Origin of the sequence: Streptomyces sp. TBY4, from assembly GCF_024213195.1 — a bacterium.
GTDB lineage: Bacteria > Actinomycetota > Actinomycetes > Streptomycetales > Streptomycetaceae > Streptomyces.
Genome location: NZ_JANAVF010000008.1, coordinates 113,328 through 228,670 on the forward strand (window position 1 = coordinate 113,328; position 115,343 = coordinate 228,670).

Annotated in this window: 92 protein-coding genes; 60 read left to right on the forward strand and 32 right to left on the reverse strand. The window is 71.9% G+C overall.

Going from position 1 to position 115,343, the window contains the following annotated elements; translation table 11 throughout:
• Nucleotides 1-204: 204 nt before the first annotated feature.
• From NLX94_RS20775 to NLX94_RS20810, 8 genes are all read left to right on the forward strand, one after another.
• Entirely contained in the window at nt 205-1,143 is a 939-nt protein-coding gene (locus NLX94_RS20775) for a TauD/TfdA family dioxygenase (protein WP_254384486.1), read from the forward strand.
• Between the two features lie 60 nt (nt 1,144-1,203).
• Nucleotides 1,204-1,761: an NADPH-dependent FMN reductase gene (ssuE, locus tag NLX94_RS20780; protein WP_254384487.1), complete on the forward strand. Its 558-nt coding sequence runs from the start codon at nt 1,204-1,206 to the stop codon at nt 1,759-1,761.
• Nucleotides 1,762-1,821: 60 nt separating this feature from the next.
• Complete coding sequence (locus NLX94_RS20785) at nt 1,822-2,853, forward strand: ABC transporter substrate-binding protein (RefSeq protein WP_254384488.1); 1,032 nt, start codon at nt 1,822-1,824, stop codon at nt 2,851-2,853.
• A 7-nt stretch (nt 2,854-2,860) separates the two neighbouring features.
• Nucleotides 2,861-3,682 (forward strand): ABC transporter ATP-binding protein, encoded by an 822-nt coding sequence (locus NLX94_RS20790; protein WP_254384489.1) that lies wholly within the window; start codon nt 2,861-2,863, stop codon nt 3,680-3,682.
• Nucleotides 3,679-4,584, forward strand: a complete 906-nt coding sequence (locus NLX94_RS20795; protein WP_254384490.1) for an ABC transporter permease — start codon at nt 3,679-3,681, stop codon at nt 4,582-4,584. Before NLX94_RS20790 ends, NLX94_RS20795 begins: the two co-directional genes overlap by 4 nt.
• A gap of 141 nt (nt 4,585-4,725) precedes the next feature.
• Nucleotides 4,726-6,075, forward strand: coding sequence for an LLM class flavin-dependent oxidoreductase (locus tag NLX94_RS20800; protein ID WP_254384491.1), 1,350 nt, complete (start codon nt 4,726-4,728; stop codon nt 6,073-6,075).
• Nucleotides 6,072-7,655, forward strand: coding sequence for an FAD-dependent oxidoreductase (locus tag NLX94_RS39390; RefSeq protein ID WP_254384492.1), 1,584 nt, complete (start codon nt 6,072-6,074; stop codon nt 7,653-7,655). The genes NLX94_RS20800 and NLX94_RS39390 overlap by 4 nt, the downstream gene beginning before the upstream one ends.
• The gene (locus tag NLX94_RS20810; protein WP_254384493.1) at nt 7,652-8,020 is read left to right on the forward strand and encodes a ferredoxin family protein; all 369 of its coding nucleotides are present in this window, start codon (nt 7,652-7,654) and stop codon (nt 8,018-8,020) included. Before NLX94_RS39390 ends, NLX94_RS20810 begins: the two co-directional genes overlap by 4 nt.
• Nucleotides 8,021-8,108: 88 nt before the next feature.
• Here the strand turns inward: NLX94_RS20810 and NLX94_RS20815 are convergent, their stop codons facing one another.
• On the reverse strand, nt 8,109-9,029 hold the full coding sequence (locus NLX94_RS20815) for an NADP-dependent oxidoreductase (protein WP_254384494.1): 921 nt from the start codon (nt 9,027-9,029) through the stop codon (nt 8,109-8,111).
• A gap of 84 nt (nt 9,030-9,113) precedes the next feature.
• Nucleotides 9,114-9,833: a DUF2470 domain-containing protein gene (locus NLX94_RS20820; RefSeq protein ID WP_254384495.1), complete on the reverse strand. Its 720-nt coding sequence runs from the start codon at nt 9,831-9,833 to the stop codon at nt 9,114-9,116.
• A 179-nt stretch (nt 9,834-10,012) separates the two neighbouring features.
• On the opposite strand from NLX94_RS20820, the gene NLX94_RS20825 reads away from it, so the two are divergent.
• From NLX94_RS20825 to NLX94_RS20840, 4 genes are all read left to right on the forward strand, one after another.
• A complete protein-coding gene (locus NLX94_RS20825; protein WP_250742110.1) occupies nt 10,013-10,408 on the forward strand; it encodes a cell division protein SepF in 396 nt (131 codons plus the stop codon).
• Nucleotides 10,409-11,038: 630 nt separating this feature from the next.
• Nucleotides 11,039-12,220: an ATP-binding protein gene (locus NLX94_RS20830; protein WP_254384654.1), complete on the forward strand. Its 1,182-nt coding sequence runs from the start codon at nt 11,039-11,041 to the stop codon at nt 12,218-12,220.
• Nucleotides 12,217-12,663 (forward strand): nucleotide pyrophosphohydrolase, encoded by a 447-nt coding sequence (locus NLX94_RS20835; protein WP_308402474.1) that lies wholly within the window; start codon nt 12,217-12,219, stop codon nt 12,661-12,663. Before NLX94_RS20830 ends, NLX94_RS20835 begins: the two co-directional genes overlap by 4 nt.
• Before the next feature lie 124 nt (nt 12,664-12,787).
• Entirely contained in the window at nt 12,788-13,273 is a 486-nt protein-coding gene (locus NLX94_RS20840; protein ID WP_254384496.1) for a DUF6099 family protein, read from the forward strand.
• A gap of 110 nt (nt 13,274-13,383) precedes the next feature.
• Here NLX94_RS20840 and NLX94_RS20845 read toward each other — a convergent pair whose 3' ends face one another.
• Nucleotides 13,384-13,671: a hypothetical protein gene (locus tag NLX94_RS20845; protein WP_254384667.1), complete on the reverse strand. Its 288-nt coding sequence runs from the start codon at nt 13,669-13,671 to the stop codon at nt 13,384-13,386.
• 203 nt (nt 13,672-13,874) lie between these two features.
• On the opposite strand from NLX94_RS20845, the gene NLX94_RS20850 reads away from it, so the two are divergent.
• Both NLX94_RS20850 and mmuM read left to right on the forward strand, forming a co-directional pair.
• Nucleotides 13,875-14,798: an LLM class F420-dependent oxidoreductase gene (locus NLX94_RS20850; RefSeq protein ID WP_254384497.1), complete on the forward strand. Its 924-nt coding sequence runs from the start codon at nt 13,875-13,877 to the stop codon at nt 14,796-14,798.
• Nucleotides 14,799-14,812: 14 nt separating this feature from the next.
• A complete protein-coding gene (gene mmuM / locus NLX94_RS20855) occupies nt 14,813-15,724 on the forward strand; it encodes a homocysteine S-methyltransferase (RefSeq protein ID WP_254384498.1) in 912 nt (303 codons plus the stop codon).
• Here mmuM and NLX94_RS20860 read toward each other — a convergent pair.
• On the reverse strand, nt 15,711-16,133 hold the full coding sequence (locus NLX94_RS20860; RefSeq protein ID WP_254384499.1) for a hypothetical protein: 423 nt from the start codon (nt 16,131-16,133) through the stop codon (nt 15,711-15,713). The genes mmuM and NLX94_RS20860 overlap by 14 nt on opposite strands.
• Nucleotides 16,134-16,251: 118 nt before the next feature.
• The gene (locus NLX94_RS20865; protein WP_254384500.1) at nt 16,252-16,497 is read right to left on the reverse strand and encodes a hypothetical protein; all 246 of its coding nucleotides are present in this window, start codon (nt 16,495-16,497) and stop codon (nt 16,252-16,254) included.
• Between the two features lie 68 nt (nt 16,498-16,565).
• On the opposite strand from NLX94_RS20865, the gene NLX94_RS20870 reads away from it, so the two are divergent.
• The 5 genes from NLX94_RS20870 to argF all read left to right on the forward strand — a co-directional run bounded on the left by NLX94_RS20870 (nt 16,566) and on the right by argF (nt 23,760).
• Nucleotides 16,566-18,050 carry a 3' terminal RNA ribose 2'-O-methyltransferase Hen1 gene (locus NLX94_RS20870; RefSeq protein ID WP_254384501.1) on the forward strand — a complete coding sequence of 495 codons (1,485 nt, stop codon included), beginning with the start codon at nt 16,566-16,568 and terminating at the stop codon, nt 18,048-18,050.
• Nucleotides 18,047-20,614, forward strand: a complete 2,568-nt coding sequence (locus NLX94_RS20875) for a polynucleotide kinase-phosphatase (protein ID WP_254384502.1) — start codon at nt 18,047-18,049, stop codon at nt 20,612-20,614. Before NLX94_RS20870 ends, NLX94_RS20875 begins: the two co-directional genes overlap by 4 nt.
• Before the next feature lie 200 nt (nt 20,615-20,814).
• On the forward strand, nt 20,815-21,282 hold the full coding sequence (locus tag NLX94_RS20880; protein WP_254384503.1) for a hypothetical protein: 468 nt from the start codon (nt 20,815-20,817) through the stop codon (nt 21,280-21,282).
• A 72-nt stretch (nt 21,283-21,354) separates the two neighbouring features.
• The gene (locus NLX94_RS20885; protein ID WP_254384504.1) at nt 21,355-22,584 is read left to right on the forward strand and encodes an arginine deiminase; all 1,230 of its coding nucleotides are present in this window, start codon (nt 21,355-21,357) and stop codon (nt 22,582-22,584) included.
• Nucleotides 22,585-22,737: 153 nt separating this feature from the next.
• Nucleotides 22,738-23,760, forward strand: coding sequence for an ornithine carbamoyltransferase (argF, locus tag NLX94_RS20890; protein ID WP_254384505.1), 1,023 nt, complete (start codon nt 22,738-22,740; stop codon nt 23,758-23,760).
• 36 nt (nt 23,761-23,796) lie between these two features.
• Here argF and NLX94_RS20895 read toward each other — a convergent pair whose 3' ends face one another.
• On the reverse strand, nt 23,797-24,216 hold the full coding sequence (locus tag NLX94_RS20895) for an ATP-binding protein (protein ID WP_254384506.1): 420 nt from the start codon (nt 24,214-24,216) through the stop codon (nt 23,797-23,799).
• 242 nt (nt 24,217-24,458) lie between these two features.
• Here NLX94_RS20895 and NLX94_RS20900 point away from each other — a divergent pair, with 242 nt between their 5' ends.
• Together NLX94_RS20900 and NLX94_RS20905 are read left to right on the forward strand one after the other, a co-directional pair.
• Nucleotides 24,459-25,286, forward strand: a complete 828-nt coding sequence (locus tag NLX94_RS20900) for an enoyl-CoA hydratase family protein (protein WP_254384507.1) — start codon at nt 24,459-24,461, stop codon at nt 25,284-25,286.
• A 34-nt stretch (nt 25,287-25,320) separates the two neighbouring features.
• Nucleotides 25,321-27,621 carry a bifunctional salicylyl-CoA 5-hydroxylase/oxidoreductase gene (locus tag NLX94_RS20905; protein WP_254384656.1) on the forward strand — a complete coding sequence of 767 codons (2,301 nt, stop codon included), beginning with the start codon at nt 25,321-25,323 and terminating at the stop codon, nt 27,619-27,621.
• Between the two features lie 7 nt (nt 27,622-27,628).
• Here NLX94_RS20905 and NLX94_RS20910 read toward each other — a convergent pair whose 3' ends face one another.
• The 4 genes from NLX94_RS20910 to NLX94_RS20925 all read right to left on the reverse strand — a co-directional run bounded on the left by NLX94_RS20910 (nt 27,629) and on the right by NLX94_RS20925 (nt 31,453).
• Entirely contained in the window at nt 27,629-28,072 is a 444-nt protein-coding gene (locus NLX94_RS20910; RefSeq protein WP_254384508.1) for a hypothetical protein, read from the reverse strand.
• Nucleotides 28,069-28,908: a GNAT family N-acetyltransferase gene (locus NLX94_RS20915; protein WP_254384509.1), complete on the reverse strand. Its 840-nt coding sequence runs from the start codon at nt 28,906-28,908 to the stop codon at nt 28,069-28,071. Before NLX94_RS20915 ends, NLX94_RS20910 begins: the two co-directional genes overlap by 4 nt.
• 93 nt (nt 28,909-29,001) lie before the next feature.
• A complete protein-coding gene (locus NLX94_RS20920) occupies nt 29,002-29,811 on the reverse strand; it encodes a PaaX family transcriptional regulator C-terminal domain-containing protein (RefSeq protein ID WP_254384510.1) in 810 nt (269 codons plus the stop codon).
• A gap of 4 nt (nt 29,812-29,815) precedes the next feature.
• Complete coding sequence (locus NLX94_RS20925; protein WP_254384511.1) at nt 29,816-31,453, reverse strand: AMP-binding protein; 1,638 nt, start codon at nt 31,451-31,453, stop codon at nt 29,816-29,818.
• A gap of 162 nt (nt 31,454-31,615) precedes the next feature.
• On the opposite strand from NLX94_RS20925, the gene NLX94_RS20930 reads away from it, so the two are divergent.
• From NLX94_RS20930 to NLX94_RS20940, 3 genes are all read left to right on the forward strand, one after another.
• Complete coding sequence (locus NLX94_RS20930; RefSeq protein ID WP_254384512.1) at nt 31,616-32,848, forward strand: acyl-CoA dehydrogenase family protein; 1,233 nt, start codon at nt 31,616-31,618, stop codon at nt 32,846-32,848.
• Nucleotides 32,845-33,246 carry a RidA family protein gene (locus NLX94_RS20935; protein WP_254384513.1) on the forward strand — a complete coding sequence of 134 codons (402 nt, stop codon included), beginning with the start codon at nt 32,845-32,847 and terminating at the stop codon, nt 33,244-33,246. Before NLX94_RS20930 ends, NLX94_RS20935 begins: the two co-directional genes overlap by 4 nt.
• A gap of 137 nt (nt 33,247-33,383) precedes the next feature.
• Entirely contained in the window at nt 33,384-33,845 is a 462-nt protein-coding gene (locus NLX94_RS20940) for a hypothetical protein (RefSeq protein ID WP_254384514.1), read from the forward strand.
• 52 nt (nt 33,846-33,897) lie between these two features.
• Here NLX94_RS20940 and NLX94_RS20945 read toward each other — a convergent pair whose 3' ends face one another.
• A complete protein-coding gene (locus tag NLX94_RS20945; RefSeq protein ID WP_254384515.1) occupies nt 33,898-35,286 on the reverse strand; it encodes an aminopeptidase P family protein in 1,389 nt (462 codons plus the stop codon).
• A gap of 181 nt (nt 35,287-35,467) precedes the next feature.
• Here NLX94_RS20945 and NLX94_RS20950 point away from each other — a divergent pair, with 181 nt between their 5' ends.
• The 6 genes from NLX94_RS20950 to NLX94_RS20975 all read left to right on the forward strand — a co-directional run bounded on the left by NLX94_RS20950 (nt 35,468) and on the right by NLX94_RS20975 (nt 42,964).
• Nucleotides 35,468-37,897 carry a collagenase gene (locus NLX94_RS20950; protein ID WP_254384516.1) on the forward strand — a complete coding sequence of 810 codons (2,430 nt, stop codon included), beginning with the start codon at nt 35,468-35,470 and terminating at the stop codon, nt 37,895-37,897.
• A 59-nt stretch (nt 37,898-37,956) separates the two neighbouring features.
• On the forward strand, nt 37,957-39,108 hold the full coding sequence (locus NLX94_RS20955; RefSeq protein ID WP_254384517.1) for an FAD-binding oxidoreductase: 1,152 nt from the start codon (nt 37,957-37,959) through the stop codon (nt 39,106-39,108).
• 97 nt (nt 39,109-39,205) lie between these two features.
• Complete coding sequence (locus tag NLX94_RS20960) at nt 39,206-39,541, forward strand: (2Fe-2S)-binding protein (protein ID WP_254384518.1); 336 nt, start codon at nt 39,206-39,208, stop codon at nt 39,539-39,541.
• Entirely contained in the window at nt 39,522-40,922 is a 1,401-nt protein-coding gene (locus NLX94_RS20965) for an NAD(P)/FAD-dependent oxidoreductase (protein ID WP_254384519.1), read from the forward strand. The genes NLX94_RS20960 and NLX94_RS20965 overlap by 20 nt, the downstream gene beginning before the upstream one ends.
• Before the next feature lie 87 nt (nt 40,923-41,009).
• Nucleotides 41,010-41,939, forward strand: coding sequence for a dihydrodipicolinate synthase family protein (locus NLX94_RS20970; protein ID WP_254384520.1), 930 nt, complete (start codon nt 41,010-41,012; stop codon nt 41,937-41,939).
• A gap of 20 nt (nt 41,940-41,959) precedes the next feature.
• Nucleotides 41,960-42,964, forward strand: a complete 1,005-nt coding sequence (locus NLX94_RS20975) for a proline racemase family protein (protein WP_254384521.1) — start codon at nt 41,960-41,962, stop codon at nt 42,962-42,964.
• 12 nt (nt 42,965-42,976) lie between these two features.
• Here NLX94_RS20975 and NLX94_RS20980 read toward each other — a convergent pair whose 3' ends face one another.
• A complete protein-coding gene (locus NLX94_RS20980; RefSeq protein ID WP_374684002.1) occupies nt 42,977-44,176 on the reverse strand; it encodes an RNA-guided endonuclease InsQ/TnpB family protein in 1,200 nt (399 codons plus the stop codon).
• 173 nt (nt 44,177-44,349) lie between these two features.
• Between NLX94_RS20980 and NLX94_RS20985 the strand changes: the two genes are divergently transcribed.
• From NLX94_RS20985 to NLX94_RS20995, 3 genes are all read left to right on the forward strand, one after another.
• Entirely contained in the window at nt 44,350-45,381 is a 1,032-nt protein-coding gene (locus tag NLX94_RS20985; protein WP_254384523.1) for a proline racemase family protein, read from the forward strand.
• A 23-nt stretch (nt 45,382-45,404) separates the two neighbouring features.
• Entirely contained in the window at nt 45,405-46,337 is a 933-nt protein-coding gene (locus NLX94_RS20990) for an ornithine cyclodeaminase family protein (protein WP_254384657.1), read from the forward strand.
• A 74-nt stretch (nt 46,338-46,411) separates the two neighbouring features.
• Nucleotides 46,412-47,122 (forward strand): GntR family transcriptional regulator, encoded by a 711-nt coding sequence (locus NLX94_RS20995; RefSeq protein ID WP_254384524.1) that lies wholly within the window; start codon nt 46,412-46,414, stop codon nt 47,120-47,122.
• Between the two features lie 61 nt (nt 47,123-47,183).
• On the opposite strand, the gene NLX94_RS21000 is transcribed toward NLX94_RS20995, so the two are convergent.
• On the reverse strand, nt 47,184-49,031 hold the full coding sequence (locus NLX94_RS21000) for an AAA family ATPase (RefSeq protein ID WP_254384525.1): 1,848 nt from the start codon (nt 49,029-49,031) through the stop codon (nt 47,184-47,186).
• Nucleotides 49,032-49,228: 197 nt separating this feature from the next.
• On the opposite strand from NLX94_RS21000, the gene NLX94_RS21005 reads away from it, so the two are divergent.
• Genes NLX94_RS21005 through NLX94_RS21025 form a run of 5 tightly spaced genes read left to right on the forward strand, consistent with a single transcriptional unit; the run spans nt 49,229 to nt 55,047 of the window.
• Complete coding sequence (locus tag NLX94_RS21005; RefSeq protein WP_254384526.1) at nt 49,229-50,974, forward strand: ABC transporter substrate-binding protein; 1,746 nt, start codon at nt 49,229-49,231, stop codon at nt 50,972-50,974.
• 23 nt (nt 50,975-50,997) lie between these two features.
• Nucleotides 50,998-52,011 carry an ABC transporter permease gene (locus NLX94_RS21010; RefSeq protein WP_254384527.1) on the forward strand — a complete coding sequence of 338 codons (1,014 nt, stop codon included), beginning with the start codon at nt 50,998-51,000 and terminating at the stop codon, nt 52,009-52,011.
• Nucleotides 52,008-52,994 (forward strand): ABC transporter permease, encoded by a 987-nt coding sequence (locus tag NLX94_RS21015; protein ID WP_254384528.1) that lies wholly within the window; start codon nt 52,008-52,010, stop codon nt 52,992-52,994. The genes NLX94_RS21010 and NLX94_RS21015 overlap by 4 nt, the downstream gene beginning before the upstream one ends.
• Nucleotides 52,994-54,025 carry an ABC transporter ATP-binding protein gene (locus tag NLX94_RS21020; protein ID WP_254384529.1) on the forward strand — a complete coding sequence of 344 codons (1,032 nt, stop codon included), beginning with the start codon at nt 52,994-52,996 and terminating at the stop codon, nt 54,023-54,025. The genes NLX94_RS21015 and NLX94_RS21020 overlap by 1 nt, the downstream gene beginning before the upstream one ends.
• The gene (locus NLX94_RS21025) at nt 54,022-55,047 is read left to right on the forward strand and encodes an ABC transporter ATP-binding protein (protein WP_302170098.1); all 1,026 of its coding nucleotides are present in this window, start codon (nt 54,022-54,024) and stop codon (nt 55,045-55,047) included. Before NLX94_RS21020 ends, NLX94_RS21025 begins: the two co-directional genes overlap by 4 nt.
• A 120-nt stretch (nt 55,048-55,167) precedes the next feature.
• Here NLX94_RS21025 and NLX94_RS21030 read toward each other — a convergent pair whose 3' ends face one another.
• Nucleotides 55,168-57,261, reverse strand: a complete 2,094-nt coding sequence (locus NLX94_RS21030) for a prolyl oligopeptidase family serine peptidase (RefSeq protein WP_254384530.1) — start codon at nt 57,259-57,261, stop codon at nt 55,168-55,170.
• Nucleotides 57,262-57,469: 208 nt separating this feature from the next.
• Between NLX94_RS21030 and NLX94_RS21035 the strand changes: the two genes are divergently transcribed.
• Complete coding sequence (locus NLX94_RS21035) at nt 57,470-58,924, forward strand: MFS transporter (protein ID WP_302170192.1); 1,455 nt, start codon at nt 57,470-57,472, stop codon at nt 58,922-58,924.
• Nucleotides 58,925-58,942: 18 nt separating this feature from the next.
• On the opposite strand, the gene NLX94_RS21040 is transcribed toward NLX94_RS21035, so the two are convergent.
• On the reverse strand, nt 58,943-60,379 hold the full coding sequence (locus tag NLX94_RS21040; protein ID WP_254384532.1) for a cytochrome P450: 1,437 nt from the start codon (nt 60,377-60,379) through the stop codon (nt 58,943-58,945).
• Between the two features lie 266 nt (nt 60,380-60,645).
• Here NLX94_RS21040 and NLX94_RS21045 point away from each other — a divergent pair, with 266 nt between their 5' ends.
• On the forward strand, nt 60,646-61,290 hold the full coding sequence (locus tag NLX94_RS21045; protein WP_254384533.1) for an ADP-ribosyltransferase: 645 nt from the start codon (nt 60,646-60,648) through the stop codon (nt 61,288-61,290).
• Nucleotides 61,291-61,351: 61 nt separating this feature from the next.
• Nucleotides 61,352-61,567 (forward strand): hypothetical protein, encoded by a 216-nt coding sequence (locus NLX94_RS21050; protein ID WP_254384534.1) that lies wholly within the window; start codon nt 61,352-61,354, stop codon nt 61,565-61,567.
• Nucleotides 61,568-61,618: 51 nt separating this feature from the next.
• Here the strand turns inward: NLX94_RS21050 and NLX94_RS21055 are convergent, their stop codons facing one another.
• From NLX94_RS21055 to NLX94_RS21070, 4 genes are all read right to left on the reverse strand, one after another.
• Nucleotides 61,619-62,173, reverse strand: coding sequence for a TIGR00730 family Rossman fold protein (locus NLX94_RS21055; protein WP_254384535.1), 555 nt, complete (start codon nt 62,171-62,173; stop codon nt 61,619-61,621).
• A 53-nt stretch (nt 62,174-62,226) separates the two neighbouring features.
• Nucleotides 62,227-64,395: a PQQ-binding-like beta-propeller repeat protein gene (locus NLX94_RS21060; protein WP_254384536.1), complete on the reverse strand. Its 2,169-nt coding sequence runs from the start codon at nt 64,393-64,395 to the stop codon at nt 62,227-62,229.
• A gap of 117 nt (nt 64,396-64,512) precedes the next feature.
• Nucleotides 64,513-66,042, reverse strand: a complete 1,530-nt coding sequence (locus NLX94_RS21065; RefSeq protein ID WP_254384537.1) for a UDP-N-acetylglucosamine 1-carboxyvinyltransferase — start codon at nt 66,040-66,042, stop codon at nt 64,513-64,515.
• Between the two features lie 78 nt (nt 66,043-66,120).
• The gene (locus NLX94_RS21070) at nt 66,121-66,612 is read right to left on the reverse strand and encodes a MarR family winged helix-turn-helix transcriptional regulator (protein WP_254384538.1); all 492 of its coding nucleotides are present in this window, start codon (nt 66,610-66,612) and stop codon (nt 66,121-66,123) included.
• A gap of 98 nt (nt 66,613-66,710) precedes the next feature.
• Here NLX94_RS21070 and NLX94_RS21075 point away from each other — a divergent pair, with 98 nt between their 5' ends.
• A complete protein-coding gene (locus NLX94_RS21075; RefSeq protein ID WP_254384539.1) occupies nt 66,711-67,580 on the forward strand; it encodes a haloalkane dehalogenase in 870 nt (289 codons plus the stop codon).
• 64 nt (nt 67,581-67,644) lie between these two features.
• Here NLX94_RS21075 and NLX94_RS21080 read toward each other — a convergent pair whose 3' ends face one another.
• The 3 genes from NLX94_RS21080 to NLX94_RS21090 form a co-directional block, all read right to left on the reverse strand.
• Nucleotides 67,645-69,489, reverse strand: a complete 1,845-nt coding sequence (locus tag NLX94_RS21080) for a hypothetical protein (protein ID WP_254384540.1) — start codon at nt 69,487-69,489, stop codon at nt 67,645-67,647.
• Nucleotides 69,489-72,641, reverse strand: a complete 3,153-nt coding sequence (locus tag NLX94_RS21085; protein WP_254384541.1) for a hypothetical protein — start codon at nt 72,639-72,641, stop codon at nt 69,489-69,491. Before NLX94_RS21085 ends, NLX94_RS21080 begins: the two co-directional genes overlap by 1 nt.
• A 205-nt stretch (nt 72,642-72,846) precedes the next feature.
• Nucleotides 72,847-74,796, reverse strand: coding sequence for an amidohydrolase (locus NLX94_RS21090; RefSeq protein ID WP_254384542.1), 1,950 nt, complete (start codon nt 74,794-74,796; stop codon nt 72,847-72,849).
• A 100-nt stretch (nt 74,797-74,896) separates the two neighbouring features.
• On the opposite strand from NLX94_RS21090, the gene NLX94_RS21095 reads away from it, so the two are divergent.
• From NLX94_RS21095 to NLX94_RS21115, 5 genes are all read left to right on the forward strand, one after another.
• Nucleotides 74,897-76,021 (forward strand): LacI family DNA-binding transcriptional regulator, encoded by a 1,125-nt coding sequence (locus NLX94_RS21095; protein ID WP_254384543.1) that lies wholly within the window; start codon nt 74,897-74,899, stop codon nt 76,019-76,021.
• 139 nt (nt 76,022-76,160) lie between these two features.
• Nucleotides 76,161-78,890: an aconitate hydratase AcnA gene (gene acnA, locus NLX94_RS21100; RefSeq protein WP_254384544.1), complete on the forward strand. Its 2,730-nt coding sequence runs from the start codon at nt 76,161-76,163 to the stop codon at nt 78,888-78,890.
• Nucleotides 78,891-79,195: 305 nt separating this feature from the next.
• Complete coding sequence (gene ngcE / locus NLX94_RS21105) at nt 79,196-80,647, forward strand: N-acetylglucosamine/diacetylchitobiose ABC transporter substrate-binding protein (protein ID WP_254384545.1); 1,452 nt, start codon at nt 79,196-79,198, stop codon at nt 80,645-80,647.
• 43 nt (nt 80,648-80,690) lie between these two features.
• Entirely contained in the window at nt 80,691-81,635 is a 945-nt protein-coding gene (locus NLX94_RS21110) for a carbohydrate ABC transporter permease (RefSeq protein ID WP_254384546.1), read from the forward strand.
• Between the two features lie 12 nt (nt 81,636-81,647).
• Nucleotides 81,648-82,577, forward strand: a complete 930-nt coding sequence (locus NLX94_RS21115; RefSeq protein WP_254384547.1) for a carbohydrate ABC transporter permease — start codon at nt 81,648-81,650, stop codon at nt 82,575-82,577.
• Here the strand turns inward: NLX94_RS21115 and NLX94_RS21120 are convergent.
• Together NLX94_RS21120 and mgtA are read right to left on the reverse strand one after the other, a co-directional pair.
• Complete coding sequence (locus tag NLX94_RS21120; RefSeq protein WP_254384548.1) at nt 82,570-83,301, reverse strand: MgtC/SapB family protein; 732 nt, start codon at nt 83,299-83,301, stop codon at nt 82,570-82,572. The genes NLX94_RS21115 and NLX94_RS21120 overlap by 8 nt on opposite strands.
• A gap of 33 nt (nt 83,302-83,334) precedes the next feature.
• The gene (mgtA, locus tag NLX94_RS21125; protein ID WP_254384549.1) at nt 83,335-86,055 is read right to left on the reverse strand and encodes a magnesium-translocating P-type ATPase; all 2,721 of its coding nucleotides are present in this window, start codon (nt 86,053-86,055) and stop codon (nt 83,335-83,337) included.
• A gap of 591 nt (nt 86,056-86,646) precedes the next feature.
• Between mgtA and NLX94_RS21130 the strand changes: the two genes are divergently transcribed.
• The 7 genes from NLX94_RS21130 to NLX94_RS21160 all read left to right on the forward strand — a co-directional run bounded on the left by NLX94_RS21130 (nt 86,647) and on the right by NLX94_RS21160 (nt 95,700).
• Nucleotides 86,647-87,861, forward strand: a complete 1,215-nt coding sequence (locus tag NLX94_RS21130; protein WP_254384550.1) for an ROK family transcriptional regulator — start codon at nt 86,647-86,649, stop codon at nt 87,859-87,861.
• Nucleotides 87,862-87,979: 118 nt separating this feature from the next.
• The gene (locus NLX94_RS21135; protein WP_254384551.1) at nt 87,980-89,095 is read left to right on the forward strand and encodes a substrate-binding domain-containing protein; all 1,116 of its coding nucleotides are present in this window, start codon (nt 87,980-87,982) and stop codon (nt 89,093-89,095) included.
• Nucleotides 89,096-89,257: 162 nt separating this feature from the next.
• A complete protein-coding gene (locus NLX94_RS21140) occupies nt 89,258-90,046 on the forward strand; it encodes an ATP-binding cassette domain-containing protein (RefSeq protein WP_112447331.1) in 789 nt (262 codons plus the stop codon).
• Nucleotides 90,043-91,314, forward strand: coding sequence for a sugar ABC transporter permease (locus tag NLX94_RS21145; RefSeq protein ID WP_254384552.1), 1,272 nt, complete (start codon nt 90,043-90,045; stop codon nt 91,312-91,314). Before NLX94_RS21140 ends, NLX94_RS21145 begins: the two co-directional genes overlap by 4 nt.
• Before the next feature lie 252 nt (nt 91,315-91,566).
• Nucleotides 91,567-93,483: a 1-deoxy-D-xylulose-5-phosphate synthase gene (dxs, locus tag NLX94_RS21150; RefSeq protein ID WP_254384553.1), complete on the forward strand. Its 1,917-nt coding sequence runs from the start codon at nt 91,567-91,569 to the stop codon at nt 93,481-93,483.
• Nucleotides 93,484-93,626: 143 nt separating this feature from the next.
• Nucleotides 93,627-95,141: an amino acid permease gene (locus tag NLX94_RS21155; protein ID WP_254384554.1), complete on the forward strand. Its 1,515-nt coding sequence runs from the start codon at nt 93,627-93,629 to the stop codon at nt 95,139-95,141.
• A 43-nt stretch (nt 95,142-95,184) separates the two neighbouring features.
• Nucleotides 95,185-95,700: a GNAT family N-acetyltransferase gene (locus NLX94_RS21160; RefSeq protein WP_254384555.1), complete on the forward strand. Its 516-nt coding sequence runs from the start codon at nt 95,185-95,187 to the stop codon at nt 95,698-95,700.
• 49 nt (nt 95,701-95,749) lie between these two features.
• Here NLX94_RS21160 and NLX94_RS21165 read toward each other — a convergent pair whose 3' ends face one another.
• The gene (locus NLX94_RS21165) at nt 95,750-96,835 is read right to left on the reverse strand and encodes an LCP family protein (protein ID WP_374683995.1); all 1,086 of its coding nucleotides are present in this window, start codon (nt 96,833-96,835) and stop codon (nt 95,750-95,752) included.
• Nucleotides 96,836-97,058: 223 nt separating this feature from the next.
• Between NLX94_RS21165 and NLX94_RS21170 the strand changes: the two genes are divergently transcribed.
• The 5 genes from NLX94_RS21170 (at nt 97,059) to NLX94_RS21190 (ending at nt 105,452) form a co-directional block, all read left to right on the forward strand.
• A complete protein-coding gene (locus NLX94_RS21170) occupies nt 97,059-98,105 on the forward strand; it encodes a hypothetical protein (RefSeq protein ID WP_254384556.1) in 1,047 nt (348 codons plus the stop codon).
• A gap of 376 nt (nt 98,106-98,481) precedes the next feature.
• A complete protein-coding gene (locus tag NLX94_RS21175; protein ID WP_254384557.1) occupies nt 98,482-100,185 on the forward strand; it encodes a stealth family protein in 1,704 nt (567 codons plus the stop codon).
• A gap of 86 nt (nt 100,186-100,271) precedes the next feature.
• On the forward strand, nt 100,272-101,144 hold the full coding sequence (locus tag NLX94_RS21180) for a hypothetical protein (protein WP_254384660.1): 873 nt from the start codon (nt 100,272-100,274) through the stop codon (nt 101,142-101,144).
• Entirely contained in the window at nt 101,144-104,017 is a 2,874-nt protein-coding gene (locus NLX94_RS21185) for a stealth conserved region 3 domain-containing protein (RefSeq protein ID WP_254384558.1), read from the forward strand. The genes NLX94_RS21180 and NLX94_RS21185 overlap by 1 nt, the downstream gene beginning before the upstream one ends.
• 43 nt (nt 104,018-104,060) lie before the next feature.
• Nucleotides 104,061-105,452 carry a GDSL-type esterase/lipase family protein gene (locus tag NLX94_RS21190; protein WP_254384559.1) on the forward strand — a complete coding sequence of 464 codons (1,392 nt, stop codon included), beginning with the start codon at nt 104,061-104,063 and terminating at the stop codon, nt 105,450-105,452.
• Between the two features lie 55 nt (nt 105,453-105,507).
• Here NLX94_RS21190 and NLX94_RS21195 read toward each other — a convergent pair whose 3' ends face one another.
• The 7 genes from NLX94_RS21195 to NLX94_RS21225 all read right to left on the reverse strand — a co-directional run bounded on the left by NLX94_RS21195 (nt 105,508) and on the right by NLX94_RS21225 (nt 114,086).
• Nucleotides 105,508-106,515 carry an endonuclease/exonuclease/phosphatase family protein gene (locus NLX94_RS21195; RefSeq protein WP_254384560.1) on the reverse strand — a complete coding sequence of 336 codons (1,008 nt, stop codon included), beginning with the start codon at nt 106,513-106,515 and terminating at the stop codon, nt 105,508-105,510.
• Nucleotides 106,516-106,650: 135 nt separating this feature from the next.
• Entirely contained in the window at nt 106,651-108,783 is a 2,133-nt protein-coding gene (locus NLX94_RS21200; protein ID WP_254384561.1) for a 3-hydroxyacyl-CoA dehydrogenase NAD-binding domain-containing protein, read from the reverse strand.
• Entirely contained in the window at nt 108,780-110,006 is a 1,227-nt protein-coding gene (locus NLX94_RS21205) for an acetyl-CoA C-acyltransferase (RefSeq protein ID WP_254384562.1), read from the reverse strand. The genes NLX94_RS21200 and NLX94_RS21205 overlap by 4 nt, the downstream gene beginning before the upstream one ends.
• Before the next feature lie 130 nt (nt 110,007-110,136).
• On the reverse strand, nt 110,137-110,907 hold the full coding sequence (locus tag NLX94_RS21210) for a ferritin-like domain-containing protein (RefSeq protein WP_374683996.1): 771 nt from the start codon (nt 110,905-110,907) through the stop codon (nt 110,137-110,139).
• A gap of 127 nt (nt 110,908-111,034) precedes the next feature.
• The gene (locus NLX94_RS21215; RefSeq protein ID WP_254384564.1) at nt 111,035-112,348 is read right to left on the reverse strand and encodes a ribonuclease D; all 1,314 of its coding nucleotides are present in this window, start codon (nt 112,346-112,348) and stop codon (nt 111,035-111,037) included.
• A gap of 133 nt (nt 112,349-112,481) precedes the next feature.
• On the reverse strand, nt 112,482-113,144 hold the full coding sequence (locus NLX94_RS21220) for a response regulator transcription factor (protein WP_254384565.1): 663 nt from the start codon (nt 113,142-113,144) through the stop codon (nt 112,482-112,484).
• Nucleotides 113,145-113,423: 279 nt separating this feature from the next.
• Nucleotides 113,424-114,086 (reverse strand): DUF3000 domain-containing protein, encoded by a 663-nt coding sequence (locus NLX94_RS21225; RefSeq protein WP_243331447.1) that lies wholly within the window; start codon nt 114,084-114,086, stop codon nt 113,424-113,426.
• A 91-nt stretch (nt 114,087-114,177) separates the two neighbouring features.
• On the opposite strand from NLX94_RS21225, the gene hemE reads away from it, so the two are divergent.
• Nucleotides 114,178-115,242: a uroporphyrinogen decarboxylase gene (hemE, locus tag NLX94_RS21230; RefSeq protein WP_254384566.1), complete on the forward strand. Its 1,065-nt coding sequence runs from the start codon at nt 114,178-114,180 to the stop codon at nt 115,240-115,242.
• Nucleotides 115,243-115,343: the final 101 nt, after the last annotated feature.

A 115,343-nucleotide genomic window follows, 5' to 3' on the forward strand; every position in this document is an offset into this window, starting at 1 on the left:
CCCACCCGCTCGTCTCCGTCGCCGGCTGTCGGCTGCCCGCCGCATCCCGTCACCACCCGCCCTCCGTCCGCCGAACGTCGCAGCCCGCCCCGGCCGTCCGCCCGCCATCCCTCACGCACGCACGCACCCACTCACTTCGCCCGGACCCCTCCGTCCCCGCTTCCCCTCATTTCTTCCTCTGCGGAAATAAATAAGGAGCCTCTCATGTCCACTGCCACCCGCACCGACCTCACCGTCACCAAGATCGGCGGCCGCATAGGCGCCGAGATCGGCGGGGTCCGCCTCGGCGGCGACCTCGACGCCGACGCCGTCGCCGGGATCCGGTCCGCGCTGCTCGCCCACAAGGTCGTCTTCTTCCGCGGGCAGGACCACCTCGACGAGGACGGCCACGAGGCCTTCGCCGAGCTGCTCGGCGCGCCCGTCGCGCACCCCACCGTGCCCTCCGCCGACGGGCGTTACGCCCTCGGCATCGACTCCCACCACGGAGCCCGCGCCAACCAGTGGCACACGGACGTCACCTTCGTCCCCGCCTACCCCGCCTTCTCCATCCTGCGCGCCGTGACCATCCCGCCGTACGGCGGCAACACCCTGTGGGCCAACACGGCCACCGCCTACGCCGGCCTGCCCGAGCCGCTGCGCGTCCTCGCCGACAGCCTGCGCGCCGTGCACTCCAACGAGTACGACTACGCCGCCCTGAAGCCCGACGCCCTGCCCGAGGCGCTCGCCCAGTACCGCGAGGTGTTCACCTCGACCAAGTTCCTCACCGAGCACCCGGTGGTCCGGGTCCACCCCGAGACCGGCGAACGCACCCTGCTGCTCGGCAACTTCGTCCAGCGGATCAACGGGCTCACCGGCCGCGACTCGCGCCTCCTCCAGGACCTCTTCCAGGCCCACATCGAGCTCCCCGAGAACACCGTCCGCTGGCAGTGGCAGGCCGGTGACGTCGCGATCTGGGACAACCGCGCCACCCAGCACTACGGCGTCGACGACTCCGACGACCACGAGCGCACCCTGCGCCGCGTGACGGTCGACGGCGACGTCCCGGTCGGGCCCGACGGGGTCCCGTCCCGGCTGATCAGCCCGGAGTCCGTGCCCGACCCGGCCTTCGGCATCGCGTCCGGAGCCTCCACCTCTGAGGCCTGAGCCGACCGGCCCCGCACCACCCGTCCCACCCCACCCTCCCCGTCACCCAAGGAGCGCTCCGTGCCCAAGCTGCTCGCCCTCACCGGCAGTCCGTCCGTCCACTCCCGTACCGACGTGGTCGCCGACCACGTGCTGCGCCGCCTGAACCACGCCGGGTACGAGACCGCGCAGCTCGCCGTCCGGGAGCTCCCCGCCGCCGATCTGCTCGCCGCGCGCCGCGGCGAGCCGGAGATCCGCCGAGCCCTCGAAGCCGTCGCCGAAGCCGACGGGATCGTCATCGCGACGCCCGTCTACAAGGCCTCGTACACCGGGCTCCTCAAGGCCTTCCTCGATCTGCTCCCGCAGGACGGGCTGGCCGGCAAGACGGTCTTCCCGCTGGCCACCGGCGGCAGCCTCGCCCATGTCCTGACCATCGACTACGCCCTGCGCCCGGTCCTCGCCGCGCTCGGCGCCCGGCACGTCACCGCCGGCCGCTTCGTCCTGGACTCCTCCGTCGAGCGCGGGTCCGGACCGGACCGGCTGCGGCCGGAGGCGGAACTGGACCTGTACCAGGCCGTCGACGAGTTCGCCGAGGCCCTGCGCGCCGCCCAGGCCGCCGCGCTCGCCACCACGCACTGACACCACAGCGCCCACTTCCCCACCACCTCCCCGCCCGACCCGGATCCACAAGGAATCGCGATGTCCGCAGCCTTCACCACCACCCGTACCTCCCGACGCCAGTTCCTCGCCCTGCTCGGCATCTCGGCGGCCGCGGTGAGCTGCGGGACGGCGACCGCCTCCGGCTCCGGCGGCAGCCAGATCAAGTCCCTGAAGTACCAGGGCAACGTCGGAGCGGTCAGCCTGCCCGAACTCGCCGCCGACCTCGGCTTCCTCGGCGACGTGACCCTGGACTGGGTGGGCAACACCATCAGCGGCCCCCAGGACATCCAGTCCGCGGCCACCGGCCAGACCCACTTCGGCGGCGCCTTCAACGGCGCGATCGTCAAACTTGCCTCGAGCAAGGCACAGATCAAGGCCGTCACCTCCTACTACGGCTCCGACCAGGACACCTACCTCGGCTACTACGTCCTGGAGGACAGCCCCATCCGGTCCCCCCGCGACCTGATCGGCAAGAAGGTCGGCATGAACACCCTGGGCGCCCACGCCCAGGCCCTGCTCGACATCTACCTGGAGCGCAACGGGGTGCCCAAGGCCGACGCGGCCAAGGTCGAATCGCTCGTCGTGCCCCCCGTCAACACCGAACAGGCCCTGAGGCAGAAGCAGATCGAGGTCGGCGTCCTCAGCGGCGTGCTGCGCGACAAGGCCCTGGCCGCGGGCGGCATCCGACCGCTGTTCAAGGACTTCGAACTGCTCGGCGCGTTCAGCGCGGGCTCGTACGTGATGACGCAGAAGTTCATCAAGGAGAACCCGGACACCGTCCGTACCTTCACCACGGGCGTGGCCAAGGCCATCGACTGGTCCCGCGCCACCCCGCGCGAGGAGGTCATCGCGCGGATGACGGAGATCGTCAAGAAGCGCGGCCGCAACGAGGACACCTCGACCCTCCAGTACTGGCGCTCCTTCGGGGTCGCCGAGCAGGGCGGCCGGATCGCCGACAAGGAGTTCCAGCTCTGGATCGACTGGCTGGGCGAGCGCGGCGAGATCAAGAAGGGCCAGCTCAAGGCCTCCGACCTCTACACCAATGAGTTCAACGCATCCGGGAAGGGCTGACGGCACCATGGCGAAGATCGTGTTCGACTCCGTGACGAAGACCTTCCCGACGAAGGACAAGAAGAACGGCGAGGAGTTCACCGCCCTCGACGGGATCGACCTGGAGATCGGGTCGGGGGAGTTCGTGGTCGTCGTGGGCCCCAGCGGCTGCGGCAAGTCCACCCTCCTCGACCTGCTCGGCGGCCTGACCCGGCCCACCTCCGGCCGGATCCTGCTCGACGGCAAGCCGGTCACCGGGCCGGGGCTCGACCGGGGCATCGTCTTCCAGCAGTACGCGCTGCTGCCGTGGCGCACCGCGCTCGGCAACATCGAGTTCGGGCTGGAGGCCACCGGCGTCCCGCGCCGCCAACGACCGGCGAAGGCGCGGGAGTTCCTGGACCTCGTCGGCCTCACCGGCTTCGAGGACCGGCACCCGCACGAACTGTCCGGCGGCATGCGCCAGCGGGTGGCCATCGCGCGCTCGCTCGCGTACGACCCGGACGTGCTGCTGATGGACGAGCCGTTCGCCGCGCTCGACGCGCAGACCCGCGAGTCCCTCCAGGACGAGCTGCGGCGGATCTGGCAGAGCACCGGCAAGACGGTCGTGTTCATCACGCACGGCATCGAGGAGGCCGTGTACCTCGGGCAGCGGGTGGCCGTCATGACCTCCCGCCCCGGCCGGGTCAAGCAGGTCGTCCCGGTGTCGTTCGGCGACCGGGCCACCGGGGCCACCGGTGAAGACCTGCGCTCCAGCCCGGAGTTCGCCCGCTACCGCCACGAGATCTGGACCCTGCTCCACGACGAGGTGGCCCGCGCCCAGCAACTGGAGAAGGAGGAGGTCGCCGTATGAGCACCACGGTGCACGTGGAAACAGAGACGGGGACGGAGGCGGAGGCGACAGCGGTACGGGACCTCGCGCCCCCGGAGGTACGGGAGCCCGCGCGGCCCCCCGTACGGGGAACGGCCAAGGCCACGCCCCTGGCGCTGCGCGTCCTGCGCGTCCTGCGGGCGGTGGCGCTGCGCTCCGCGGCGATCCTGGCGCTGCTCGCGCTGTGGGAGGCGGCGCCCCGGCTGGGGCTGGTGGACGCGACCTTCCTGCCGCCGGTGAGCGAGGTCGCCCGGGCCTGGTGGGAGCTGCTGGGCAACGGACAGCTCGCCGAGCACAGCAAGGCCAGCCTGGCCCGCTCCTTCGGTGGATTCGGCATCGCGGTGGCCGTCGCGGTCCCGCTCGGGCTGCTGATCGGCTGGTACCGGCCGGTGGCGGCGCTGCTCGGGCCGCTCCTGGAGGTGTTCCGCAACACGGCGGCGCTCGCGCTGCTGCCGGTGTTCGTCCTGCTGCTGGGCATCGGCGAGACCTCGAAGGTCTCGATCGTCGTCTACGCCTGCGTCTGGCCGATCCTCCTCAACACCATCAGCGCCGTCGGCAACGCCGACCCCACCCTGGTGAAACTGGCCCGCTCGATGGACCTGTCCACGCCGAAGCTGTTCCAGAAGGTGATCCTGCCGGCGTCGGTACCGGTCATCTTCACGGGCATCCGGCTGGCGGGGGCCGTCTCCATCCTGGTCCTGGTCGCGGCCGAGATGATCGGCGCGAAGGCGGGCCTCGGCTACCTGATCAACGCCTCGCAGTTCAACTTCGCGATCCCGCAGATGTACGCGGGCATCATCACCATCTCCGCGATCGGCCTCGCCTTCAACCAGGTCCTCGTCACGATCGAACGCCGCCTGAGCACCTGGCGCGTCCCGTCCTGACGCCCGGCCGCCCCTGAGGCCCGAGCCCCGGCCCCGACCGGGTCCCGGGCCTCGGTCCCCGGGCCGTTTTCGGCCCCGCTCCCCCCGTTCCCGGCCCCGCCCCGCGGGGCCCCCGTCCGGTTCCGAACCGAGGACACTGACATGACCGCACCGCGGACCCTCCACCTCAACGCCTTCCTCATGAACGCCGGGCACCACGACGCCGCCTGGCGCCATCCCGCCAGCAGCCCCGAGCGGATCACCGATCTGCGGTACTTCCAGGAGCTGGCCCGCACCGCCGAGCGCGGACGGCTCGACTCGATCTTCTTCGCCGACGGGGTCGCCCTCTGGGGCAAGGCCCGCTACAACGCCGTCGGCGGCTTCGAGCCGCTCACCCTCCTCTCCGCGATCGCCGCCGTCACCGAGCACATCGGGCTCATCGCCACCGTCTCCACCACCTTCAACGAGCCGTACAACCTGGCCCGGAAGTTCGCCTCCCTCGACCACATCAGCGGCGGCCGCGCCGGCTGGAACATCGTCACCTCCGGCAGCGTCGACGAGGCCCGCAACTTCAACCGCGAAGAGCACCTGGAGCACAACCTCCGCTACGAGCGGGCCCGCGAGTTCCTCGACGTGGCCACCAAGCTCTGGGACAGCTGGGAGGACGACGCGATCGTCCTCGACAAGGAGCGCGGGGTCTACGCCGACACCGACAAGCTCCACCCCGCCGCGCACCGCGGCGAGCACTTCCGCGTAGCCGGACCGCTCAACGTGCCCCGCTCCCCGCAGGGCCACCCGCTGCTCGTGCAGGCCGGGTCCTCCGAGGACGGCAAGGAGTTCGCCGCCCAGTACGCCGAGGCCGTCTTCACCGCACAGCAGACCCTGGCGGACGGGCAGACCTTCTACAAGGACCTCAAGTCCCGCCTCGCCAAGTACGGCCGCTCCGAGGAGGAGCTGCTCGTCCTGCCCGGCATCGCCCCCGTCATCGGTTCCACCGAGGCCGAGGCCAAGGCGCTGGAGCAGGAGCTCACCGAGCTCCAGATCCCGGAGTACGGCCTCGCGCAGCTCTCCAACATGCTGGGCGTGGACCTCTCCGGGCTGCCGCTCGACGGCGGGCTGCCCGATCTGCCCGAGGAGCGGGACATCAACGGCAACAAGAGCCGTTTCACGCTCGTCGCCGAGCTCGCCCGCCGCGAGGACCTCACCCTGCGCGAGCTGATCGCCCGCCTGGGCGCGGGCCGCGGCCACCGCGTCTTCGCGGGGACGCCCGAGCAGATCGCCGACCAGCTGGAGGAGTGGTTCACCCAGGGGGCCGCCGACGGCTTCAACATCATGGCTCCCGTGCTCCCGACGGGGCTGACCGACTTCGTCGACCAGGTCGTGCCGATCCTCCAGCGCCGCGGGCTCTTCCGCACCGAGTACACCGGCCGGACCCTGCGCGAGAACTACGGCCTGGCCCGCCCCGCCAACCGCTACACGGCGGCCGGAGCCGGAGCCGGAGCCGGAGCGTGAGCGAGCACGTCACCGACGTGCTCGTGGTCGGCGGAGGCCCCGCCGCCGCCTGGGCCGCCCTCAAGGCCGCCGGGGCCGGGGCCTCCGTGGTCCTCGCCGACAAGGGCTACTGCGGCACCAGCGGGGCGACGGCCGCCGGCGGCACGGGCGTCTGGTACGTCCCGCCGGAGCCGGCGGCCCGCGAGGCCGCGATGGCGAGCCGCGAGGGGCTCGGCGGGTACCTCGCCGACCGGCGGTGGATGTCCCGGGTCCTCGACGAGACGTACGACCGGATGAACGAGCTGGCGGAGGAGGGGCGCTACCCCTTCCCCACCGGCCCGGACGGCCGGCCGCTCCGCAACGGCCTCCAGGGGCCCGAGTACATGCGGCGGATGCGCATCCGGATCCGCCGCGCCGGGGTCCGGATCCTCGACCACAGCCCGGTCACCGAGCTGCTGACCGACGCGGACGGCGCCGTCGCGGGCGCCGCCGGGTACCGCCGCCAGGCCGGCGGGTCCTACCGGGTCCGGGCCGGCGCCGTCGTCCTGGCCACCGGGGGCTGCGCCTTCCTCAGCGGGGCGCTCGGCACCAACACCAACACCGGGGACGGCGCGCTGTTCGCCGCCGAGGCCGGGGCGGAGCTGTCCGGCATGGAGTTCTCCAACTCCTACGGGATCGCCCCCGAGGGCACCTCCGTCACCAAGACGGCCTTCTACTCCTTCGCCACCTTCTACCGGGAGGACGGCGAGGTCCTGGAGGGCGCCGCCAGCCAGGGCGGCCGCTCCGCCATCGCCCGCGAACTCCTCACCGGGGCACGGGTCTTCGCCCGCCTCGACCGGGCCGACGCCACCGCGCAGGCCGCGATGCGCCTGGCGCAGCCGAACTTCTTCCTCACCTTCGACCGGCTCGGCATCGACCCCTTCACCCAGCGCTTCTCCGTCACGCTGCTCGCGGAGGGCACCGTCCGCGGCACCGGCGGGATCCGGATCGCCGGGGAGGACTGCGCCACCTCGGTCCCCGGGCTGTACGCCGCCGGGGACGCGGCCACCCGTGAGGAGATCTGCGGGGGCTTCACCGGGGGCGGCAGCCACAACGCCGCCTGGGCGATGTCCTCGGGCAGCTGGGCGGGGGCCGGCGCCGCCCGCTACGCACGCTCCCTCGGCTCGGGCCGGGCCGCCCACCGGCCGGTCACCGGGTCCGGCGGGGCGGGCCTGCGGCCGACCGGGGGCGCCGGGTCCGCGGCCGGGCCCGGGGAGGCACGGGAACTCGTACGCCTGGTTCAGGAGGAAGTGCTGCCGTACGACAAGAACTACCTGCGGCACGGCTCCGTCCTCGCCGGCTCCCTCGGCGCCCTCGACGAGGCTTGGGCGCAGCTGCGCACCTCCCTGCGCGGGGAGGGCGCCGGGCTGGTCAAGGTCCGGCAGGCCGCGGCCATGACGGCGCACGCCCGCTGGATGTACGCGTCGGCGCTGGCCCGCACGGAGAGCCGCGGGATGGCCCGCCGGCTCGACCACCCGGAGCAGGATCCGGCGCAGCACCACCGGATCGTGACGGGCGGTCTGGACCGGGTGTGGACGCGGACGGCGGAGCCGGCGGCATGATCGAACTGGTTTCGGCGGAGCGCTGCATCGCCTGCGACAAGTGCGTGGAGGTCTGTCCGACCGACGTCTTCGAGCGGGGCCCGCGGGGCATTCCGCTGCTGGCCCGGCAAGAGGACTGCCAGACCTGCTTCCTGTGCGAGGCCAACTGTCCGGTGGACGCGCTGTTCGTGTCCCCGCTTACCCGGCCGGTGCCCGAGGACCCGGCCGTACGGGACGAGGCCGGTCTCGCCGGCCGCGGGCTGCTCGGCAGCTACCGGCGGGAGATCGGCTGGGGCGAGGGGCGCACCCCGGGCGCCCTGCGGGCCGTCGGCCCTTCGCTGGGCCCGGCGACCGGCGGCGGAACGGCGCCGCCGATCACCTCCTGAGCACATACGGGACCACTGAGCGCCTACGGGAACACGTGCCGCCGGAGCGAAACGCTCCGGCGGCACTTCCGCGTGGTGCCGCGCGGCGTCAGACCGTGAGGACGATCTTGCCGCGGGTGCGGCCCGTTGCGCTCAGCTCCCAGGCCTTCGCCGCCTCGGCGAGCGGCAGGGAGTGCTCCACGTTGACCGTCAGCTTTCCCTCGTCCGCGAGCTCGCCCAGGAAGGACAGGTCGGCGGTGTCCGGACGGACCCACAGCTGGTGCGCGCCCTGGGCGGCTGCGGTGTGGTCGACGATGGACACCACCCGGTGCCGCTCCTTGACCAGGGACTGGAGCACCGGGACGACGTCGTCGCCGAAGAAGTCCAGCGCGGCGTCCACCCCTTCGGGCGCCAGCTCGCGCACCCGGTCGGCGAAGCCTTCGCCGTACAGCACCGGCTCGGCGCCCAGCGAGCGCAGGTAGTCGTGGTTGTGCGCGCCGGCCGTGCCGATGACGCGCAGGCCGAGCGCGACGGCGATCTGCACGCCGAGGGAGCCGGTGCCGCCGGCCGCGGAGTGGATGAGCACGGTCTCGCCGGCGACGAGCCCCACGCGGGTGAGCGACTGGTAGGCGGTGAGCCCGGCCAGCGGGATGCCGGCGGCCTGCTCGAAGGTCAGCTCGCGCGGCTTGCGGGCGAGGGTGCGGACGGGGGCGGAGACCAGCTCGGCGTAAGTGCCCAGCTCCACCCACTCCTTGCGGACGTAGCCGTACACCTCGTCGCCGACGGCGTAGTCGAAGGTGTCCTCGCCGACCGCCTCGACGACGCCCGCCACGTCCCAGCCGGGTATGACCGGGTAGCGGACTTCGAGGATCGAGTCGAGGTACCCGGAGGCGAGCTTCCAGTCCACCGGATTCACGCCGGCCGCCTTGACGCGGACGAGGACCTCGCCCGGAGCGACCTTGGGCTCCGGAACCTCGGTGAGGGTGAGGATGTCGGGGGTTCCGTATGCGGTGTATGTGATGGCCTTCATGATCACCCCCAACGAGGGGCCCGAGGCCCGTATTCCGGGCCTGTGGGGCCTATTTCCGGAATCGCCGGTTCCGTGCAGGGGCGCTCAGGCGGGGAGCGTATTGCGGTGCGAGCGGCGGCGGGCCGCGCTGAACAGGGCCTGGATCTGCGCCCCGGACTGCTCCACGTCGTCGAGCGGGGAGGGGAAGGGGATCCGCACGTCGCGGTGCCCGCGCCGTTCCTCCAGGCGCAGGGTGATCCCGTATCGGTCCATGGCGAGGGGCAGCGCGCGCAGGACGGCCGACCCGGCGCCGGGGTGCGCGGCGGGCTGCGGCGGGACCAGGCGCAGCAGGAGGGTGACGAGTTCGGCGTGGTCGTCGAGGAGGTGGGTGAGCATCCCGGCCTCGTAGGGGGCGAGCGGGTCGGGGCAGGCGGCGTCGAGCTCGTCGAGCCCGACGTACGAGCGGACGCCGTCGGCGGTTTCGAGGACGGCCCGGCCGAACTCCACGCAGGTGGCGTCGGAGCCCTCGTCCGCGAGCTCGGCGTACGGGGTGAGCAGGCGGCCGACGAGGGTGACCCGGGCGCGCACGCGGTCCCGTACCGGCGTCGGCGCGATGTCCGTGAACTCCATCCGGATCTCGGGGCGGTGCTCGGCGCGGGCGCCCGGCCCGGCGGGGTGCAGGTGCAGCCGGCCGAGGGGGTCGGTGCCGTCGAGGTGGCGGATCTCCGTGCGCTGCCCGTCGGTGACGACGGTCATGGAGTGCGCGGCGGCCAGGATGGACCGGACCCGCTCGGCGTCGGTGGGGAGCAGCAGGGGCAGGTGCATGTGGATCTCCGTCGTCCCGAGTGGCGAGATGGCACGTACTTAGGCATGCCTAACCTAACCTACTCGGCGGGGTGCGGGTAGACGGGGCTTCTCAGTCGCCTCGTGTCGGTGTTGGGCTGAACGGGTGAAACGCGAGAAGATGGGGGGATGCACATGAAGCGCAAGGCCGAGGCGGCCTGGTGAGCAGGTACGACGTCACCGACGAACAGTGGGAGGGGCTCGCGCAGGTGGTCCCCCTGCGGAGTCGCAACGAGTGGCCCTCCCGGGTGGATCACCGCACGATCCCCACCGTTCCGGGGGCGTCCGCGGCGGAGCAGCGGCGGTTCGTGGTGATCCGGGTCCAGGTCTTCGCGGACGCGCGGGAGGTGGCGGAGTACCTGATCGCGCAGATCCCGGTGCTGCTGGACCTCACGGGCGCGGACGGTGAAGTGGCCAAGCGGATCCTGGACTTCAGCAGCGGCGTGGTCTTCGGGCTGGGCAGCGGGATGCACCGGGTCGACCGCAACGTCTTCCTGCTGGCGCCCGTCGGAACCGAGGTGGAGGGGATCGCGGCCGCGGCCGTCCCCCGATCGTAGGAAGGTCCCGCGGACGGAACGGTTCGCCGCACCCCCGGAGTTCCGGCGAACCGTACCGTCCGGCGCATGACCTCGCGCCCCGCCGCCGTGCCCGCCTCCGCGGTCCTCGCGGCTCCCGCCGCCGTGCCCGCCCCCACGGCGCTCGCCGCACCCTCCGTCGTGCCCGCCTCCGCGGCCCCCTCCGCCGTGCTTGCCGCTGTCCCCTTCGCCGCTCCCGCCTCCTCGGCCTCCGCCGAACTGCCCGGCAGCGACCCTTCCGCCGGGCCCGTCGGCTCCTCAGCGTTCGCCGCCTCGGGCGACCCTGCCGCTTCCGCGGGGCCCGCCGCCCCAGCCGGTACGGGGTTAGCGGAGCACCGGGCCCCGGCCTCGGCCTCGGCCCTGGCCCCGGCCTCGGCCTCGGCCCTGGCCCTGGCCCCGGCCTCGGCCCTGGCCCTGGCCCTGGCCCCGGCCTCGGCCTCGGCCCTGGCCCCGGCCTCGGCCCTGGCCCCAGCTCCGGCCTCGGGCCTGGCTCCGGCCTCGGGCCTGGCCCCAGCTCTGGCTCAGGCCTTGGCTCCGGCTGCGGCCCTGCTCTCGGCCCCGACGCCGGTTCCGGTTCCGCCCCCGGCTCCGGGGCCCGCGCCGGCCTCGGCGATGGTTCCGGCCCAGGGTTCGGGGCCGGCCCCATCCCCGCCCACCGCCGGAGGCACACCGCATCTGCGGCCCGCCGTCACCGAGTTGCGGCTCTCCGCCTACGGGGCGCACCGCGGGGCCCGGTTCGTGCTCGGGCCCGTCACCCTCTTCGCGGGGCCGAGCGGGAGCGGCAAGTCCCAGGTGCTGGAGGCCTACGGGGCGCTGGCCGCGCTCGGCGCCGGGGCCACCCTGGAGGAGGTGTTCCCCGATCCGCGGGCCCGGATCCCCGACCGGGCGGTGCCCGACGCCGAGCGGCGCCGGGGGTTCCGGATCGGCTGCACGGTCGACGGCCCCGCCGGACCGGTCCGGCTCGACCTGGCCGTGCAGGCGGAGCCCGCGCTGCGGATCGTCGGCGAACGGCTCTCCGCGGGCGGGCAGGTGCTCCTCGCCACCGCACTGCGCGACCCCGGGCGGCGGTCCGTCCAGGCGGCCTGGCTGACCGGCGGAGCCACCGGGGTCACCCGGGCCCCGCTCCCCGACGACCGGCTCGGGACCGCCCTGCTCCCGCTGCGCGTGGCCGGGGCCACCGAGGGGCAGCGGCAGGTGCTGGCCGCCGCCGAACAGGTGGTGGTCGCGCTGCGCTCGGTGTTCCCCTGCGACCCCCGCCCGGAGCGGATGCGGAAGCCGGCCGCGCCGGGGGAGGGGCGGCTGCTCGGCGACTGCGCCAATCTGGCCGACGTACTGCGCCGGACCCGGCTGGAGTGCGGCACCCGGTACGGGCTGCTGACCGCGGCCGCCCGTACCGGCTGCGCCGGGTGGGTGGCCGGACTGGACGTACGGGCCTCCGAGGGCGGCCCGGTCACCGGCCTGCTGGACCGGGGTCCGTCGAGGCCCGCCACCGAGCTGGGCCGGCTGGGCGCGGGCGAGCTGCGCTTCCTGGCCCTCGCCCTGGTGCTGCTGACCGGGCCCGGGGTCCTGGACGTGGACCCGGCGGCCGAACTGCCCTCCGCACGGCAGGCGCTGACGGTGCTCGCGGACGGCTTCGACCGGGACCTGGACGGCCGGCAGACCGCCGAACTGCTCCGGCTGGCCGTACTGGCGTGCGGGCGCGGGCAGGTCAGGCTGGCGGCCTCGGCGGGCGAGGCCTGTGCGGCGGCCGCCCGCGGGGTCGCGGGGGTCTCGGTGGTAGACCTGGGGCCATGAGCGAAGAGCGTGGAGCGAATGAACCGGGCGGACCGGGCGGAGCGACCGGACCGACCGGACCGACCGGAGCGACCGGGGCGGACGAGGGGGCCGGCGAGCGGATCGACCGGCTCCAGCGGCGGCTGGCCGAGTTCGCGGCGGCGCGCGGGTGGGAGCCGTACCACACGCCCAAGAACCTGGCGGTGGCGCTGAGCGTCGAGGCGGCCGAACTGGTGGAGATCTTCCAGTGGCTGACGCCGGAACAGTCCGCCAGGGTCATGGAGAAGCCGGACACCGCGCACAGAGTGGCCGATGAGGTGGCCGACGTGCTCGCCTACCTGCTGCAGTTCTGTGAGGTCCTCGGGGTCGATGTGCTGGATGCGCTCGCCGCGAAGATCGAGCGGAACGAGCTGAGGTTCCCCGTCACGGGCCCTCCGGGTGCGGACCGTCACTCTTCGGAGTGATGGTGATATCCACAACCATCTTCGGTGTCCACAATTTCCGAATACCCCTGGCTTTACCGGCCCGTTGCCCTCACTCTGGGTAGTGGAGAGAACGGCGAGATGTCGTGCGGACGGGGGACGGCATATGGACGCGGTACGGCTCATCGCAGCCGGCCGGCACGCGCTGGCGCAGAGCGGGGCTGCATGGGACATCGTGGGCGAGGCCTGGCAGGCGCAGGCGCTCGCGCAGGGCATCGGGAGCTGGCTGGCGGTCACCGGGCCGCCGGAGCTGAGAGCGGAGGCACGGGGGCTGGGCGAAGCGGGGGGCAGAGGCTGCGGGGTGCTCGACCGGGCGGCGCTGCGCGGAGAGGGCAGTGCGCCCGATCTCCCGCCCAGAGCAGCCCAGTTGACCGAGGTGTCGGATGCCCGGCAGGCGCTGCTCGGGCTGCAGGCGCTGCTCGGGGAAGTCGGCATAGCGCTGGTCGGGGTGGCCTGCGGGACGGACGACGAGAGTCTGTACTGGCAGTGCATAGAGTCGATAGACGCGGCCGACGAGTCGAGCGACCGGGTCCGGGCGATCCTGCGCCGGCTGACCGTCCGCGAGCGGGGATCCGCCTCCGGCGTGGCCTGAGCCGCGATGTCGGAGGTGCTCGGTGTGCTCCGGTGGTTCCGGGGTCCGGTGATTGCCGGGGTCCGGGGTGTTCCGGTGGGGTCCCGCCGCGCGCGACGGGACCCGGGCGGTCAGAAGGACCGGTAGGACGGGCGGTGTTCGCTCTCCGGGGTGCGGCCGCCCTGGGGCAGCGGAGCGGCGGGGCTGCGGTCGGTGGAGGACTGGAGGTCGGCGTCGAGCTGCGACAGGTCGGCGTTCAGCGCCGCCATCAGCTCTTCCATTTGCTGCAGCAGACCCTTCGGTGCCCCGCCCTGGGCGGGTACCGAGGACTCCTGGCGTGCGTGGTCGTGTGCTGCCTGCCCGGTCTGACAGTCCTGACGCGCTTGCCGGGGGGTCTCCGGCGCGGACTCCTGGGACATGGCGGCCTCCTCGGCCCTGGCCCTTCCGGAAGGCGGAAGGGGGCGGTGGACGCACCGGCGAAGGGCCGCCGGCGCGCGGGCCGGGCGGTCCGGCTCCGTCCGAGCCAACGATCCCCCTCCGGGCTGGTCACTGGCGCGGGCGGCGGGGAGCACCCGGTTGACTCAGATTCACCCGGCCGGGGACGAAAGGGCAGGATGGAGACATGGATCTCCGTATCTTCACCGAGCCCCAGCAGGGCGCGAGCTACGACACCCTCCTGAGCGTCGCCAAGGCCACCGAGGAGCTGGGCTTCGACGCCTTCTTCCGCTCGGACCACTACCTGCGGATGGGCGCGGCCGACGGCCTGCCCGGCCCCACCGACGCCTGGATCACCCTGGCCGGCCTGGCCCGCGAGACCAAGCGGATCCGGCTGGGCACGCTGATGACGGCCGGCACCTTCCGGCTCCCCGGCGTGCTCGCCATCCAGGTCGCGCAGGTCGACCAGATGTCGGGCGGCCGGATCGAACTCGGCCTGGGCGCGGGCTGGTTCGAGGAGGAGCACAAGGCGTACGGCATCCCCTTCCCGGCCGAGCGCCTCGCCCGGCTGGAGGAGCAGCTGGAGATCATCACCGGTCTGTGGGGCACCGCGCCCGGCGCCACCTTCGACTACGCGGGCGTCCACTACCAGGTGGAGAACTCCCCGGCGCTGCCCAAGCCGGCCCAGGACAGGATCCCGGTCCTGATCGGCGGCCACGGCGCGAAGCGCACCCCGCGCCTCGCCGCCCGGTACGCCGACGAGTTCAACATGCCCTTCGCCTCGATCGCGGACAGCGAGCGGCAGTTCGGCCGGGTCCGCGCGGCCGCCGAGGAGGCCGGACGCAAGCCCGGCGACCTCGTCTACTCCAACGCCCTCGTCGTCTGCGTGGGCAAGGACGACGCCGAGGTGGCCCGGCGGGCCGCCGCCATCGGCCGGGACGTCGCGGAACTCAAGGCCAACGGCCTGGCCGGCTCCCCGGCCGAGGTCGTGGACCGGATCGGAGCCTACGAGGCGGTCGGCTCCTCCCGCCTCTACCTCCAGGTCCTCGACCTCGGCGATCTGGACCACCTGGAGCTGATCTCCTCCCGGGTCCAGTCCCAGCTCGGCTGACGGGAGCGACGACCGTGCCCCGCACCCGCCGCCCGCTCGCCGAGGCCCTCGCCGGCCCCGGCGGGCGGACCGTGCTCCTGGACGGCGGGCTGAGCAACCAGCTAGCCGACCAGGGCTGCGACCTGTCCGGAGGCCTCTGGACGGGCCGGGTCCTCACCGAACGCCCGGAGCAGGTGACGGCCGCCCACACCGCCTACGCCCGGGCCGGCGCCGAGGTGCTGATCACCGCGAGCTACCAGGTGGGGTACGCCGCCCTCGCCCGGCGCGGCCACGGCCCGGAGCACACGACGGCCCTGCTGCGCCGCAGCGTGCGGCTGGCCGACGCGGCGGCCCGGGCGGCGGAGCACCCGGTGTGGGTCGCCGCGTCCGTGGGCCCGTACGGGGCGGTGCTCGCGGACGGCTCCGAGTACCGGGGCCGGTACGGCCTGAGCGTGCGGGAGCTCGCCGACTTCCACCGGCCCCGGATCGCGGCGCTGCTGGCCGCGGGCCCCGACGTCCTGGCCCTGGAGACCGTCCCGGACACCACCGAGGCCGAAGCCCTGCTCACCGTGCTCACGGAGACCGGGGCCCGCGCCTGGCTGAGCTACACGGTGGAGGGCGGCCGCACCCGGGCCGGGCAGCCCCTGGCCGAGGCCTTCGCCCTCGCCGCCGGCTCCCCGCAGGTCATCGCCGTCGGCGTGAACTGCTGCGATCCGGCGGAGGTGCTGCCCGCCCTCGAAGCGGCCGCCGCCGTCACGGCCGCACCCCTGCTGGCCTACCCCAACGACGGCTCGGTCTGGGAGCCCGCCACCGCCACCTGGCGGGCCCCGGCCACCCCCGTCCCCTGGCCCGTGACCGCCTGGCAGCGGGCCGGGGCCCGGCTCATCGGCGGCTGCTGCCGCATCGGCCCCGACCGCATCGCCGAACTGGCCGCTACGCTCGGCTGAGGTCCCAGCGCACCTCGGGCGACCCGCCCCCCGAGGCGACGAGGGTGCTCATCTCCGCTTCCACAGCGGCCAGTTCCTCCGGACGCTCCATCAGGAGCAGCTGCTCGCGGTAGTGCACGAGCGCGCTGAGCAGCAGCTGGGTCTCCCCGGGCTCCAGCGCGCACATCCGGCGCGCGGCGCCGACGGACTCGGCGCGCAGGGCGAGCGCTATGCCGGGCCGGTGGGCGAACTCCTGGCGGCTGTACGCGAACAACGCGACGGCCAGCAGGGGCAGATAGGCCAACGGACTCACCTGGACGAGGACGCGGAAGGCGGCCACCCGCTCCCGGACGGGCAGCGTGCCCGATCCGAGGAGCGCCACCCGGGCGCGCAGCACGGCGTCGTGATTGATGTTCTCCGTGGGATTCATGAGGGAGATTCTGTGAGCCGCGCAGGGCCCCGGACAAGGCTGACCGGCTGTGCCGTCCGTCCTACGAAAACAGCCTCTGACCTGTCATGATGGAGACGTCATCACCCTGGGAGCCGGCCTAGTCCTCGCTCATCACCGCCTCACAGCCGGGACACACCGAGCCGGCGTACTCCGGCGGATACCAGGCGTCGGGATGGTCGGACGGCGTCCAGTCGGCCGTCTCCATGGCGAAGGTGTCCTTGCCGCACATGGTCCGCGGACCCCGCCCGGTGCTGCTCCCCGGAGCGCGGGGGGCAGCGTGCACCCGGTGGACGGACCCCGCCACCGGCTGGTCGAGCTCGTACACGACGACGATGCCGCTCATGATTCGACGGTAGACGCCACCGGAAAATAGGGCGCGGGCAACACCGCTGACCAGCAACAATCGCTCGCATGTTCCTGACGATCTCGACGACCGGCACGGCCGAGCGACCAGCCACCGACCTGGGGTTTCTGCTGCACAAGCACCCCGGCAGGACGCAGGCGTTCTCCACCTCCCACGGCACCGCCCACGTCTTCTACCCCGAGGCCACGGACGAGCGGTGCACGGCGGGGCTGCTGCTGGAGGTGGATCCCGTCGCGCTCGTGCGGCGTGGTCAGGGCAAGGGGCAGGGCGGGACGCCCGATGCCGCGCTCGCGCAGTACGTCAACGACCGGCCCTACGCCGCCTCCTCGTTGCTGGCCGTCGCGCTGAGCGGGGTGTTCCGCAGTGCGCTGAAGGGGCAGTGCGCGGCCCGTCCCGAGCTGCCCGGCGAGGTGCGCCCGCTGCGGGTCGAGATCCCGGTGCTGCCCGCCCGGGGCGGCGTCGAGCTCGTGCGCCGGCTGTTCGGGCCGCTCGGCTGGGACACGGTCACGGCCACCCCGGTCGCGCTCGACGAGACCTTCCCGGAGTGGGGGGGCTCCCGGTACGTGCGCCTCGTCCTGGAGGGCGAGCTGCGCCTGTCCGACGCGCTGCGCGGGCTGTACGTCCTGCTGCCCGTCCTCGACGACTCCAAGCACTACTGGATCGCCTCCGACGAGGTGGACAAGCTGATGCGCGCCGGGGACGGCTGGCTCGCCGAGCACCCGGAGAGCGGGCTGATCACCTCCCGCTACCTGGCCCGCCACAAGCGGCTGACCCAGGACGCCCTGGAGCGGCTGGAGTTGGTCCGCCTCGCCGAGGCCGACGGGAGCGAGGTCGAGGAGATCGACAACGCCGTCGACGAGGCCACCGACACCGAGGAGAAGCCCGTACCGCTCGCCGTGCTGCGCCGCGAGGCGATCCTCGCCGCGCTGGGAGCGGCCGGTGCGGCACGCGTCCTCGACCTGGGCTGCGGCCAGGGCCAGCTGCTGCAGGCACTGCTCAAGGACCCGGCGTACACCGAGATCGTCGGCGTGGACGTGTCCGTCCGGGCGCTGAACATCGCCGCCAAGCGGCTGCGGCTGGAGCGGATGGGGGAGCGGCAGAGCTCCCGCGTGCGGCTGACGCAGGGCTCGCTCGCGTACACCGACAAGCGGCTCGCCGGTTACGACGCGGCCGTGCTCAGCGAGGTCATCGAGCACCTGGACCCGGAGCGGCTGCCCGCCCTGGAGTACGCAGTGTTCGGCTCGGCCCGCCCCCGTACGGTCCTCGTGACCACGCCGAACGTCGAGTACAACGTCCGCTGGGAGACCCTGCCCGCCGGGCACGCCCGGCACGGCGACCACCGCTTCGAGTGGACCCGCGAGGAGTTCCGGGCCTGGGCCGGGGACGTCGCCTCCCGGCACGGCTACGGCGTCGCGTACCTGCCCGTCGGGGACGACGACCCCGAGGTGGGGCCGCCGACCCAGATGGCCGTCTTCACCCTGAACACCGCCACCACCGGCACCGAGACCCCGAAGGAGGGCAAGGCAGCATGACCGACACCGACACCGCCCCCACCGCAGACCGCAAGCGCGTGCTCCCCGTCACCGACCTGTCCCTCGTCGTCCTGATCGGGGCCACCGGCTCGGGCAAGTCCACCTTCGCCCGCAGGCACTTCAAGCCCACCGAGGTCATCTCCTCCGACTACTGCCGCGGCCTGGTCGCCGACGACGAGAACGACCAGAGCGCCAGCAAGGACGCCTTCGAGGTCCTGCACTACATCGCGGGCAAGCGGCTCGCCGCCGGCCGCCTCACCGTGGTCGACGCCACCAGCGTCCAGGCCGAGTCCCGCCGGCAGCTGGTCCAGCTGGCCCGGGAGTACGACGTCCTGCCCATCGCGATCGTCCTCGACCTGCCCGAGGAAGTCTGCGCGGAGCGCAACGCGGGCCGGCCGGAGCGGGCGAAGCTGCCGCGCGCCGTCATCCAGCGCCACCGCCGCGATCTGCGGCGTTCGCTGCGCGGCCTGGAGCGCGAGGGCTTCCGCAAGGTGCACGTGCTGCGTACACCGGAGGAGGTCGAGTCGGCCGAAGTGGTCCTGGAGAAGCGCTTCAACGACCTCACCCACCTCACCGGCCCCTTCGACATCATCGGCGACATCCACGGCTGTTCCTCCGAGCTGGAGACCCTGCTCGCCAAGCTCGGCTACGAGGACGGGGCCCACCCCGAGGGCCGCACCGCCGTGTTCGTCGGCGACCTCGTCGACCGCGGCCCGGACAGCCCCGGCGTACTGCGCCGCGTGATGGGGATGGCCGGCTCCGGCAACGCCCTCTGCGTGCCCGGAAACCACGAGAACAAGCTCGCCCGCTACCTCAAGGGATCGAAGGTCCAGCAGACCCACGGCCTCGCCGAGACGATCGAGCAGCTCGACAAGGAGCCGCCGGAGTTCGTCCAGGAGGTCCGCGCCTTCATCCAGGGCCTGGTCAGCCACTACGTCCTCGACGGCGGGAAGCTCGTCGTCTGCCACGCCGGGCTGCCCGAGAAGTACCACGGCCGCACCTCCGGCCGGGTGCGCTCGCACGCCCTGTACGGGGAGACCACCGGCGAGACCGACGAGTTCGGGCTGCCCGTGCGCTACCCGTGGGCCGAGGACTACCGGGGCAAGGCCGTCGTGGTCTACGGCCACACGCCGGTCCCGGACACCGCCTGGATCAACAACACCATCTGCCTCGACACCGGAGCCGTCTTCGGCGGGCGGATGACCGCCCTGCGCTGGCCCGAGCGCGAACTGGTCGACGTACCGGCCGAGAAGGTCTGGTACGAGCCGGTCAAGCCGCTCGTCACCGAAGTGCCCGGCGGGCACGACGGCCGTCCGCTCGACCTGGCCGACGTCCAGGGCCGCCGGATCGTGGAGACCCGGCACCTGGGCAACGTCAACGTCCGCGAGGAGAACGCGGCCGCCGCCCTGGAGGTGATGAGCCGCTTCGCCGTGGACCCGCGCCTGGTCCCGTACCTCCCGCCGACCATGGCGCCGACGGCCACCTCCACGGAAGAGGGCTACCTGGAGCACCCCGCCGAGGCCTTCGCGCAGTACCGCAAGGACGGGATCGCGCAGGTCGTCTGCGAGGAGAAGCACATGGGCTCCCGCGCCACCGTGCTGCTCTGCAAGGACGCCGCGGCGGCCCGCGAGCGGTTCGGGGTCGACGGCCCCACCGGGTCGGTGTACACCCGCACCGGACGGCCCTTCTTCAAGGACCCCGAGGTCACCGAGGAGGTCCTCGGCCGGCTGCGCTCGGCGGTCACCGACGCGGGGCTGTGGGAGGAGCTCGACACGGACTGGCTGCTCGTCGACGGCGAGCTGCTGCCCTGGTCGCTGAAGTCCACCGGCCTGTTGCGCAACCAGTACGCCGCCGTGGGCGCGGCCTCCGGCGCCGTGTTCCCGGAGGTCATCGCCGCCCTGGAGGCGGCCGCGGCCCGGGGCGCCGGCACCGGGGAGCTCCTGGAGCGCCAGCGCGGGCGGGCCGCCGACGCGGCCCGGTTCACCCAGGCGTACCGGCGCTACTGCTGGAGCACCGAGGGGCTGGACGGCGTACGGTTCGCCCCGTTCCAGCTGCTGGCGGCGGCCGGGCGCTCGCTGGCGGCCGTACCCCACGACGAGCAGCTGTTCTGGCTGGACCGGCTCGTCGCCGCCGACGAGGCCGCCGGGACCGGACTGCTGCGCCGCACCGGCCGGATCCTGGTGGACACCGCCGACGAGGCCTCGGTACGGGCGGGCACCGACTGGTGGCTGGCGCTGACGGAGGCCGGCGGCGAGGGCATGGTCGTCAAACCGCTCCAGGCGTACGCCAAGGACGGCAGGGGCCGGCTCGTGCAGCCGGGGCTGAAGGTGCGCGGACGCGAGTACCTGCGGATCATCTACGGTCCCGAGTACACGCGCCCGGACCACCTGGAGCGGCTGCGCGGGCGCCACCTCGGGCACAAGCGCTCGCTCGCCCTGCGCGAGTACGCGCTCGGCCTGGAGGCCGTGGACCGGCTGGCGGCGGGGGAGCCGCTGTGGCGGGTCCACGAGGCGGTCTTCGCGGTCCTCGCGCTGGAGTCGGAGCCGGTGGACCCGCGGCTCTGACGGGCCGGGACCAGCTTCCGGAGGCGTCAAGGAAGGTCCCCCGTACGGCCGCTCATTAGGTCGTATGGGGGAACTTTCGCGGAGAACTCCGGGAAAACCACCGGCGGGATCGTTCATCCAGGGCAGCGGAATGTCCGCGACCCTGGAAGGACGGAACGTCACCTATGAAGATGACCGCGCGCGGAAGCATTGCGGCACTCATGACCTGTATGGCTGCGGCCGGCGCGGCCACCCCGGCCATGGCCGACGCGGTACCGGTGGGAGTCCCCCTGGACGCGGTGCGGACCACGCTCGGCGTGGACCTCCCGCACCTGGCCACCGGTGTCCCGGTGCCGGTGGTCGGCGCGCCCCAGGCGCCCGTGCACCACAAGGGCGACATGCTCCCGACCCCGCTGCTGCCGGCGGTGCCGATCGGCACGGAGCTCGGCGACACCCTCCTCACCTCCCCGGTGCCGAACCTGGCCGGCAAGCCCGAGACGGACGGCGAGGGCTCGCTCGACGCGCCCGCGACCACCGTGCGCACCCGCACCCCGGGACTGCTCGTCGGCTCCCCACTGACCATGCCCGACGCGTCCAACTACGGTCTGCCGAACCTGACCGCCCCCGCGCTGGGCGTCATCGCCCCGGACCTCACCGGAACCCCGGAGGCCTTGCTCGGCCTGCGCTGACGGAGCAGCCGGGCCGAACCTGCTGGGCCGACGCCACGTCAAAAAGCCGCCCGGTCTGCGAACGTGTACGGCATGGGATTCCATGTCGATTCCGAGACCGGGCGGCTTCGCCGCGTCATCCTCCACCGGCCCGACCTGGAGCTGAAGCGGCTCACACCGAGCAACAAGGACGCACTGCTCTTCGACGACGTGCTGTGGGTGCGCCGGGCCCGCCAGGAGCACGACGGCTTCGCCGACGTCCTGCGCGACCGGGGCGTCGAGGTCCACCTCTTCGGTGACCTGCTCATGGAGGCCCTGGACATCCCGGAGGCGAGACACCTCGTCCTGGACCGGGTCTTCGACGAGAAGGAGTACGGCCCGCTCGCCACCGACCACCTGCGGGCGGTCTTCGACGGACTGTCCTCGGCGGACCTGGCCGAGGCGCTGATCGGCGGGATGACCAAGCGGGAGTTCCTGGAGCGGCACGCGGAGCCGGTGTCGGTCCGCTTCCACGCCCTGGAGCTGGACGGCTTCCTGCTGGGCCCGCTGCCCAACCACCTCTTCACCCGGGACACCTCCGCCTGGATCTACGACGGGGTCTCCATCAACGCCATGCGCTGGCCGGCCCGGCAGCGCGAGACCGTGCACTTCGAGGCCATCTACAAGCACCACCCGCTCTTCACCGGCTCCGGGCCCTTCCACACCTGGTCCCAGGGGCAGGCCGACTACCCCTCCACCATCGAGGGCGGCGACGTCCTGGTCATCGGCAACGGCGCCGTCCTGATCGGGATGAGCGAGCGGACCACCCCGCAGGCGGTGGAGATGCTGGCGCGCGGGCTGTTCGCCGCCGGATCGGCGACCACGATCGTGGCGCTCGACATGCCCAAGCGGCGCGCGTTCATGCACCTGGACACGGTGATGACGATGGTCGACGGAGATACGTTCACCCAGTACGCGGGCCTGGGCATGCTGCGCTCCTACACGATCGAGCCGGGTGACGGCGCGAGCGAGCTGAAGGTGACCGACCACCCGCCGGAGCACATGCACCGGGCGGTCGCCGCCGCCCTCGGGCTGGACTCGATCCGGGTGCTCACGGCGACCCAGGACGTGCACGCCGCCGAGCGCGAGCAGTGGGACGACGGCTGCAACGTGCTGGCGGTGGAGCCGGGGGTGGTCGTCGCCTACGAGCGGAACGTGACGACCAACACCCACCTGCGGAAGGAAGGGATCGAGGTCATCGAGATCCCGGGGAGCGAGCTGGGCCGGGGGCGGGGCGGGCCGCGCTGCATGAGCTGCCCGGTGGAGCGGGACGCGGTGGCCTAGCCGGCCGGGGGAGCAGGGCCGGGAGCAGGGCGGGGGGCCGGGGCGGGTGGTCCGGGCCGGGCGGAGAACTCCGCGCGACCAGCTCTGTATATCAATGCAGAGGATCGTATAGACTTCCAGCATCCCCTGTCACCGTGACTCTGGAGCGCCCCCATGGCCACCGATCTTGCCGGCCGTAGTTTCCTCAAGGAGCTCGACTTCACCGCCGCCGAGTTCCGCGGCCTGGTCGAGCTCGCCGCCGAACTCAAGGCGGCCAAGAAGGCCGGGACCGAGCGGCGCCTCCTCCAGGGCAAGAACATCGCCCTGATCTTCGAGAAGACCTCCACGCGCACCCGCTGCGCCTTCGAGGTCGCCGCCGCCGATCAGGGCGCCCACACCACGTACCTCGACCCCGCGGGCTCCCAGATGGGCCACAAGGAATCGGTCCGGGACACCGCGCGGGTGCTGGGCCGGATGTTCGACGGCATCCAGTACCGGGGCGACGCCCAGGACACCGTCGACCAGCTCGCCGCCCACGCCGGCGTGCCCGTCTTCAACGGCCTCACCGACGACTGGCACCCCACCCAGATGCTGGCCGACGTGCTCACGATGACCGAGCACTGCGCCAAGCCGCTGGAGCGGATCGCCTTCGCCTACCTCGGTGACGCCCGCTTCAACATGGGCAACTCCTACCTGGTGACCGGCGCGCTGCTGGGCATGGACGTACGGATCGTCGCGCCGCGGCACTACTGGCCGGCCGAGCCCGTGGTGGCCGCGGCCCGGGAGCTGGCGGCCGCCAGCGGCGCCCGCGTCACGCTCACCGAGGACCTCGAGGAGGGCGTCGGGCAGGCCGACTTCGTGGTGACCGACATCTGGGTGTCCATGGGGGAGCCCAAGGAGGTCTGGGACGAGCGGATCGAGGCGCTGAGCCCGTATGCCGTCACCATGGACGTGCTGCGCGCCACCGGGAACCCGGACGTGAAGTTCATGCACTGCCTGCCGGCCTTCCACGACCTCGGCACCAAGGTGGCCCGGGAGATCCATGAGCGGCACGGGCTGGACTCGCTGGAGGTGACGGACGAGGTGTTCGAGTCCGCGCACTCCGTCGTCTTCGACGAGGCGGAGAACCGGCTGCACACCATCAAGGCCGTGCTCGTCGCGACCCTGGGGGAGCCGGCCGCGCAGCCGGCTGCATAGTCGGCCGCATAGTCATGCGCCGGGCCCGGGACCGCCCTAGGCGGCCGGGCGGGACGGCAGGGTGAACCACACGGCCTTGCCGTGCGGGGTGGCGCGGTGCCCGCAGGCCGAGCTCAGGGTCCGGATCAGCAGCAGGCCGCGGCCGTGCTCCTGCCAGGGGTCGGGATGGGCCCCGTCCGGGCCGGGGGCGGTCAGGTCGGCGGGGGGCTGCGGATCCCCGTCGTGGACCTCGACCTGGCATCCGTTGGCCAGCAGTTCCACGACGAGCTCGATGGGGGCGTCGCCCGGCGTGTGCTCCACGGCGTTGGCGACCAGTTCGGCGGTGAGCAGTTCGGCGGTGTCGCTGTCGGCGGGCGCGTCGATGTCGGCGAGGGCCGTACGGACCAGGGCGCGGGCGATGGGTACGGCCGCTGTCGTGTGCGGCAGGGCTATCCGCCAGGCGGAGGCGTCGGGCAAGGCAGGACCGTCCGTTCCGTGGGGGTAGGGGCAGGGGGCGTAGGGGGTGCTGCGGGGGAAATCCTGTTTTCAACGATACGAAGTGGAAATGTCGCGCTGTAGGGCACCCCGACGCGATCACAAGGGACGTCGGGCACACCGGATGGGGACCTTCGGTACGTGTGGCGCCCGGGCCCGGGCACGGACCCACAGTTATCGCGCATCCCTGACGACAGTCATGGACCGGTGATACCTTCGGGAGGGTGAGTCCCTTCCTCGGTTCCACACCCGCGACCGAACGCTGGAGCCACCTCCGTGTGGACCGGCGGGACGGAGTCGCCACCGTCACCCTCGACCGCCCCGAGAAACTCAACGCGCTCACCTTCGGCGCCTACGCCGACCTGCGCGATCTGCTCGCCGAACTCTCCAGGGAGCGGTCCGTACGCGCCCTCGTGCTCGGCGGCGAAGGCCGCGGCTTCTGCTCCGGAGGCGACGTCGACGAGATCATCGGCGCCACCCTCGCGATGGACACCGCCCAGCTCCTCGACTTCAACCGGATGACCGGACAGGTCGTGCGCGCCCTGCGCGAATGCCCCTTCCCGGTCATCGCCGCCGTCCACGGGGTCGCCGCCGGCGCCGGGGCCGTCATCGCGCTCGCCGCCGACTTCCGCATCGCCGACCCCAGCGCCCGCTTCGCCTTCCTCTTCACCCGGGTCGGCCTCTCCGGCGGGGACATGGGCGCCGCCTACCTGCTGCCCCGGGTCGTCGGGCTCGGGCACGCCACCCGGCTGCTGATGCTGGGGGAACAGGTCAGGGCGGCGGAGGCCGAGCGGATCGGGCTGCTCAGCGAGGTCACCGAGGAGGGCAAGGCCCACGTCCGCGCGGCGGAGCTCGCCGCGCACCTCGCCGCCGGCCCGGCCCTCGCGTACGCGCAGACCAAGGCGCTGCTGACCGCCGAACTGGACATGCCGCTCGCCGCCTCGGTGGAACTCGACGCGAACACCCAGGCCCTGCTGATGAACGGCGAGGACTACCGCGAGTTCCACGCGGCCTTCACCGGGAAGCGGCCGCCCCGGTGGAAGGGCAGGTAGTTCGATGGGCACCGGCGAGATGGGCACCGGCGCGATGAGCACCGGCCGGGAGAGCACCGCCCGGGAGCGCGCCGCCCTGCGGGTCGCCGTGGTCGGCGGGGGTCCGGGCGGGCTGTACGCCGCCGCGCTGCTGGCCCGGCAGGGGCACGCGGTGGACCTGTGGGAGAAGAACGCCCCCGACGACACCTTCGGCTTCGGGGTGGTCCTCTCCGACGAGACCCTCGGCGGGATCGAGGCGGCCGACGCCGTGGTCCACGCGGCCCTGAGCGCCGAGTTCGTCCGCTGGGACGACATCGACATCGTGCACCGCGGCCAGCCGCTGACCTCCGGGGGACACGGCTTCGCCGCGCTCGGGCGGCGCCGGCTCCTGGAGATCCTGCACGAGCGCTGCGTCGGCCTCGGGGTCCGGCTGCGCTTCCGCACCCCGGCCCCCGGCCCCGAGGTGCTCGCGGCCTCGTACGACCTGGTCGTCGCGGCCGACGGGGTGCACAGCCGGATCCGGGAGGCCGCGGCGGAGCACTACGGGCCCACGGTGACCGGCGGCCGGTGCCGCTACATCTGGCTGGCCGCCGACTTCGCCCTCGACGCCTTCCGCTTCGAGATCGCGGAGACCGAGCACGGCGTGATGCAGCTGCACGCCTACCCGTATGAGGCGGACTCCTCCACCGTGATCGTCGAGATGCGCGAGGAGGTCTGGCACGCTGCCGGCTTCGACCTCTGCGACGAGGCGGAATCGGCGGCGCGCTGCGCGAAGATCTTCGGCGAGGCGCTGCGGGGACGGCCGCTGCGCGGCAACGGCTCCGCCTGGACGCGGTTCCGTACGGTGGTCAACGCGCGCTGGTCGCACGGCAACACGGTGCTGATCGGCGACGCCGCGCACACCGCGCACTTCTCGATCGGCTCCGGCACCAAACTGGCGGTGGAGGACGCGCTCGCGCTGGCGCGGGCGGTGGAGGCGGAAGCGGACGTCCCGGCCGCCCTGGAGGCCTACGAGGCCGCCCGGCGGCCGGCCGTGGCCTCCACGCAGCGGGCGGCGGCCGCCAGCATGCGGTGGTTCGAGGAACTCGCGGGGTACGTCGATCAGCCCGCCCGGCAGTTCGCCTTCAACCTCCTCACCCGCAGCCTGCGGGTCACCCACGGCAACCTGGCGCTGCGCGATCCGCGCTTCACCCGGGCGGTGGAGCGCGACTTCGGCTGCCCGGAGGAGCAGGGGGAGCAGGGAACCCCGCCGATGTTCACGCCGTTCACCCTGCGGGGACTGACCCTGCGCAACCGGGTCGTGGTGTCCCCGATGGACATGTACTCGGCTTCGGCGAACGGCGGTGACGGGGTACCGGGCGACTTCCACCTGGTGCACCTCGGCGCGCGGGCGCTGGGCGGGGCCGCCCTGGTGATGACCGAGATGGTCTGCGTCAGCGCCGAGGGCCGGATCACCCCCGGCTGCACGGGCCTCTACACCGCGGAACAGGCGGCCGCCTGGGCGCGGATCGCCGACTTCGTGCACACCTCGGCGCCCGGCACCGCGCTGGGCGTCCAGCTCGGCCACTCGGGCCGCAAGGGCTCGACCCGGGTGATGTGGGAGGGCATGGACGACCCGCTCCCCGAGGGGAACTGGCCGCTGACGGCCGCCTCCGCGCTGCCCTACCGCCCCGGGGTCTCGGCCGTGCCCCGGGCCATGGACGCCGCCGACCTCGCCGCCGTCCGCTCCGACTTCGCGGCCGCCGCCGTGCGGGCCGCGCACAGCGGCTTCGACCTGCTGGAACTGCACTGCGCGCACGGCTACCTGCTCTCCGGCTTCCTCTCCCCGCTGACCAACCACCGCACCGACGCCTACGGCGGCCCGCTGGAGAACCGGCTCCGCTTCCCGCTGGAGGTCTTCGACGAGGTCCGCGCCGTCTGGCCCGCGGACCGGCCGATGACGGTCCGCCTCTCGGCCACCGACTGGGCGCCCGGCGGCACCTCGCCGGAGGAGGCGGTGGCCATCGCCCGGGCCTTCGCGGCCCACGGCGCCGACGCCATCGACGTCTCGACGGGCCAGGTGGTCGCGGAAGAGGCCCCCGAGTACGGGCGCGCGTACCAGACCCCGTACGCGGACCGGATCCGCAATGCCCTGGGCGTCCCGGTGATCGCGGTCGGGGCGATCTCCTCCTGGGACGACGTCAACTCCCTGCTGCTGGCGGGCCGGGCGGACCTCTGCGCACTCGGCCGGCCCCACCTCTACGACCCGCACTGGACCCTGCACGCGGCCGCCGACCAGTCCTACACCGGCCCGGCCGCACCCTGGCCCGCCCCTTACCGCGCCGGCAGCCGCAAACCGCCGACGGGCCGGGGGTAGCCCCCGCCTACCGGTGCGGCCGCAGGGCCAGGCACTCGTGGCAGTGGCAGGGCTCCGGATGCGGCCAGTCGGGCCAGGCGCCGGAGCGGAGCTCCCAGGCGTAGCGCTCCAGGAGCACCGCGATGTCCTGGGCGTACTCCTCATCCAAGTAGCCCATTTCGAACCGCAGGAGGACGGGAGAGCGCACGAGTACGGGGCGGAAGGTGTGCAGGTGCCGGGTGGACACGTAGGACTGCCGGTACCCGCGACCGTGTCGCGGCCGCCCGACGACCTCGCAGTCCCGGAGGCCGCCCCGCGTGGTGCCGACGTACACCTTGGAGCCGCCCTTGAACATCTTCGTGCCCGGACGCTGCCCCTGCCCGCCCTCGCCGTAGCGGCGCCACAGGACCACGTTCGCGGCGATCATCCAGAAGGGCTCGACGGGTTCCCCGTCGTCCGCGGAGGTGCTCACGTCAGTGCCACCTCGACCCGGTCCTCGACCGGGGTGTAGCCCAGGCGCTGGTAGACGCCGTTGCTGGTGGGGTTCGCGAGGTCCGTGAAGAGCAGCACCTCCGAGGCCCCGGCGGCGTGCGCCGCCTCGGTGGCGGCGTGGGTGACCCCGGCGGCGTACCCGCGGCCGCGCAGCTCCGGCGGGGTGTACACCGGGCCGATCCGGGTCACCGCGTCGATCGGGCGGAAGAACCCGGCCAGCGAGACCGGCACCCCGGCGTCCTCCCAGAGCAGCATGCCGCCGTACGAGAGCCGGTCGAGCAGGGCCGCCTCGGAGGCGGCTCCGCTCTCACCGGACTCCTGCTTGAAGGCGGTCACCCACTCCAGGAGCAGGGGGAGGTCGGCCGGGGTGGCGGGCCGGGCCCGCCCGGCCGGGGCGGGATGCGGAGCGATGAGCCCGGCGAGCCGGTAGAGGCGGTTCTCCTCCACGACCTCGGTGGGCCTTCCCCAGGCGGCAGCGAGCTCCCGTGCGTCCTCGCGGCGGGCGTTGAGCGCGTCGACCCCGGAGAGCTGCGGCTCGGATCCGAGCGCGGCCCCCAGCTCCCGGACCGCCTGCGCGGGCAGCGCGCCGATCAGCAGCGGGTGTGGCGGGCACTGGACCACGGCGCCCGCGACCAGCCCGTCGGCCCCGGTCCACGTGCCGAAGAAGGGCGGCTCGGACCCGAAGGCGTCCGGGCCCTGCCGCTCCAGCGCGTCGATGACCGTGACCAGCTGGGTGTTGGGCACGGGCTGCGCCGCCACGGCGGGACGCACGGCGGCCAGCCAGGCCGCCAGATCAGGGGTGAAGGTCCACGTCATGGCACATGATCGCCCCGGGTCCGGCGAGCGGTACAGCCTTTTTCCCGCCCGGGCGCGCTTCCCCGCCCCGCCGCGCCCCGCCGCCCGCGAGGGTTACGGCTCCACGAAGCCCGCTCCCAGGTCCCGGAGCCGCTCGTGCAGCTCCGCGAAGACCGCCGCCGAGCGGTCGCCCGGCCAGTCCGCCGGGAGCAGCTCGCGCGGCAGGCCCGGGTCCGCGTACGGGAGGCGGCGCCAGGTGTCCAGGGCGAGGAGGTAGCCGCGGTAGGCGGCTTCCGGGGCGGGGTCGGCCGTGCCCGCCCGCAGGGCGCGCAGGGCGGGCTCGTGGAGGTCGAGGAACTCCTCGTGCTGCTTGGCCAGCGCGGCCAGGTCCCACCAGCGGGCCACCGACTCCGCGGTCGGGGCGAAGCCCAGGTGGGCGCCGCGGAAGAGCTCCACGTACGCCGTCAGGTGCAGCCGCTCCAGGGTGTGCCGGGTCTCCCCGTCCAGGTGGGCCGGGGCGATCCACACGCCCGGCGCCACCGCGCCGAAGCCCAGCCCGGCGAGCCGGGAGCGCAGCAGGTGCCGCTGCGCCCGCTCCTGCTCCGGGACGGAGAAGACGGCGAGCAGCCACTCCTGGGACTCCGCCGGGCGGATGGTCCCGTAGATCCGCCGGTCGCCGTCCTCCAGGAGCCGGCGCGCCTCCGCGGAGAGCTCGTACCCCGCCGCGCGGTCCCCGGTCCGCGCGGGCAGCAGGAAGCCGCGCCGCTTCAGCCGGGACACCGAGGAGCGGACGGACGGAGCGTCCACGCCGGCCGCGCCCAGCAGGCGGACCAGCGCGGACACCGGGACCGGGCCCGGGAAGGCCCGCCCGTAGGCGCCGTAGAAGGTGACGATCAGGGATCGCGGGGTGTGCTGCTCGACCACGGCTTCACTCTAGATCCTCTCCTTGACCGCGCAGCCGGAAGCGTTGGAGCTTCCCCGTCGCCGTGCGGGGCAGGGCGGGCAGGAAGACGAAGCTGCGCGGGCACTTGTGCGGGGCGAGCTCGGTCCGCATGAAGGTGCGCAGGGCGTCCTCGGTGAGGACCGCGCCCTCCCGGGGGACCGCGTAGGCGACCACGATCTGCCCGCGCCGTTCGTCCGGGCGGCCGACCACGGCCGCCTCCAGCACGTCGGGATGGCGCAGCAGGGCCTCCTCGACCTCCGGGCCGGCGATGTTGTACCCCGCGGAGATGATCATGTCGTCGGCCCGGGCCACGTAGCGGAAGTAGCCCTGCGCGTCCCGGACGTAGGTGTCGCCCGTGAGGTTCCAGCCGTCCCGTACGTACTCGCCCTGCCGCGGGTCCGCCAGGTAGCGGCAGCCCACCGGCCCCCGTACGGCCAGCAGCCCCGGCACCTCGTCCGCGACCGGCAGCCCCGCCCCGTCCACCACCCGGGCCTCCCAGCCCGGCACCACGCGGCCCGTCGTACCGGGCCGGATGTCCTCGTCGGCCGCCGAGATGAAGATGTGCAGCAGCTCGGTGGCGCCGATCCCGTTGATGATCCGCAGGCCCGTGCGCTCGTACCAGGCCTGCCAGGTGGCGGCCGGCAGGTTCTCGCCCGCCGAGACGCAGCGGCGCAGCGCGGAGAGGTCGTAGGCGCCCGTGTCGTACGGGCCCAGGGTGTCCAGCATCGACCGGTACGCGGTGGGCGCGGTGAACAGCACCGACACCCGGTGCTCGGCCAGCGCGGGCAGCAGCCGGCGCGGGGAGCCGTCCGCCAGCAGCAGCGCCGAGGCGCCGGCCCGCAGCGGGAAGACCACCAGACCGCCGAGGCCGAAGGTGAAGCCGAGCGGCGGACTGCCCGCGAACACGTCCTCGGGGCGGGGGCGCAGCACCTCCTGAGAGAAGGTGTCGGCCACCGCGAGCAGATCGCGGTGGAAGTGCATGCAGCCCTTGGGGCGCCCGGTGGTGCCCGAGGTGAAGGCGATCAGCGCCACGTCGTCGGCCGAGGTCTCCACCGCCGCGAAGGGCTCCGCGTGGCGCTCGGCTCCGGCCAGCCGCAGCAGGTCGTCCGGGGCCCCGCCGCCGTACGTGGTGATGCGCAGGCCCGGCACCGCCGCCTTCACCAGGTCGTCCACCACCTCCGCCGCGCACAGGGCGTGGCTGACCCGGGCCATCGAGCACACCGTGGCCAGCTCCTGCGCCCGCTGCTGGGGCAGGACGGTGACGGCCACCGCGCCCGCCTTCATCACCGCCAGCCAGCACGCGGCGAGCCACGGGCCCGTCGGGCCGCGCAGCAGCACCCGGTTGCCGGGCACCACGCCGAGATCGGTGGTGAGCACGTGCGCGAGCCGGTCCACGCGGGCGTGCAGCTCCCCGTACGTCCACACCGTGCCGTCCGCGCCGCGGAAGGCGGGCCGGTCGGGGCCCAGCCGGGCGATGGTGGCGTCGAGCAGCTCCACACCGCAGTTGAGGCGGTCGGGGTAGGCCAGCCCGGGGAGTTCGAAGAGGAGCCGCGGCCAGGCGTGCGCGGGCGGCAGGTGGTCGCGCGCGAAGGTGTCCCGGTGAGCTGAAGGCTTGAGATCCAAGGCGGGTTCGCCCCCTTGCGACGGCCCGCGCCCCGGGTGGGGGCCGGACCCTGCGTATGGACTGTGGACCGAAGTGGCGGAGCCGGGCCGTGCGAACGCAGCACGAGCGTATCGTCATGGTGACGGGAGTCAACAGGACGCGATAGAGGCTGGGGCATACGGATGACCCGATTCACGGGATTCGCGCTCGGGGCGGACCAGGAGGAGTGGTGCGCGCGGCTGCGCGCACTGGCGGCGGAGCGGCTGCGGCCGCTCGCGGAGAAGGGGGAGCCGGGCCGGGTCAACCGGCCGCTGCTGGCCGCACTGGGCGAAGAGGGGCTGCTGGACCGGGTGTTCACCTCGGGCGCGCTGGAGCTGTGCCTGCTGCGCGAATCCCTCGCCTACGGCTGCACCGAGGCGGAGACGGCCCTCGCCCTCCAGGGGCTGGGCGCCTACCCGGTGCTGCGCTCGGGCAGCGAAGCCCAGCGCGAGCGCTGGCTGCCCGGGGTGCGGGCCGGGCGCACGGTGGCGGCCTTCGCGCTGAGCGAGCCGGGGGCCGGATCGGACGCGGCGGCGCTGGCCCTCGAAGCGGTGCCGGAGGGCGGGAGCGGGGGCAGCAGCCGGGGCGGCGCCCGCGGCTGGCGGCTCAGCGGGGAGAAGTGCTGGATCTCCAACGCCCCCGAGGCCGATTTCTACACCGTCTTCGCCCGCACCGGCGAGGGCCCGGGCGCCAGGGGGGTCAGCGCCTTCCTGGTCCCCGCCGACCGGCCGGGGCTCTCCGGGGAGCCCCTCGACATGCTCTCCCCGCACCCGATCGGCGCGCTCGCCTTCGACGGGGTCCCGGTGGGCCCCGCCGACCTGCTGGGGGAGCCGGGCCGGGGCTTCAGGGTGGCCATGGACACCCTGAACCTCTTCCGGCCCAGCGTCGGCGCCTTCGCGGTCGGGATGGCCCGGGCCGCCCTGGACCTCACGGTGGCGCACACGGCGGCCCGTACCGCCTTCGGCGGGGTGCTGGGCGACCTCCAGGCCGTGGCGCACCGGGTCGCCGAGATGGCCACCCGGACCGAGGCGGCCCGGCTCCTCGTGTACGCGGCGGCGGAGGCCTACGACGCGGACGCGGGCTCCCCGCAGGTGCCGCGGCGGGCGGCCATGGCGAAGCTGCTGGCCACCGAGACGGCCCAGTACGTCGTCGACCACGCGGTGCAGCTGCACGGGGCGGCCGCCCTGCGCCGGGGCCACCTGCTGGAACACCTGTACCGGGAGGTGCGGGCGCCGAGGATCTACGAGGGGGCGAGCGAGGTGCAGCGCACGATCATCGCCAAGGAGCTCTACCGGGAGGCGCGAGTGGCGCGGGAGGCGCAGGAGGCACCGGAGATGCAGGAGGCGCGGGAGATGCAGGAGGTGGCGGAGGCGTGAGCGGCCTGGAGCGGATCAACCCGGAGGAGCTGTCCCCGGCGACGGGCTTCTCGCACGCCGTCGTCGCGAGCGGGGGCCGGCTGGTGTTCCTGGCCGGGCAGACGGCGCTGGACGGCGCGGGCAAGGTGGTCGGAACGACGCTGCCGCAGCAGTTCGAGCGGGCGCTGGCCAATCTGCTGGCCGCGCTGGCGGGAGCGGGCGGCTCGCCGGCCGACCTGGCGCGGGTCACCGTCTACGCCGTGGACGTGCCGGGCTACCGGGACTGCGCCCCCGAACTGGGCCGGATCTGGCGGAGGTTGGCGGGTCGCGAGTATCCGGCGATGGCGGTCGTGGGCGTGGTCCGGCTGTGGGACGAGGAGGCGCTCGTCGAGCTGGACGGGCTGGCGGTGCTCCCGTAGGAGCAGCCTCCCGCAGGCCTTTCCGCTGGTGAGCGCGGGTGCTTTTGACAGTGGGCAGGGGAGGGGGGAGGGTTGAAATGCCTCATGGACGGAGTTATCCGGAGTAATCCCCTCTTCATTCTCGGAGGTGCATGACTATGCGCCGTGGGTTCATTGCGGCAGCCGTGGCAGGGGCCGCCGGGATCACGCTCGGCCTGATGCCGGTCGGCAGTGCCTTCGCCTCGGGCCTTCCGCAGACGTACCGGTGTTCCGACTGGCGCGGCAGCGACTGGCGCGGGGACGACTGGTGGCGCTACTGCTGCGACACCTCGCGGGCAGACCGCCCCAGTTGGTGCTGGGACAACAACAACTGGGACAACAACAGTTGGAACAGCAACTGGAACAACGACAACTGGAACCACGACAGTTGGAACGACAACGACAGCTGGAACCGGGACCACTGGAACCACGACAACGGGAACTGGAACGACAACGGCAACTGGAACCGCGACAACGGGAACTGGAACGACAACGGCAACTGGAACCGCGACAACGGCAACTGGAACGACGGCGGCCGGAACGACGGCGGCTACCGGGGCGGGAACAACTGGAACGACTGACTGACCGCCCGGGTCCCGCCGGCAATGCCGGGACCCGGGCGCGCGCGGCGAACTAGCGGCCGCCCTCCAGCAGGTTCCCCATCCATTCCTCGATGCCGGCCACCGTGCGCGGCAGGGCGCCCGACATCAGCCGGGCGCCCTCGGCCGTGATCACCAGGTCGTCCTCGATGCGGACGCCGATGCCGCGCAGCTCCGGCGGGAGGGTCTCGTCGTCGGGCTGGAGGTAGAGCCCCGGTTCCACGGTGAGGACCTGGCCCTCCTCCAGGACCCCGTCCAGGTAGGTGTCCGCGCGCGCCTGCGCGCAGTCGTGCACGTCGAGCCCGAGCATGTGCCCGCTGCTGCACAGGGTGTAGCGCCGGTGCAGGTCGCCCCCGGCGTGCTTGAGGACCCCCCACTCCGCGAGCCCCTCCGCGATCACCCGCATCCCGGCCCGGTGGAAGTCGCGGAAGCTCGCGCCCGGCCGCAGCGCCGCCATGCCCGCGTCCTGCGCCGCGAGGACCAGCTCGTACACCTGCCGCTGGACGGGGGAGAACCGCCCCGACAGGGGGAGGGTGCGGGTGATGTCCGCCGTGTAGAGGCCGTCGGTCTCCACGCCCGCGTCCATCAGGAGCAGGTCGCTCGCGTCCAGCCGGCCGTCGTTGCGGATCCAGTGGAGCACGCAGGCGTGCGCGCCCGACGCGGCGATCGTCTCGTAGCCGGTGCCGTTGCCCTCGGCCCGGGCACGCCGGTTGAAGACCCCCTCGATCCACCGCTCCCCGCGCGGGTGGGCCAGCGCGTACGGGAGTTCCCGTACGACGTCCTCGAACCCGGCGGTGGTGTGGTCGACGGCGAGCTGCAGCTCGGCCACCTCCCAGGCGTCCTTGACCAGGCGCAGTTCCGAGAGGGCGGTGGCGAGCTCCGGGTCGGCGGCGGCGTTGCGCCCCGACGGGGAGCCCAGCGCGTCCAGGTGGGCGCAGCGGATGCCGGAGAGCCGCTCCGCCTCCGCGAGGTCGGGGCGGCGGCCGACCCAGAACTCCCCGTAGCGGCGGTCGCGGTAGAACTCCTCGTTGCCGCCGGTGCGCGGTGAGCGCGGGCGCAGGTAGAGGACGGCCTCGTGCCCGTGCGGGCCGGCCGGCTCCAGGACCAGGACGTGGCCGACCTGGTCCTCGCCGGTGAGCCCGGTCAGCCAGGCGTAGGCGCTGTGCGGGCGGAAGCGGTAGTCGCAGTCGTGGCTGCGGACCTTCAGCTCGCCCGCGGGGATGATCAGGCGTTCCCCGGGGAAGCGGGCCGAGAGGCGTGCGCGGCGGGCGGGGGTGACGGCGTACGCGGGCACGCGGGTGGAGTCCGGGAGGGGGGAGGTCGCCCAGTCCGACGCCATGAAGCGGGACAACTCGGCTGATACGGGCAGGTCGTGGCTGCCGATGTTGAGCCCGGCGGTGGGGCGGGAGGGGGTGTCGGTCACAGGGGCTCCCTCAAGAAGATGCGAACTGGTGGGTGCACAAGGGTTGTCAGTGCAATTTCACATTACTATGTTACAGCTCACACCGCGCTGTGCTAGTCGCCGTTAATCCCCGTCAAACGCCGCGCGAAGCAGGGCAGTTCCGCATCCCTTCCCCCACTCCCCTCGTAGCCAGGAGTCCTTGGTGCCCCAGCTCAGAGTCGTGCGCACGTCTCTCCTCTCCGCCGCCGTCACGGTCGCGCTCCTCGCCACGGCCGGCCAGGCCACGACCCAGGCCGCCGGCACCCCGGCCGCGGGGACCGGCGCCGCCGGAGTCCCGGGTGCCGCCGTACCCGGCACCTTCACCGGAGGCGCCCCGGGCGCCGAGGCCGGTGAGAACCCGTTCGACGAGGTCGAGCACCTCGCCGACGCGCAGCAGGCCGCCCCCGCGCCCGCCCCGGCCCCCGGGGGCCCGACCCCGGACGGCCGGGCCCCCGACGGGCAGGCCGTCGCCGAGGGCAAGGTACCCGGCGCCGCCACCGCGCCCGCCGCCGTGACCGCGACGAAGAGCGGTCGGCTCGCCGCCGCGGCCCAGGGCACCGCCGCGGGAGTCCCCTGCACCCTCGACGGGATCACCGGGCTCACCCCGGAGCAGTTCGCCGACTTCCTCGCGGACCCGGCCGTCACCGCCGCCAAGGGCGGCTGCCTCTCGGGCCTCATCTGGACCTGGGACGCCCGGCTCGCCCCGGTCATGTCGGACGCCCACGTGCAGGCCGTCTCCCGCCGGATATCCGCCCTGGCCGCCTCCCACGACGGCCTGAACTCCTCCCACCTGGAGGAGATGTTCACCTACCTGCACGCCGTGGCCTACCACGACCACTCCCGCGCCGAGATCGACGTCACCGACGCCCCGACCGTCGACGCCATGCGCCAGGCCATCGCCGCCTTCGCGGGCGCCGCCCGCACCTTCGATGCCACGGCCTCCAACGCCCGCACCCTGCGCGAGGCCCTCTACGCCGGCAGCGCCCCCGGCCTGCGCCACCACCAGCTCGGCCTGATCAAGAACGTGCTGGCCGCCCTGGACCCTTCGCACACCGCGACGCACCTGGACACCGCCTGGGCGGGCGCGGCCCTCGCCGCCCTCTCCGTGAACTACCTCGGCATCTACAACAACGACACCGCGTTCCACGCGGCGGCCGCCGCCGACGCCCCGTACCGCACCACCTTCAGGAACTTCGCGACGTACGCCCATCTCAAGGGCACCGCGAACGCCTGGGTGGCGCGCGACGCCATCGCCGAGTTCGGCCGCTTCGGGCAGATCGCGGGCCTGAAGGACGGGATCGCCGCCGACCTCGGCGCGCTCCTGGGGCCTGCCCGGGCCGCCTTCGGCGACGGCAGCGAGCCGTGGGCCAAGGCCGTCTCCTGGCTCAACTTCTACCAGGCGTGCAAGCCGTACGGGGTGTGCAAGGAGGACATCGAGCGCGAGCTCTTCCCGAACACCTTCACCTACGACAACGGCGCCATCAAGGTCCGCACCGCCCTCGACCGGGCCACCGTCGACCAGCTCTACTACGCGAGCAAGCAGGTCAAGACCCAGTACCACCGGGTCGTGGGCTCCGACCAGCCGCTCGCCGGGGACCCGAATGCCAGCCTGAACATCGTGCTCTACGCCTCCCGCGCGGACTACGTGAACTACCACCCGCTCCTCACGGGCTACGGCACCAACAACGGCGGCATCTACATCGAGAACGGCGCCACCTTCTACACCTACCAGCGCCGCGTCCCGCAGGACTCCCAGCTCACCCTGGAAGAGCTCTTCCGCCACGAGTACGTCCACTACCTCAACGGCCGCTTCGCCGTCCCCGGCTCCTTCGGCCAGGGCGCCTGGTACCAGGGCGACCGTACGACCTCCATGGACGAGGGCACCGCCGAGTTCTTCGACGGCGCGACCCGCGACAACGGCATCGCCGTCCGCAAGTCCCTGATCAAGAGCATCATCAACGACACGGCCGGCGGCGGCCCGCGCATGACGGTGAACCAGCTCCTGAACGCCACGTACGCCAACGACGGCTTCCGCTTCTACGGCTACTCGGGCGCCTTCTTCGAGTTCCTGTGGACCGAGCGGCCCTCGGAGCTGCGGGCGATGTACGGGTACCTCCGGGCCGACGACCCGGCGGGCTTCGACGCCTGGCGCACCCGGATGGGGCGGGACGCCGGCATCCAGAGCGGCTACGACCGGTTCCTGGACGCCCAGATCGCCAAGGTCGACCAGCTGTACGTGCCGAACACCACCTTCACCCCGAACGCGCAGCTGCGCGACGCGGTGCTCGCGGACGTGAAGTCCAGCTTCGCGACGGCCACGTACAGCACGCCGGACTGCGTGGAGAACGGCGAGCCGGGCAAGCGACGGTTCACCTGTACCGGCAGGATCACGGCGAACCTGAAGGACTGGCGCAGCGAGGACCAGAACTTCAAGGACATGTCCGAGACGGTCGACTACTTCATCCTCGACCGGGCGGGTGCGGCCTCGAACAACCTTGCCGACATGAACTGCTCGTTCGGGGCGCTGGACGTCTGGACCAATCATGTGGCGGGTACGTCGAGTTACAGCTGTGAGGGGCCGCTGCGCGACTGATCAGGGAAGGTTCCGGTTCTGCCCTGTTCCCTCTCAGAGATATGTGACATATTACTGCCGTGCTCAGACAATCTCCGGACCTCGTGATCATCGGCGCCGGCGTCGTAGGAGCCGCGTGCGCGTACTACGCGGCGCGCGCCGGACTCCGCGTGGCCGTCGTCGACCGCGGCCCGGTCGCCGGCGGGACGACCGGCGCCGGCGAAGGCAACCTGCTCGTCTCCGACAAGGAGGCGGGACCCGAGCTGGACCTCGCGCTGCTGTCGGCGAGGCTCTGGCGGGAGCTCGCGCTCGAACTCCCCGCGGAGATCGAGTACGAGGCCAAGGGCGGCCTGGTCGTCGCCGCGAGCGAGACCACCGTGAAGGCTCTACGGGGCTTCGCGGACGGCCAGCGCGCGGCCGGGGTCGACGCGGTCGAGGTGGGCCCGGGCGAGCTGCGCGAACTGGAGCCCCACCTCGCGCCGGACCTGGCGGGCGGCTTCCACTACCCGCAGGACGCCCAGGTCCAGCCGGCCCAGGCGGCGGCGCGGCTGCTGGCGGGGGCGCGGGGTGTGGAGGTGTACCTGGGGGAGGAGGTCACGGAGCTGCTCCGGGGCCCGGCGGGGGAGCTCCGCGGGGTCCGGACGCCGCGGCGGGACCTCCTTGCCCCGGCGGTGGTCAACGCGGCCGGGACCTGGGGCGGGGCGGTGGCGGCGCTGGCCGGGGTCGGCCTGCCCGTGCTGCCCCGGCGGGGGTTCGTCCTGGTGACGGAGCCGCTGCCGAGGGTGGTGCGGCACAAGGTCTACGCCGCGGACTACATCGCGGACGTCGCGAGCGGGTCGGCGGCGCTGCAGTCCTCGGCGGTGGTCGAGGGAACTCCGGCGGGGCCGGTCCTGATCGGCGCCACCCGGGAGCGGGTCGGCTTCGACCGGTCGCTGTCGACGGAGGCGCTGCGGAGGCTGGCGGGGCAGGCGGCGGCGCTCTTTCCGGTGCTGGCGGGTGTGCGGGTGCTGCGGACCTATCACGGCTTCCGGCCGTACCTGCCGGACCACCTGCCGGCGATCGGTCCGGACCCCCGGGTCCCGGGCCTGTTCCACGCGTGTGGGCACGAGGGGGCGGGCATCGGGCTGGCTCCCGGGACGGGGGTGCTGATCGCGGCGGCGCTGACCTCGGCCGAGCCCGCGCTGGACCCTGCTCCCTTCGACCCGGGCCGCTTTGCGGAGGCGCCGGGATGAGGGTCCTCGTGCGGCGCCGTTGCCGGGGACCGGTCCCCGCAGGGCGGGGCAGTCGTGGTGCGGATCGCGCGCCGTGTCAGAGGAGAGGATGGAAGCGATGAGCGAAGCGAAGAGGGGCCGGCGGAGGTCGCCCCGCGACCTGGTGGGCGGAACCCCCGCCGAGACGTGGAGCCTCCGCTTCGACGACCGCGAGCTCCCGGCCCAGTCGGGCCAGACCATCGCCGCCGTCCTCTGGTCCGCCGGCATCCTCGCCTGGCGCACCACCCGCGAAACCGCCTCCCCCCGCGGAGCGTTCTGCGGGATCGGCAGCTGCTACGACTGCCTCATCACCGTCAACGGCCGCCCGAACCAGCGCGCGTGCCTCGTCCCCGCCCGCCCGGGCGACCACGTCACCACCCAGGAAGGGACCGGCCGTGACGACCTCGCCGTCTGACTCCCCGTCCGTCACGGACCTCGCCGTCGTCGGCGCCGGCCCCGCCGGTCTCGCCGCCGCGGTCGCGGCCGCCGGGCTGGGGCTGCGCGTCGTCCTGCTCGACGCGGGGGAGCGCCCCGGCGGGCAGTACTTCCGCCACCCCGCGCCCGGACTCGGCGCGGCCCGGCCCGAGGCCCTGCACCACGGGTGGTCCGCCTTCGCCTCGCGCGAAGCCGCCCTGCGCGGTCATGTGGCGGCCGGCCGGATCACGTACCTGCCGTATCACCACGTCTGGACGGTGACCCCCGGCTGGACCCTGCACGCCGTCGCCGGTCCCGAAGAGGCCGCCGCCACGGTCCGGGCGCGGGCCGTGCTGCTGGCCACCGGTGCCTACGAGCGCCAGCTGCCCTTCCCCGGCTGGACCCTGCCCGGGGTCGTGGGGGCCGGCGGGGCGCAGGCCATGCTCAAGGGCGGGCTGGTGCTTCCGGGCAGCCGGGTGGTGGTGGCGGGGAGCGGGCCGCTGCTGCTCGCGGTGGCCGGCTCGCTCGCCGCCGCCGGAGCCCGGGTGCCCGCCGTCGTGGAGGCCGCCGCGTACACCGGCTACGCCGCGCACGTGCCGGCCCTGCTCCGCAACCCCGGCAAGCTCGCCGAAGGCGCCACGTACGGCGGGGCGCTGGTCCGCCACGGGGTGCGGCTCCTCGCGCGGCACGCCGTCACCGAGGCGCACGGGACGGACCGGGTCGAGGCCGTCACCGTGGCGCGGCTCGACCGGGAGTGGCGCCCGCTGCCCGGTACCGCCCGCCGGATCCCCTGCGACGCCGTGGCCGTGGGCCACGGGCTCGTGCCGCAGCTGGAGCTGGCCACGGGTCTGGGCTGCGCCACCCGCCCGAGCCCGGACGGCACCGTCGCCCTGGAGCTGGACGCCGGGCAGCGCACCTCGGTGCCCGGGGTCTGGTCCGCCGGGGAGACCGGCGGCATCGGCGGCGCCCAGCTGGCCCTGGTGGAAGGGGAGATCGCCGCCCACTCCGTCGCGGGCCGAGCCGTCCCGGCGCGCCTGGCCCGTACCCGTACGAGGCTGCGCGCCTTCGCCGCCGCGATGGCGGGCGCGCACCGCCCGGGCCCCGGCTGGACCGGCTGGCTGCGCGAGGACACGGACGTGTGCCGCTGCGAGGAGGTGCCGGCGGGCCGGATCCGGGAGGCCGTCGAAGACCTGGGGGCACGGGACGCCCGTACGGTCAAACTCCTCACCCGGGCCGGGATGGGCTGGTGCCAGGGCCGGATGTGCGGTCCGGCCGTGGCCGCCCTCGCCGGGGGCGAACCGGCCGCCGACCGCAGGCCGCTGTCCTGTCCGGTGCCTCTGGGGCACCTGGCCGGACTTCCCGCCGAACCCGAACTTCCCTGACGGGACCGCCGACAGGGCGGCCGCACCTCTTGTGGCCACGTCACACCCACTAGTAAAATGTCACACATCACTCTAGGGAGCATCCTCATGACTGACGCGCACACCCCCGCGCCCACCGGTACGGACACCCGCACCCGCCCCTGGCACGGCATCATGGTCGCCACCACCCTGCCCCTGCGGGAAGACCTGAGCGTCGACCACGACGCCTACGCCGAACACGTGGCCTGGCTGATCGCCAACGGCTGCGACGGTGTCGTCCCCAACGGCTCCCTCGGCGAGTACCAGACCCTCACCGACGAGGAGCGCGCCCAAGTCGTCCGCACCGCCGTCGAGGCCGCCGGCGACGGCGCCCGCGTGATGCCCGGAGTCGCCGCCTACGGCAGCGCCGAATCCCGCCGCTGGGCCGAGCAGGCCGCCGAGGCCGGCTGCGGTTCCGTGCTCCTGCTGCCGCCGAACGCCTTCCGGGCCGACGCGGACGCCGTGCGCGCCCACTACGCCGAGGTCGCCCGCGCCGGCGTGCCCGTGGTCGCGTACAACAACCCCATCGACACCAAGGTCGACCTCGTCCCGTCCCTGCTGGCCCGGCTGCACGCCGACGGCTCCATCGTCGCCGTCAAGGAGTTCAGCGGGGACGTCCGGCGCGCCTACGAGATCGCCGAACTCGCCCCGGGCCTGGACCTGCTGATCGGCGCCGACGACGTGCTGCTCGAACTGGCCCTGGCCGGCGCCGTCGGCTGGATCGCGGGCTACCCCAACGCGCTCCCGCAGGCCTGTGCCACCCTCTACCGCGCCGCCGTCGCGGGAGACCTCGACACCGCCCTGCCGCTCTACAAGTCCCTGCACTCCCTGCTGCGCTGGGACTCCAAGACCGAGTTCGTCCAGGCCATCAAGCTCTCCATGGACCTGGCCGGCCGGCCCGGCGGCCCCACCCGCCCGCCCCGCTTCCCGCTCACCGGCGAGATCGAGGCCGGCGTCCGCGCCGCCACCGAGAAGGCCCTCGCCGAGGGCCTCAACTAAGTTATTACGAGGGGGACTTGATGCGCACCCGAAACATCTACCACGCGGTGGACTCGCACACCGAAGGCATGCCCACCCGGGTGATCACCGGGGGCGTCGGGGTCATCCCCGGTGCCACCATGGCCGAGAAGCGGCTCCACTTCATCGAGCACCTGGACCACATCCGGACCCTGCTCATGTACGAGCCGCGCGGCCACTCCGCGATGAGCGGCGCCATCCTGCAGCCCCCGACCCGCCCCGACGCCGACTTCGGCGTCCTCTACATCGAGGTGTCGGGCCTGCTCCCCATGTGCGGGCACGGCACCATCGGGGTCGCGACCGTCCTGGTCGAGACGGGCATGGTGCCCGTCGTCGAGCCGGTCACCACCGTCCGGCTCGACACCCCGGCCGGACTGGTCAGCGTCGACGTCCGGGTCGAGGACGGGGCGGCCACCGCCGTCACCTTCACCAACGTCCCGGCCTTCAGCGTCGGCCTCGACCTCAAGGCCGAGGTCCCCGGATACGGCACGGTCACCTACGACCTCGCCTACGGCGGCAACTTCTACGCCTTCGTCGAACTCGACTCCCTCGGGCTCCCCTTCGACCGGGAGCGCGGGGACGACCTGCTCGCCGCCGGCCTGGCCGTCATGGAAGCGATCAACGCCTCCCCGGACCGGCCCGTCCACCCGGAGAACCCCTCCTTCGGCGGGGTCAAGCACGTCTACCTCGCCGCCCCCGGCTCCGACGCCCGCCGCTCCCGGCACGCGATGGCCATCCACCCCGGCTGGTTCGACCGCTCGCCCTGCGGTACGGGAACCAGCGCGCGCATGGCGCAGCTGCACGCCCGCGGACTCCTGCCCCTGGACACGGACTTCGTCAACGAGTCCTTCATCGGCACCGAGTTCACCGGCCGCCTCATCGGCGAGACCACGGTCGCCGGCCGCCCGGCCCTCGTACCCACCGTCACCGGCCGAGCCTGGATCACCGGCACCGCCCAGTACTTCCTCGACCCGTCCGACCCGTTCCCCGGAGGGTTCCTGCTTTGAATCCTCCCCGCCTCAAGGGGCGGGGATTTCTGGCTCACGTTGGCTGTGGACCGGCGGTCCGGCAGCTCTTGCACGATCGGCACCAGCCGGGTTGAGACCAGCCCGGACCAGCATGACGTGTGCGGAGTTCTTGTCCCTGGGGGACACGGCTCCGCACGCGGTGCAGGTGTAGGTACGTTCTGAGAGAGGTAGTGCGTGCTTGGTTCTCGCTCCGCACTGCGCGCAGTCCATGGTGGTGTGCGCGGGGTGGACAAGGTGCACGATGCGCCCGTGCTTGCGGGCCATCGCGATCAGGGCTGCCTTGGTCGCGCCGATCGCCGCGTCGGCGGCCTTGCGGGCCATGGTCGACTTGGCGAGGAAGCGCGGCCGGAAGTCCTCGACGGCGAGGGCGTCGTGGTCGCGGACCACGGCCTTGGCCCATTTGCGGCCGGTGTCCTGCCGCTGCCGGGCCACCTTCTTGTGGAGCTTCACTGCCAGCCTCTTCGCCGCCAGGTAGCCCCTCGAACCCGGTGTGCCCTTCGCTGGTTTCCGGCGGGCCATCATCCGCTGATAGCGGGCAAGCCCGGCGGCAGCCTTCCTGCCGTGCTCGGTGTGGGGGAGATCGTGAGCGTCACTGGTGGTGGTCGCCGTCTCCTTCACACCCCAGTCGATCCCGAGCACCGCACCCGTACTGGGGAGCGGCTCGCTTGTGGCGGGGACGACGAAGGACGCATACCAGTTCCCGAGGCTGTCGCGGAAGACCCGCACCGACGACGGGTCCGCCGGGAGAGCGCGGGACCACACCACCCTCAGACTGATGCCGCCCGCGAGATGCAGACGGCCGTCCTTGATCCGGAAACCGCGCCGGGTGTAGTTCAGGCTCGGATCGGCCGCGCGCTTCTTCTTGAACCGGGGCATTCCCGCCCGCTGCCGCATCGGCAACCCGGCCTTGATGTCCTTCAACGCCTTGGTACGCGACTTCCCGAAATCGCGTACCAGCTGCTGCTGCGGAACACTGCTGCCGCCGCCCAGCCAGGTGTTGTGGCGGCGGGCTTCGGTCAGCATCCTGTCCAGCTGCGCCGGCCCGCACGTGTCGCCTTCGGTGCGGGCCTTCCGAGACCGGGCGCAGCACTCGTTCCAGATCCATCGGCACCGCGTCCACTCGCCTTCCAAGGCCGTCCGGGCGGTGGACGACGTGCGAAGCCGGTAGGTGAACCGGGCATACCCGGTCACTTCCGTCTCCCGCTCCTGAGGTGCCGTCACACGATCAATCTAGTCCGGCCCACTGACAGAGCCAGAAAGCACAGGTCACAACAGATGCGAAGAAGACTCGGGCGCTTTGCGCCCATGGCAGCGGGCCCTGTTCCTTCCCTGGCTGCAGCCCGGGGCATCTTGGGAGAGACTCTGTGACCGTCGTACGCACCGTGGACTACCACACCGCCGGCGAGCCCTTCCGCATCGTCGACCTCACCTCTGGGGGTGCGCCCCCCGTGCCCGGGGACACCGTCGCCGAGCGCTGCGCCACCGCGATCGGGCCGGGGGGATCGGGTACGGCCCCCCGCCGCGGCCCCCTCGACGACCTGCGGCGGCTCCTCGTGCAGGAGCCGCGCGGGCACGCCGGGATGTACGGGGGCTTCGTGGTCCCGCCCGATGACGACGGGGCCCACTTCGGGGTGCTGTTCTGGCACAAGGACGGCTACTCCACCGCCTGCGGCCACGGCACCATGGCGCTGGGTGCCTGGGCCGTGGACACCGGCCGGGTCGCCGCCCCGGACGACGGGGACGTCCAGGTACGGATCGACGTGCCCTCGGGGCGGGTCGCCGCGACCGTGCACCGCTCGGCGGGCCGCACCACCGGGGTCACCTTCCGCAACGTCCCGGCCCGCGCCAGTGCCCGCAAGGTGCCCGTCGCCACCACCCTCGGCATGGCCGAGGTGGACATCGCGCACGGCGGGGCCTGCTACGCCTCCCTGTCCGCCCGGGACCTCGGCCTCGAGGTGACCCCGGCCGCGCTGCCCGAGCTCGTGCGGGTGGGCAAGGAGGTCCGGGCCGCCCTCGCCACCCACCCCGGGACCTGGCACCCGGAGGGGCCGCTGCTCTCCGGGGTGTACGGGGTGACCCTGTACGAGGAGCTCCCCGACACCCCCTTCGGGCCGCACCAGCGCAACGTCACCGTCTTCGCCGACGGGCAGATCGACCGCTCGCCCTGCGGCTCCGGCACCTCGGCGCGGCTCGCGCTGCTGGCCGAGGACGGGCGGCTGGGGGAGGGGGACGACCTGCTGCACGAGTCGGTCGTCGGCACGGTCTTCACGGGCCGGGTCGCCGAGCGGGTGGCCGACGGCGTGGTCACCGAGGTCACCGGTACGGCGTACCGCACCGGTGAACACCTCTTCAGCATCGACCCGCAGGACGCGCTCGGCAGCGGGTTCCAGCTGTGATCCCCCAGCTGTCCGCCGCCGAGATGGCCGGGCTCCTCACCCCGGCGGCCGCCGCGGACGCGCTGGCCGGCGCGCTGCGGGACGGGCTGGACCCGGAGTCCTGCCCGCCGCGCAGCGCCCTGCCCGTGCCCGGCGGCGGGGAGCTGCTGCTGATGCCGGCCGCCACCGGGGCCTACGCGGGCGTGAAGATCGCCGGGGTGGCCCCGGGGAACCCGGCGCTCGGGCTGCCCCGGATCACCGGGTCCTACCTCCTCCTGGACGGTCCCACCCTGCGCCCGGTGGCGCTGCTCGACGGGGCGGCGCTGACCACCCTGCGCACCCCGGCGGTCTCGGCGCTGGCGCTGCGCCACCTGGCCCCGGCGGGGCGGCCGCTGCGGCTGCTGCTCTTCGGGTCGGGGCCGCAGGCGTACGGGCACCTCGAAGCGGTGCACGCGATGCGGCAGCTGGCGGAGGTGGTGGTCGTGGCCCGTGCGGGGTCCGCGGCCGGCGCCGAGGGCGCGGAGAAGCTGGCGGCGCACGCGCGCGGCCTGGGTGCCCCGGCCCGGCCGGGGGCGGCGGCGGAGGTGGCCGACGCCGACCTGGTGATCTGCTGCACCACCTCCCGCGAGCCCCTCTTCGACGGGCGGCTGATCGCGCCGGGTGCCACCGTGGTCGCGGTCGGCTCGCACGAGCCGGACGCCCGCGAGGTGGACACGGCGCTGGTCCGGCGGGCGGCCGTGTACGTGGAGTCGCGTGCGGCGGCTCTGCGGGAGGCGGGGGACCTGCTGGTGCCGGAAGCCGAAGGGGCCATCGGCGCCGGTCACATCAGCGGGACCCTCGCCGACCTGGTCGCGGGCCGGATGCCGGGTGCGGGTGCGGCGAGTTGTCCACAGCTCTTCAAGAGTGTGGGCATGGCCTGGGAAGATCTCGCTGTGGCGGTCGCCCTGTTCGAGGCCGCCGGGAGCGGTGTCCGCTGAGGAGCAAGCGCAACGTGACATTGTACGCTGTTCCTCCGCACGCCGGTGGTGTGAGCGGTCTCGGAGGATATGCAATGGGTGACCTGAAGCAGCACAGTCTCATCAAGGCTCAGGAACGGCTCCGCGACCAGGTCGGTCACGCTCTGCGGGCAGCCCTGATAGCGGGTGAACTGCGCCCCGGGAGCGTCTACTCCGCCCCCGGCCTCGCGGCCGAGCTCGGCGTCTCGGCCACCCCGGTGCGCGAGGCCATGCTCGACCTGGCCCGCGAGGGGCTGGTGGAACCGGTCCGCAACAAGGGCTTCCGCATCACGGAGGTCAGCGAGCGCGATCTGGACCAGTACACCGAGCTGCGCACGATGATCGAGGTCCCGACCATCGGGAAGATCACCAAGATCGCCACGCCCGAGGCCCTGGAGGCCCTGCGCCCCATCGCGCAGGAGATCGTCACCAGCGCGCGCGAGCACAACCTCATCGGCTACCTGGAGGCCGACCGGCGCTTCCACCTCACCCTCCTCGGCCTCTCGGGCAACGACCGCCTGGTGGAAACCGTCGGCGACCTGCGCAAGCGCTCCCGGCTGTACGGCCTGACGGGCCTGGACGAGGCCGGCAAGCTGGTCTCCTCCGCCGAGGAGCACCTCGAGCTCCTGGACCTGATGCTCAGCGGCGACGCGGAGGCGGCCGAAGCCTGCATGGCCCGCCACCTGGGTCACGTCCGCTCCCTCTGGGCCCAGGGCCGGGACGAGCCGGTGGGCCGCACCAAGGGCCGCCTGGGCGCGGGCATATAGCTCGGAGCCCGGGGCGCCCGGCCCCGGCCCCGGCCCCGGCCCCGGCCCGGGGCGGCCCGGCTCATCCCTGCGAGGCCGCATCCGCCTCGACGTGGACGATGTCGCAGCGGTAGCCGTGGCTCTCGAACAGGGCCCGGTAGTGCGCCGCCGCGGCCCCGCCCAGGACGCCGTGGTCGACCACGACCGGTTCCCGGTCCGCCAGGAGCTCCTCCAGCTCGCACCACAACTCCCGCTGCACCTCGGCCCGCAGCCGGTCGTGCTCGTCCGCGCCCTGCTCGACCGGCTCGCGCCCGAGCCGGTCGCGGACGTCCTCGTCGAGGGACAGCCGGAGGTAGCCCCGCCGTGCGAGGTCCCGCGCGCGGGCGTCCCTCCCCGGCGCGGACGGTCCGCACAGCAGTACGGCGCGCCCTCGCTCGGCGGCCTCGTCACGGGCGGCCAGGTCGAGCACCGCGCGCATCGCCTCCACCGGCAGCGCGGGCGAGGCGGCGGCCGTCGCCGCGACGGACTCCACGGAGTCGGCCAGCAGGCGCGCCAGTGTGCCGGGCGACAGCCGGGGGTCCGAGGCGACCGCCCGCCGCACGGTGCGGTCCTCGTCCGCCGCCAGCCGGTCGAGCAGGACCGCGGTCAACTCCGGCTCACGCAGGGCCAGTACGCGCATGCGCGCCTCCGGGTCGCCGGCGAACCGCCTGAGCGTTTCGGGTGGGAACGCGAAGTGGTCCGCGGGCCGGTCCCGGAACTTCGACGGGCCGTGGCGCCGCTCGATGTCCTCGGCGATCGCGAGGTCCACATCGAGGAGCCGCCTCAGGGCGATCATGCGGACCGCCTGGTCCTCGTCGGCGAGCATCGGCCTCAGCGCCGCGGCCGGCAGCCGCCCGCTGCGGGCCGCCGCGCGGCGCAGGCCCGCGTACGGGGAACTTGCGTAGGGCAAGGGGTCGGCTTCCACCCACGGGTAGGACTCCATGTCCAGGGAGGCGAGGGCGAACTCGCAGAACACGTCCTCCTCCTCCGCCGTCTCCCACTCCTCCTCGGCCCGGCGGGCTCCCTCGGTCAGCCACGCGTGGATCTCCGCCCGGAGCTCCGGCGGGGTGTCCGAGCGTGCGAAGAGCTTGCCCCGTACGCCGGGCCCGGGATCCCGGGCGAGCAGGTCCCGTACCGCCGCCGGCAGGTCCGGATGGGCGGCGGCCTCGGCCCGTACCTCCTCGTCGGGATCGGCCGCCAGGGCGGCCGCGGTGTCCGCGTCCAGGTCGAGGAAGCGCACGACGGCCCTGCGCGTGGCCGGATCGGCCAGCAGGGCGGCGTGCAGGTCCCGGGGCGGCCGGTACCTGCAGGCGGCCGCCCGCACCTGGGGGTCGGGGTCGGTGAGCAGGGACCGCAGGGCCTCCCCGGACAGCTCCGCCCCGTCCCTGGCGAGTGCCCGCCGCACCCGGGCGTCCGGGTCTCCCGCCAGCGCGGTGAGTACGTCGGCCGAAAGATCGGCGCGACCCGCGAGGGCGATCCGTACGTCCGCCTCGGCGTCGGCGGCGAACAGGGCCTGCCGCCCGGCGCCGGCGCCCTCCGCCTTGGCGCGCGCGGCCCGCACCCGCGGGTCCGGATCGGCCGCGAGCCGGTCGGCGAACACCGGGGGCAGGGATGCGGCGTGCGCGAGTGCCTCGGCCTCGCCGCGCGCCAGGAGCGCTTCGCACAAGCCGGCGCTCGGGGTGATCCCTTCCCGGCACGCCAGCCGGAGGGGTGCCCCGCCGTACGAGAGGAGCCGTAGAGCGAGCTCCTCCGGCAGGGCCGGGTTCAGGGCGAGTCCTTCCAGGACCGCGGGCAGGTGCGCGGGGCCGGGGAGGTGAGGGAGGCTGGGGGACTCGGATATCCCGGACATCTCGGATGCTTCGGTCGGCGACGGCTGGCGCATCGGATCCATGGCCGGAGCATAGGCGCCGCCACCGCCACCGCCGGGTCGGCCCGGCCAGGCCGGCCTCAACACCCACGCGCCCGGCCGGATTTGGACACGGCTGGATAACGGTGGATCCAACCTGGGTCCAAACCCTTGTCAGTACAATTTCACATTACTATGTTACCGGTCACATCATAGAGCGCGGCCCTTCACTGGAGTGACCCATGACCAAGCGCACCCAACTCGCCCTCGCCACCGCCCTGGTGGCCGCACTCGCACTCGGTACCTCGGGCTGCTCCGACCCCAAGAAGGGCTCCGCCGCAGGCGCCGGCGCCTCCAACCCCGCCTCCGCCAACGACGGGAAGATCCTCGGCGGCGCCCCCGTCAAGGGCGGCACCCTCACGGTCCTGTCCAACCAGGACTTCGCCCACCTCGACCCGGCCCGCAACTGGGTCATGCCGACGATGGACTTCGGCACCCGCCTCCTCTACCGCACCCTGGTCACCTTCAAGGCCGAGCCGGGCAAGGGCGGCAGCGAGCTCGTCCCCGACCTCGCCACCGACCTCGGAACCCCCTCCAACGGCGGCCGCACCTGGACCTTCACCCTGAAGGAGGGCGTGAAGTACGAGGACGGCTCGCCCATCAAGGCGCAGGACATCAAGTACAACGTCGAGCGCTCCATGGCCCCCGACCTCACCGGCGGCCCCGACTACGCGGCCCAGTACCTCGCCGGCGCCGAGAGCTACAAGGGCCCGCTCCAGGGCAAGCACCTCGACTCCGTCAAGACCCCCGACGAGCGCACGATCGTCTTCGAACTGAAGCGGCCCGTCGCCGAGTTCTCCGCGACCGCCACCCTCCCCACCTTCGCCCCGGTCCCCGAGTCCCAGGAGAAGGGCACGCAGTACGACGCCCGCCCGTTCTCCTCCGGCCCGTACAAGATCGAGTCGTACGACCGGGACAAGAAGCTCGTTCTGGTCCGCAACGAGCACTGGGACCCCAAGACGGACACCGTCCGCAAGGCCTACCCCGACAAGTTCGTGGTGGTGATGGGCCTCAAGGGCGGCCAGATCGACGACCGGATCATCGCCGGGGAGGGCGCCGACGCCTCCTCCGTCCAGTGGTCCGACATGCGGCCCGAGAGCGCCCCCAAGGTGCTGCCCAAGCCGGAGATCAAGTCGCGGCTGCTGGCCGAGTCCCAGGGCTGTACCGAGATGCTCCAGATGAACAACTCCCGCGCCCCCTTCGACGACCCGAAGGTCCGCGAGGCCCTGCAGTACGCCGTGGACAAGGAGGCCGTGGTCACCGCGGGCGGCGGCCCGGCGCTCAACGAGGTCGCCACCGCCTACCTGCCGCCGGCCCTCTCCGGCGGCAAGCAGGCCGACACCCTGAAGATCGCCCCGTCCGGCGACCCCGCCAAGGCCAAGGAACTCCTCAAGGCCGCGGGCAAGGAGACCCTGAAGGTCTCCCTGGCCGTCTCCACCGGGGACAAGGGCAAGGCGGAGGCCATCCAGCAGGGCCTGGCCCGCGCGGGCGTCGAGGTGGTCATCGACACCGTCGACCCGGGCGCCTACTACGACGTCATCGGCGACACCACCACCGCCCCCGACCTCGTCCTGTCCGGCTGGTGCCCCGACTACCCCTCCGGCTCCACCTTCCTCCCCTTCGTCTTCGACGGCCGCACCATCAAGGCCAAGGGCAACTCGGGCAACTACTCGCAGTTCAAGGACGAGGCGACGATCAAGCGCATCGACGAGATCAACGCCATGGCCGACGCCAAGGAGGCCAACCAGGCCTGGATCGACCTCGATGCCGAGATCATGAAGAAGTCCCCGGCCGTCCCCGTCCTGCTGGAGCGCAAGCCGCTGCTCGTCGGCACCAACATCGCCGGTGCCTTCGGCCACCCCGTCTGGGTCGGCCAGCTCGACTACGCCACCATCGGCCTCAAGGACCCGTCGAAGAGCCAGGGCTGAGGGAACAGGGAGCCCTGGACACCATGACCACCACCGCACCCGGCGCCGACGGCCGGGCGGCCCCGGCGCCGGCTCCGGCGTCGGCTCCGGACGGGACATCGGCCCCCGGCGCCGCCACCGTCCAGCCCGCGGCGGCGCCCGGCAGCAGCCCCTGGCAGCTCGCCCGGCGGGAACTCCGCCGCCGCCCCGCCGTCCGCATCAGCCTCTGCGTCGTCCTGCTCTTCGTCCTGATGGCCGTCACCGCCCCCTGGCTGGGCGCGCTGGGCGGCTGGTCCCCGGACGAGTTCGACAAGTCCGCCATCGACCCCTACCTGGGCGGCCAGCCGCTCGGCTCCTTCGGCGGGATCAGCCCCGAGCACTGGCTCGGCGTAGAACCCGTCACCGGCCGCGACCTGTTCTCCCGCGTCGTCCACGGCGCCCAGGTCTCGCTGCTCATCGCCTTCGCCGCCACCGCCATCGTGGTCGTGACGGGCACCGCCGCCGGAATCGCCGCCGGCTACTTCGGCGGGCGCACCGACACCGTCCTGTCCCGGCTGATGGACCTGACGATGTCCTTCCCGTCCCTCATCTTCATGATCGCGATGCTGTCGGTGGCCAAGGACGTCAACCGCATCGTCCTCATGACCGTCGTCATCGGCGTCTTCGGCTGGCCCGGCGTCGCCCGCGTCGTCCGCGGCCAGACCCTCTCGCTCAAACACCGCGAGTACGTGGACGCCGCCCGCGTGGGCGGGGCGAGCTCCTGGCGGATCCTGACCCGCGACATCCTCCCGGGGGTCTCCGGCCCGGTCATCGCCTACACCACCCTGCTCATCCCCGGCATGATCAGCACCGAGGCCGCGCTCAGCTACCTCGGCGTGGGCGTGCGCCCGCCCACCCCCTCCTGGGGCCAGATGATCGCCGAGTCCGTGGCCTTCTACGAGACCGACCCCATGTACTTCGTCATCCCGAGCCTCTTCCTCTTCCTCGCGGTCCTCGCCTTCACCCTGCTCGGCGACGCCCTGCGCGACATCCTCGACCCGAGGGGCGGCCGTACGTGATCCTCTACCTCGCGCGCCGGCTGCTCGCCCTCGCCGGCGTCCTCCTGGCCATCGCCGCCATCACCTTCCTCATCTTCTACGTGCTCCCCTCCGACCCGGCCGCGGCCGCCTGCGGCAAGACCTGCAGCGCCGAGCGGCTGGCCGACGTACGGGCCTACCTCGGCCTGGACCAGCCGCTGTGGCGGCAGTTCGCCGACTTCCTCACCGGGATCTTCACCGGACGCACCCTCGGCACCGGCCAGTACGCCGTCCAGTGCGACTTCCCCTGCCTGGGCTACTCCTACGAGAACTCCCTGCCCGTATGGGACCTGCTCATGGACCGGCTCCCGGTCTCCGCCTCCCTCGCCGTCGGCGCCGCCGCCCTCTGGCTCGTCCTCGGCCTCGGCGCGGGAGTCACCGCCGCCCTGCGCAAGGACACGGCCACCGACAAGGCCCTCATGGTCGGCGCGGTCGCCGCCGCCTCCCTGCCCGTGTACTTCACCTCCGTGATGCTCATCTACGGAGTCATCCGCATCGCCGGGCTCCTGCCCTACCCCGCCTACCAGGCCTTCACCGACAACCCCCTGGCCTGGGCGAGCAACCTGCTCCTGCCTTGGACCGCGCTGGCCCTGCTCTACGCCGCGATGTACGCCCGCCAGAGCCGCGGTTCGATGATCGAGGCGATGGCCGAGCCGCACATCCGCACCGCCCGCGCCAAGGGAATGCCCGAACGCACCGTCGTGGTCAAGCACGGACTGCGCTCCGGGATGACCCCGATCCTCACCATCTTCGGCATGGACCTCGGCGGCCTGCTCGCCGGCGCCGTCATCACCGAGTCCATCTTCGGACTCCCGGGCATCGGGCGGCTCTTCTACGGGGCCCTGGTCAGCTCCGACCAGCCCGTCGTGCTCGGAGTCACCCTGCTGGCCGCCTTCTTCATCGTCGTCGCGAACCTCGCGGTCGACCTCCTGTACGCCGTCATCGACCCGAGGGTGAGGTACTGATGGCTCCTCCCGAAGCCGCACCTCCCGCGGCCCCGCTGCTCCAAGTCCGGGACCTCCAAGTCACGTTCACCACCCCGCGCGGCACCGTGCGCGCCGTCGACTCGCTCGGCTTCACCGTCGAGGCCGGCCGCACGCTCGGCATCGTCGGCGAGTCCGGCTCGGGCAAGTCCGTCACCTCGCTGGCCGTCATGGGCCTGCACCGGGGCGCCGAGATCGGCGGCTCCATCGCCCTCGACGGGCAGGAGCTGACCACCAAGTCGGAGAAGGAGCTCTCGAAGCTGCGCGGCCGCAAGATGGCCATGATCTTCCAGGACCCGCTGTCCAGCCTGCACCCCTACTACACGGTCGGGGAGCAGATCGCCGAGCACTTCCGGGTCCACTTCCGGGCCGGCCGGGCCGCCGCGAAGCGGCGCGCCGTCGACATGCTCGGCGAGGTCGGAATCCCCGAACCCGCCCGCCGGGCGGGGGAGTACCCGCACCAGTTCTCCGGCGGCATGCGCCAGCGCGCGATGATCGCCATGGCGCTGGCCTGCGAACCCGACCTGCTCATCGCCGACGAGCCCACCACCGCCCTGGACGTCACCGTGCAGGCGCAGATCCTGGAGCTGATCGCCGGGCTCCAGCAGGAGCGCGGACTCGGCGTCGTCATGATCACCCACGATCTGGGAGTGGTCGCCCGCGTCGCCCACGAGGTGCTCGTCATGTACGGCGGCCGGGCCGCCGAACAGGCCCCGGTGGACGATCTGTTCGCCGATCCGGCGCACCCCTACACCCGGGGGCTCCTCGACTCCCTGCCCCGGCTGGACGACGCCGACGACGAGCCGCTGCGGGCCATCCCCGGCTCCCCGCCCTCCCTGCTCGCCCCGGCCCCGGGGTGCGCGTTCGCTCCGCGGTGCGGGGTGGCGGCCGCGAGCGGCGACGTGGAACGCGACCGCTGCGCCACGGTGCGGCCCGAGCTGAGGCCGTACGGCGACTCCGGCCGCAAGACGGCCTGCCACTTCGCCGGCGCCGTCCGGGAGGTGACCCGATGACCACCGCGAACCGGACCGGACCGGACATCGCCCGGGTCCCCGCCGCCCGCGGCGAGACCCCGCCCCCACTGCTGCGCGTCCGCGACCTCGCGATGGCCTTCCCCGGCAAGCGGACCGCGACCGGGCGCCGGGGGGCTCCCGTGCGCGCCGTCGACGGAGTCTCCTTCGACCTGGAGGCCGGCCGGACCCTGGGCCTCGTAGGGGAGTCGGGCTGCGGCAAGTCCACCACCGGGCGGATGCTGGTCCGGCTGCTGGAACCGACCTCCGGAAGCGTGGAGTTCGACGGCAGGGACATCAGCCGGCTCTCCCAGTCGGCCCTGCGCCCGCTGCGGCGGAACCTCCAGATGGTCTTCCAGGATCCGCACTCCTCCCTCAACCCCCGCCAGACGGTGGCCCGGATCATCTCCGACCCGCTGCTGGTGCAGGGGTCGAGCGCGGCGGACGCCCGCCGCCGGGCCGCCGAACTGATGGAGCTCGTCGGACTGATCCCGGAGCACATCGACCGCTATCCGCACGAGTTCTCCGGCGGCCAGGCGCAGCGCATCGGCATCGCCCGGTCGCTCTCCACCAGCCCCCGGCTGATCGTCGCCGACGAACCGGTCTCGGCGCTCGACGTCTCCGTCCAGGCGCAGATCGTCAACCTCATGGAGCGGCTGCGCGCCGAACTGGGCCTGGCCTACGTGTTCATCGCGCACGACCTCTCGGTCGTCAAGCGGGTCAGCGACCGGGTCGCGGTCATGTACCTCGGCCGGATCGTGGAGATGGGCGACAAGAAGTCGCTCTATGAGAACCCCCAGCACCCTTACACCAGGGCGCTGTTGTCCGCCGTACCGCTGCCGGACCCGGCGGCGGAGCGGCGGCGCGAGCGGATCGTGCTGCTCGGCGACCCGCCGAGCCCGGCCGCCCCGCCCCCGGGCTGCACCTTCCACCCGAGGTGCCCCGTGGCGCAGGAGATCTGTCGCACCGAACGGCCGCTGCTGCGGACGGTCGCCTCCCGTGAGGTGGCCTGCCACATGGCGTAGCCACGGACGCCCGGGGGACCGGCGGGAAACCCGGGTACGGGGAGGGCCCCGGAGCGATGATCTCGCTCCGGGGCCCTCGCTTCGTTTCCGGCGGCGCCTCGGGTGCCGGGCCGCCGCGCCTCAGGCCAGGCCCAGCTCCTTGCGGAAGAAGTCCAGCTCCAGCGCCATGATCTTCTCCCGCGCCCCGCCGGGGGTCATGTGCGTGACGCCCGGCAGCGCGAGCAGCTGGTGCGGACGGCCCGCGTCCGTCAGGGCCTGGGACAGCCGCAGGGTGTGCGAAGGATGGACGTTGTCGTCGGCCAGCCCCGTGACCAGGAGCAGCGGCCGGGTCAGCTTCGGCGCATCCGCCAGGAGCGAGTCCCGCTCGTACACCTCCGGGTGCTCCTGGGGCAGACCGAGGTACCGCTCGGTGTACGCCGTGTCGTACTGCCGGAAGTCGGTCGGCGCCGCCCCCGCGGCCGCCGCGTGGAAGACGTCCGGACGGCGCAGCACCGCCATCGCGGAGAGGTAGCCGCCGTACGACCAGCCGCGGATGCCGACCCGGGTCAGGTCGAGGTCGCCGTGGCGCGCCCCGAGCGCCTGCAGGGCGGCGACCTGGTCCTCCAGGGTGACCTCGGAGAAGCCCCGGTACATGGCGTGGGTGAACTTCGGCGAGACGTAGGCGGTGCCGCGGTTGTCGACGGTGACCACGGCGAAGCCCTGGTCGGCCCACCACTGCCGGTGCTGCCAGCGGCGCGGCTCGGCGCTGACGTCCTGCATGCCGGGGCCGCCGTAGCTGTCCATCAGGACGGGCAGCCGGGTGCCGGGGACGTGCCCGCGCGGCAGTACGAGGGCGGTGGGCACCGCGTGCTCGGTGACCCGCTCCAGGACCGGGACCACCCGGTAGGGCAGCGGCTGCGACAGGTCGCCGGGGGCGTCGGGCTCCCGCCCGTCGGCGGTCCGCAGGAGGCGCCGGATGCCGTCGGCGTCGGCGGAGGCCAGCAGCAGGGCCCCGGCGGCCGAGGCCAGGACCGTGTGCACCCCGGGGCCGTCCGCGAGCGGGGTCAGGTCGCCGGTGTCCGGGTCCAGCAGGAGCACCTGCTGCTCGGAGGGGTCGCGCTGCCCGGCCTCGATCAGCAGCCGTCCCCCGTGGGTGCCGGCCACGCAGCGGACCTGGAGCCCGTCCCCGGTGATCAGCGCGCCGTCCAGGGCGAGCGCGCGGGCGGCTCCGCCGGGGGTGTCGGCCGAGGTGAGCATCCGGCCGTCGGCGAGCCGCGCCGGGGTGCCGGGCAGCAGGGTGTCCACCCACTGGGGGTGCGTGGTGCGCGACAGCTCCCGGGTGTGCCCGGTGTCCGGGTCGGCGGAGAGCAGCAGGACGTTGCGCTGGAGCCGGTCCCGCACGGTGAGCAGGATCTCGGAGGGGGAGTCCCACTCCGCGTCGGAGACGTAGGGGTAGGTCTCGGTGTCCCAGTCGAGCCGCACGGCGGCGTCCGTGCCCGGCCGGAGCACCCAGAACCGGACGTCGGCGTTGGGGCCGCCCGCCTCGGGATACGCGAAGTCCTCGGCCGGCAGCTCCGGGCGCGCCGGGTCGGCGAACCAGCGCCGCTGGAGGGCGGATTCGTCGACGCGGGCGGCCAGCAGGCGCTCCCCGTCGGGGGACCACCAGTGCCCCCGGTGGCGGTCGAGTTCCTCGGCGGCGGCGAATTCCGCGACGCCCCAGCGGGCTCCGTCGTCGGGGCTGATCCGGCCGCCGGGGACGGTGTGCAGGGCGTCGCCGGCGACGTAGGCGATGCGCGAGGCGTCGGGGCTGGGGCGCGGGTCGAAGACGGGCCCGGCGGTGGGGAGTTCCTTGGGCTGCGCGGGCGCTCCGGAGTCCGCCGCGGGAGTCACCTCGTACAGCCGCCCGTAGAGCGCGAACACCGCGGTGCGCCCGTCGGCGGAGAGCGCGTAGGAGCCGATCCCGGCGGCGACGAGCCGCGAGCGCTCGCGCAGCCGGCGTTCGACGACGGGGAGGGGGGCGGGTTCGGGGAAGAGCTCGCGGGGGTCGGCGAGCCGGGTTTCGGTGCCGGTGGCGGTGTCCAGCACCCAGAGGCTGTCGAAGGGATCGGTGGGGCCGCTGGAGCGGAGGAACCAGAGGAGCCTGCCTTCGTCGCCGAAGGAGAAGGCGCGCGGGGCGCCGTAGGTGAACCGGGCGGTGCTCGCGGAGAGCCTGAGGAAGTCATCCATACGATCCATGGAGTCAGTGTGTCATGTGAAATACCACACGGTATATGCCACATAGGCTAGGCCATTCGAGTGGTGACACCCCGGGTACAGGTTTAGCGTCGAAAAAGTGGACCCGAACGCTACGCCGAGCAGTACCAGCACCGGGACCGACGGCAAGGTCCGAGGCAACGGCGGCGGTCACGGACTCGCCCTGTTCGTGATCGCTTCCTGCCAGCTCATGGTCGTTCTCGACATCACCATCGTGAACATCGCGCTGCCGCACATCCAGACCGCACTCGACTTCTCCACCGAGAGCCTGTCCTGGGTCGTCAACGCCTACACCCTCACCTTCGGCGGCCTGCTGCTCCTCGGAGGCCGCGCCGGTGACATCCTCGGCCGGCGGCGGGTCTTCATCTTCGGCGTCCTGCTCTTCGGCCTGGCCTCACTGCTCGGTGGATTCGCCCAGAACGCGGGCCAGTTGATGGCCGCCCGCGCGCTGCAGGGCGTCGGCGGCGCCATCGCCTCGCCGACCGCCCTCGCGCTGATCACCACCACCTTCCGCGAAGGCCCCGAACGCAACCGGGCCTTCGGCGTCTTCGCCGGCGTCTCGGCCGGCGGCGGAGCGATCGGCCTGCTGGCCGGCGGCGTGCTCGTGGAGTGGCTGAACTGGCGCTGGGTGCTCTTCGTCAACGTCCCGATCGCCCTGCTGATCGCCCTCGTCACCCCGAAGGTGATCCGCGAATCGCGGCGCCACCCCGGACACTTCGACCTCTCGGGCGCCCTGCTCTCCACCGTCGGCATGGTGGCCCTGGTCTACGGATTCATCCGCGCGTCCCAGGAAGGCTGGCGGGACGGGCTGACGCTCGGCTCCTTCGCGGCGGCCGTGGTCCTGCTGACCCTCTTCATCGTCAACGAACGCCGCTCGCCCCAGCCGATCACCCCGCTGCACATGTTCCTCGACCGCAACCGGGCCGGCACGTACGCGATCATGCTCTTCTTCGCCTGCGCGATCTTCGGCATGTTCTTCTTCCTGACCCTGTTCGTGCAGAACGTGCTGGGCTTCAGCCCGCTGCGGGCCGGGCTCGCCTTCCTGCCGGTCAGCGCGATGATCGCGGTGACCGCTGGGATGACCTCCCAGCTGCTGCCGAAGTTCGGGCCCAAGCCGTTCATGGTGACCGGCTCCCTGCTCTCGGCCGCCGGCCTGGCCTGGCTCACGCAGACCGACATCCACTCCACGTACCTGGGCAGCATCCTGGGCCCGATGCTGCTCTTCAGCGCCGGCATGGGCATGCAGTTCGTGTCCCTGACCCTGATGGCCCTCTCGAACGTCCCCGACCGGGAATCGGGCGCGGCGTCCGGACTCCTGAACGCGATGCAGCAGGTGGGCGGTTCGCTCGGCCTGTCCATCCTGGTCACCGTCTTCGGCACGGCCAGCCGCAATGAGGCCAGGGACCAGGCGGGCTCCTTCCTGCGCACCGCCACACCCGAACAGAAGCTCTTCTTCGCCAAGACCAAGCAGTACCCGAAGCCCTGGAGCGACCAGGTCCTCACCTCGGGCGTCAGCGCCGCCTTCGTCGCGGCGGCCGTGTTCACCCTGGTCACGGCGCTGATCGCACTCTTCGTCATCCAGGTGAGGCCCTCGGACCTCGCCCGCCTCCAGGGCAACCACACACCGGCGGCGGGCCCTTCGTGACCGGCGGGCCCTGCGGGCTCATGACGCGGGACGGATCCTGACCCGCGCCGGACCGGTGGCGCGCAGGGTGATCCCGGCGGTGACGGGGACCTCGGTGTCCACCGCCTCGAACTCGTAGGCCCGCAGCAGCATCGCCAGCGCGATCACCGACTCCAGCATGGAGAAGTGCTGTCCGATGCAGGCGCGCGGGCCGCCGCCGAAGGGCAGCCAGGCGTAACGCGGCCGGGCCGCCTCCGCCTCCGGGGTGAACCGGTCGGGGTCGAAGCGCTCCGGGTCCGGCCAGTGGCCGGGGTGGCGGTGGGTCACCCAGGGCGCCACGATCACATCGGCGCCGGCCGGGATGGTGTGCCCGTCCACCTCGGCCGCGGCGACCGAGCGGCGGCCGATGGCGGGCGCCGCGGGGTAGAGCCGCATGGCCTCCTTGAGCACCTGGGTGAGGTACGGGAGCCGGTCGAGGTCGGCCGCCACGGGCGTACGGTCACCCAGGACCGCGGTGATCTCGGCGCGGGCCCGGTCCTGGAACCCGGGATGGCGGGCCGGCAGGTGGAGGGAGAAGGCGAGCGAGGTGGCGGTCGTCTCGTGCCCGGCGAGCAGGAAGACCAGGACCTGGTCGCGCAGCTCGGTGGCGTCGAACTCCGCGTCGTCCGCGCTGGTCGCGGCGGCGAGCAGCGACAGCAGGTCCTGGTCCTCCTGCTCGCCCGTCTCGCCCACCGCACCCGCTTCCGGGTTCCGGCGGCGCTCGGCGATGATCCCGTCGCACACGGCGTACAGCTCGTCCATCGCGGCGGCCGCCCGCCTGTTGCCCGGAGTGGGCCAGTCGCGCGGGATGTTGACGGGGGAGTAGCCGCGGCGCATCACATAAGCCGTGATGACCGGAAAGGACCGGTCGACGACCTCGGCCGTGGCGTCCACGTCGGTGCCGAAGAGGATCCGGGCGACGGCGCGCAGCGCGAGGGTCATCATCTCGTCCGCGACGTCGACCACCCCGCCCGGGGCCGCCTCCCAGGCGGCGAGGGTGGCGGCGGTCTCGGTCGCGACGGCGTCCGCGTACCCGTCCACCCGGCGCTTGGTGAACAGCGGCTGGACCAGCCGCCGCTGGCGCTGGTAGTCCTCGTCCTGGCTGGTGAGCAGCCCGTTGCCGAGGGCGTCGCGGATCTCCTGGTAGATGGCGTTGTCCTTGCGGAAATTGGCCGCCTGCGAGGCCAGCACCTGCTGCGCCCCCTCCGGCGAGAACACGCAGTGCAGCTCGGCCCGCAGCCCCGGCGGACCGGCCGTGATCCGCACGACGTCGCCGTGCAGGCGCTGCGCCCGCAGGTACGTGCCGAGGGCGTCCGAGGTGAGGTCGGCGAGCGACCCGAGCAGCGGGGAGCCCTCCAGCCGGGGGATCTCCGTACGGCCGTCGGTCCCCGCCCCTGCTGCTGTTCGTGCTGCTCGTACCGCTCGTGCTGCTGCCATGACTCCGCCCTCAGAACTGTGCCGAACTGTGCCGACAGGGCGATTCTGAGGGCGGAAGCCCGCCCGGGGCGAGGATCCGCGGGCCATCAGGCCGAATATCGACGCTGCTCCCGGGGCGCGCCCCGGGTACGTCACGAGGAGGCCCGCCGAAGGATCGTTACTCCATCAACTCCCCACTCCATCAAGGCAGTCGGCGCGATCGGCGACACGCTCACCATCGAGTGAGGATGCCCGTGCGGCCCCCGCAAGGGCACGAGGGTGGGCGCATGATCATGTCTGCCCTCCGGCGTCGCGCCGCCGTGCTCGCGACTGCCCTCGCCGCCGCCCTCCTGCCCCCGGCCTCCGCGTCCGCGTCCGCACCCGCCTCCGTACCGGCCGCCGCAGCCGGGTCCCTCCGCGCGGCCGCTCCCGCGAACTCCTGTCCCCGGGTCCACGACCACCTCTTCGCCGCCGCCGACGAACGCGTGCAGGTGGAGCGCATCACTCCCTCCCCGTCCTGGCGGATCAACTGCAAGCAGCTCTACCGCTCGGACGGCCGCCCGCCGTCGGTGGTCTTCGAGGAGGGCTTCCTGCCCAGGGACACCGTGAACGGCCAGTACGACATCGAGAGTTACGTCCTGGTCAACCAGCCCTCCCCGTTCGTCTCCACGACCTACAACCACGACCTGTACAAGTCCTGGAAGAGCGGCTGGAACTACTACATCGACGCCCCGGGCGGGGTGGACGTCAACCAGACCATCGGCGACACCCACAAGTACGCCTCCCAGGTGGAGGTGGCCTTCCCGGGCGGCATCGCCCGCTCGTTCATCGTGGCGGTCTGCCCGGTGGACACGGTCAAGAAGGTGGAGATCATGGACCGCTGCGAGGACAACCCGTACTACGAGCCCTGGCGCACCAACTACCCGGGCTGAGCGCACGACGGCGGGCCGGAACCCTGTCCTCCGGCTCGCCGCTCCTGAAACCATCCGGCACATGAACAAGCTCCCGCGCGCGGCGGCCACCGCCCTGCTGGCCCTCTCCGCCGCCACCCTGGCGTTCTCGCTGCCCCTGACCGGATCCGCCGTCGCCCAGGACCCGTCCCCGGAAGGCCGGTCCGCACGTGCGGGCAACTGCATCGGGTGCTGGCCGAACGAGGTCATCGCCCCGACGGGCTGGAACGGCGACTACGGCGACGCCGCGTCCGCCTAGCGCTGCGACCGGCGGCCCTCTTCAGTCACTCCCGCGGAGGGCGCACCGTCATCAGCCGATCCCTCTCCCGCTACCGCCCGCCGCTTCCTCCAGATAGGCGAGGGCCGCGGCGGGCTCCTCGGCGAAGAAGACCAGGTCGGCCAGGGGGACGGGGAGGAAGCCTTCCTCCTCCATGCGCCGGAACTGGGCCGCGAGGCCGTCGTAGAACCCCGCCGTGTTGAGGAGCACCACCGGCTTCGTGGTCTTCCCGTGCTTCTTGAGCTCCAGGATCTCGGTCGCCTCGTCCAGCGTCCCGGTGCCGCCGACCAGGATCGCCACCGCGTCGGCCTTGGCCAGGAGCAGCGCCTTGCGTTCGGCGAGGTCGCCGGCGATCACCATCTCGTCGGCGTCCTGCCGGGCCCGCCCCGCCAGGAACCCGACCGAGACCCCGACGAGCCGCCCGCCCGCCGCCTGCACCCCGTCCGCGACCACCTTCATCAGGCCGCTCTCGGAACCGCCCCACACCAGCGTGTGACCGCCCTTCCCGATGAGTTCGGCGAACTCCCGGGCCGGACCCGTGTACCGCTCGTCGAGGTCGGCGGCGGACAGAAAGACACAGATGTTCATACCGCAACCCTACGGAGCAAAGCCCGGGCCCGGCGCACCGGCCGCATCTCGCCCTACGGGCTTCCGGGCTCCGGGGACTCCGGTGGGCGCAGGGCTTGCACCTTCCTCTGCGCCACGAGGTAGACGGTGCCTTCGTGCACCGCGATCGTCGGTCTGAAGACGCCGATGCCCTCGCTCTCGGGCCGGGGTGCGGACTTCCACAGGAGACTGCCGTTCCCCGCGGCGAAGCACTGGACGCTCCCGTCCGCGTTCGGGACGTAGATCCGCTCTCCGTCCAGGACCAGCGATCCGCCCAACCTCAGCTCCATGGCCTCGGCAGGCAGAGTCTTGGACGCCCACCGCTGCTTTCCGGTCAGGGAGTCGGCCGCGATCAGGGTTCCGTCCGGATCCAGTCCGAAGAAGGTGCCGTCCGACTCCGTGTACCCCATGGTGGCCGGCAAGGACGTGGCGACCGGGTCCCGCATCCAGTCGCTGAGGACCACGGTGCCGTCGGGCCGGCGCAGGAGCACGGTGTCGGCCCCGAAGGCCAGGGGAAACATGGAGGCCGCGCTCTGGACCCTCAGTTGCCCTCCGTCCCGGGGCGAGAGCTCCCGCAGCTGCCGTTGCTCCGAAGAGGGGGCGTCGTCCAGGCAGAAGATCCGGTCGTGGGCGGTGTACAGCCGGCTTGAAAGCCCTGCGATCTTCACTTCCCAGGCCTGCTCGCCAGTTTCCGAGTTCCAGGCGTAGATCGTGCCTTTCGTGCCGATCGCCACGACCACGTCGGACGTACGGAGGGAGTCGGCGATGGCATTGATCGAGTCGGTGGGAGTCGACCACACCGGTGCGCCGTTCGAGGCCTCGACGGCAAAGATGCGGCCCCGGTCCCGGATCTGGCCACTGCCGCCCTCGGTGTAGTAGGCGAGCCGACCCGACCGCGAGAGGCCCAGGAGTTCCGCATCGCGAGGGGAATCGCGTCCCCACAGCCGGCGCCCGTCCCTGGTGTCGAAGGCCGCAATCTGGCCCGTCGGCCCGGACGAGGCGCACATCAGGACCGAGGCTGACGTGTGCGCAGACCGGACGTGCTTGTCCTGTCGGCCCAGCTCCTGCTGCCACAGGCCCCAGCCCGTAGGCCTCAGGGCGGCCGCCGCCTCCTGCGCCGCCACCACCGGGGCGGGCGCGGACGACCCGGCGGAAGGCCCGCCGGACGGACGGGATCCCGAGGAACCGGTGCCGGCGCCGCCGTCCCGGTCCCACAGTCCCGCTGCCCACGAACCGAAGCCCGCCGCCCCCGCCAGCACGGCCGCACCGGAGGCCAGCGCGCCGCGCCGCGAGAGCAGCCGCCCTGCGGGGACGGGCGACGCACCGGTGTCGACTGCCTCGTCGGACCCGGTGGCCCCGGCGGGCGCGGGTGCGAGCAGCCGGGATCCCCAGTCCTCCTCCGGCGCCGCCTTGACCGCCTCCAGGAGTTCGTCCGGGGTCGGCCGCTCCGCCGGGTCCTTCGCCAGGCACCACTGGACGACCTCGCGGACCGTGCCCGACAGTTCGGCCACCGCGGCCGGCTCGTGGACCACGTTGTAGGCGGTCATGTAGTGCGATCCGGCGTCGAAGGGCCCGTGTCCGGTGGTGGCGTACACGAGGACCGCGCCGAGGGAGAAGACGTCGGAGGACTCCTTCACCCGGTGCGGAGCGGAGAGCTGTTCGGGTGACATGTACGGGGGAGTCCCCAGGATCCGGCCCGTGACCGTGAGGGTCTGGTGGCCGGCGGCGCGCGAGATCCCGAAGTCGATCACCCGCGGGCCCTCGTCGGTCAGGAGCACGTTGTCCGGTTTGAGGTCCCGGTGGATGACCGCGACCCGGTGCATGTCCCGCAGGGCCTCGATCAGTCCGACCGCCAACTGCCGTAGCGGAGCCCCCGAGAGGGGTCCTCCGTCGCGCACCGCCGCGCCCAGGGTGCGGCCGGGCGTGTACAGCGTGGCCATCCACGGCCGTTCCGCCTCCGGGTCCGCGTCCACGACGGGGGCGGTGAAGGCGCCGGACACCCTGCGGGCCGCCGCCACCTCCTGGCGGAAGCGGATCCGGAACTCCCGGTCGTCGGCGTACTGCTGATGTACGACCTTCACGGCCACCAGCCGCCCGGACTCGGTCCCCCGGGCCAGGTACACCGTTCCCATCCCGCCGACGCCGAGCCGGTCCAGCAGCCGGTACCCGCCCACGGCCCGCGGATCCCCATGTTCCAGTCCCACCGACGACGCCCCCGTTCGCAGCCGCCGCACGCGGCCAGGGCCAGAGGTTAACGCCTAGTCAGGGGCTCTTCGCGCTCCTTCGAGCGGAGAGGAGCCCCTGCCGGGGCGACCCGGTGGCTAGATGTCCCGGAAGATCTCGATCTGCGCGCCCACCGAGTTGAGGCGCTCCGCCAGTTCCTCGTAGCCGCGGTTGATGACGTAGACGTTGCGCAGGACCGAGGTGCCTTCGGCGGCCATCATGGCCAGGAGGACCACCACCGCGGGGCGGAGGGCCGGGGGGCACATCATTTCCGCCGCGCGCCAGCGGGTCGGGCCCTCGACCAGGACGCGGTGCGGGTCCAGGAGCTGGAGGCGGCCGCCGAGGCGGTTGAGGTCGGTGAGGTAGATGGCGCGGTTGTCGTACACCCAGTCGTGGATCAGGGTCTGGCCCTGGGCCACGGCCGCGATGGCGGCGAAGAACGGCACGTTGTCGATGTTCAGCCCGGGGAAGGGCATCGGGTGGATCTTGTCGATCGGCGCTTCGAGTTTGGAGGGCCGGACGGTGAGGTCCACCAGGCGGGTGCGGCCGTTGTCGGCGGTGTACTCGGGCGAGCGGTCGTGGTCGAGGCCCATCTCCTCCAGGACCGCGAGCTCGATCTCCATGAACTCGATCGGGACCCGGCGGATGGTGAGTTCGGATTCCGTGACGACCGCCGCGGCCAGCAGGCTCATCGCCTCGACCGGGTCCTCGGAGGGGGAGTAGTCCACGTCCACGTCGATGTTCGGGACGCCGTGGACGGTGAGGGTCGTGGTGCCGACGCCGTCCACTCGGACGCCGAGCGCCTCCAGGAAGAAGCACAGGTCCTGGACCATGTAGTTGGACGAGGCGTTGCGGATGACGGTGGTGCCGTCGTGCCGGGCGGCGGCCAGCAGTGCGTTCTCGGTGACGGTGTCCCCGCGCTCGGTCAGCACGATGGGGCGGTCCGGGGAGATCCCGGGCTCGACCTGGGCGTGGTAGATGCCCTCGGTCGCGGTGATGTCCAGGCCGAAGCGGCGCAGGGCGATCATGTGCGGCTCGATGGTGCGGGTGCCGAGGTCGCAGCCGCCCGCGTAGGGCAGCTTGAAGTGGTCCATCCGGTGGAGGAGGGGGCCCAGGAACATGATGATGCTCCGGGTCCGGCGGGCCGCGTCCGCGTCCATGGCGTCCATGTCGAGGCGGGCCGGCGGTACGAGTTCCAGGTCGACGCCGTCGTTGATCCAGCGGGTGCGGACGCCGATGGAGTTCAGGACCTCCAGGAGGCGGTAGACCTCCTCGATACGGGCGACCCGGCGCAGGACCGTGCGGCCCTTGTTGAGCAGTGAGGCGCACAGCAGGGCCACGCACGCGTTCTTGCTCGTCTTGACGTCGATCGCACCGGACAGGCGGCGGCCGCCGACCACGCGCAGGTGCATCGGGCCGGCGTAGCCCAGGGAGACGATTTCGCTGTCGAGGGCTTCCCCGATGCGCGCGATCATCTCAAGGCTGATGTTCTGGTTGCCGCGCTCGATCCGGTTCACGGCACTCTGGCTGGTGCCGAGGGCGTCCGCGAGCTGACTCTGTGTCCAGCCCCGGTGCTGCCGGGCGTCACGGATGAGCTTGCCGATGCGTACGAGGTAGTCGTCTGCCATGGATGCACCGTATCTCAGATATGAGATGCCGCTCGCGCTGGGTGTGGCAGACGGGTGTCGGTGGATGCCGGCGCCGGGTTACCGGTCGTCAGCTCCCATGGTGGGGCCGCCGTGTGCGTGGTGCGCGACGAGCCGGCCGAGCAGGCCGACGAGCTGCTCGCGCTCAGTCTCGGACAAAGGGGACAGAAGCTCCTCCTGGGCCGTGGCGAGCAGTTGCTCCAGCTTGTGCAGCCGGCGCCGCCCGGCGGTCGTGAGGGTGATGACGTTGCGCCGCCGGTCGACGGGGTCGGGGGTGCGCTCGACCAGTTCGCGGGCGGCGAGTTCGTTGATGACGGCGACCAGGTCGCTGCGGTGGATGCCGGTGCGGCCGCTCAGGGCCGCCTGGCTCGCGGGCCCGAACTCCTCCAGGGCGGCCAGGGTCGCGTAATGCCATTTGTGCGCGTCCGCCGCGCCCAGCTCCTCGGTGACGAGCCGGGTGGCGTGTGCCGAGGCCTGGGAGAGCAGCCGGCTGGGCAGTTCGCGCAGGCGTGCGGGGAGGGCGGAGGTGCCCTGGTCCTCTTCTGTGGTCATGGCGGGATCGTACCCCTTGCGTTCGTGGCACTAACGATTTAAGTTCGTTGGTGTCACGAACGTTCGTGGCGCCAACGAAATGAAACGGATGGTTCCCCATGCCCGTCATCGACGTACTCGACTCGACGATGTACTACGAAGAGCTCGGCGACCCGGACGGCGTCCCCTTCGTCTTCCTCCACGGCAACCCGACCTCCTCCCACCTGTGGCGGGGCGTCCTGCCCCGGATCGGGGGCCGGGTCCGCGTCCTCGCCCCCGACCTCATCGGGATGGGCCGCTCCGGCAAGCCCGGCGGCGAGTACCGCTTCGCCGACCACGCCCGTTACCTCGACGCCTGGTTCGACGCCCTCGGCCTCGACGGGGCCGTCCTGGTCGGCCAGGACTGGGGCGGGGCGCTCGCCTTCGACCACGCCGCCCGGCACCCGGAGCGGATCCGCGGGCTCGCCTTCATGGAGACGATCCTGCGGCCGATGAGCTGGGAGGAGTACCCGCCCGCCGCCCGCGCCCGGTTCGAGGCGATCCGTACCCCGGGGGTGGGGGAGGAGATGATCCTGGAGCGGAACCTCTTCATCGAGGACAGCATCGGCAAGACGGTGCTGAACCCGATGGGCGAGGCCGACCACGCCGTCTACGCCGCCCCCTACCCGACCCCGGAGAGCCGGCTCCCCCTGCTCCGCTTCGCCCGATCCCTGCCGATCGGCGGCGAACCGGCGGACGTCGTCGCCCGGGTCGAGGAGTACGACGCCTGGCTGGCCGCCAGCCCGCAGGTGCCCAAGCTCCTGCTCACCTTCGACGGCTCGCCCGCGCTGATGGTGGGCCCCGAGCTGGTCGCGTGGAGCCAGGAGAACATCTCCGCGCTGGAGACCGAGTACTGCGGCCCGGCGGCCCACCTCTGCCCGGAGGACCGGCCCGAGGAGATTGCCGCCGCCGTCACGGCCTGGGCCGCGCGCCACGGCCTTGCGGGCTGAGCCGCCGGCCCGTCCGCGGGCCCGTCCCACCGTCCCGGAGTCCGGCCGCCCCCGTGGGGATCCGCTACAGCCGTTCCTTCGCCAGCTCCCGGGACAGGGGGAGCATCTCCTGCACCGCCCTGTTGAACTCGGCGTCGGTCAGTTCCACCCCGATGACCTCGAAGTCCAGCTTCAGGGCTTTCATCGCCGCTTCGGTCGGGGCGGTGCGGGAGCCCCGCAGCACCACTCCGAAGAACTTCACCTTCGCCTGGTCGAAGCGGACCGGTACCAGCCGCCCCCCGACGAGGATGCGGGTGAGGCCGGCCCGACCGGGTATGTCGTTGGCCGACAGGCGCTCGATGTCCCGCTGGATCTGACCGAGCTTCTCGTTCTTCCCGAACTCGCTCGCCACCTCCTCGAACGTCGCGGTGAAGGGTCTGCCCTCGGCCTCGGCCAGCAGGGCCCGATCGCGGAGCTCGTCCTTCACCGCGGCCACGAACTCGAGCACTGCGTCCGCCGACAGCTCGTCGTCGCCGGATCCGAGGTGGAGCCGGCCCACCGCGCTCTGTTTGCCCGCCTTGGACTCGAAGACCGCGACGGGCACCATCACGTCCTTCTCCCAGTACACGAGCATCCCGTCGGTGATGCCCTTGCCGTCCCGGCCGAGCAGCAGGTGTCCGGGGACGAAGTCGAGCCTCTTCCCCCGCGGCGCCTTGACGCCCAGCGCGGCAAGGCCCGCCGGGTCACGCAGCCACGACAGCACCCGGGTCTCCAGCAGCTCCTCCAGCAGCTGGCCCTTCATATTGCTCACGTTCGGCCCTTTGCGCAGCACCCTCAGCAGGGACGGGGCGTCGAGTTTCGCCAGGGCCGGGAACTGCTTGGACAGCTTCGCCAGCAGCGCCACGACCCGGGCCTCGTGTTCGACGACGGCCCGGATCACCCCTCTGACCAGTCTGGGCAGGGACTCGGCCAGCTCCTTGGCCAGCGCGGTAGCGATCCGCTTGCCCAGCCGGAGATCCTCCGCCGCCTGGTTGACGGCGTGCAGGACCGCCGGGTTGGCGGAGGCGCGGGCGTCCGCGGCGATGGCGAGGCGCCAGCCCTGGACCTCCTCGCCGAACATCCGGGTCAGCCGCACCTCCGAGTAGACGAGGCGGCCCGCCTTGACCAGCCGGCCCGCCACGGGCAGCAGGATCGTCGCGGCCATGATCGCCCGCTCCAGATCGGTCAGCCGGTATCCGAACAGATCGTGTGCGTTCACCACCTCGTACCCGGTGACCGCGTTGCCCACGATCGGGAGGATCGCGATGGCCAGCTCCACCATCTCGACCAGCTCCGGCCGTTTGATCTCCACGTCCTGCGGCGGGTTGTAGTCGGCGGGCAGCCGCTGGGCGAAGCGGAGCGCCGACAGCACATCCGGCCGCTCGTCCAGGAAGTCCCGGAACGATGCCCGCGCGCTGAGCTGGAGGAACAGCCGGTCCGGGGGATGTTCGAGGAACCAGGTGAAGTAGGACCTGGCCACCCCCGCCATGATCGTGCGGACCGCACGGTTGTCCTCGATGAGGTAGCTCTTGCCCTCGAACCTGTCCACGACCACGTGGGTCCGCCAGATCGGGTCCTTCTCCAGCCGGTCGCAGAACCGGGCGTACTCCTCCCGCTTGGCCGCGTAGGCCTTGCGGGTCGCCTCGTCCGCTTCCCACGGGGTCAGGTCCCGCTCGGCCTGCCCCAGCCAGTACCGCCGCCACCCGTCCGGGCCACCCGGGAAGACCGCCACCTGGTCGGGCCGGCGCGTGACGTGCTCGTGCATCAGCTGGGAGCCGAGCCGAGCCGTCCCGACCAGCGCGGCACTGCCGTTGCCCTGGAGCCCGATCCGCATCGCGCTCTCCACGGCGGCGATCTCCCGCAGGTGCGCGGTGACATTCACCCTGGCCATCAGCGCTCCACCCACTCCCCGTCCGGGTTCTTGACCCACTTGGGCAGGGTGTCGTCCGGCCTCAGGTGCACCAGGGTCGTCGGGATGCGCACCTGCCACGGTTCCCCCTGCGGCACCTCCGCGCCGGGACGGTCCAGCCGCTCGGCCAGTTCGTCCGCGATCGACAGGTAGAGCGGGCTGGTGATGGCCGGCAGCGGCCCGCCCTGCCAGAGCTCCCCGAAGTTCATGTAGTGGTCGATGGCCCCCTCGAACCCGGGCCTGACGGGGACGGTCACGCGGCAGTACCCGGCTTTGAGGAACTGGTTGAACACCGGATCGGGGTCCTCGTAGGACAGCCGCTCGCCCCATTCGTCCTTGCGCCCCCAGAAGTACGGGTAGGCCACCCAGGTCAGGTGCTCCCATTCGAAGGCCTGCTCGAAGAAGCGGACGTACGCCCCTTCGCCGGCGGCTTCCCAGACGTCGATCTGCGGAATCTTCCGCGCCCCCGTGTCGATGGCGTCGAAGAGGTCGAAGTGCTGCTCCGTCAGCACGCTGACGCAGTTCTTGCGCAGCTCGTCCGCGATCAGCTCCTGGTTCGCCGCCGGATTGCGGCCCCGGATCGCCACCCCGGCCTGGAGCTGGAGCTCGGCGAGCTTCGACTCGTACTCCGCGAGCCGGGCCCGGTAGGCCGTGGTGAGCTTCGCGTGGGTCTCCAGGCGCCACTTCTCCATCGCCCGCGCCGTCCGCCGGCACTTGACCTCGATGGCGACCGCGATGTGGGCCGCCCGGAAACTCACGAGGGAAACCGCGACCGAGTCCCGCTCGTCGTCCAGCGCGGTGGTCCACACCCACGTGCCATCGTTCTTGAACCGGTGCGCGCGGCGCCCGACGACCACGTCCAGGGCGTAGTCCGACGACCAGAGGGTGGCCACCTTGCCGACGGAGGCGTGCACCGCCTGGTAGCCGTCATCGATCGTGATCTGGCCGGAATGGCTGTAGTTGGTCTTGCTGTCCCCGCCGCCCGCCTTGAAGTCGAAGGACTTCGTCCGGTACGGCTCGGGAGGCGGGGAGACGTCCGTCGCACCGTAGGCGCGGACCCAGAAGGGGTAGTTGTACTCGCTGATCCGGTTCGGGCGCAGCGGGAACTCCGGCGGCTTCACCAGATCGACCGCGCTGGCGTGCGCCGACTGGAGGGAGTGGACCAGGAACGCCGAGGGCTCCGGGATCATGAAGTCGAACATGGTGCGCAGGCCGTAGTTGTACATCTGCGCCTCGTAGACCTTGTTGACCCACTGGTAGACGCCCGAGATGTGGCCGATGCCGTTCCTGTTGTCGATGCCGTGGGTGTTCTTCTCAGTGACCTCCGTCGTGACGCGCAGCGACGTGCGGTCCAGGACCCGCTCGGCGATACGGCTGGAGCTGCGGTCCGTGACGTCCCGGGCGAAGGTCGAGGCCGATTTGGTGGCCTCCTCCTTGGAGCGGGAGACGGACCCCTCCGCCGAGGCGGAGAACTCCACGGTGGGCCCGTACTTGCCGGAGATCGTCAGCCCCGCCTTGAGGGCGGCGTCCTCCTTGATGACCTCGCTGGACTCCTTGGTCATCTCGAAGCGGTCGGTGGACTGCAGCTCCCGCTCCTCGGAGGTGGTCACCTCCGTCTCGCGGTAGGTGAGCTGCTCGGTCTCCTGGCGCCGGGTGTGCTCGCGCTGCTTGCTCTCGCCCCGCAGGACGTTCTCGATGTGGGCCACGTCGGCCGCCTCGTACCCGATCAGTTGCTGGCGCACGAGCAGCAGATCGGCCATCCCGGCCGGTTCGACCCGCCCCCGGCTCGCCGGTACGCGCGGGTCCCCGAGCGGGACCTTCACGTCGGCGTCGGGTTCGCCCACCACCAGGGCGGTCCAGGCGGAGGGCAGCGGGGTGGACACCGTGACCAGGGCGTCCCCGACCCGTTTGACGCTGCGCCGCGTCGGCTCGCCGTAGAGGGTGTCCAGCTCCGAGCCGAGCGCCTCCACCTCGTCCACCAGATAGGCCACGATCCGGTCCAGCGGCTCCCCGGTCAGATCGATGCCCCGGTCGGTGACCAGGGTCCGGGTCCCGTCCGACAGGCGGCCGGCCCCCGTCTCGTTGAGCCGGAAGGTGGTCGCGGCGAGCAGCGGGGCGATGAACTGCAGCTTGCCGTCCAGCAGGTCCGGCTTGGCCACGAACAGCTCTCCGGCGAGCTGCGCGGCCCCGGTCAGCGAAGGGGCCTGCGGCTGGGGCTGCGGCTCCGGATCGGCCACGGCCGGCGGGCCCCCGCCGCGGATCTCCAGGGCCCGCAGGTTGGCGGCGGCGAGCTTGCCGTGGAAGTCGATCTGCCTCAGCAGCTCGTCCGTGGGCGCCGCGGGCGGCAGCACCGCTGCGTCCCCGTGCTGCGCAGGGGCCTGGAAGCTGTCCCCGGTGAGCGCGACCAGCTCCGCGACGGCGCCGCGCAGCCTGCTGTGCCCGCTGAGCAGTTCCCCGGCCCGCTGCTGCCGGGCGGTGGCCTTCTCCAGCTCCTTGGCGCGCTGGCGCCGGGCCGCTTCCACCGTGGACAGGGCCGGATCCAGCCCGGTGGCCCGGGGCAGCTCCACCGAGCGGAGCCGGGCGCGGCGCAGCTCCTGCGGGGTGGCGGGGAAGGCCGGCAGCTCGGTGGTGCGCGTCAGCTGGACCACCAGTTCCAGATGGCGCAGCTGGCGCGTCAGCTCCTCGATGGGCCGCCCGTGCTGGTCCGGCAGGTACTTGATGGCCAGCAGGCTGTCCCGCAGCCGGGCCAGGGCCTCCTTGAACTCGCTGCCGGCCACCACGGTTTCCGGGGTCCCGCCGTACGCGTCGCGCACCGCGTTCAGCACGGAGCGGCGCAGCGGGATCCCGGGGCCCGTGGCCTCCTCCGCTTGCACCGGACCGGCCAAGGAGTCCAGCGCGGCGCCGAAGGCGGCGGTCGCGGCGGCCAGCGGGGTCCGGGCCGGGTCACCCAGGAAGCGGGCGGAGGCGGCGAAGGCGCCCGCGGCCGTCCGGGCCGCGGCCCGGGGGTCGGGTGTGGACGGTGCCGCGGCCAGCGCGGTCTGCAGGTCCGAGGTCTGGGCGAGCGGGATGCTCGCACGGGCCGGGTCCTGGCTGACCGGCGGACGCATGAGCGCGATGCGGAAGAGCGGTTCCATGGTGTCCCCCCACGGGCAGTCGTCACAATCTGTCACCGTGTGTGTGCTCGGGAACCGCCTCCACCACGCTCCGCTACCGATATCTCCACCCCAAAAGGTGAGAATGGGAACCGGAGTTGACCCCTCAGCACCCGCAGACCTCAGCACCCGCAGACCTCAGCACCCGCAGGCCTCAGCGCCCGCAGACCTCGGCGCCCGCAAGGCCTCAGTGCCCGCAGGCGTGGTGCCGCCCCTTCCCGCCGCCGTGGACCGACGCGTACGAGGCCGGGCGCGCGCCCGCTGCTTCGGCGCGGGCCAGCCGGGCCGAAGCCGCCCGGCCCGAGGCGGAGTCCGCCTCGTGCACCACCCGGCCGCCGACCAGGGTCATCCGTACGCCCGTTCCGCTGATGTCGGCCACCGGGCAGCGCGTCACGTCCCGGTCCAGGAGCACCAGGTCCGCCGCCTTGCCCACCTCCACGGTGCCGGTCAGCCCCTCCTGGCGGAGCTGCCAGGCGGTGCCCGAGGTGTGCATGCGCAGGGTGGTCTCCCGGCTCAGCGCCTCCCGCTCCCGGTACAGCGCGCCGGCCCCGTGCGCCCCCTGCCGGTCGATCGCCGTCCGGAGCTGGTTCCACACCTGGAGGGCGTCCACCGGCCAGTCCGAACCGCCCGCCAGCCGTGCGCCCGCCTTCTCCAGGCTGCGCGCCGGGTACAGCCACCGGTGCCGCTCGGGCCCGATGTAGGGGAGCAGCGCCTCCACCGTCCAGGTGTCCCGTACGGCCCACTGGAGCTGCATGCACGCCGTGACCCCCAGCTGCGCGAAGCGCCGCAGGTCCGCGGGGTCCACGAGCTGCAGGTGCGCCACCGCGTTGCGGGCGTCCCGCTGCCCGGTGGCCCGCCGGGCGTACGCGTACCCGTCCAGGGCGGTGCGTACCGCCCGGTCCCCGAGCCCGTGGGCGTGCATCTGCCAGCCCGCCCCGTTGAAGGCGGCGCTGAGCCGGCCGTACTCCGCCGCCGAGGTGTAGAGCTCGCCCCGGTTGGCGGTCGGCCTGCCGTTCCCGTCGAGGTACGGCTCCAGCAGGGCGGCGGTCTGCGCCGGGTACTCGATGACCCCGTCCAGGAAGACCTTGATCATCCCGAACCGGAGCCCCCGCACCTCCCCGAACTCCCGCCGCAGGCCGCGCGCGTACGCCAGCGAGGCCGCCGGGTCCTTGGCCTGCTCGGCGTCCAGCCGGATCGCCGGGACGATCCGCTGCGGCAGCCGGCCCGCCGCGGAGAGCGCCCGGTACAGCTCCAGTTCGTGCCGCCCCACCAGGGCGTCCATCATCGTGGTGACCCCGGAGGCGGCCGCCAGGTCCAGCACCGCGGCGCACGCGGCGACCAGTTCGGCAAGGGTGTGCTCCGGTATGTGCCGTTTGACCAGTCCCTGGGCGTCGTCCTTGAGGACGCCCGTCGGCTGTCCGTCCGCACCCTTGACCACCTTGCCGCCGACCGGGTCGGGCGTGGCCGCCGTGATCCCGGCGATGTCCAGCGCCCGCCGGTTGGCCCACAGGTTGTGCCCGTCGCCGCCGACCAGGACGACCGGCCGCCGGGTCGGGAGGGCGTCCAGCACCGAGTGGTGCGGAGCGGTGCCCGTGGGGAGCAGTCCGACCGGGTTCCAGTCCTCCACCACCAGCCAGCCGTCGGGCTCGGCGCCGGCGCCGCCGGTGTCGGCGAGGAAGCCGGTCAGGATCTCCAGGAGCTCGGCCGGGGTGGTCTCCGCACCGTCCAGCGAGGGGGACAGCGAGCGCTCGCCGGCCCCGAGCGGGTGCACGTGCCCGTCGTGGATCCCGCTCATCACGGTGTTGCCGCCGGCGTCGACCACCTCGGTGTCCCGGCCCACGTACCGGCGCAGCGCGGCGTCGGTCCCGGTGGCCAGGATCTTTCCGTCCCGGCCGACCGCGACGGCCCGTACGGGCCCCCGCCGGTCGGTGCCGGTGAACACCGAGGCGTTGCGGACCACGAGCGCGGCGGAGTTCCGCCCGCCGGCGGTCGGGGCGGAGGCGGCGGGGGCGGCCGCGGCGGGTCCCGCGCCCAGCAGACCCGCGGCGCCCGCCGCTCCGGCGGCCGCGAGGAGCCCCCGGCGCGACAGCGGGGACCGGGAGGACAGGGGCGACCGGGGGGAAGGAGAAGACTGCATGCACACTCCAAACGTCGAGGCGGGGCCGTGGCGAGGACGCTGTTTGATTAAGGGCTTAACCACAAGGCACCCCCAGCGACGGAATCCGTACGATGGCGCCGTGCCCGCCCCCCTCCACGCATCCGGACATGTCCCGATGCCCCCGCCCGCTCCGGTCCCCGGTCCGACCCTCGCCGACATCGCCCGCGCCGCCGAGGTCTCCACCGCGACCGTCTCCCACGCGCTCAACGGCACCGGCCGGCTCGGCGAGTCCACCCGGCGCCGGGTGCGCGAGGTCGCCGGCGCCCTCGGCTACGGAGCCCGGCGCGGCCCGCACAACCGCAGCCTGGGCATCGCGGTGACCACGTACGCCGGCTACGCCTGGGACTTCGCGCGGATCGCCTACTACGCGCGGCTGCTCCTCGCCGCAACCTCGGCCGCGCACGCCCACGGCTACGCCCTGACCACGCTGCCCGCCGACCGCGGGGCCGAGCCGCTGTGGCACACCCTGGCGGTGGACGGGATGCTGCTGCTGGACAGTCCGGCCGACGACCCGGTGCTGCGCGCACTGCGGGCGCGGGGGCTTCCGGTGGTCTTCGACGGGCCCCCGGTCGATCCGCGGCCGGACGACATATGGGTGGACAACGACCACACCGCCACCACCCGCGAGGTGCTCGACCACCTCGCGGAGTCCGGCGCCCGGCGGATCGCCCTGCACGCGGGCTACGGCCGGGAGTTCTACACCGGGGCCGTCACCTCGGCCTACGAACACTGGTGCGCCGAGCGGGGCCGGGATCCGCTCGTCATCCCCTTCGACCCCAATGACGGCGCCGGGCACGCCTTCGACCCCGCCTTCGCGGGGCCGGACCGGCCGGACGCCGTCTACTGCGTGTACGACCCGGGGGGCCGGCAGGTGCTGGCCGCCGCCGCGCGGCACGGCATCGGCATTCCGGGCCGGGGACCAGGGGTACCTGGGGGACCGGAGGGACCCGGGGAACCGGGCGGGTCCGGGGGACCGGAAGGCTCCGAGGGCCTGCTCCTGGTCTGTGCCAGCGAGGATCCGGCGTACGCCGAGAACGAACCCTCCGTGACCACCGTCACCTTCGATCCGGAGCGGATCGCGGAATCTGCGGTTTCGTCCCTGGTCAAGCTCATCGAATCCGGACATGCGGAATCGCCCGGCCGACGAGTCGTTCCGGCGGCGCTGAGGGTGCGTGCCTCGTCCCGGCGCCCCGGCATGTACTAGAGTTATCTCGACATCGAGATATCTGCCCCGGACGTGCCGCAGCCGCCCCGCTGGTAAGGGTTACCTAACTTAGCCTCACCTTAGCGGAAAGGCCAGAGTGCCTCGCGGCAGGATTGCGGCAATACGCGCGAATTCATGCATGAAGGAGACTGTCGTGTCGGCGAACAGCTTCGACGCCCGCAGCACGCTGCAGGTGGGCGACGAGTCGTACGAGATCTTCAAGCTGGACAAGGTCGAGGGCTCCGCCCGCCTTCCCTACAGCCTGAAGGTCCTGCTGGAGAACCTGCTCCGTACCGAGGACGGCGCGAACATCACCGCCGACCACATCCGGTCGCTCGGTAACTGGGACTCGCAGGCCCAGCCCAGCGAGGAGATCCAGTTCACGCCGGCCCGCGTGATCATGCAGGACTTCACCGGCGTTCCCTGCGTCGTGGACCTCGCCACCATGCGCGAGGCCGTGAAGGCCCTCGGCGGCGACCCGGCGAAGATCAACCCGCTCTCGCCCGCCGAGATGGTCATCGACCACTCGGTCATCGCCGACAAGTTCGGCACGGCGGACGCCTTCGCCCAGAACGTCGAGCTGGAGTACGGCCGCAACAAGGAGCGCTACCAGTTCCTGCGCTGGGGCCAGACCGCCTTCGACGACTTCAAGGTCGTCCCCCCGGGCACCGGCATCGTCCACCAGGTCAACATCGAGCACCTGGCCCGCACGGTCATGGTCCGCAACGGCCAGGCGTACCCCGACACCCTCGTCGGCACCGACTCGCACACCACGATGGTCAACGGCCTGGGCGTACTGGGCTGGGGCGTCGGCGGCATCGAGGCCGAGGCCGCGATGCTCGGCCAGCCGGTCTCCATGCTGATCCCGCGCGTCGTGGGCTTCAAGCTGACCGGCGAGCTGCCCACCGGCACCACCGCCACCGACCTCGTGCTGACCATCACCGAGATGCTCCGCAAGCACGGCGTCGTCGGCAAGTTCGTCGAGTTCTACGGTGAGGGCGTCGCCGCCACCTCCCTCGCGAACCGCGCCACCATCGGCAACATGTCGCCGGAGTTCGGCTCCACCGCCGCGATCTTCCCGATCGACGACGAGACGCTGAAGTACCTGCGCCTGACGGGCCGCGACGCCCAGCAGGTCGCCCTGGTCGAGGCGTACGCCAAGGAGCAGGGCCTGTGGCTGGACCCGGCCGCCGAGCCGGACTTCTCCGAGAAGCTGGAGCTCGACCTCTCCACGGTCGTCCCCTCCATCGCCGGCCCGAAGCGCCCGCAGGACCGCATCGTCCTCGCCAACGCCTCGCAGCAGTTCGCCCAGGACGTGCGCAACTACGTCAACGACGACGAGGAGTCGGGCAAGGAGTCCTTCCCGGCCTCCGACTCCCCGGCGTCCTCCAACGGTGTGCCCTCCAAGCCCACCCCGGTGACCCTGGCCGACGGCACCTCCTTCGAGATCGACCACGGCGCCGTCACCGTCGCCGCGATCACCTCGTGCACCAACACCTCGAACCCCTACGTCATGGTCGCCGCGGCGCTCGTGGCGAAGAAGGCCGTCGAGAAGGGCCTCGCCCGCAAGCCGTGGGTCAAGACCACCCTGGCCCCCGGCTCGAAGGTCGTCACCGACTACTTCGACAAGGCCGGCCTGACCCCGTACCTCGACAAGATGGGCTTCAACCTCGTCGGGTACGGCTGCACCACCTGCATCGGCAACTCGGGTCCGCTGGAGGAGGAGATCTCCAAGGCGATCAACGATGCCGACCTGGCGGTCACCTCGGTGCTCTCGGGCAACCGCAACTTCGAGGGCCGCATCAACCCCGACGTCAAGATGAACTACCTGGCCTCCCCGCCGCTGGTCGTCGCGTACGCCATCGCGGGCTCCATGAAGGTGGACATCACCAAGGACGCCATCGGCGTCGACACCGAGGGCAACCCGGTCTTCCTGAAGGACATCTGGCCCTCCGAGGCCGAGGTCAACGACGTCGTCGCGAACGCGATCGGCGAGGACATGTTCAGCAAGTCCTACCAGGACGTCTTCGCGGGCGACGCCCAGTGGCAGGCGCTGTCGATCCCGACCGGCAACACCTTCGAGTGGGACCCGCAGTCCACCTACGTGCGCAAGCCCCCCTACTTCGAGGGCATGACGATGGAGACCACCCCGGTCTCCGACATCGCCGGCGCGCGCGTGCTGGCGAAGCTGGGCGACTCGGTCACCACCGACCACATCTCCCCGGCCGGTGCGATCAAGGCCGACACCCCGGCCGGCAAGTACCTCACGGAGCACGGCGTCGAGCGCCGCGACTTCAACTCGTACGGTTCCCGTCGCGGCAACCACGAGGTCATGATCCGCGGTACGTTCGCCAACATTCGCCTCCGCAACCAGATCGCGGCGGGCACCGAAGGCGGCTTCACCCGCGACTTCACCGTCGAGGGCGCCCCGGTCTCCTTCATCTACGACGCCTCGCAGAACTACCAGGCCGCCGGCATCCCGCTGGTCATCCTGTCGGGCAAGGAGTACGGCTCGGGCTCGTCCCGCGACTGGGCCGCCAAGGGCACCGCGCTGCTCGGCGTCAAGGCCGTCATCGCCGAGTCCTACGAGCGCATCCACCGCTCCAACCTGATCGGCATGGGCGTCCTGCCCCTGCAGTACCCCGAGGGCGTCACGGCGGCCTCGCTGGGCCTCACCGGCGAGGAGACCTTCTCCTTCACCGGTGTGGAGGAGCTGAACAACGGCACCACCCCGCGCACCGTCAAGGTGGCCACCGACACGGGCGTGGAGTTCGACGCGGTCGTCCGCATCGACACCCCGGGCGAGGCGGATTACTACCGCAACGGCGGCATCATGCAGTACGTGCTCCGCAACCTCATCCGCGGCTGATCCCATACCGGCACCAAAGGGCCGTACCTCCGTTAAGGGGGTACGGCCCTTCCGTTTCTGCGGGCGGCTCCGACGGTCCGGCTCAGGTGACGGTGAGGTCTCAACTCGGAAAAGCCGGGGCCCATACCGGTACATGATCTTGCTCACAGGAGCGGAAGTGGACTATACCTGTGCCCGTCCGGGTCACCGCGAAACGAGCGGCCCCGGACGGGGGGACGGCGGGGACCTGCGGTGATGTCCGCTGGGCGGCAGCAGTCGCACTTTCCTTCCTCCTTCACACTCCTGACGAAGGCGAGGACTTGAGCATGGGATCCACCTCCGCCCACGGCGAGCGCAGCAACGGTGAGGGCTTCGGCCGCCGGGACCTGATCAAGCGCTCCGCGGCACTCGGACTGATCGCCGTACCGACGATGAGCTTCCTGTCCGCCTGCGCTTCCGGCTCCGACGAGACGACCAAGGGCAACGAGTCCAAGGTGGCCGTCACCAAGGAGAACCCCTTCGGCGTCGCCAAGGGCGGCAAGCTCGACGTGGTCGTCTTCAAGGGCGGCTACGGCGACGACTACGCCAAGGCGTGGGAGGCGGCGTTCGACAAGAAGTGGGGCACCACTTCCTCGCACCTCGCCACCCAGGAGATCACCTCCAAGCTGCAGCCGCGCTTCAACGGCGGCAACCCGCCGGACGTCGTCGACGACTCCGGCGCCCAGCAGATCAAGCTGGACGTGCTCGCCAAGGGCAACCAGCTCGCCGACCTCACCGTGGTCCTCGACGCCCCGTCGCTCGACGACCCGTCCAAGAAGGTCCGGGACACGCTGATGCCCGGGACCGTCGAAAGCGGCATGATCGGCGGCAAGTTCGTCGCGCTGCAGTACGTCTACACCGTCTGGGGCCTGTGGTACTCGGGCAAGCTCTTCAAGGAGAAGGGCTGGACCCCGCCCAAGACCTGGGCCGAGTTCATGGACATCTGCCAGAAGGCCAAGGCGGCCGGCATCGGCGGTCTGGCCCACCAGGGCAAGCACCCGTACTACATCAACGTCGCCATCATGGACCTGATCGCCAAGAAGGGCGGCCTGGATGCCATGAAGGCGATCGACAACCTGCAGCCGAACGCCTTCGCGGACAACCCAGTCGCGCTGGAGGCCGTCGAGGCGGTCTACGAGCTGGTCGAGAAGGACCTGCTGCTGCCGGGCACCAACGGCCTGACGCACACCGAGTCCCAGACCCAGTGGAACCAGTACAAGGCCGCCTTCATCCCCTCCGGTTCCTGGCTGGAGAACGAGCAGCTCAAGCAGACCCCGGAAGACTTCGACATGCAGTTCCTGCCGATGCCGCTGCTGCCGGACAGCAAGCTGCCCCTCGAGGCCATCCGCGCAGGCGCCGGCGAGCCCTTCATCGTCCCGGAGAAGGCCGCCAACAAGGCCGGTGGCCTGGAGTTCCTCCGCTCGATGCTGTCGCGCGAATGGTCGACCCTCTTCGCCCAGCAGGCCAACTCCCTCACCGTCCTCAAGGACGGCGTGGACCCGGCGGTCAAGCTCCGCTCGGGCACGCAGTCGGCCGTGGCGGCGCTCAAGGCGGCCGGGGAAGGCACCTTCAACTACCGCTACCCGGACTGGTACAGCGAGATGGACACCGAGATCCAGAACGCGTCCAATGAGCTGATGGCCAAGCGCATCCAGCCCAAGGAATGGATCAAGCGGGCCCAGGCTGCGGTAAACAAGGCGACTCAGGACCCGAACGCCAAGAACAACAAGCGCAGCTGACACCGCGTCCACCGGGCACCCGGAAACACCAGGGACGGACACCATGAGCCACGTAGCGAACAGCAAGGGGCGGGGCGGCTTCATCGCCGGCTTCCTCATCCTGCCCCTTGCGCTGTACCTGACCTTTGTCATCTGGCCGTACATTCAGACGTTCGGCTATTCCTTCACCAACTGGACGGGTCAGTCTCCGACTTTCGACTTCGTCGGGCTGGACAACTACTCGGCCTTGCTGAAGGACGAGGTCTTCGGCGGCGCACTGCTGAACAACCTGCTGCTCCTGGTGTTCGTCCCGACGATCACCATCCTCATCGCCCTGTTCTTCGCCTTCATGCTGAACGCCGGCGGGCGCAGCGGAGCCGGCGGGGTCCAGGGGGTGGCGGGCTCCGCCCTCTACAAGGTGATCTACTTCTTCCCGCAGGTCCTCTCCCTCGCCATCCTCGCGGTGCTCTTCGGAGCCGTGTACCGCAGTGACGAGGGGGGTCTGCTGAACGGTTTCCTCACGAAACTGGGCCTGGTGGACCCGTCCCACCCCATCGAATGGCTCAACGAGCCCAACTTCGTCCTCTGGTGCCTGCTGCTGGTGGTCGTCTGGCACGGGGTCGGCTTCTACCTGGTCCTCTTCTCGGCCGCGATGCAGTCGGTTCCCAAGGACATCTACGAAGCCGCGCTGCTCGACGGCGCGGGGCGCGCCCAGACCTTCTTCAAGGTCACGCTGCCCCTGCTGTGGGATTCTGTGCAGACCTCCGCGGTCTATCTGGGCATCGCCGCGATGGACATGTTCGTCCTCGTGTCGACCATGACCTCGGGCCAGTTCGGCGGCGGACCGGACCACCACAGCGAGGTCATGGCGACGGTGCTGATGCGTAACTTCCTCTACTTCGGCAATGCGGGCTACGCCTGCGCCATGGGGGTCGTGATGCTCGTCCTCACCCTGATCCTCTCCGCCATCACGCTGCGGGCCACTCGCCGCGAGCACGTCGAGTTCTAGCGGGAGACCACGATGACCACTGTGATCAAAGCACCGGGCGAGGCGGCGGCCGAGAAGCGCTCCGCCGCCACCGGGCAGCCCCGCGGGAAGAACACGAGCGGTTCCGACGGCATGGTGCTCAACGTCTTCTCGCACGGCTTCCTCGCCGTGTGGGGGATACTGATCGTCCTGCCGCTGATCTGGCTGGTGCTCGGCTCCTTCAAGACCGACGTGCAGATCGGCAGTTCGGCCCTGAGCTGGCCGAGCAACTGGCACTTCGACGCCTTCGGGCGGGCCTGGGACAAGGGCATCGGGGACTACTTCGCCAACACGCTCATCGTGATGGTGTTCTCGGTCCCGCTGACGATGCTGCTCGGCTCGATGGCCGCGTACGTCCTGGCCCGCTACCCCTTCCGGGGGAACCGGCCGGTGTACTACTTCTTCGTCAGCGGGGCCATGTTCCCGGTCTTCCTGGCGCTCGTCCCGCTGTTCTTCATGGTGAAGCGGCTGGACATGCTCAACTCGTACCAGGGCCTGGTCCTCGTGTACGTGGCGTACTCGATGCCCTTCACCGTCTTCTTCATGCACTCGTTCTTCCGCACGCTGCCGACGGCCGTGCACGAGGCGGCGGTGATCGACGGGGCCTCCCACACCCGGGTCTTCTTCCAGGTGATGCTGCCGATGGCCAAGCCCGGCCTGATCAGCGTCGGGATATTCAATGTCCTGGGCCAGTGGAACCAGTACATCCTGCCCTCCGTGCTGATGCAGCCGCAGACCGGATCGGACCCCGAGCGCTACATGCTCACCCAGGGCCTGATCCAGCTCCAGTACCAGATGGGCTACGAGACGGACCTGCCGGTGCTGTTCGCCGGTGTGACCATCGCGATGATCCCGATGCTGGTGGTCTACCTGTCCTTCCAGCGGCAGATCCAGGCGGGACTGACGTCCGCCACCATCAAGTAGCGGTGGCGGAGGGGTCGGGCACGACCGACCAGCTGACCGCCGAGACGGAGGGGTCGAGAGAGAGGTTGCTGACGGCTTCCTCGAGCATCCGGCCCCCCTCGCCCTCGGCGGTCAGCAGCGCGGACACCGTGACCAGGCCGGCCTCCGGGCCGTCCTGGCTGCGGATCGAGCGCAGCTGGTAGCCCGGCCGGCCCAGCGCGTCGACCAGCCGGTGGCGGATGTGGGCCTCCTCCGCCTCCAGGCACACGGCCTCGAAGTGGAAGTCGGTGGCCACCTCGGCCCCGCCCCCCGGCTCGCGGTCCATCCGCCGGCCCAGCGGGCGCAGCAGGAGGTTCGCCCCCACCACGCCCGCCGTGCCGCAGGCCGCCAGGACGAACATCCCGGTGCCCGCGAGACAGCCCACGGCCGCCGAACACCACAGGGTGGCGGCCGTGTTCAGGCCCCGGACGCTGAGCCCGTCGCGCATGATCACGCCGGCGCCCAGGAAGCCGATCCCCGAGACGATCTGGGCGGCGACCCGCGAGCCGTCGTACTGGACCTCCGAGACCTCGCTCATGAACCCGTACTGCGAGAGCAGTACGAACAGCGCGGCCCCGCCCGCCACCAGGGCATTGGTCCGCAGGCCCGCCATCCGGGCCCGCCACTGCCGTTCCAGGCCGATGACCGCCCCGAATCCGAGCGCCGCGACCAGGTGCCCGGCCATCTCCCATTCGGTGAGCATCATCGGCCTTCTCCCTTCTTCCTTCTTCGCCGGCTCTTAGAGCCAGGTGCCGAACTTGCGGATGTACACGGTCTTCAGCAGCTGGGTGAGCGTGCAGTACGCCAGCAGCACGCCGATCAGCCACGGGAAGTAGCCCATCGGCAGGGGTACGAAGCCCAGCGAGGCGGCCAGGGGCGAGAAGGGCAGGAAGAGCCCGGTCAGCACCGCGAGGACGGTCATCACCATCACCGGCCAGGAGGCGCGGGACTGGATGAAGGGGATCTTGCGGGTACGGATCATGTGGACGACCAGGGTCTGCGAGAGCAGGCCCTCGATGAACCAGCCGGACTGGAAGAGCGCCTCGTGCTCGATGCTGTTCGCGGCGAACACGTTCCACATGATCAGGAACATCGCGATGTCGAAGATGGAGCTGATCGGGCCGATGCAGACCATGAAGCGGCCGATGCCCTTGGCGTCCCAGTTGCGCGGCTTCCTCAGGTACTCCTCGTCCATCCGGTCCCACGGCGTGGCCAGCTGGGCGATGTCGTAGACCAGGTTCTGCACCAGCAGCATGATCGCCAGCATCGGCTGGAAGGGGATGAAGGCGCTCGCCACCAGCACCGAGAAGACGTTGCCGAAGTTGGAACTGGCCGTCATCTTGATGTACTTGATCGTGTTGCCGAAGGTGGTCCGGCCCTGGATCACGCCCTGCTCCAGGACGGTCAGGTCCTTCTCCAGCAGGATGATGTCGGCGGACTCCTTGGCGATGTCCACCGCGGTGTCCACCGAGATGCCGACGTCGGCGTCGCGCAGCGCCGCCGCGTCGTTGATGCCGTCCCCGAGGAACCCGACCGTGTGGCCGTCGGCCTGCAGGGCCCGTACGATCCGCGCCTTCTGGACCGGGTTGACCTTGGCGAAGACCGTCGTACGGGCGGCCAGCGCGCGCAGCTCCGCGTCGTCGAGGGTGTCGATCTCGGTGCCGCCCACCACGTGGCCGACCGTGAGGCCGACATCGGCGCAGACCCGGGCGGCGACGAGCTCGTTGTCGCCGGTGACGACCTTGACCGCGATGCCCTTGTCGGCCAGGCCCTGCAGGGCCCGGGCGGCGTCGGCCTTCGGCGGGTCGAGGAAGGCGAGGAAACCGACCAGGGTCAGCTTGTCCTCGTCGGCCACCGTGTAGGTGTCGCGCGGCGTGTGCATCGTGCGGGTGGCGACGGCGAGGACGCGCAGGCCCTGGCGGTTGTTGTCCTCGGCGATGCGCGAGACGTGCCACCGGAGCTGTTCGGTCAGTTCGACCTTCTGCCCGCGGTCCGTCATGTGGGTGCACAGGGCGAGGACTTCCTCGACGGCGCCCTTGGTGATCATGACGTGCTCGGGCCGGCCGGTGCCGCCCACGATGCTGTTGCGGTTCAGGACCACGGACATCCGGCGCCGGGCGAAGTCGAAGGGGATCTCGTCGACCATCGAGAAGCGTGCGTCGACGACAACCTCCTCGGCCTCGCCCACGCGGTCGATGACCGCCTGGTCCATCAGGTTCTTCAGGCCGGTCTGGAAGTGCGCGTTGAGGTAGCCGTACTCCAGGACCTCGTTGTCCTCGTCGCCGTGCACGTCGAGGTAGCGGTCCAGGACGATGCGGTCCTCGGTGAGGGTGCCGGTCTTGTCCGTGCAGAGCACGTCCATCGCGCCCAGGTTCTGGATGGCGTTGAGCCGCTTGACGACCACCTTGCGCTTGGACATGGCCACCGCGCCGCGCGCCAGGTTGGCGGAGACGACCATCGGCAGCATCTCGGGGGTCAGGCCGACCGCCACGGCGATGCCGAGGAGGAAGGCGGCCTGCCAGTCGCCCTTGGTGAAGCCGTTGATCATGAAGACGACGGGGACCATCAGCAGCATGAAGCGGATCAGCAGGAAGCTGACCTTGCGCACCCCGGTGTCGAAGTTGGTCTCCGGGCGCTCGCCGACCAGGGAGCCGGCCATCGAGCCGAAGTAGGTGTCGGAGCCCGTGGCGACGACGAGTCCGGTGGCGGTGCCGGAGGTCACCGAGGTGCCCATCAGGCAGAGGTTGTCGGCCTCGACGGGGTCGGTGGTCCCGCTCTGGCCGAGGTCGTCCGTGCGGGTGTCGGCCTTGGCGACCGGCAGGGACTCCCCGGACAGGGCGGCCTGGCCGACCATCAGGTCCTTGGCGGTGATGATCCGCAGGTCGGCGGGGATCAGGTCGCCGGCGCCCAGCTTGACCACGTCGCCCGGGACCACCTGGTCCATCGGGATCTCGAAGGTGGTGGGTCCGGAGCCGCTGCCGGCCCGGCGCTGCACCGCGCAGGTGGTGGTGACGAGCTGCTTCAGCGCGTCGGCGGCGCGGCCCGAGCGGTACTCCTGCCAGAAGCGGAGCAGGCCGCTGATCCCGACCATCACCGAGAGGATGATCACGCCGGGATCGGCCGGGTCCTGCCAGTACATGACGGCCGCGAGGAAGACCAGGACGGCGATGAAGGGGTTGGCGTACGCCTTCGCGAGCTGGGCGTACCAGCGCGGGGCGCGCTCCTGGGCGATGACGTTGGAGCCGTGGCGCTCCAGGCGCAGGGCGGCCTCGGTGTGGGTGAGGCCGTTGCGCGAGGCGTCGACCGACTGCAGGACCTCGATGCCCGGGCGGGCGCTGATCCCGGCGAGCCGCTCGCCGACGAGCCGGGTACGGGCCTCCAGCTCGGCGGCCTTGCGCTCGCGGCGGGCCCGGCCCGGGGGTGCGAGCTTCGTGGGGGTACGGGGGGTGAGCATGGTCATGGCAAATACCTCCCTCCACGGCGTCCGGGCAGCGCGGAGCCGCGCGGTCACGTGGAGTGATCATGGGTCGGCGCGCGGTGGCACGTGAGGCCACGCGGGCACGCCGATGGGCATGGATGACGCGCGCCGGACGGAAGCGTCAGGGCGTGCGGAAGGGATGGCGAAGATGAATGCAGAAACGCACGAGGGCGGCACGGGGCCGCGGGCGTGCACACTCGAAGAGAGGCCGGAAGCTCAGAAGGGCTCAGCCGGAGAGAGCGCTGCAAGGACTTCGATCGGGACTCATCCCGAACACCTCCTTGCGTAGCGCTTGCATGACAGAGGGCGCCCGGTCTGGCCGTGAAGGCCGTGAAAACCAGCGCCACGGCGACCGTAGCACGATCAGGATGGAGGTTTCTCTCATACTTATGACCGGTAGTGGCCGATTCGTACTGCGGCGGCCTCTTGACGTCGCGAGGCGCAAAGGCTCGACTTAAGGTTCACAAGTTGGAGAGACGCCGGGGTCTCGTGTCAGTCGGGGCATGCAGCCGCTGACCGCCCCGGCCGGGGGGCGACGGCTTGCCGTTGCTTATGGGCAGGAGTGGATGAGTCGTGCAGACTCCCGGATCGCAGTCCTCGCTGCATCGCGCCAATCTGGAGCGCGTCGTACGGGCGGTACGGCTCGCCGGTTCGCTGACCCAGGCGGAGATCGCCCGGAGCACCGGCCTGTCGGCGGCCACGGTCTCCAATATCGTCCGGGAGCTCAAGGAGGCCGGGACCGTCGAGGTCACGGACACCTCCGCGGGGGGCAGGCGGGCGCGCAGCGTCTCGCTCAGCGGTGACGCCGGCATCGTGATCGGCGTCGACTTCGGCCACACCCACCTGCGGGTGGCCGTGGGCAACCTGGCGCACCAGGTGCTGGCAGAGGAGTCCGAGCCGCTGGACGTGGACGCCTCCTGGGTCGACGGCTTCGACCGGGCGGAAGCCCTGGTGGGACGGCTCGTCGAGGGCGTCGGGATCGGCCGCGACAAGGTCATCGGCGTCGGGCTCGGCGTACCGGGCCCCATCGACGTGGAGTCCGGCACCCTCGGGTCCACCGCGATCCTGCCGGGGTGGGCCGGGATCAACCCGCGGCGCGAGCTCTCGCAGCGCTTGGGCGTACCGGTGTACGTGGACAACGACGCGAACCTCGGGGCGCTCGGCGAACTCGTCTGGGGGAGCGGCCGGGGAGTGAAGGACCTGGCCTACATCAAGGTCGCCAGCGGTGTCGGCGCCGGCCTCGTGATCAACGGGCAGATCTACCGCGGACCCGGCGGCACCGCCGGGGAGATCGGGCACATCACGCTCGACGAATCGGGTCCCGTCTGCCGCTGCGGCAACCGCGGCTGCCTGGAGACCTTCGCCGCCGCCCGGTACGTGCTGCCGCTCCTGCAGAGCAGCCACGGACCGGAGTTGACGATGGAACGGGTGGTGGAGCTGGCCCGGGACGGGGACCCCGGCTGCCGCCGGGTCATCACGGACGTGGGCCGCCACATCGGCAGCGGAGTGGCCAGTCTGTGCAACCTCCTGAACCCGAGCCGGGTGGTCCTGGGCGGCTCGCTCGCGGACGCCGGTGAACTGGTCCTGGCCCCCATCCGTGAATCAGTGGGGAGGTACGCGATCCCCAGTGCGGCCCGGCAGTTGTCGGTGCTCACGGGGTCGCTGGGCGGTCGGGCCGAGGTGCTGGGAGCGCTGGCCCTCGTACTGAGTGAGATGGGCGATTCGACGCTTTTGGCGGAAAATGGAAGTGGAGTGCGAGCTCCCGCCGTCTTGTCTTCAGTTAGATAACGAATGGCGTCGTTGTCATCTCGTTAAGCATTCACTCCTTGACGACAAACTCGCGGCCGGGGTTGACTCACATCCACCTCGGCCGCAGTGCTGCGGCCTCGTCAGGGAGGTTCAAGTAATGAACACGCGTATGCGCAGAGTTGCCGTTGCCGTTGCCGCCGGCACCATGGCCGTCTCGCTCGCCGCTTGTGGCAGCGCGAAGGAGTCCGGGGACAAGAAGGACAACGCCTCCGGCGCCGTCAAGGGCGGCGCGATCAAGGTCGGCCTGCTCCTGCCGGAGAACCAGACCGCGCGTTACGAGAAGTTCGACAAGCCGCTCATCGAGAAGGCGGTCAAGGACCTGACCGCGGGCAAGGGCGAGGTCGTCTACGCCAACGCCAAGCAGGACGCGACCACGCAGAACTCCCAGGTCGACACGATGATCACCAACAAGGTGAACGTCCTGATCATCGACGCGGTGGACTCCAAGGCCATCGCCGGCTCGGTCAAGAAGGCCAAGGAGGCCGGCATCCCGGTCGTGGCCTACGACCGCCTCGCCGAGGGCCCGATCGACGCCTACACCTCCTTCGACAACGAAGAGGTCGGCAAGGTCCAGGGCAAGGCGCTCCTGGAGGCCCTGGGCGCCAAGGCCAAGGACGGCCAGATCGTCATGATGAACGGCTCCGTCACCGACCCGAACGCCGCGCTGTTCAAGAAGGGCGCGCACTCCGTCCTCGACGGCAACGTGAACATCGGCAAGGAGTACGACACCGTCGAGTGGAAGCCGGAGAACGCCAACACCAACATGGCGGCCGCGCTCTCCGCGCTCGGCAAGGACAAGGTCATCGGCGTCTACTCCGCCAACGACGGCATGGCCGGCGGCATCATCACCGCCCTCAAGGCTGCCAGCGTCTCCCCCCTGCCCCCGGTCACCGGCCAGGACGCCGAACTCGCCGGTGTGCAGCGGATCGTGGCGGGCGAGCAGTTCATGAGCGTCTACAAGCCGTACGCCCCCGAGGCCGAGGCCGCCGCGAAGATGGCCGTCGCGCTCGCCAAGGGCGAGTCGATCGCGACCACCGCCACCGCGAAGGTCGACAGCCCCACCACCAAGGGCGTCCCGTCCCTGCTGATCCCGGTCGTGTCGCTGACCAAGGCGAACGTCAAGGACACCGTCATCCGTGACAACGTCTACACGGTCGACGAGATCTGCACGGACAAGTACGCGGCCGCCTGCGCCGCCGCCGGCCTGAAGTAGGCCCCCCCCGCCGCTCGGTGCGCCGAGCGGCCCCCATGCCTGTCCGGCGCTCCCGCCTCCATCCCGCCACCGGCGGGGCGCCGGACAGAATCGTTTCTCCTCAATTCCCCCCGTGGTCCTGCTTTTTCTGCACGACATCCCCGCCGGTCAGGCGGCAAGGAGATGGTTCATGTGTCCGCTGCGCCCGTACTGGCGTTGCGCGGGGTCTCGAAGCGGTTCGGCGCCGTTCAGGCCCTCACCGACGTAGAACTCGAGATCCACTCCGGCGAGGTGGTCGCCCTCGTCGGCGACAACGGCGCCGGTAAGTCCACGCTGGTCAAGACGATCGCCGGCGTGCACCCCATCGATGACGGAGTCATCGAGTGGGAGGGCCGTCCGGTCTCGATCACCAAGCCCCACGACGCCCAGAACCTCGGCATCGCGACGGTCTACCAGGACCTCGCGCTGTGCGACAACATCGACGTCGTCGGCAACCTCTTCCTGGGCCGCGAGCTCAAGCGGCGCGGCATCCTCGACGAGGTGGAGATGGAGCGGCGCGCGCGCGAGCTCCTGACCACCCTGTCCATCCGGATCCCCAGCGTCCGCATCCCCATCGCCTCGCTCTCGGGCGGTCAGCGCCAGACCGTGGCGATCGCCCGCTCCATGCTGGGCGAGCCCCAGCTCGTGATCCTCGACGAGCCCACCGCCGCCCTCGGCGTCGAGCAGACCGCACAGGTGCTCGACCTCGTCGAGCGGCTCCGCGAGCGCGGCCACGCCGTCATCCTCATCAGCCACAACATGGCCGACGTGAAGGCCGTGGCCGACAAGGTGGCCGTCCTGCGGCTGGGGCGCAACAACGGCGTCTTCTCCGTGAAGGACACCTCGCAGGAAGAGATCATCTCCGCCATCACCGGGGCCACGGACAACGCCGTGACCCGCCGGGCGGCCCGTACCGGGGAGGCCCGCAAGTGAGCACCCAGCACATAGACCCCGTCAACCCGGCCGCCGCCCACGACGCCATTCCGGCCGTGGACCCCCGCCTGCTCGTACGCGAGCAGGGCTTCGCCGGGTACGTGAACGAGTTCGGCCGCAAGCTCAAGGCCGGCGACCTGGGCTCCGTGCCCGTCGTCCTCGGCCTGGTCATCATCTGGAGCATCTTCCAGGGCCTGAACTCGAACTTCCTCGGCGCCGAGAACCTCACCAACATCGCGATCACGATGACGGCCACCGGCATGATGGCGGTCGGCATCATCTTCGTCCTGCTGCTCGGCGAGATCGACCTCTCGGTCGGCTCGGTCAGCGGCGTCTCCGGCGCCATCGTGGCCGTCCTCTCGGTCACCAACGGCGTCAACGAGTGGCTGGCCATCCTCGCGGCGATCGCCGGAGGTGCCCTGATCGGCTCCCTCCACGGCTTCTTCTTCGCCAGGATCGGCGCCCCGGCCTTCGCCGTCACCCTTTCGGGCCTGCTCTTCTGGTCCGGTGCCATGCTGCAGATCCTCGGCAGCAACGGCACGATCAACCTCGACTCCGAGGGTGTGGTCGGGCAGCTGACCACGTACTTCTTCTCGGACGTGGCCGTCGGCTACGGGCTCGCCGCCCTCGCCGTGGTGGGGTACTTCCTCGCCACCTTCTCCGACGCGCGGCGCCGCGAGGCCGCCGGGGTCCCCTCCCGGCCGCTGGGCGAGATCCTGCTGCGCACCGGGCTCCTCGCGGTGTTCACCTTCGGTCCGGCCTTCGTGTTCAACCAGTACAAGGGCCTGCCGCTGGCGATCGTGCTCTTCCTGCTGGCCTTGGTCGGCACGGACTTCCTCCTGCGGCGTACCACCTTCGGCCGCCAGGTCTTCGCCCTCGGCGGCAGCGTCGAGGCCTCCCGGCGCGCCGGCATCAACGTCAACCGGGTCCGGATCACGGTCTTCGCGATCGCCGGCACCTTCGCGGCGATCGGCGGCCTCTTCTGGGCCTCCAAGATCGCGGCGGCCAACCAGAGCGCCGGCGCCGGCGACCTGCTGATGAACGTGATCGCGGCGGCCGTCATCGGCGGCACCAGCCTCTTCGGCGGCCGCGGCCGGACCTGGAACGCCCTCCTCGGCGTCATGGTCATCACCTCCATCCAGTACGGTCTGGCCCTGGAGGGAATCGCGACGCCGATCCAGTACATGATCACCGGCGCGGTCCTCCTGGCCACCGTGGTGATCGACTCGGTCACCCGCAAGACGCAGAAGACGGCCGGGCGCGCCTGACCGGCGTGCGCGGAGCGTGATGCGGCGGTAAGAACCGTCACAGTGCCCGGTGCCACTTGGTGTGGCGCCGGGCACCTGTGCGTAGGTATGTACGCACAGTTGTGCGGGTATGCACCCTTTTGGGGGGTGTGGCTCCGTACTGATGTGTACAGGTATGACAAAGGTGTGACCTGACCGGGACCGCGCTTGACTGTCGCGCAAGTAGCGAACATTAGACTCGGCAGACCAGCAAGCGACTGCAAGGAGGCACGGGTGCTGCTGACCCGCATCAAGGGACCGCGCGATCTGGACCGGCTCAGCCAGGAGGAGCTCGACCGGCTCGCCGCCGAGATCAGGACCTTCCTCGTCGACGCCGTCTCCAAGACCGGCGGGCACCTCGGCCCCAACCTCGGTGTCGTGGAGCTGACCATCGCTCTGCACCGGGTCTTCGACTCGCCCAAGGACAAGATCCTCTTCGACACCGGCCACCAGGCCTACGTGCACAAGCTGCTCACCGGCCGCCAGGACTTCGGCGGCCTGCGCACGAAGGGCGGCCTGTCGGGCTACCCCTCGCGCGCCGAGTCCGAGCACGACGTGATCGAGAACTCGCACGCGTCCACCGTGCTGGGCTGGGCCGACGGCTTCGCGAAGGCCAACGAGGTGCTCGGCAAGGAGGACCACCACGTCGCCGCGGTGATCGGCGACGGCGCCCTCACCGGCGGCATGGCCTGGGAGGCGCTGAACAACATCGCCGCCGCCAAGGACCGCCCCCTGGTGATCGTCGTCAACGACAACGAGCGCTCGTACGGCCCCACCATCGGCGGCCTCGCGAACCACCTGGCCACCCTGCGCACCACGGACGGCTACGAGCGCTTCCTGGCCCGCGGCAAGGACCTCCTGGAGCGCACCCCGGTCGTCGGGAAGCCCCTCTACGAGACCCTGCACGGCGCCAAGAAGGGCCTCAAGGACTTCATCGCCCCCCAGGGCATGTTCGAGGACCTGGGCCTGAAGTACATCGGGCCCATCGACGGCCACGACATCGAGGCCCTGGAATCGGCCCTGCAGCGCGCCAAGCGCTTCAGCGGCCCGGTCATCGTGCACTGCCTCACCCAGAAGGGCCGCGGGTACACCCACGCGGAGCAGGACGAGGCGGACCGTTTCCACGGCATCGGCCCGATCCACCCCGACACCGGCCTGCCCGTCTCCACGGACGCCGCCAGCTGGACCTCCGTCTTCGCCGACGAGATGGTGCAGCTCGGCCGGGAGCGCAAGGACATCGTCGGCATCACCGCGGCCATGCTCCAGCCGGTCGGCCTGAAGAAGTTCGCCGACGCCTACCCGGACCGGATCTTCGACGTCGGTATCGCCGAGCAGCACGGTGCCACCTCGGCGGCGGGCCTGGCCTCCGGCGGCGCCCACCCGGTCTTCGCGGTCTACGCGACCTTCCTCAACCGCGCCTTCGACCAGGTCCTGATGGACGTGGCCCTGCACAAGTGCGGGGTCACCTTCGTCCTGGACCGGGCCGGCGTCACCGGCACCGACGGTGCCTCCCACAACGGCATGTGGGACATGTCCATCCTCCAGGTGGTCCCGGGCCTGCGCCTGGCCGCCCCGCGCGACGCGGAGCAGCTGCGGGCCCAGCTCCGCGAGGCCGTCCAGGTCAAGGACGCGCCGACCGTCGTGCGCTTCTCCAAGGGCGTCGTCGGCCCGGCCGTCCCGGCCGTCGGCAGGATCGGCGGCATGGACGTGCTGCGCACCCCGGCCGCCGAAGTCGCCCGGCCGGACGTACTGCTCGTCTCGGTCGGCGCGCTCGCCCCGATGTGCCTGGAGATCGCCGACCTCCTCGACAAGCAGGGCATCTCCACGACCGTGGTCGACCCCCGCTGGGTCAAGCCGGTGGACGAGGCCCTGGCCCCGCTCGCCGACCGCCACCGCGTGGTCGTCACCGTCGAGGACAACGGCCGGGCCGGCGGTGTGGGCTCCGCCGTCGCGCAGGCACTGCGGGACGCGGGGGTCGACGTACCGCTGCGCGACTTCGGCATTCCGCAGCGCTTCCTGGACCACGCCTCGCGCAAGGAGGTCATGGCCGAGATCGGTCTGACCGCCCCGGACATCGCGCGGCAGGTCACCGGCCTGGTGGCCAAGCTGGACGGGCGCTACGACAGCGAGCCGGCCGCCGCCGTCGACTAGACGGCCCGGCGGGCCCGTACGGGGCCCGGACGGGCCGGCGTAGATCGCCGCGCGGTTGCAGGCCACGGGCCGGGAGATCACCCTTGAAGGGGGTGGGCCTCCCGGCCCGTCCGCGTACGTACGCCCCGTTCGGAGGTGCGTCGGTGAGCTCGGATCTGAACAGCCCGTTCCGCACGAAGTCGGTGGAGCAGTCCATCCTCGACACGCAGGAGCCGGAACACCAGCTCAAGAAGTCGCTCTCGGCCTGGGACCTGATGGTCTTCGGCGTCGGCGTCATCATCGGTACCGGCATCTTCGTCCTGACCGGCAAGGTCGCCAAGGAGACCGCGGGCCCCTCCACGGCGCTCGCGTTCGTCGCGGCCGGCGTCGTGTGCGCGCTCGCCGCGCTCTGCTACGCCGAGTTCGCCTCGACCGTGCCGGTCGCCGGTTCCGCGTACACCTTCTCCTACGCCTCGATCGGCGAGCTGCCGGCCTGGATCATCGGCTGGGACCTGGTGCTGGAATTCGCCCTCGGCACGGCCGTCGTCGCGGTCGGCTGGTCCGGGTACGTCCGCTCGCTCATGGACAACGCCGGGCTCCATCTGCCGGCCGCGCTCGAGGGGCCGGATGTACCGGGCGGCAGCTTCGACCTGCTGGCCTTCGTGCTCGTCCTGGTGCTGACCGCGATCCTCGTCGTCGGCGTGAAGCTGTCCGCGCGGATCACCGCGATCGTGGTCGCGATCAAGGTCACGGTGGTGCTCATCGTGATCTTCGCCGGCCTGTTCTTCATCAAGGGCAGCAACTACGAGCCCTTCGTCCCGAAGGCGGTGAAGCAGGAGGGCGGCGCGGGCCTGGACGCCCCCCTGGTCCAGCTGATCTTCGGCTACGAGCCGACCAACTTCGGCATCATGGGCATCTTCACCGCGGCCTCCGTCGTCTTCTTCGCCTTCATCGGCTTCGACGTCGTCGCCACCGCGGCCGAGGAGACCAAGCTGCCCCAGCGGGACATGCCGCGCGGCATCCTCGGCTCGCTGCTGATCTGCACGGTGCTGTACGTGGCCGTCTCGCTCGTGGTCACCGGCATGCAGCACTACTCCGAGCTGTCCGTCAGCGCCCCGCTGGCCGACGCCTTCAAATCCGCCGGGCATCCGGTCTACGGAGGCATCATCAGCTTCGGCGCCGCCGTGGGCCTGACCACCGTGTGCATGATCCTGCTGCTCGGCCAGACCCGGGTGTTCTTCGCGATGAGCCGCGACGGACTGCTGCCGCGCTTCTTCTCGCGGACCCACCCGAAGTTCCGTACGCCCTACCGGCCGACCATCCTGCTCGGCGTGGTCATCGCGATCGTCGCCGGATTCACCAGCATCAACGAGCTGGCGACCCTGGTGAACATCGGCACCCTCTTCGCCTTCGTCGTCGTCGCGCTCGGCGTGATGGTCCTGCGCCGCACCCGGCCCGACCTGCACCGGTCCTTCCGCACCCCGTGGGTGCCGCTCGTGCCCATCCTGTCGATCGCCGCGTCGGTCTGGCTGATGCTGAACCTGCCGGCCGAGACCTGGCTGCGCTTCGGGATCTGGATGGTGATCGGCGTGGCCGTCTACTACCTCTACGGCAAGCGGCACAGCCGGCTGGGCCGCGGCGAGGGCATGACCCCGAACCCGGCGCGCCAGGACCGGTGAACCCCGTCCCACGCCTGTCGTACGCCTGTCCTACGGTGAGGGCATGGAGATCACCGTAGGACTGGAACCCTGGTCGGAAGACGACTTCTGGCTGCTGGAGCGCAAGAACGAGCCTGCCATGACGGAGCATCTGGGCGGCCCGGAGACCGCGGCCAAGCTCCGCGACCGCCACCGGCGGTACCTGGCGATGAGTGCCGGGGAGCCCGGGGCCGGGCGGATGTTCCGGGTCGTGGCCGACGGCGAGACCGTGGGCAGCACGGGCTTCTGGGAGCGGGTCTGGCAGGGCGAGGAGGTCTACGAGGCCGGCTGGGGCATCCTCCCCGAGTTCCAGGGCCGGGGGCTCGCGGCCCGCGCGGTCCGGGCGCTCATCGCGCACGCGGGCGTCCACGGCACCCGCCGCCACCTGCACGCCTTCCCGTCCGTCGACCACCCGGCCTCCAACGCGGTGTGCCGCGCGGCCGGGTTCGTGCTCCTGGGGGAGGTGCGCTTCGAGTACCCGCCGGGGCAGTGGCACGCGAGCGGGGACTGGCGGGCGGTGCTGGGCGGCGACGGCGCGTAGCACCGTCCCCCGGGGGGACGGTGCTACGGGGTGGGGCGGGTGGCGGCGGTCAGCCGCCGGTGGCGGGGGACTTCTTCGCCGAGGCCGGGATCGGCTGGTCGTTGCGCAGGGCCTCCCACAGCTGGCCGGACTGCGGCTCGACCGCGACGACGCGGTTCTTGTCGATCTTGTCGTAGGCCACCGGAAGCATGATCGTCTCCATGGTCGCCGGGTCCACGCCGTTCATGCTCTGGCCGAAGTCCGACAGGCCCTTGAGGGAGCCGAGTTCGGCGTCGGTGGTCAGCGCCTTGGTGCCGGCGTCGGCGAGCTTGTAGAGCTTGGCCGGGCTGCTGAGCATGTCCTGCTTCTTGATCTCGGCCAGCATCGCGATCATGAACTTCTGCTGCAGGTCGATGCGCCCGAGGTCGCTGCCGTCCCCGTAGCCGTGACGGGTGCGCACGAACTTCAGCGAGTCCTCGCCATTCAGGCGGTGCGTGCCCGCGTCGAGGTTCAGACCGCCCTTGATGGGCTTGTCGAGAGTGACGTCCACGCCGCCCAGCGCGTCCACCAGCCCCTTGAAGCCGGCGAACTCCACCTTCACGAGGTGGTCGACGCGGATCCCGGACATCTTCTCGATGGTCTTGACGACACAGGCGGGGCCGCCGCCGCTCCCGATGATGCCGTTGATCATGACGCGGTTGGCGCCGGGGATCGTCTTGCCGTCCTTGTCCTTGCATTCCGGCCGGGTCACGAGGGTGTCACGGGGAATGCTGATCGCGGTGGCCTTCTTGCGGCCCTCGGGTATGTGCACCAGCATGTTGGTGTCCGAGCGGGAGCCGCTGACATTGCCGTGATCGAGCTCACCGTTGGCGCCGGCGCGGGAGTCCGAGCCGAGCACCAGGATGTTCTGCCCGCTGTCCGGGACCTTGGCCGGACGGTCGTCACCGAGCGCCTGGTCCAGGTCGACGCTGTCGATGTTCCCGTTGAGGTGGCTGTACGCCCACCACCCGGTGCCGCCCGCCGCGAGCAGCAGGACCAGGAGTGTCAGCAGGAGCACCCGCCTGACGCGCTGTCCTCGGGTCCGGACGCGCCTGCGCCCGCGCCCCTCGGAAGGGCCGAGAGTTCCGCGGCCCGGTGTCATGACGTCGTGGCTCATCCTGTGAGTCCCCCATGGTGGTAGCGGCACCGGCAATTGCGGGCGAGGTCCGGGCCGGGGCGAGTGCGCCCAGGCCTGCCCGCGCCAGCCGTGCATTATAGACAGTAAATGCTATGAGCGTACGACTCGATGCTCGCGATCGCATGTACGTTCGCCGCACTATCATTCGCTCGATGGGGGCCCCAGGGCCGTTCGGACAGGTCTAGGGAAGGGTCGAGGCACGGTGAGCGAATTCGTCGTCGACGGGCGCTGGCTCGCCCTGGGCAAGGACGGGCGGCTCACGGCCTTCGTCCGCACCCGCGGCGGTCTGCTGCGGTGGACGGAGGAGGCGCCGGGCGGCCCGAAGTGGACCGGCCCCGATTTCATCGAGACCCCCGAGCTCAGCCACATCACGGTGGCGCAGGGCGCCGACGGCTACTGGCACCTGCTCGGCCGCCGCGTCGGGCGCGGCACCGGCGGGACGCCCGCGGTGGACTTCGTCCTGGCGACCCAGTTCCAGACGGGCCGGCCGATCACGGAGTGGCGCGAGCTCGGCAGTCCCTCCAAGGATCCGGCGCGGGCGGCGATGGCGGGCCCGCCGGTCGGCGCGGTCTCCGCGTCCGGAAGGCTGCACCTGTTCGTCCGGCACGCCGGAGGCGGGGTGTCGCTGCGCCGGGAGGGCCGGCGCGGGGCCTGGGACGGGTGGAAGAACCTCCAGGGTCAGCACGCCATCGACGGTTTCGCGGCCGTCACCACGTCCGCGGGGCTCATCGAGCTGCTGGCCCCCGCGGACAACGGCCGCACCATGCAATGGGCGCAGTCCGAGCCGGACGGGGAGGTCGAACGCCGCCCCAACCTCCGGATCAGCCCCGCGCCGGGCACCGCGGTGGCGCTGGAGACCTCGCCGGGCCGGGTGACCTACTACTGGGTCGACGCCGAGACGGGCGGCATCCTCTGCCACCGGGTCGGCGACTGGATCATCCCCCTCGGAGGGGCCCCCGCCGCGGGGCGGCTCACGGCCCTGCGCGCCGTGCTCGACGGGTACGACTGCACGGTGCTCGCGCACTGGGGGTACGACGGCCAGGTCATGCTGGCCGCCTGCGGCTCGGAGAACGAGGGCGGCGGCCTGTGGTGGTCGCCGACGGGCGAGGCCACGGCCTGCGCGCCCCTGCTGGCGCTCGACGCCTACGGCCGCGTGGTGATCGGGACCGTGGACTCCTCGGGCGCGCTGCGCATCGTGCGCCAGAGCGACGAGCCGGGCCTGGTCATGCGTCCCGGGGTCCGGGTCTAGGGGCGCGAGCTCTCCGCGTCCCGGGCTCCGGGCGGCTCGAATTCGACGCGGACTCCTTGTGAGGTTGTTCACAAGATGTTTGCGAAAGCTTGAACATATCCTGAATCCGGGGCTGTTGGGGTGTACAGCCAGGAGATTGCAGATGGACAACCCATGGCCTTGGGTGTGAAGATCCGATAAGCGTCCGGGGGGGCGCAGGGAAGGGTTCGGGGCGCGGAATAGCCGAGTCCGGCTGACAGGTCAGATGTGGCCACTTGCGATGGACGGATGCGGATACGTGGTGAGCAACCCAGAAGCCAGTAATTTCGTGGCAGGCTACCGCTCGCTGGTCCCTGTCCAGGCCCGCCGGCGCATAGTCCACTCGGTCCCCAGGCCCATGCGCACCGGCGTCATGAAGAGCATGACCCTCGTCGACTCGGCCCGCTCGGCCGTCGTCGTGCGCGCCATGGGCGGCAGTGCCGACCGGACCGGCGAGTCCCCCGACGCCGCCCTGCGCGTGGTCCGCTCCCAGGGCAAGCACGCCCACGCGATGGTCGTCGCCGGAGCCACGGAATGGGCCGCGAAGGCCCGCAACCTGCACCTGCTCGTCGCCGTGCTCGAGGAAGCCGGCATCGACCACTTCTGCGTCCGCGGCACCGGCAAGCCCAACCCGTGCGTGGCCGTGCCCGCGAGCCGCCGCGACGAGGTCGAGGACGCACTCCAGTACGCCTTCGGCGTCAACCCCGGCTACGTCTCCGACGTCAACGGCGGTCAGCACCGCCCCGGCTCCACGACCAAGGCCTGGCGCCGCCAGCGGACCCGCGACATCCTGCGGCTGTTCTGGATCGTCTGCGACCCCACCGGGAACCTGGTCTTCGGCCAGGAGTCCGGCGTGGACCTGGAATTCTGGGAGGAGTCGCACGGCCGGCTCGTCGCACCCCGGCCCAACAGCGTCGTCACCGAGATACCGGTGGACAGCCCCCGCCCGTGGGCGCCCCAGCAGCTGTTCAGCCCGGTGCCCGCCCCGTACTGGAGCGGTGAGGCACGCACCCTCCCCGAGTTCACCGTCCCGCTGCCCTCCGACCACCTCTTCCCGATCGACGTCGTCTACACCTGGGTGGACGACGCCGACCCGGTGTGGAAGGCCGGCAAGGACGCCGCGCGCCGCGGGATCACCTCGGGGGAGTCCGCCGCCCCGCTGCACGAGCAGGCGGCCAACGACTCGCGCTTCACCAGCCGCGACGAGCTCCGCTACTCCCTGCGCTCCATCCACCAGTACGCGCCGTGGATCCGCCAGATCTTCCTCGTCACCGCCGGCCAGGCGCCGGGCTGGCTCAACACCGAGTTCCCCGGACTGAGGGTCGTCGACCACCGGGAGATCTTCTCCGACCCGGCGGCGCTGCCGACGTTCAACTCGCACGCCATCGAGAGCCAGCTGCACCACATACCCGACCTGTCGGAGCACTTCCTCTACCTCAACGACGACGTGTTCTTCGGCCGCCCGGTGCGCCCGGAGCACTTCTTCCACTCCAACGGGCTGTCCAAGTTCTTCATGTCCAAGGCCCTGATCCCGCCGGGCCGGGTCACCCCCGAGGACCTGCCCGTCAACGCGGCCGGCAAGAACAGCCGCGGCCTGATCGCCCAGCAGTTCGGCACCTTCATCTCCCAGAAGATGAAGCACACCCCGCACGCGCTGCGCCGCAGCATCCTCTCGGAGATCGAGCACGTCTACTCGCGGTCCCACTGGGTCACCCAGCACTCGCGCTTCCGCTCCCCGAACGACGTGCCGATCGCCTCCTCGCTGCACCACTACTACTCGTACCACTCGGCCCGCGCCACGATCGGGGACCTGCGGTACGTGTACATCGACATCGGCGACAACGGGGCGCAGCAGCGTCTGGACCGGCTCGTGGCCCGCCGGGACTTCGACACGTTCTGCATCAACGACACCGTCGCGCCCAAGGACAAGGACGCCCAGGCGCGGATGATCGAGCGGTTCCTCGAATCGTATTTCCCCGTACCGAGCCCCTATGAGTTGCCGGACGCCGTGGGGACCCCCACCCGGCGCACCGCCGAGCTGGGAAGCGCGCACTACCGATGAAGAATTTCCTGAAGTGGCTGCTGCGTTCCCGTGGAACGTTCGCGGCCGGCTTTGCCACGCGGCTCGTCGCCATCCGTTCCTGGCTGATGGTGCGCGTCTTCCTGCCCCGCCGCATCGGCCGCGCCGCCGTGCTGCAGTACGCGCAGGTCCTCGACGGTCACACCATGAACCTCCACGCCGAGCTGCCGGACTCGGCCCCGCTCGGCGAATCCGCCGAGCTCGAGCTGAAGCACGGCCGGCAGGTCTTCCGCACGCCGGTGCGCCTCTACGAGGACCGCGAGGACCGGCTGCTGATGGACGCCGCCGTGCTCCTCGGCGCCGGGCCCGGCGGCCTGTCCCTCACGAGCGGCCGCTGGAAGACCACGCTGCTGATGCAGGACGGCCGCAGGACCCGCAAGTACAAGCTGCTGCTGGTCGAGCCGCCCGTGCCGTACGCCGGACCGACCAAGCCGATGAGCGCCTCGCCCGTCGACGGCCTGCGCCACCGCCTCGGCCGCACCGTCGCCGGCAGCCTGACCGTGGTCACCTCGAACCCCAAGCCCCTCGCCGAGGTCGTGCGCATCGACCTCTCGCACTCCATGCTCGTCCTCGACTTCCGCACGGTCGGCGCGCGGCTCGAAGAGCCCTGGGCCGAGTTCACCGCCTCCCGCCGCCGTCTGCAGCGCCCGCTGGAGGCGCTGCCCGGCGGTGCCTGGCGGGTCGTCGTACCGCTGGAGGAGATGCCGCCCGCGCGCGCCACCGATCACTGGGACGTGGCAGTAGCCTCGAAGGGGTCGCGCGCCCTGCGCATCGGTCGCCGACTGCACGACGTGCGCAACCCGATGCGCGTCTTCACCATCAACAAGGGTGTGGTCGCACCGCGCGGCCTCGCCCCGATGATCGTCCACCCCCGTTACACGGCCGCGGGCAACCTCCGGGTCACCTGCAGTCGAATGCCCGAAGCCGGGCGGAGAGCCTGATGAAGATCACTTTTCTGCTGACCACTGCCGACGCCGTGGGAGGCACCGAACGAGCTGTCTTCAATCAGGCGGCGGAGCTGGCGTCCCGGCACGACGTACGGGTCCTCAGCATCTTCCGCAGCAAGCCGGAGCTGTTCTTCGCGCTCGACGAGCGGGTACGGGTCGACTACCTCATCGACCAGACCGGCCCCGTGCCCCGGCCGATGCGCCGGGTCGATCTGGGCGACGACACGTACGCCGCCCTCTCCAAGCAGTCCAGCAACCTGGTCGACCGGGCCTGGGAGGCCGCGTTCAACCGGCTGTCGGACATCGAGCTGGAACTCGCGCTCCAGCACACCGACACCGACATCCTCATCACGACCACCCCGGCCCTGATGGCGCTCGTGGTCCAGCTCGCCCCCAGCAGGGTCATCACCGTGCACCAGGAGCACCGCGTCTCCGAGCTGCGCGGCACCAGCGGCGAGCCGCTCCTGAAGTACTCCGCACGGCTCGACGCCCTCGCCGTGCTCAGCGGCCGCACCCGCGACTGGTTCGCCGAGACCCTCGGAGCCAGCGCGCCCCGCATCGAGGTCATCCCCAACGCCCTGCCCACGGGCTTCCGGCCGCGCTCCACCCTGGAGACCCGTACGGTCGTCACCGCCGGGCGGCTCGTCGGCGAGAAGCAGCTCGACCACGCGATCAACGCCTGGGCGCAGATCGCCCCCCGCCACCCCGACTGGATCCTGCGGATCTTCGGCGACGGCCCGCTCTCCGGAGCGCTGCGCCGTCAGATCAACCAGCTCGGTCTGCACGACAGCATCCAGCTCAACGGCAACACCCCGCACCTCGCCGAGGAATGGGCCAAGGCCAGCATCGCGCTGATGACCTCCCGCAACGAGGCCTTCCCGCTCGTCCTCATGGAGGCGCAGGCCGCGGGCGTGCCCGTGCTCTCCTACGACTGCCCCAACGGCCCCAGCGAGATCATCCTGGACGGCCGGTCGGGCATCCTCGTGCCGCACGGGGACGTCGAGGCCCTCGCGGTGCAGCTCAACCGCCTCATCGAGGACCAGCAGCTGCGCCACCGGATGGGCGCCGAGGCCGCGCACACCATCCACCGCTTCGACCCGCCCCAGATCACCTCCCAGTGGGAGAAGCTCTTCAAGGAGCTGGCGGGCCACCGCGAGAGCGGCCGGCGCGACGCCACCAAGGCCGACCGCCTCGCCCTGCACGCCGTGCACAGCGGACTCACCGGCGCGGCCACGGCGGCCGCCCCCGCCCCGCCCAGCCAGTCGCGCTCCGGGAGCCAGCGCCAGCTGGAGCAGCAGGTCGCCAAGCGCCGCCGCGAGCTCGTCCGCGACGGCGGCCAGCTCTGCCGGGTCACCGACTCCGAGTCCCCCTTCGACATCGTCCAGGCGAACCTGGCGCTGGCGGCCGACGCCCTCGAGGCGGCCGGGATCCCGTACCTCCTCACGCGCGACACGATGGTGCGCAAGACCATCGCCGTCCACGCCAGCTACCGCGAGGCCGTCCTCAAGGCACTGGCCGGCCACTACCGGCAGGAAGCCGTCTACGCGGCCCTCCTCAACGAGCGCCAGGACGCCATCACCACCGTCCTCGCCGGACTCTGCGAGGACCACTTGCAGCTCCCGTGCACCGGTGTCCGCGTCTACCAGAGCGTCGTGACCACCTCGCGCACCCTGCGCATGGGCGCCGTGTACGGATGCACGATCTCCTTCTGGGAGACCGACCCCGAGGAGGCGGAGTTCGTGATCACGCCCGCGCGCACCCTCATCGGCGACCGGATCTCCCAGTACTCGATGAGCCGGGTCTCCACCGTCCTGTCCGGCCGCAACTACCCGACCATCGCCCCGTTCGCGCAGCCCCTGCACGCCGACGTGAACTTCCCCATCGACGCCGTCTACACGTGGGTCGACGGCTCGGACGTCAACTGGCTGGAACGCAAGAACCAGGTGCTGTCCGGGCTCGGCCTGGAGACGGTGGACGCCGCGGCGAGCGCCGCGCGCTTCCGCAGCCGCGACGAGCTGCGCTACTCGCTGCGCTCGATCGACATGTACGCGCCGTGGATCCGGAACATCTACATCGTCACCGACCGGCAGGTGCCGGCCTGGCTCGACACCACCCACCACCGGGTGCGCGTCGTCGACCACACGGAGATCTTCGGCAACCGCGGCGCGCTGCCGACCTTCAACTCGCACGCCATCGAGAGCCAGCTCCACCACATCGAGGGCCTCGCCGAGCACTTCCTCTACTTCAACGACGACTTCTTCATCGGCCGCACCGTGCTGCCGAACCTCTTCTTCGAGGGCAACGGCCAGGCGAAGCACTTCCTGTCGCCGACCGCCATCCCGATGCTCCCCACGCGCCAGGACGACGACTTCAACATCAGCGCGGCCAAGAACAACCGCGCGCTGATCGCCGGCTCCTTCGGCCAGTCCCTGACCCACGGCTTCCTGCACGCGCCGTACCCGATGCGCCGCAGCATCATGGCCGACCTGCACCAGACCTACCCCGAGGTCATGGCCCAGACCGCCGCGAGCAGGCTGCGTGCGCACAGCGACGTCTCCACCGCCTCCTCCCTGCACCACTACTTCGGCTACCAGACCAGCCGCAGCATCCCCGGACGGATCGCCTGCGGTTTCGTCAACGTCGGCCTGAGCGAGCACCGCACCCGCCTCACCCGACTGATGACGGCCCGCCCGCACGACGTCTTCTGCCTGAACGACTACCACGACGGCGATGTCCCGGAGGAGGAGCAGGACGCGATCCTCGCGGCGTTCCTCCCGAGCTACTTCCCCGTCGCGAGCCAGTTCGAGTACGGCGCGCCGCGGAACCAGCGGTACCACACCAACCAGATGCCCGAGTGGCCGCTGTGACCGGCAGCCGACGTCCGAGTACGAAAGGGAACAGGGAGCAGCCATGAGCAAGATCTGCATTATCGGGAACTCCGTGGCTGCTTCGCGCACGCCCCAGGAATCGCCGCTGGCCGGATGGGGGCAGTTCCTCGGGGAATTCCTCACGCCGTACCACGAGGTGCGCAACTACGCCCGTGATGCCATGACGCTGCGCGGCTACTTCAGCGAGCGGTTCGCCACCCTCCTGAACCTGATCGACCCCGGTGACGTCGTCCTCATCGCCTTCGGCGGGGTGGAGCAGCGCGTGGACAACCCGCTGCGCTACCACGGGCCGCGCGAGTTCAAGGAGTTCATACGCCTCTACGTGGAGCGGATCCGCGGCGAGGGTGCGATCCCGGTCCTGCTCACCCCCGCCGCCCGGTGCGCGTTCGAGGCCGACGGGAGCGTCTCCAACACCCGCGAGCACTATCCGCAGCTGATGCGCGAGGCCGCCGCCGAGACGGACACCGTGCTCGTCGACATGAACGCCTTCACGATGCAGCTCCTGCACGACCTGGGACCGCAGCGGGCCCGGCGCTACTTCCGCTGGACGGACCCCGCCGAGCACCCCAACCACCCCGACGGCATCATCGACTCCTCGCACTTCAACGAGATCGGTGCGCGCGAGGTGGCGCGGATGGTCGCCATCTCGCTCTACAACTCCCAGGCGCTGCCGCACGGCCTGATCGCTCCGGAGACGGTCCAGGTCGGAGCCGAGTACCCGCCGGTGCTGGAAGAGTTCACCGTGGAGAAGCCGGAGTTCGCGCTCTACGCGGACATGCGGGTCGGCAACGCGCCGACGATCGCCTCCCCGGGGGCGAACCGCACGGTGGGCGCGATGCAGAAGTTCACCGGCACCGCCGACCCCGGCACCTCCTACCTGCTCTTCTTCGAGGGCGGCAGCTACCTCGGCGGTACGCGGGTCAACGCCGAGGGCAAGTGGTCCTGGCGCCGGGTGATCAACTGGACCCCGGGCCGCCACGAGATCCAGGTCGTCGGCCACACCCCGCAGGGCGTCTCCCCGCTCGCCGTCCTCCCCTTCACGGTCAAGACCTCCGTCCTCGCGCCGGTGGTGACCGGGCCCCGGGAGGGTGCCTGGACCGGCACGCGCCCCCGCTTCTCCGGAACCGTGGAGAAGGGCGTCAAGAAGGTCTCCGTCCTCGAGGGCGGACGGCTGATCGGCTCCGCCCCCGTACAGGACGACGGCAGCTGGAAGTTCACGCATCCGCACGACTGGAAGCCGGGAACGTTCCAGGTGCAGTTCGTCTCGATCTTCAGCGCCATCCACTCGGAGCCCGCCACGCGGACGATCCGGGTGCACGGGATCCCCGAAGGCAGCTGGATCCGGGAGTCCGCGCTGGCGGCCCGTCACGACTGCGTCGAGAAGTGCGAGCACGTGCCCTTCTCCGGCCGCTGAAGGACGCCTTGCGCATGAGCCGGACCCGCGGACCCCGCGGGTCCGGCTCTTCGCGTTACTTGTGGATCTCCACGGTCGCGTAGAGGGGGCCGTGGTCCGACTTGCCGTTCGGAGCCACTTCCCGCTCGTTCGGCGTGGTGTCCATGCGGTCGTAGTCCACGCCGCAGGAGGAGAACCGCGCCTTCTCGCCGGACTCCCCGGGGCTCGCGAAGATGTGGTCGAGGGTGCGGTAGACGTGCTTGCCGGCCTTGGCGTCCCACGCGTGGTGCGTGCCGCCGACCTTGTCGGTCAGCGCCTCGCACTCGCTCAGCATGCTCGTGAGCGGGTCGAGGTCTTCGGCCTTCGAGTTCCGGTTGAAGTCCCCGGTCAGGATGAACGGCTTGCCGTCCGGAGAGGTGAGCCGGGAGATCCGCTCCGCCTGCTCGGCGCCGCGCGGGTCGTCCCCGGGGACCAGGTGCGTGGTGCAGATGCGGTGGGACCACCCCTCGACGTCCGCGCACAGCAGCGGCATCACGTGCTCCCCGCTCTCCGGGGGCTCGTCGGAGAGGGTGTTGTCCTGCGAGGACGACTCGATCTTCCCGTGGACCGCGATGGCCACTCCCAGCTCGCCCGTGAGCGAGCCGCGGCACTCCGAGGCCCCGTCGGGCCGCGTACCGCGGGCCCGGAGGATGCTCCAGCCTTCGCCCAGGGCGCTCTTGAGCAGGGCGAGATGGCTGCCCGTGGCCCCGCCGCAGACCTCCTGCAGGGTGACGACGTCGGCGTTGCGTTCGTCGACCATCTCGACGATCTCGCGCACCGTCAGATCGGGCCGGTTGCGGTTGGGGCAGAAGCCGCGCTTGCCGCGCTGTCCGCCCGCCTCCCCGCAGATGTTCCAGTTCAGTACGTTGACGTGGCCGGGGCCGGCCGCCGGCGCGGGCTCCGGCCGGTCCTCCTCGGAGGTCATGGCGTACCCCGCGGCCCCCAGCAGCACGGCGATCACCGCGCACAGCACCGTCACGACGACCGGCGCCGGTATCCGGGAGAACCGGGAGGGAGGCCGTGAACTGTTGTTTCGCGGGTACATCCGATTCATTATCCGAGGTCGCGGCCGGTGCCGGGACACCGGGTCGGGAATGGGCGGAAGACGGCGGCGCCCGCCCCCGCCCCCGGGGTACGGAGGCGGGGGCGGGCGCCGTGGGTCACGCGGTGCGGCGGCGGATCAGACCGGAACGCTCGCCAGGCCCGGGGCCAGGAACTTCTTGCCGTTGACCCGCTCGGAGACGCCCTCACGGTCCAGGTACGGGGTGACACCGCCCAGGTGGAAGGGCCAGCCCGCGCCCGTGATCAGGCAGAGGTCGATGTCCTGGGCCTCGGCCACGACACCCTCCTCCAGCATCAGGCCGATCTCCTGCGCCACCGCGTCCAGGACGCGGTCGCGGACCTGCTCCTCGGTCAGGACGACGTCGCCCTGCACGAGGAGGGCGGCGACCTCGGGGTCCAGCTCCGGCTTGCCGGAATCGTAGACGTAGAAGCCGCGCTTGCCGGCCTTGACCACGGCGGCCAGGTTCGGGGACACGGTGAAGCGCTCCGGGAAGGCGCGGTTCAGGGTCTCGGAGACGTGCAGACCGATCGCCGGGCCGACGAGCTCCAGGAGCACCAGCGGGGACATCGGCAGGCCGAGCGGCTCGATGGCCTTCTCGGCGGTGACCACCGGGGTGCCCTCGTCGATGACGTTCTGGATCTCGCCCATGAAGCGGGTCAGGATGCGGTTCACGACGAACGCCGGGGCGTCCTTGGTGAGGACCGCGGTCTTCTTCAGCTTCCGCGCGACACCGAAGGCCGTGGCCAGCGAGGCGTCGTCGGTCTGCTCGCCGCGGACGATCTCCAGCAGCGGGAGGATCGCGACGGGGTTGAAGAAGTGGAAGCCGACCACGCGCTCCGGGTGCTGGAGCTTGGAGGCCATCTCGGAGACCGACAGCGAGGAGGTGTTGGTGGCGAGGATCGCGTGCGCCGGGGCGACCGCCTCGACCTCCGCGAACACCTTCTGCTTGACGGACATCTCCTCGAACACGGCCTCGATGATGAAGTCCGCGTCCGCGAAGCCCTCGGCCTTGTCCAGGACGCCCGACACCAGGGCGGTCAGGCGGTTGGCCTTGTCCTGGTTGATGCGGCCCTTGCCGAGCAGCTTCTGGATCTCGGCCTGGACGTAGCCCACGCCCTTGTCCACGCGCTCCTGGTCGATGTCGGTGAGGACCACCGGCACCTCCAGGCGGCGCAGGAACAGCAGCGCCAGCTGCGAGGCCATCAGGCCCGCGCCGACGACGCCGACCTTGGTGACCGGGCGGGCCAGGTTCTTGTCCGGGGCGCCGGCCGGGCGCTTGGCGCGCTTCTGGACCAGGTTGAAGGCGTAGATGCCGGAGCGCAGTTCGCCGCCCATGATGAGGTCGGCCAGGGCCGCGTCCTCGGCGTCGAAGCCCTTCTGCAGGTCGCCGTCCTTGGCCGCCTCGATGATCTCCAGCGCGCGGTAGGCGGCCGGGGCCGCGCCGTGCACCTTGGAGTCGGCGATGAAGCGGCCCTTGGCCACGGCCGCGTCCCAGGCCTCGCCGCGGTCGATCTCCGGGCGGACGACCTCGGTGGTGCCGTTCAGCACGTTCGCGGTCCACAGGAGCGACTGCTCCAGGAAGTCCGCGCCGTCGAACAGCGCGTCCGCGATGCCCAGCTCGAAGACCTGCTTGCCCTTGAGCTGCCGGTTCTGGTTCAGCGAGTTCTCGATGATGACCGAGACCGCGCGCTCGGCGCCGATCAGGTTCGGCAGCAGGGCGCAGCCGCCCCAGCCGGGAACCAGGCCGAGGAAGACCTCGGGCAGCGAGAAGGCCGGGATGGCCTTGGAGACGGTGCGGTAGGTGCAGTGCAGACCGACCTCGACACCGCCGCCCATCGCCGCGCCGTTGTAGTAGGCGAAGGTGGGGACGGCCAGCGCCGCGAGGCGCTTGAAGACGTCGTGGCCGCCCTTGCCGATGGCGAGCGCCTCGTCGTGCTTCTTCAGCAGCTCGACGCCCTTGAGGTCGGCGCCGACCGCGAAGATGAACGGCTTGCCGGTCAGGCCCGCACCGACGATGGAGCCCGCGAGGGCCTCCTGCTCGACCTGGTCGATCGCCGCGTTCAGGTTGGCGAGGGACTGCGGGCCGAAGGTGGTCGGCTTGGTGTGGTCCAGGCCGTTGTCCAGCGTGATGAGCGCGAAGCGCCCGGCGCCGAACGGCAGGTCCAGGTGGCGTACGAGCGCGCGCGTGACGACCTCGTCCGGGAACAGCTCGGCCGCGCCCTTCAGGAGCTCAGTGGTGGTGGTGCTCACTTGCTGTCTCCCTCGGCGGTGAAGTTCGGGTTCTCCCAGATGACCGTGGCGCCCATGCCGAAGCCGACGCACATGGTGGTCAGGCCGTAGCGGACCTCCGGCTGCTCCTCGAACTGGCGGGCCAGCTGCGTCATCAGGCGTACGCCCGAGGAGGCGAGCGGGTGGCCGAAGGCGATGGCGCCGCCGTACTGGTTGACGCGCGCGTCGTCGTCGGCGATGCCGTAGTGCTCCAGGAACGCCAGGACCTGGACCGCGAAGGCCTCGTTGACCTCGAAGAGGCCTATGTCCTCGATCGTCAGACCGGCCTGGGCCAGCGCCTTCTCGGTGGCCGGGATCGGGCCGTAGCCCATGACCTCCGGCTCGACACCCGCGAAGGAGTACGAGACCAGGCGCATCTTGACCGGGAGGTTGTTCTCGCGGGCGAAGTCCTCGGACGCGATGATCGCGGCCGTGGCACCGTCGTTGAGACCGGCGGCGTTGCCCGCAGTGACCTTGCCGTGGGTACGGAAGGGGGTCTTGAGGTTCGCCAGGTTCTCCAGGGTGGTCCCCGGACGCATCGGCTCGTCGGCGGTGACCAGGCCCCAGCCCGTCTCACCGGCCGCCTCGTTGTTGTTGCGCACCGAGATCGGCACCAGGTCCTGCTGGATCTTGCCGTCGGCGTACGCCTTGGCGGCCTTCTCCTGCGAGCGCACGGCGTACTCGTCGGCGCGGAGCTTGGTGATCGTCGGGTACCGGTCGTGCAGGTTCTCGGCGGTCATGCCCATGAACAGGGCGGACTCGTCGACCAGCTTCTCGGAGACGAAGCGCGGGTTCGGGTCCACGCCCTCGCCCATGGGGTGGCGGCCCATGTGCTCGACACCGCCGGCGAGGGCGACGTCGTACGCACCGAAGGCCACGCCGCCCGCGACGGCGGTCACGGCGGTGAGCGCGCCGGCGCACATGCGGTCGATGGAGTAGCCCGGGACGGACTGCGGGAGGCCCGCGAGGATGCCGGCCGTGCGGCCCAGCGTCAGGCCCTGGTCGCCGATCTGCGTGGTCGCGGCGATGGCGACCTCGTCGATCTTCGCGGGGTCCAGGTCCGGGTTGCGGCGCAGCAGCTCCCGGATCGCCTTGACGACGAGATCGTCGGCGCGGGTCTCGTTGTAGATGCCCTTCGGGCCCGCCTTGCCGAACGGGGTGCGGACGCCGTCGACGAAGACGACGTCCCTGACGGTACGAGGCACGTTGGCTCTCCTCCAGGTGCGGGTGTGCACTGCTGCGCGGGGGCGCGTTCATTGCTGAGCGCCCGCTCACCTCATCATGCTACTTGTCGGTAACCGGCATGCACACCCCCCTCGGAAGGAGCGGCGAAGGTCACACTCCGCGGGGGTCCGGTTCGGCCCGGTCCGCAGCGCGGCTGGGGGCGGGGGCGACGGCGGCGATGTCCGCGGCCAGGGCGGCCGAGGACCGGACGGTGTCCGCCACGAAGGTGCGGCGGCGGACGCCCAGGGTGCGCAGGGCCGGTCCGTGGTCCGCCGCGACCACCACGGCCGCGGCGGCGAGCACGGCCCGCCAGGCCGTGACGGCCGCCCGGCGGGCCGGGACCGGCAGTGGTGCCAGGGCCTCGCGCAGGCGCAGGCAGTGGAAGGGGACGTGGCGCTCCTCGTCGGCCAGGATCAGCCGTGCCACCTCCGCGGCCAGCGGATCGGCGGCTCCGTCCCGCACGGCCCGGTAGTAGCGCAGGGCCACCACCTCCGCCACCATCAGCACGAGCAGCTCCACCCGCAGGCCCAGCAGTCGCCGCAACCGGACGAACACGGTGTCGCTCCAGTGCCCGGCCAGGGTGCCCGCGCCCCCCGCCTCCAGGAGCAGGGCCAGCATCCGCGCGTGGTTCTGCTCCTCGGCGACGAAGAGGCGTACGGCCCGTGCGTACACCGGATCGCCGGCCCGGTCGGCCTTGCCGATCAGCGCGGAGCCGTCCCCGTCCTCGCCCACCTGGAACCGCTGCAGGCTCCGGACCAGCTCCGCGGGGAGCTTCGCGCCCCGGCCCCACTCCGGGTCCCCCCGCCGGGCCCGCCGCTCCCGTTCGCTCTCGAAGTCGGCCACCCAGGTCTCGTATCCCCGCCCATGTTTGATCACGTTCAAAAGCTAGGCGTCTTTGAGCGTGTTCAAAAGGAGCGGGGGCCGGCTGTAGCGGAACCGGGACATGGACGCGGACACGCGGAAGCCCCCGGCCCGAAGGCCGGGGGCTTCCGCGTGCGGAACGGGCGCGTCAGTCCTCGGTCGCGGGATCGGGCTCGATCACGGACGGGGTCGCGGCCAGGGCCGTGACCAGGGCGTCCGTCACCTGCTCGATCTGCCACGGGCGGGCTCCGTACCCCGCCAGGGCCTCGGCCACCGCCTCGCGCTCCAGCCGCGCCGGCGGCTCCCAGCACAGCCGGCGGACCGTGTCGGGGGTGATCAGGTTCTCCTGCGGCAGGTTCAGCCCCTCCGCCAGCGCCGAGACGGCCGTCCGGGCCGCGGCGAGCCGCTCCGCGGCCACCGGGTCCTTGTCCGCCCAGGAGCGCGGCGGCGGCGGACCCGCCGGGGTCGCCCCCGGCTGCGGCAGTTCGGCCTCGGGCAGAGCCTTCGCCCGTTCCACGGCGGCCATCCACTGGTCCAGCTGGCGCCTGCCCATGCGCTGCCCGTAGCCGGGCAGGGCGGAGAGGGCCTGCACGTTCAGCGGCATGGCGAGCGCGGCCTCGACGATCGCGGCGTCACCCAGCACCTTGCCCGGTGACACGTCACGTCGCTGCGCGATCCGGTCCCGGGACTCCCACAGCTCCCGGACCACGGCCATCTGCCGGCGCCGGCGCACCTTGTGCATGCCGGACGTACGGCGCCACGGGTCCTTGCGCGGCGGCGCGGGCGGTGCGGAGGCGATGGCGTCGAACTCCTGGTGGGCCCATTCCAGCTTGCCCTGCCGGTCCAGCTCCTTCTCCAGCGCGTCCCTCAGGTCCACGAGCAGCTCCACGTCGAGCGCGGCGTAGCGCAGCCACGGCTCGGGGAGCGGACGGGTGGACCAGTCGACGGCGGAGTGCCCCTTCTCCAGCACGTAGCCGAGGACGCTCTCGACCATCGCGCCGAGTCCGACCCGGGGGAAGCCGGCGAGGCGGCCGGCCAGCTCGGTGTCGAAGAGGGAGGTGGGCGCCATGCCTATTTCGCGGAGGCACGGAAGGTCCTGGGTGGCGGCGTGCAGGATCCACTCGGTGCCGGACAGCGCCTCGCCCAGGGAGGAGAGGTCGGGGCAGCCCACCGGGTCGATCAGTGCGGAGCCCGCGCCTTCGCGGCGCAGCTGTACGAGGTAGGCGCGCTGGCCGTAGCGGTAGCCGGAGGCGCGCTCGGCGTCCACGGCGACGGGGCCGGTGCCCGCAGCGAAGGCCGCGACCACCTCGGCGAGCGCGACCGCGTCGGCGACCACCGGAGGGATGCCCTCACGGGGTTCTAGCAAGGGAATCGGCAGCCCGTCGGACGAAACCTCGTCGTCCGGGGGGCCGCCCCCGGTGGTGGTGCGCAGGCCTGCTGCGGTTTCTTGGGCGTCGGTCACCGGTCAAGGGTATCCGTGGATACGACGCGCCCGTCGCCGGAACGTTCCGGCGACGGGCGCGAAGGGGGAGGACGGACGTTGCCCCGGGTTCTCCGGGAGTTCTCCCGGGGGCCTTCGGGGGATATCGGCCGGGTCAGTGGATGATCCCGGTGCGCAGGGCGACGGCGACCATCCCGGCCCGGTCGCCGGTGCCCAGCTTGCGGGCGATCCGTGCGAGGTGGGACTTGACGGTCAGGGCGGACAGGCCCATCGACACACCGATGGCCTTGTTGGACTGGCCCTCCGCGACGAGGCGCAGGACCTCGACCTCGCGGCCGGAGAGCTCTCGGTAGCCGCCCGGGTGGCTCGGGGTACCCGGGGGGCGGCGGTGCATACGGGCCGCGGCGGCGCCGATGGGGGCGGCGCCGGGCCGGGACGGGAGCCCGATGTTGGTCCGGGTGCCGGTGACGACGTAGCCCTTCACTCCGCCCGCGAGGGCGTTGCGCACGGCGCCGATGTCGTCGGCGGCGGACAGGGCCAGGCCGTTCGGCCAACCGGCGGCGCGGGTCTCGGAGAGCAGGGTGAGACCGGAACCGTCGGGCAGGTGTACGTCGGCCACGCAGATGTCGCGCGGGCTGCCGATGCGTGGACGGGCCTCCGCGATGGACGACGCCTCGATCACGTCGCGTACCCCGAGGGCCCACAAATGGCGGGTCACGGTGGAACGCACGCGCGGGTCGGCCACGACGACCATGGCCGTCGGCTTGTTCGGGCGGTAGGCGACCAGGCTTGCGGGCTGCTCGAGAAGAACGGACACCTAGGCCTCCTGGGGGGAGTGGCGGGACGGCCGGCTCGGGGAAGGAAGCCGGTGCGAACCGTGCGGATGGTCTATGACTCCTTCGGCACGTCACCCGCCCGGCTTTAGGGAATGATCACGATTTGGTGAGTAACAATTCGGGCAATTCGGACGCACGATCGATCATAGGGTGATCAGAAGCCTGCAAGGGGTGCCCTGGAACGGCCTCCGGCCCGCGTCGGAGCGCGGGCCGGTGCGCAGATCGGAGTGCAGGCCGGAGGGGGTCGCGGCCTCGCGGAACTACCCCTGAGGGTGATGCGGGCCGCGCCGCTGGGGCAGCGAGACCACCCCGGTCACCGTCTCGGTCGGTCCGACCGGAGGCAGCCCCGCGATCTGGCACAGCAGTTCGCACCAGGCCGACAGGTGTGCGGCGGTGTCCGGCACCCCGCCCACTCCCTCGCGCGGCGTCCACGAGGCCCTGATCTCGATCTGGGTGGCAGGACGCCGCTCTCCGAGCCCGCCGAAGTAGTGCGAAGCGGCCATGGTGACGGTCCCGCTCGCCTCGCCGTACGTCAGCCCGCGCGCGTCCAGCGCCCCCGTCAGCCAGGACCAGCACACCTCGGGGAGGAGCGGGTCCACGGCCATCTCCGGCTCCAGTTCCGCCCGTACGAGCGTCACCAGCCGGAAGGTGCCCTGCCAGGCGTCGTGCCCGGCCGGGTCGTGCAAGAGGATCAGACGGCCGTCGGCCAGGTCCTCGTCACCGTCCACGACCGCCGCCTCCAGCGCGTACGCGTGGGGCGCCAGTCTCTGTGGCGGTTTGGTGGGGTCGATCTCGATCCCCTGCCGCAGCCTCGCCTTCTTCAAGCCGTCGACCGCCCGCCGGAACGGTAGTGGGACGGAGCTGTCCTTCGCGCTGTCCGTACCGTCAGCGCCATCTGAAAATCGTCCCTGAGCCGCAGCCATGCGGGGAAGACTAGGCGGAACGAGCGCCCGTACGGCGCAGGGACACCCGCACCGGGCCGGGCACTTCTTCATACGTGCGAAGATTTGAGTCGTGAGCGCCAACACCCGCCCCACGGGCACGCCGAGCCAGACGTACGATTCCGCCTTCCTGAAGGCGTGCCGGCGCGAGCCGGTGCCGCACACGCCCGTGTGGTTCATGCGGCAGGCGGGGCGCTCGCTCCCCGAGTACCGCAAGGTGCGCGAGGGCACGCAGATGCTGGAATCCTGCATGCGGCCCGACCTGGTCACCGAGATCACGATGCAGCCGGTCCGGCGCCACAACGTGGACGCGGCCATCTTCTTCTCCGACATCGTGGTCCCGCTGAAGGCCATCGGCATCGACCTGGACATCAAGCCGGGCATCGGCCCGGTCGTCGCCCAGCCGATCCGCCGCCGCGAGGACCTCGCACAGCTGCGCGACCTCACCCCGGAGGACGTCTCGTACGTCACCGAGGCGATCGGCATGCTCACGGGTGAACTCGGCTCCACGCCGTTGATCGGCTTCGCCGGCGCGCCCTTCACCCTCGCGAGCTACCTGGTCGAGGGCGGCCCCTCCAAGAACCACGAGCACACCAAGGCCCTCATGTACGGGGACCCGGAGCTCTGGGCCGACCTGCTGGACCGGCTCGCCGAGATCACCTCCTCCTTCCTGAAGGTCCAGATCGAGGCCGGCGCCTCCGCCATCCAGCTCTTCGACTCCTGGGTCGGCGCGCTCGCCCCGGCGGACTACCGCCGCTCGGTGATGCCCGCCTCCGCGAAGGTCCTGGAGTCCGTCGCCTCGTACGGGGTTCCGCGCATCCACTTCGGCGTGGGCACGGGCGAGCTGCTCGGCCTCATGGGCGAGGCCGGCGCGGACGTCATGGGCGTCGACTACCGGGTCTCCCTCGCCGACGCCGTCCACCGCGTCGGCCCCGGCAAGGCGCTCCAGGGCAACCTGGACCCGGCGGTCCTCTTCTCCACCCCCGAGGCGGTCGAGAAGAAGACGGACGAGGTCCTGGCCGCCGCGTCCGGCCTGGAGGGCCACATCTTCAACCTCGGCCACGGCGTCCTCCCGACGACCAACCCGGACGCCCTGACCCGCCTGGTGGACTACGTCCACACGCAGACGCAGCGCTAGCCCCTGCGGGGTGCCGGGGCGGGGGGCCTTCTCCCCGCCCCGCCCTTTCTCCGTTTCCTGGGGCTCCGCCCCAGACCCCGGTCCTCAAACGCCGGACGGGC

Coding starts and splice junctions, on each gene's coding strand:
- NLX94_RS20775 (WP_254384486.1), top strand. CDS start 205: ATGTCCACTGCCACCCGCACCGACCTCACCGTCACCAAGATCGGCGGC.
- NLX94_RS20785 (WP_254384488.1), top strand. CDS start 1,822: ATGTCCGCAGCCTTCACCACCACCCGTACCTCCCGACGCCAGTTCCTC.
- NLX94_RS20790 (WP_254384489.1), top strand. CDS start 2,861: ATGGCGAAGATCGTGTTCGACTCCGTGACGAAGACCTTCCCGACGAAG.
- NLX94_RS20795 (WP_254384490.1), top strand. CDS start 3,679: ATGAGCACCACGGTGCACGTGGAAACAGAGACGGGGACGGAGGCGGAG.
- NLX94_RS20800 (WP_254384491.1), top strand. CDS start 4,726: ATGACCGCACCGCGGACCCTCCACCTCAACGCCTTCCTCATGAACGCC.
- NLX94_RS20810 (WP_254384493.1), top strand. CDS start 7,652: ATGATCGAACTGGTTTCGGCGGAGCGCTGCATCGCCTGCGACAAGTGC.
- NLX94_RS20815 (WP_254384494.1), bottom strand. CDS start 9,029: ATGAAGGCCATCACATACACCGCATACGGAACCCCCGACATCCTCACC.
- NLX94_RS20820 (WP_254384495.1), bottom strand. CDS start 9,833: ATGCACCTGCCCCTGCTGCTCCCCACCGACGCCGAGCGGGTCCGGTCC.
- NLX94_RS20830 (WP_254384654.1), top strand. CDS start 11,039: ATGGTTCCGGCCCAGGGTTCGGGGCCGGCCCCATCCCCGCCCACCGCC.
- NLX94_RS20835 (WP_308402474.1), top strand. CDS start 12,217: ATGAGCGAAGAGCGTGGAGCGAATGAACCGGGCGGACCGGGCGGAGCG.
- NLX94_RS20840 (WP_254384496.1), top strand. CDS start 12,788: ATGGACGCGGTACGGCTCATCGCAGCCGGCCGGCACGCGCTGGCGCAG.
- NLX94_RS20845 (WP_254384667.1), bottom strand. CDS start 13,671: ATGTCCCAGGAGTCCGCGCCGGAGACCCCCCGGCAAGCGCGTCAGGAC.
- NLX94_RS20850 (WP_254384497.1), top strand. CDS start 13,875: ATGGATCTCCGTATCTTCACCGAGCCCCAGCAGGGCGCGAGCTACGAC.
- NLX94_RS20860 (WP_254384499.1), bottom strand. CDS start 16,133: ATGAATCCCACGGAGAACATCAATCACGACGCCGTGCTGCGCGCCCGG.
- NLX94_RS20865 (WP_254384500.1), bottom strand. CDS start 16,497: ATGAGCGGCATCGTCGTCGTGTACGAGCTCGACCAGCCGGTGGCGGGG.
- NLX94_RS20870 (WP_254384501.1), top strand. CDS start 16,566: ATGTTCCTGACGATCTCGACGACCGGCACGGCCGAGCGACCAGCCACC.
- NLX94_RS20875 (WP_254384502.1), top strand. CDS start 18,047: ATGACCGACACCGACACCGCCCCCACCGCAGACCGCAAGCGCGTGCTC.
- NLX94_RS20880 (WP_254384503.1), top strand. CDS start 20,815: ATGACCTGTATGGCTGCGGCCGGCGCGGCCACCCCGGCCATGGCCGAC.
- NLX94_RS20885 (WP_254384504.1), top strand. CDS start 21,355: ATGGGATTCCATGTCGATTCCGAGACCGGGCGGCTTCGCCGCGTCATC.
- argF (WP_254384505.1), top strand. CDS start 22,738: ATGGCCACCGATCTTGCCGGCCGTAGTTTCCTCAAGGAGCTCGACTTC.
- NLX94_RS20905 (WP_254384656.1), top strand. CDS start 25,321: ATGAGCACCGGCCGGGAGAGCACCGCCCGGGAGCGCGCCGCCCTGCGG.
- NLX94_RS20915 (WP_254384509.1), bottom strand. CDS start 28,908: ATGACGTGGACCTTCACCCCTGATCTGGCGGCCTGGCTGGCCGCCGTG.
- NLX94_RS20930 (WP_254384512.1), top strand. CDS start 31,616: ATGACCCGATTCACGGGATTCGCGCTCGGGGCGGACCAGGAGGAGTGG.
- NLX94_RS20940 (WP_254384514.1), top strand. CDS start 33,384: ATGCGCCGTGGGTTCATTGCGGCAGCCGTGGCAGGGGCCGCCGGGATC.
- NLX94_RS20960 (WP_254384518.1), top strand. CDS start 39,206: ATGAGCGAAGCGAAGAGGGGCCGGCGGAGGTCGCCCCGCGACCTGGTG.
- NLX94_RS20970 (WP_254384520.1), top strand. CDS start 41,010: ATGACTGACGCGCACACCCCCGCGCCCACCGGTACGGACACCCGCACC.
- NLX94_RS20975 (WP_254384521.1), top strand. CDS start 41,960: ATGCGCACCCGAAACATCTACCACGCGGTGGACTCGCACACCGAAGGC.
- NLX94_RS20990 (WP_254384657.1), top strand. CDS start 45,405: ATGGCCGGGCTCCTCACCCCGGCGGCCGCCGCGGACGCGCTGGCCGGC.
- NLX94_RS20995 (WP_254384524.1), top strand. CDS start 46,412: ATGGGTGACCTGAAGCAGCACAGTCTCATCAAGGCTCAGGAACGGCTC.
- NLX94_RS21000 (WP_254384525.1), bottom strand. CDS start 49,031: ATGGATCCGATGCGCCAGCCGTCGCCGACCGAAGCATCCGAGATGTCC.
- NLX94_RS21005 (WP_254384526.1), top strand. CDS start 49,229: ATGACCAAGCGCACCCAACTCGCCCTCGCCACCGCCCTGGTGGCCGCA.
- NLX94_RS21010 (WP_254384527.1), top strand. CDS start 50,998: ATGACCACCACCGCACCCGGCGCCGACGGCCGGGCGGCCCCGGCGCCG.
- NLX94_RS21020 (WP_254384529.1), top strand. CDS start 52,994: ATGGCTCCTCCCGAAGCCGCACCTCCCGCGGCCCCGCTGCTCCAAGTC.
- NLX94_RS21025 (WP_302170098.1), top strand. CDS start 54,022: ATGACCACCGCGAACCGGACCGGACCGGACATCGCCCGGGTCCCCGCC.
- NLX94_RS21030 (WP_254384530.1), bottom strand. CDS start 57,261: ATGGATCGTATGGATGACTTCCTCAGGCTCTCCGCGAGCACCGCCCGG.
- NLX94_RS21035 (WP_302170192.1), top strand. CDS start 57,470: ATGGTCGTTCTCGACATCACCATCGTGAACATCGCGCTGCCGCACATC.
- NLX94_RS21040 (WP_254384532.1), bottom strand. CDS start 60,379: ATGGCAGCAGCACGAGCGGTACGAGCAGCACGAACAGCAGCAGGGGCG.
- NLX94_RS21045 (WP_254384533.1), top strand. CDS start 60,646: ATGATCATGTCTGCCCTCCGGCGTCGCGCCGCCGTGCTCGCGACTGCC.
- NLX94_RS21050 (WP_254384534.1), top strand. CDS start 61,352: ATGAACAAGCTCCCGCGCGCGGCGGCCACCGCCCTGCTGGCCCTCTCC.
- NLX94_RS21055 (WP_254384535.1), bottom strand. CDS start 62,173: ATGAACATCTGTGTCTTTCTGTCCGCCGCCGACCTCGACGAGCGGTAC.
- NLX94_RS21065 (WP_254384537.1), bottom strand. CDS start 66,042: ATGGCAGACGACTACCTCGTACGCATCGGCAAGCTCATCCGTGACGCC.
- NLX94_RS21070 (WP_254384538.1), bottom strand. CDS start 66,612: ATGACCACAGAAGAGGACCAGGGCACCTCCGCCCTCCCCGCACGCCTG.
- NLX94_RS21075 (WP_254384539.1), top strand. CDS start 66,711: ATGCCCGTCATCGACGTACTCGACTCGACGATGTACTACGAAGAGCTC.
- NLX94_RS21080 (WP_254384540.1), bottom strand. CDS start 69,489: ATGGCCAGGGTGAATGTCACCGCGCACCTGCGGGAGATCGCCGCCGTG.
- NLX94_RS21085 (WP_254384541.1), bottom strand. CDS start 72,641: ATGGAACCGCTCTTCCGCATCGCGCTCATGCGTCCGCCGGTCAGCCAG.
- NLX94_RS21090 (WP_254384542.1), bottom strand. CDS start 74,796: ATGCAGTCTTCTCCTTCCCCCCGGTCGCCCCTGTCCTCCCGGTCCCCG.
- acnA (WP_254384544.1), top strand. CDS start 76,161: ATGAAGGAGACTGTCGTGTCGGCGAACAGCTTCGACGCCCGCAGCACG.
- ngcE (WP_254384545.1), top strand. CDS start 79,196: ATGGGATCCACCTCCGCCCACGGCGAGCGCAGCAACGGTGAGGGCTTC.
- NLX94_RS21110 (WP_254384546.1), top strand. CDS start 80,691: ATGAGCCACGTAGCGAACAGCAAGGGGCGGGGCGGCTTCATCGCCGGC.
- NLX94_RS21115 (WP_254384547.1), top strand. CDS start 81,648: ATGACCACTGTGATCAAAGCACCGGGCGAGGCGGCGGCCGAGAAGCGC.
- NLX94_RS21120 (WP_254384548.1), bottom strand. CDS start 83,301: ATGATGCTCACCGAATGGGAGATGGCCGGGCACCTGGTCGCGGCGCTC.
- mgtA (WP_254384549.1), bottom strand. CDS start 86,055: ATGACCATGCTCACCCCCCGTACCCCCACGAAGCTCGCACCCCCGGGC.
- NLX94_RS21135 (WP_254384551.1), top strand. CDS start 87,980: ATGAACACGCGTATGCGCAGAGTTGCCGTTGCCGTTGCCGCCGGCACC.
- NLX94_RS21140 (WP_112447331.1), top strand. CDS start 89,258: ATGGTTCATGTGTCCGCTGCGCCCGTACTGGCGTTGCGCGGGGTCTCG.
- NLX94_RS21160 (WP_254384555.1), top strand. CDS start 95,185: ATGGAGATCACCGTAGGACTGGAACCCTGGTCGGAAGACGACTTCTGG.
- NLX94_RS21165 (WP_374683995.1), bottom strand. CDS start 96,835: ATGAGCCACGACGTCATGACACCGGGCCGCGGAACTCTCGGCCCTTCC.
- NLX94_RS21175 (WP_254384557.1), top strand. CDS start 98,482: ATGCGCACCGGCGTCATGAAGAGCATGACCCTCGTCGACTCGGCCCGC.
- NLX94_RS21180 (WP_254384660.1), top strand. CDS start 100,272: ATGGTGCGCGTCTTCCTGCCCCGCCGCATCGGCCGCGCCGCCGTGCTG.
- NLX94_RS21185 (WP_254384558.1), top strand. CDS start 101,144: ATGAAGATCACTTTTCTGCTGACCACTGCCGACGCCGTGGGAGGCACC.
- NLX94_RS21190 (WP_254384559.1), top strand. CDS start 104,061: ATGAGCAAGATCTGCATTATCGGGAACTCCGTGGCTGCTTCGCGCACG.
- NLX94_RS21195 (WP_254384560.1), bottom strand. CDS start 106,515: ATGTACCCGCGAAACAACAGTTCACGGCCTCCCTCCCGGTTCTCCCGG.
- NLX94_RS21225 (WP_243331447.1), bottom strand. CDS start 114,086: ATGGCTGCGGCTCAGGGACGATTTTCAGATGGCGCTGACGGTACGGAC.